The sequence below is a fragment of the Chitinivibrionales bacterium genome, from assembly GCA_035516255.1.
Lineage (GTDB): Bacteria > Fibrobacterota > Chitinivibrionia > Chitinivibrionales > FEN-1185 > FEN-1185.
This window is the reverse complement of sequence record DATJAL010000009.1, coordinates 1-82,491: the sequence shown is the minus strand read 5'-3', so window position 1 is coordinate 82,491 and position 82,491 is coordinate 1. Positions and strand designations below refer to the sequence as shown.

The following is an 82,491-nucleotide window of genomic DNA, read 5'->3' as shown; positions in this document are numbered from 1 at the left end:
TTCTTTATTTGGCCAAGAAATGGTAGAAAGTGGGCTTATCCAGAATATAAGGATATGTCAGAGGATGAATACAATTTGATGAAAACTCAATTTCAAGAATGGTTAATCAAAAAGAAATTGAAAGTTAAAGGCAATTTATGAGTGTAAGAACGAAACGAAAATCTAACAACGCGCTAAATCATGACCGTCCGCATTTGCAAACACCTTTGGTTCGCGGCTGGTCGGTTCTTCATACAAGATTGGTGGTTTGCGGCGGGAAAATGCGGTCGTAGTCCGGCATATTAGCGCGGCGTTAGAAATGGAATAAAGAAATGAAAAAGGCAATTTACATCTTGATACCGGTATTCTTGCTTTGCTCTCATCCGAGTGAACCATTAAGCTCCTTGCCTATCGTTGGTTCTTGGGACAATTCTGGAAATCCAAACAATGAATGTGATTCAATATCATATGAATTCAACGCAAATTATTCTTATTTCGGAACTATAGTTTCTGCTGCTTACACACCAACCCTTCTTCCTGGTTCACCACACATTGTATGTGTTAAAAGAGTGCCAAACCCAAATCCAGTTCAATCAAACTGGAAGTCAAATGCAGACACTCTCTATTTTCAGCCCACAATATTTGACACAGTTTCTGCGTTCAATTGGAAAGTATCTGGGTCAGAAGATACTTTGTATTTAAGAAATATAGGATTAAATGAAATTGGATATCATGTCTATAGAAGAAGAAACTGAATTAATGAATTCAATGAAAATAAATACTAATAATTGCATTTCTAACAACGCGCTAAATCATGACCGTCCGCATCTGTAAACGCCATTGGTTCGCGGTCGGCCGGTTCCTGATACAAGATTCGTGGTTTGCGGTGGGAAAATGCGGTCGTAGTCCGGCATATTAATGAATAATAGGGACCAGTAATTCAATTCATTTGGGAAAGGCAGCCAAAAATGAAAACATTACTATCAATCACGACGCTTCTCATGCTATGCTTTTTACAAGCATTTTCCGCAACGCAAAATGCCTGGACGCAAAGCGTATCTGGAACATTTGCAACGCTTCATTCTGTTCTTTGGTCTGGCCAAGAATTCATTGCCGTCGGGGATAGCGGCGTAGTTCTGACCTCTGGAGATGGCCTGGCATGGACAAAACAAGTCTCGGGTACTTCGAGAAACCTGTTGGCCGCGACCTGGGCGGGAACGCGGGCGTTGGCATGCGGAGACTCCGGAGCTCTCATTTACTCCGGCAATGGGTCGACTTGGCAGAAAATCGATGTCGGCTTGCCGAATGCGAGAATAGGTGCTGTTGCGTGGTCCGGGAGCCAATTTGTTGCCAGTTACGGAAGCAACAGTCTTGTCCTTTCAAAAGACGGCAGCTCATGGACTCTGGGAACAGCACCAGGCCCCATTGACAGCACAAATCTTCAATTTCCAACCACCATACAATCAATTTGCTGGTCAGGATCCTATTTCGTCCTTTTCCAGAACGAATACAATTGGTGCTCATGGGTGTGCTATTGCAGGGGCTCCCTCGTGCAAGGCGAGTCGTACCAGTACAGAATTTCATCATCCAAGGATTGCATCACTTGGACCAGCGTAGACTCTTCCCTTGGAGGGAGCTCCGGTTTCGTCGGCGGGACCGACACCTCATTCGCGGTTGTCGGCCCAAGGTCCTTTTCTGCCTTCTGCGAATGGTCGTCAATGCCGGAAGTCTTGACTTCCCTGGATGGCACAAATTGGGTACACCATACCGTTCCAACTCAAATAGGCATGCCCGACTCCGGCACGCTAAAAGACAACAACCTCAACGCCGTCACCTGGACGGGAAGTAGATTCGTGATAGTAGGCGATTCAGGAACGATTTTGTTCTTTGATGGAGGCACTACGTGGACCAATGAGGGAAATGCCGTCAAGGAAACACTGCTGTCAGTTGTTTCCAATACAAATTGTATCGTAATCGTAGGGACACACGGAACAATTTTATCCACGCCAGCCAGCTTGGGTATTGTCTTTAACCCAAGTTCAAGCGCCGAAGACAAACAGTTGATATCTATTCATCAGTCCGGGACCAAAATTTCCATTGGTTTTCCTCAATGGCTCAACGGCACGGCGCTTGAGATATCCATCCATTCACCCAACGGCCGGCTAGTTCGGTCGTTTTCGACACATGTATCAAACGGCAGTGTATCCTTTCCGAATTTCGAATTTCCCAACGGAATGTACCTAGTAACCTGCAGGAGTATTTACGGAAATTCCAAGTGTCTTTTTGCGTTCGTTCGGAAATGATACCAGGAAGTTTAAGAGAACTACTTAGGGCTTTCTGAACAACTACTTGTAATTTGTTTACGCTGCTATCAAATATACTTAACAACGCGCTAAATAATGACCGTCCGCATTTGCAAACACCCTTGGTTCGCTGGCGGTAGGTTCTTCATACAAGATTCGTGGTTTGCGGCGGTAAAATGCGGTCGTAATCCGGCATATTAGTGCGGCGTTGTGCCTCGAAAACAATTGGCAACTGAGCCTTGCCACGGCTGGGAATTGGCATAAGTAATGTGTAACAACAGTCATGTCGCTTGATGAGTCCCACCGGAGGTAGGATTTGGCATAACGAGTGACATCATAGTGGTCGTGAAAATTGAATATCTGCCAGGCTCAAATGAATATTGAAATGCGGAAGGGTTACATATGGCTGCAATTCCGGCCCTAATAGCGATTATTGTCGTTATTGCCTATTCGTTGAAATATGGTAGGGGAATCGAGAAACTACTGGCGATTATTCCAATCGTATCTATATTTGTCTTGCTTAAGTTAATGGCAATAATTCTTACCCAGTTCTACAGCATATCTACCATAAAAAACTATTTTCCCAACCACTCACTTATTGCTTTTTTGGTTGAGGTAATCCCAACCATAATAATTTGTGGCATTTGTTTTTGGATAACTCGATATTTAGTCAAGCAACGAAACAAGAGAGATTTGGAAAAGGTATCTCAAGACAACACGCCAATTTCAAGCAATGATAAATTTGATGATTTGGTATAGGTCATGTTATCTGTATATATTTCTGCGATTCCGATAGTAGCATTTGGCATAACGAGTGATATCATATTGGCCATGAAGGTATCTGAACCAAGAAATGAAATGGAAGAAAAGGCAGGCACAACAACGCAATAAAGACCGACGAGCTGCAGTGCTTGTTTTTAGGAATAGTTCCACTGCAGCTCGCGGCTTATCGCGGGCGTTAGACCTGGAGAAGAAGAAAATGCAGAAGATCAATATCAAAATGGTAATCGCTTTCGCTTGTGCTCTTTACTTCTTGGTTGCGTCAATCATTATTCATTTTCTTAGGCCAGAACTAAGTTTCCTGTCAGAGCCATTAAGCAGATTTGCAGTAGGTGAATTCTTAATGGTACTTACTATCGGACTAATTGCAATTGGAATATGTGAAATATTAATCGGGCTAAATGTAGGATTAGCCCGGATTGGGTCTTTGTTATTAATTTTGGCTGGAATAAGTGTTATAATTATTGGGTTAATGAAAATGGATATAGGCGAAACCGTTACTATTGGTGGTCAAATACATGTTTGGGCTGCCTTATCCGAATTTACATGTTTTCCAATTGCCGTATTTCTAATTGCCAGAAAGATAGAATCTGGTACTTTCAAAACGTATTCACTGATAACTTCGCTTTTAACGATTTCATTGTTGGGGCTGATTTTATTGCTTTTTAACAACAAAAGCGTACATGTATTTGGGTTGATTCAAAAGATAAATATATTAGCAATTACAGCTTGGCTTCTTGCAAATTCAGGGTCCAAATTAATAGTTGGGAATACGGTTAAGGAAAAGTAAGAATAAGAGCAGGCCTAACAAGGCGCTAAATCATGACCTTCGCATTTGCAAACACCCTTGGTTCGCGGTCGCTCGGTTCTTCATACAAGATTGGTGGTTTGCAGAATGAAAATGCGGTCGTATGCTTCGACGGGCTCAGCACAAGGCCCGGCATATTAGCACGATCGTAAATATTAAAAAACAATTTCCACGTTCTTAACGCAGTAAGATAAGAGGGTGATTCTATGATGAGTTTTTTCCGCCGTTTTCACGACCTTGGTATCAACGGTTTTATGGCAAAATGGTATGATAACAATTCTCGAACACACAGACTTGAGGAAATGAGGTCTTACGCAAAAGAAGTGGCAAAATGTGCTAAAAGCGGCGATTCAATTCTAGAAGTAGCACCAGGTCCTGGCTATTTATCCATTGAGCTTTCAAAACTAGGCACATACAATAATTACGGCTTGGACATTAGTAACGATTTCGTCAACATTGCCCTTAAGAATGCAAAAGAACACGGCGTTATCATAAATTTTCAGCAAGGTAATGTTTCTAAAATGCCTTATCCTGATTGCATGTTTAATTTTATTATCTGTACTGCTGCATTTAAGAATTTTAAGGAACCAGTCAAAGCATTAAGCGAAATGTACAGGGTTTTAAAAAGTGGCGGAGCAGCTTTAATAATTGATATGAATAAAGGCGCATCTTCAGAGCAACTTGACAAATCAATAAAGGAAATGAATTTAAAAGGATTTGACCAATTATTTATGCAATTTGCTTTTAAATCTTTTCTTAAAAATGCAGCTTATAATAAGGATAGTTTTAACAAATTAATTTTGCAAACATTATTTAAAGAATACGAAATCAAAGAAATGGGAATTAGTCTTTATGTATACTTAAAAAAGAATTGAAGACACCCCAAAAACCATGCATAACATGTCGTTCAAGCACCGACTGGCTATGCGCGTGCTTATGCTTTCTTCAATTCCTCAGAAGGCTCAAAGTACGAACGGGAACCTAAAACAAAGGATTTTACGGCGCATTACACCAGCGGCTCAACGTTATCGTTATTTCATTAACCTCTACCCCCGATAGAACCGCCAACCGAGCTTCCTCAGAACAGCCTTCCTACCACTGCCGGAACAAACCATTCTGTCCGTAAAATCCTTTTCCCAAAATTGACGTCCTCAAATCCCTGCTTCTTCAACAGCTCAATTTCATACGGAATGAAACCGCCTTCAGGGCCGACCGCCAGCGTTATCGGCTCCTTGACATGATAAGGACAATTCTGCTCCGCGACAGGGTGCGCCACAAGCGCGCGGGTGTTTTTGATTATTTCGGGCGCCTCATCCTCGACAAACGGCTTGAACCGCCGCCTGAATTCAATCTCGGGCATCACCGTATCGCAAGCTTGCTCAAGGCCCAGCACACAGTGGTCTTCGAGGCTTTCCTTTTTTATCAACGGGCTTTTCCAAAAGCTCTTTTCAACCCGCCATGTTTCTATTATGTAAAGGTGCTTGACGCCGAACGAGGCGACGGCCTCGACGATTCTTCTGAGCACCTTTGGCCGGGGAAGGGCGAGCAGAAGCGTGAGCGGCAATGGCGGCGGAGGATTCTGATCAAGCACGACTTCCATTCTACAGGATTTTAAATCAATTGATTCAACCGTTCCCGTCCCCACTTTCCCGTTAAGCAATCCCACGCGCAGCGTGTCTGCCGGTTTTGCCCGGTGCACCTCAAGCATGTGCTTTAATCTCCGGCCTTTTAATTCAACCAGCGATGTATCGGTAAAATCTGATTGATAAAGAAGGATCAGGTTCATGATGATATATCTTAGGAAAATGGGTCCCCGACCGGGGTCGGGGGATGACATGATAGGTATTGTTTGCTCCCTTATTTGATAAATTACAGCTCGACGGCGCCATTGTTCCGGGGTCACTAACGCGTGCCTGCCGCCGCGCCAGGCCGGACTGCAGGGTGAGCTAAAGCGAATTGCCGGCCGACCCTTCGCCGCAGGCGACTTCGGGCGGTCCGGCAACGAGGCCGAAGGCCGAGCCCGGAAGGAGGGCCGCCGCCGTCTTCGGCGGGGCGCCCAGATTTAATACTTGTTTTATTTGCCTTGACTAATGCAAGCCACCAGATGCCCTTCGCCGATATCCTTCAAACCACTGTCTCCCACAAGGCACTCCTCCCCCGCCTTTCCACAGCGCGGATAAAACGGACACCCCTTTCCGCCCCATGCGCCGGCCTTTTCCTCCTCGCGGCCTTCCTGTTTGTTAAGGCGTCCCTTTCCCGCGACCGGGATGCTGGCCAGGAGCATGCGGGTGTAGGGATGGCGCGGGTCTGAGAAGATCTGGTCTCCGGTGCCCATCTCCATAATGCGGCCGCCGTACATGACCGCGATCCGGTCTGCCATGTGTCGCACCACGGCCAGGTCGTGCGAAATGAACAGCAGGGTCTGACGGTACTTTTCCTGCAGGTCCTGCAGCAGATTGATGATCTGCGCGCGGATCGACACGTCCAGCGCGCTCACCGGCTCGTCGGCGATGATGATGTCAGGGCCGCACGCAAGTGCACGCGCCACGCCGATGCGCTGGCGCTGGCCGCCCGAGAACTCGTGCGGGTACCGGTTGAGAAAGTCCCGCGACAGTCCCACAATGTCAAGGAGCTCCAGAACGCGGCCGCGCCGCTCCTTCGCGCTTCCCATCTTGTGGATGATGAGCGGCTCCTCGAGGATGGCGCGGACGGTCATGCGCGGGTTGAGCGACGAATACGGGTCCTGGAAGATCACCTGCACGCTCCGCCGCAGGCCGCGGATGCTCTCTTTGTCAAGCTCATCCCAGTTTTTGGGCGCGTCTTTCCACGGTCCCACGCCGATGGTGATGGTGCCGCCCGTCTTCTTGACAAGCCCGAGTATGGCGTGCGCAATGGTGGTCTTGCCGCACCCGCTCTCGCCCACGAGCGCGAACACTTCGCCGCGGTAGATGGAAAAGCTCACGCCGTCAACCGCTTTGACCCAGCCCGCCACCCTGCCGAGAATGCCTTTCGTGACGGGGAAATACACCCTGAGTCCGTCAAGGCCCACGGCAACGGTGTTTTTTACTGCTGCGTCAGGCATAAAGAAAACACCTCACTTGGTGGCCGGGCTCGGGCCGATACAGTTCGGGGTGCTCCCGTGAACACCGGTCCATGCGGAACTCGCAACGCGGGTGGAACGGGCAGCCGCCGGGGATCGAAAGCGGGCTGGGCACCTCGCCCGGGATCACCCTGAGCCGGTTTTGCTTTTTGTCAAGAAGCGGCAGCGTGGCGAGCAGCCCCTTGGTGTAGGGATGGAGCGGCCGCTCAAACAGCGCGGCCGCGCCGGTGTATTCCATGGCCTCGCCCGCGTACATCACGAGCACGTCGTGCGCGATTTCCGCCACCACGCCCAGGTCGTGGGTGATCATGATCATGCTCATGGCGAGCGTCTGCTGCAGCGACAGCAGCAGGTCGAGGATGCGCGCCTGCACGGTCACATCGAGCGCCGTGGTGGGCTCGTCCGCGATGAGCAACTGCGGCCCGCACGAAAGCGCCATGGCGATCATCACGCGCTGGCGCATGCCGCCCGAGAGTTGGTGCGGATAGCTCGCCGCGGCCTCGGCCGGACGGGGTATTCCTACTTTGTCAAGCATTTCCTTCACCAGGCCGTCGGCCGCCTTGGCGCCCATGTTTTTATGGAACACTATCGCCTCGCGGATCTGGTACCCGCACGTAAACACCGGGTTGAGCGAGGTCATGGGGTCCTGGAAAATCATGGAAATTTTGTTGCCCCGCAGGCCGCGCATCTCGTTTTCGGAAAGACGCAGGATGTCCCTGCCGCCGAATTCCATCTCGCCCTTTTCGATCCGGCCCGGCGGCGCCGGCACCAGCCGCATCACCGAAAGGGCCGTGACGCTCTTGCCGCATCCCGATTCGCCCACGATGCCGAGCGTCTTTTTTTCCCCAACGTCAAACGACAGTCCGCACACGGCGCGGCCTATTCCGTCGTCGGTGTAGAAGGAAACGTGGAGGTTTTTGCAGGAGAGGCAGTTGGGCATGAGATTTTATTTTGTTTAAATTTTTGATTTGTTGAAATGACACTGCTGATGAATGTAAAAAATATATCCTAAATACGGGTGAGGCTGATTGTTTTTGTTGGATGTAAATAATACAAATAAATGCAATGCGAGAAGAGTGATCGTAAAATAAAATACAAATTCAAGATATGGAAGGGCCTGGCCGGCCCTCAGACCCGCTAAAGAAAATGCTCATTGTAACAACCCCCGCGGCCAAACTCAGGGTTATTTGCTGGAAGAAGGAATTGGCTATGCAATAGCAGAATGGGCGAATTCAAGGAATGACTCCGGAGAAAATTGGAAGAAACATTTATGCTTAAATGTTAGAGAGTATTTTAAACAATCAATGAAATTCATACAATCTCAAAACAAAACCATGAAATAATTTACATTTGGATACGACACCACTTACAGGAGGACAACCATGAGCAGATCCTACCATAACTCAGGTTCCGGCGCCGTGTACGGCCTTGGCTTCATCGGCGCGGTGATTTATTATCTTTCCCATGCCGCAACGTTCTGGGTCGGCGTGCTGGGTTTTCTCAAGGCGATCGTGTGGCCGGTGTTTATCGTTTTCGGGCTGTTGAAACATATGGGAATGTGATCAGGGCCCGACAAGACGATCATTGTATCGTTCCTAAAGAGTAAGGTGTCCTCACAGCGCTTTATCGTGTTGTTTGCCCTTGCCGTCAGGGATAAAAATCCCCATTTTTTTTAATCGCCGCGCAGCGGCATACCGCAGTGGATGCGTTGCGAAGGGAAGGTTTTCCAAATATTTGATCAGAAACTAATATTCAACGTCAAACCCGAGGCCCGCGCCTGCGGATCGTATTGGGGAACAAATTTGATTGACGAAAGCGCCTTTGTCTCCATGTTCTTTGCCGTTACCCGCGCGTCGATGAACGCTACGAGGCGGTCAAGCACCATGGCGCCGAGGAAAAACGACGATGCCACCTGCCAGCTCAGGGACTGCTGCAAGAAGCCGTTGTATGTTTTACGGTTGGCGGGATCGTCCCAATGCCACTGCAGGTTGGGCGTGAGGTAGTCCTTTTCCTGGTCGCGGTAGATGAGTTCCATCTGCTCGTTGTAGCCGCGCGCCATGTTCTCGTTATAGCCGTCGGACTCGTCGTACTGGCCCACGTTGTTCCAGAAGTTGTCGTCGGCGCCCTGTCCGCCCTGGGCCTGTGCGTGCTCCCACGCGTACGCCTTGGCGCTGTTGAAAATCGTTTTCGAATAATGGTCGCATGCGATGGCGCCGAAGATGAACAGCGCCTCCGCGGAATAATAGATGAGCGCCTTGGCGTCGTCGCCGAGGTACTGGTGGCCGAGGCCGGGAAGGATCACGGACGCGCACATGGCGAGCACGGCCGATTTTTTCGGCGCGGCGGCGTTTTTCGCGAACAGGTCGACGGTATCGGTGGTGACGTCCTGCTCGACAGTCACCTGGGCCCGCGCCGGCAACAGGCAGGCGGTCGCAAGAAGGATCACGGCGATGATGGCGCGGTGCGGCATGGCTAAAACCGAAAGTTCATGGTGATTCCGGGGGCGATCAGCATGTCGCGGCCCGCAACGCCGGTCTGCAGGTCGATATGGTGCCAGAACGTCTGCTTGCCGAGCAGGTCCGCGTTGTAAACATTCGCACTTATCAAGGCGTCCACCGCGCTCACCACGTGGTTGATGAGGAGGAGGAACAGCACGGTGGTGGCGGTCTTGTAATTGTCGTTGGACTGCGACATGAGCGTACGGTACGTGCGCTGGTCGGCGGAATAGCCGTATTGCATGTCGCCATCAGCTATGGTAGCGCCGTTGTCCTTGTTCTTGATGGTGATGTAATACGACAGGCCGAGCGAGTCGTTGTTTCTGTAATACTTATACAGGTAATTAGGTTGATCCTGAAGCTGCCCGCCCGGGGTCGCATAATTTTGTATTTCCGCGAGCGTAGGCTGGCAATCGTTCCATCCCTGCGTATAGGCCTTGTCCTGGATGTCGCGGTAGAAATCCTGCGTTTTTGTGCTGCAGGCGTGCATGAAACTTACAAGCCCGTCCCCGGAAATGTTATCGAGCGCTGTCTGGATACCTCCCGAATCAAGCACACCATCTGAAATGAGGAAATTTTTCAGATCATTGTAATAAGTCTTCATCTTGTCGCCCGAGAATCTCCCGTTCGCGAATGCCGTTGCCTGGTTGTATTTGTCCTTCCCCTTGCTCGAGTACAACACGCTGACGCCGATGACGGCCGCCTCGGCAACCACGTACACGCCAGCCCGCCAATAATCTTTAATGTATGCCTGCCCCAGGCCGGGAATGCACAGGGACAGGAGCATGGCAAGTTTTGGCGAGCGGTATTCCTTGAGGTTCTTGGCAAAATTGATGGGACGGGCCTCTTCTATTCTAATGGTCTTTGCCGGCGCTGCCGGCGGCTGTGCCGCAGCGGCAGGCGCTGGCGTTGCCCTGGCCGACGTGTCCGCCGCGGCCGGAGCCGCCGCTGTTCTTGCCGTATCGCGGCTCACCGCCTGCTTTGCCGCGGTAGCCGCGGCAGGTTTTGCGGTATCGGCAGCCGTTTGCACCGCCACCTTGGCCGTGTCGGTTTTTGCGGGTTGCGCATTTTTTACCGGCTGGGACACTCCCTTTTCCGGGATGAGCATCTCCTCGTCTTCGGACATGATGTCTTCCTGCACCGTTTTCTTTTTTTGTAAAGTTGCGGCTGGCTTTGCGGGGGTCGCGGCCTTTTGAGCGGTGTCCTTTGCCGCAGCGGCGGCCGTTTGCGGCGCCGCCGTTTTCGCCGCGGTGTCCTTGGGTGCGGTTTTATTTTCGGCAGGCGCGGACGCCGCACCCTGCCTGGCGCTTGCCGCAGGCGGTACCGCCGAATTTCCCGATGCGGCTTTTGCGGTGTCTTGAGAATAGCTCTGAGAGGCAAAAAGGGCCGCCGCCACGGCAACGAGGAGAAATCCCGTCTTTCGCTGTATCATGAAGGATCCTTGAACACTAGCCGGTGAAAAACGCGCATTTTTTTGGCAGGCACGCCGCAACACCATTATTTCGTGTCAGAAATAAAAAAATTGACGTTTCCCCGGCCCGAAACGCCATTATTTACAGGCCGAGCACGTCGCGCATGGTGTAAAGCCCCGGCTTGCGGCCGCCGAGCCATTTCGCGGCGGCCACGGCCCCGCGGGCGAGCGTGGCCCTGCTGTGCGCGACATGGCGCAGTTCGAGCCGTTCACCCTGCCCGGCAAACAGCACGGTATGGTCTCCCACGATGTCGCCGCCGCGCACCGCGTGCATGCCGATCTCCTTTTTCGTGCGCTCGCCCACCATGCCGGACCTGCCGTTCTTCACCGCTTCGCCGTAGGTGGTGCCGGTGGCCGCGGCCGCGATCTCGCCGAGCCTGTGCGCCGTGCCGCTGGGCGCGTCCTTTTTCATCCGGTGGTGCGCCTCGATGATCTCGATGTCGAACGTGCCGCCCAGTTTTTTTGCAACAAGCTCCGTGAGCATGAACAGCAGGTTGATGCCGAGGCTCATGTTGGGGCCGAAAACAATGGGGATTTTCTTCGCGGCCGCTTCAATGCGGGCCGTTTGCGCCTCGTCGAAACCGGTGGTGCCGATCACGAGCCGCGCCTGTTTTCCCTCCACCGCGTCAAGGAGCGACAGGCTCGCTTTCGGCGAGGTGAAATCGAGGATGACGCTTTTGTCAATGGCGAGGCCGGCGACGGCGGCGGCCACGGTAACGCCTTTTGCCTCGAGGCCCGTGACAGAGCCGTAGTCCTTGCCCACGGCGGGGTGCGAGGCCTGTTCCACGCAGCCCGCAAGGCCGCATTCGGCGTCTTCCAGCGCGACCGCGGCGATTTCCCTGCCCATTTTCCCGCACGCGCCGTTGATGATGATGTTCGTTGTCATGGGAGCCTGCTCACTTTATAACATTTTCGAAGATTGACATAGAGGCACAGAGAAGTATATAGTTGAAAGTTGAAAGTTGGAAGTTAAATGCTTTTTGTTCTTTTCGTCACTTTCAACCTTTAACTTCCAACTCTTTTTCTCCGCATTGCTGCGATGATTGTTTTATCCTACGACAGCTGCTTGATGCCGCTCTGCTTGAGAACCGCGATGAGTTTTTCCCTGTTGTCGCTTTCCATGTCGACCAGCGGAAGCCGCAACGGCCCTGCGGCGAGCCCCAGATAATTCATCGCGGTTTTCACCGGGCCGGGGCTCGTCTCAAAGAACATGGCGTTGGAGACCGGCAGCAGCTCCTCGTGGAGCCTGAGCGCCGCGGCCATGTCGTTTTTTGCAAACGCGGCCAGCATCGCCACCATCTTCTGCGGCCAGATGTTCGCCACCACCGAAATCACGCCTTTTCCGCCGCACACGAGAATGGGAAGCGTGAGCGCGTCGTCGCCGGAAAGGATGGTGAGCCGGTCGCCGCAGCGGCGGTGGATCTCCGATATCTGCAGCAGGTTGCCGCTCGCCTCCTTGACTGCCACGATGTTTTTGAACTCGCACAGGCGCTCAACCGTTTTCGGCAGCATGTTGACGCCGGTGCGGCCCGGCACGTTGTACAACACGATGGGAATGTCCACGGTCGTGGCGAGCGTTTTATAATGCTGGTACAGCCCTTCCTGGGTGGGCTTGTTGTAATACGGCGTGATGCACAAAATGGCCTGCGCGCCTTTCTCCTTGGCATGCACCGCGGCCTCGATGGACTCGTGGGTGTTGTTGGAGCCCGCGCCCGCGATCACCTGGATGCGGCCTTTCACCTGCTCGAGGGCGATGTCCACCACCCGGTTGTGCTCGTCCCATGACAGGGTGGCCGATTCGCCGGTGGTGCCGCAGGGCACGATGCCGGACACGCCGTTCTGTATGAGAAACTCTATGTTGCTGCGCAGCCCCGCCTCGTCGACGAGCCCGTCGGCGCCGAACGGGGTCACGATCGCAACGAAACATCCTTGCAATGTCATAAACGCCTCTTTTGTTGATCAAAAGGCTTTACGGTAAACCGTATTCCTTACTTGGACTCTTCCTTGACCACCCACACCTTGAGGTTGGCTATAACGTCCTTGTACAGGGTAATCTTCACCGAATACACTCCGAGCTGCTTGATCGGCTCCTCCAGCTCAAGGTCTTTCTTGTCAACCGCGAACCCTTCCTTGGCCAGGAAATCCGCGATCTCCTGCGTGGTCACCGACCCAAACAGCCTGTCGTCCTCGCCCACCTTCGCCTTGATGGTGCACGGGATCTTTTCGATCTGTTTGGCCTGCTCACGCGCCTCTTTCTGCTTTTTCTCCTCGCGTTTCTCGGCGATCCTCTTTGATTCGGCCACCGCCTTGCGGTTTCCCTCGGTGGCGACCACCGCGATGCCCTGGGGGATGAGGAAATTCCTCGCGTACCCGTCCTTGACATTAACGACATCCATGGCCTTGCCGAGCTTGTCGTGGTCTTTTTTCAATACGACTTCCATGTGGTAATACCTCTTGTTATCGGTGATTGCTGTGCCTGCGGCACCATTCGGCCCGCGGCGCGGGCGCGGCGCCGTTTACTTCAGGTTCTCCGCGACAAACGGAATGAGCGCAAGATACCGCGCGCGCTTGATGGCGACCGCGAGCGCCTTCTGGTGCTTGGCGCACGTCCCCGACAGCCTGCGCGGAACGATCTTTCCCCGCTCGGTGATGAAGCTTTCCATCATCCGCTGGTCCTTGTAGTCCGGCTCGATGGAATTCTGGTCGAACCAGCACACTTTTCTCGATCGGCTTCTTTTATACATTATGCCTGCGCCCCTTCCGTTGGTGTTGATGCCTCGACGAGCCTGGAGGTCCCCGGCACCCGTCCCACGCTCAGATGACGGAGCACGGTCTCGTTGAGCTTGAGGTGTTTTTCCAGCTTGCCGGCAACGTCCCCTTCGCCGCTGTAAAGATACAGGTGGAAAATGCCGGTCTTCTTCTTCCGGATGGGATATGCAAGCATCTTCTTGCCCATCACCACGGTCTTTTCAAATGCGGCGTTCTTGCGGAAGAACTCTTCCAGCTTGGCGTTTTCGCCATGGATCGTGATTTCGGGAAGAGTTGCGTCAAAAATGACGACAGATTCGTAGGGTCGTTTCAACGTGAGCCTCCTTTGGTCTAGCGGCTTCACTCATGCGCGCATTCCCTTTGTTACGCGCCCGTGAAGCAGGATGATTGGATGTGTTGCTGTTATTACTGAATGCCGGTCATGGCCGGCTGTTTTTTTCCATACTCCTGTTATACCGGTTCATCGCCTTGTCTATGCCGTCGCTGCAGAACGCCGCCGCGGCATCCGCCGCGCATTTCACCGCCGCATCGAGACGGGCGGTTTCGGATTCGGTAAATTTTCCCAGCACGAAATCGACCGAGCCTTCGCCCTGCGGAAGCGGGCCGATGCCCACGCGCAGCCGCGGAAAATCGGGCCCGGTGCGTTCGATGATCGACGCCAGCCCGTTGTGTCCGCCGTCCGACCCGCCGCGCCTGAGCCTGATCGCGCCGAGCGGCAGGTTGAAATCGTCCGCGACAACGAGGCACGCCGCTTTCGGCACCGCGAACAGCCCGCCGCTTGCCGAAAAGGCCTCGCCGCAGCGGTTCACGAACGTTGTGGGCTTGACAAGAGCAACTTTCTTTCCGCGAAGCGTTCCGGTGCGGGCGTCAAACAACGCCTCGCTGCGGACGGCCGCGCCCGATAACGATTGCGCCAGGCAATCGAGCACCATGAAACCCACGTTGTGCCTGGTGCCCTCGTATTTCTGCCCGGGATTGCCGATGCCGAAAATGATGACATCGGTGCCCGCGGGCGGCTTTTTCCTGGAAAAGAACCGTAAAAAATTGACAAATGCCGCCACAGGTTCCAAATACTTCTGTTGCCGGTGTTTTTACTTGCCGCCCTTTGCGCCTTTTGCGTCCTTGCCGGGTGCCGCAGCAGGGGCCGCGCCTGGTTTTGCAGGAGCGGCGCCCGGTTTTGCAGGAGCAACTCCGGGTTTTGCGGGCGCACCTGGCTTCGCCGCAGCCGGGGCGCCTGGTTTTGCGGGAGCGCCGGGCTTTCCGCCGGCGGCCGGCGCACCGGGCTTCGCAGCTGCGCCTTCCGCGCCTTCTGCTGCAGGAGCGGCGGCGGCCTCTGCGCCTTCCGCGCCTTCCGCCGCGGGAACCGCGCCTTCGGCGCCTTCCACCGCTGCGGTGGGCTCCGGAGCCGTGACCACTTCTTCGGTGGGCACGATCACCACCGCGACGACTTCGTCCGGGGAATCTTTTATCACGGCGTTCTGCACCGTGATGTCGCGGACGTGCACCGAGTCCCCGATTTTGAGCATCGAAACGTCGACGCTGATTTTTTCGGGGATATTTGCCGGCAGGCATTCCACTCTGATGATCTTGGCCGGATGCTGCAGAACGCCGCCCATTTCCTTGACGCCGATGGGAGGCAGGCCAGTGAGCTCGACCGGAACGCCCACGGTCACCTTTTCGTCCATGGCCACGCGCTGAAAATCTATGTGCAGGAAGCGTTTCCTGTCGATGGTGTCGCGCTGGATCTCCTTGATGATCGCAACGGCCTCCTTGCCCTCTTCCTCGGTGAGGCTGAGGTTGAAAAGGCTTCTGGTTTTTTTCGCCCGCACGAGACGGGTAAACTCGTTCGCGTCTATCTCAATGGTTGTGGGCTGCCTGCTGCGGCCGTAATAAATGGCGGGAATCCACCCGCTGACACGCGCCTTGCGCGTATAGGATTTTCCCGACCCTGCCCGCGGCCGCGCCTTGAGTTTGATGATGTCCAACGTGAACCTCCTTGAATTTTATTATCATTGATAAAAAAATCTGGCGGGGAGAGGTATCTCCCCTGGCCTCAGCCTCCTCGTCCCGCCGGCAGCGGGACTGCGGAGTCTTCGGCACACCCCTCACAGCGGGGCCCGCCCCGCAACGCCCCTCGAACAAGACAATCATTGATGCCAGAAATCCGACTTTACACTAGGGAGTATACACAGGGTTTGCACATTATGCAGAAACCAGCTTTTCCGAACCCTTCCTCACCCAGCTTTCTACGCATGAAAAATCACGTAGAAGCTGGGGCGGAAGGATTCGAACCTCCGAATGCGAGGACCAAAACCTCGTGACTTGCCACTTGTCGACGCCCCAGCAAAGTTCCTAAAATAATATCTGGTGCATTCGGGAGTAAACTTTAAGGATTTAAAAGGATGAAAGGATATTCGGGTACAAAAAAGGACATTTCCCTTACGGTGAAATGCCCGTTACCTAAGGATGAATGCCCCTGTCAATGCTCCGCCTTTGCCGCCTCGTCATCCATGTCAAAATCCTCTTCCTCGGCCGGACTCGGCGCCTTGGTAACCGTCTGCGCGGCCCCGGATTTGTTAAGTTCGTTTTCAAAGGCATCAAGGACCTTGTCTTCGATTTTCTTTCTCATCTCGTTGTTGATGGGGTGGGCGACGTCCTGGTAGCTGCCGTCTTTCCTTTTCCGGGAAGGCATGGACACGAAATACCCCTGCGAGCCGTTGATAACCTTCAACCCGCGCACCACAAAACAATCGTCGAACGTGATGCTGGCAAACGCCTTGAGCTTTTCTTCGTTCCGAAGCGTTATTCTGACCTCTGTGATATCCACCGGAAGCCTCCTGATGAATGTGTGAAAAACGGCCAAGGCGAAACCGCCTTGCGCCCTGGCGCAGAATCGGAAAAGCTTAAATAGCCTCTCTCGACGAGAGGCATTGGAGTGATACTGGGTCTGTCTTCTGTTATTTAATATGTGAGATTGATGTTAAGGGAAGCAAGAATATTAATCTATTTTGTTTGACAAAATATTCCAATATCCTTGCTCGACGGAAGTGAGAAACAATTATTTTAATTAATCTTCAATTAATAACAAAATGATTTTTAAAGGTTACTTGCGGATCCATCCACTTTGGAGGAATGGATTTCACAGCCCGGAACAGTTATTATTTAACAATGTTAAATACCTTAACAACGGCATAAGTTCTAATGAGCTCGGCCAAGAGAAAACAGGCGTTTCCCACGCACGGTGACCACGTGGGGCAAAGGACTAAAAAGAACCTTTTGACCCTTTTTGACTATTCGCCCGAGGAAATCGAGCACCTCATTCTTCTCGCTAAAAATCTTAAAAACAAACGTCTTAATGCCGACCCAAAAGTGTTTGAGAGCAAGACCGGCGTTCTGATCTTTGAAAAACCGTCGCTGCGCACCCGCATCACCTTCGAGGCCGCAATGTACGAGCTCGGCGGCCATCCCATTTACCTTGCGTCCGACCAGATCCAGATGGGCAAGCGTGAAAGCGTTGAAGACGTTGCGAAAAACCTGGAGCGGTGGGTGCACCTCATCGTGGCGCGCACTTTTCTGCACGAGACCGTGGCGGGGCTTGCCATTCACAGCTCGATACCGGTCATCAACGCCCTGTCGGACAAATTCCACCCGTGCCAGGCGCTTGCCTTCGGGCTCACGGTGTACGAGCGCCTGAGCGCGCAGAAAGGCCTGAAGATCGTTTTCGTGGGCGACGGCAACAACGTGTGCCACTCGCTCATGGTGGTCGCGGCAAAACTGGGATGGCATTTTATCGCCGCGGGCCCGAGAGGATACGAACCCGACCCGGCGGTGCTGGCGCTGTGCCGCGGCGTTGCCGCGGACACGGGCGCGAAAATTGACATATCGGACAACCCGGCCGAGGCGGTCCGCGGCGCCACGGTGATCTACACCGACGTGTGGACGAGCATGGGACAGGAAAAGGAGACCGCGGTGCGGAAAAAGCGCTTCGCGCCCTTCCAGGTGAACGAACGGCTCCTTTCCCGCGCCCCCAAAGACGTCCTCGTCTCGCACTGCCTGCCGGCGCACCGCGGCGAGGAGATCACCAGCGGCGTGCTTGACTCGGACCATTCGATTGCGCTTGACGAAGCGGAAAACCGCCTCCACGTGCAGAAAGCCATCATCGTCCATCTTTTCTCCTGATCCAAGGAGCGTGCATATGAAGGAAAAGAGAATACCGTTCGGCATCAAGGGCCTCGACGAGATGATCCAGGGCGGGCTCCTTCCCGGCTCGGCCAGCCTCATCGAGGGCGCGCCCGGCACGGGCAAGACCACCATGGGGGTGCAGTTCATCTACAACGGCATCACGGAGTACGACGAGCCGGGCCTCATCATCACCTTCGAGGAATTCCCCCAGCAGTATTACCACGACGCCCTGCAGTTCGGCTGGGACCTCAAGAAACTGGAGGCGTCGGGCAAGCTCAAGATTGCGTTCTCGGACCCTGAAACCACGCTCAAGGAATTCGAGAATGTCGACGGCACCTTTATCAGCATCATCGAGAAGATGAGCATCAAGCGGGTGCTGGTGGACAGCGTCACGCATTTCGAATCGCTGTCGGTGGACGAGTTCCACCTGCGCGAGATCGAGCGGAAGTTCATCAACGCGCTCAAGCGGGAAAACGTGACGAGCGTGCTGCTGCGCGAGAACGACAGCCTCATGGGCCAGATGAGTAGGGTCACGAGCAAGATCCCGTTCATCGTGGATTCTTATTTCCTCATGCGCTACGTGGAGATCGACAGCACGGTGCAGAAAGCCTTTCTCATCCTCAAGATGCGCGGCAGCGACCACCAGAAGGACATCCGGTGCTTCAAGATCGGGCCGCACGGCATCGAGGTGGAATCGAAGTTCTCGGGCCGCGAGGGCATCATGAGCGGCATTTCGCACAACACGCCGCAAGACGCATTTGTCAAAGTTTTCGGTAAAAAGTAATGAACGTCACCATGCTGCTTGATTTCGGGCGCTTTTGCCTTGCCGCATACCTGTGCGCCGTGGCGTGCCTGAACGTCACCATGTACCTCATCGCCGCATTTTACCAGAAGAAATTCGGGGAGCCCACGCCGAGGATTGGATTCATCGTCTCCATCATTCTTTCGCTGCTGTGCGCGCTCACCGTGTTTGTTTCCGCGGGCGACGGCAAAATGCTCGGCGCGCTGCAGGCGGGACTGGTCATCCTGGCCGCGATCTCGTCGATGATAAGTTCCACCAACCTGTTCCTTAAAATGGGAAAGCCGAGGAAATAGGCGCATGGGCTTCACCCACTACATCGTTCTCTTTGATGCGTCGGCGGTGCTCCTCATGGTCATTCTCATTTATCTGAGCAGGCCCCTCGGCGTTGCGCTCAAGATCCCGCCGTGGTACCGCCTGCTGTACGTGACTTCGATTGTCATCGCGGTCACGGCAATCTCTGAAATAATCGGCAGCGACCTCGGTCTTCACATCCCGCAGAGTATTCCCATGCTGTTAAGGGTTGTATCGGCGGTCGTCGCATTTTTAGTGTGCCTTAAATACTGGAATTGGGCTTTTTCGGAATTTTTCAGAAAATAGGGGCAAAAGTTCAATGAAAAAGAAAATCATTGTCGTCGAGGATGAAATGGACATAGCGGAACTGGTGAAACTGGTTCTGGAGACCGACGAATTCGAGGTGCAAACCGTACTCGACGCGCCCGCGGCCTACGACAAGGTGAAGGAATACAAGCCCGACGCGGTGCTCCTCGACCTCTCCATGCCCAAGATGAACGGCTGGGAAGTGTTCAAGCAGATCCGAAGCGACCCGGAGTTCGCCAAGCTCCCCATCGCGATCCTCACCGCCAAGACCCACGCCTTTGACGAGATGGTGGGGCTGCATGTCATGAAGGCCGACGCGTATATCACCAAGCCGTTCGGCAAACAGGAGCTTCTCAACAAGACCCATGGCCTCTTTACCGAACGAAGCTGACCGCCGCATCCTCATCGTGGACGATGAGGCCGACGTTCTGGACTTTCTTAAAATCTATCTCGAGAGTCTGGGATGGAAGACGACCCTTGCCTCCTCGACGGCCGAGGCCTTCTCGCAGCTCGAACAGGGCTCCTTTTTTCTCATCCTCACCGACATCGCCATGCCCGATATGGACGGATACGAATTCATCGGCAAGCTCAGGGAAAAGGGCGTTGCTTCGCAGGTGGTGCTCATGACCGGCTTCGGCTACAACCCCAAGCACACGCTCATCAAGATTTACAAATCGTCAAAAATCCCGTGCCTGTTCAAACCGTTCAACCGGACAAAGCTTTCGGAGACCATTCAGCAGATGTACGAGGAATACAATAAGGGCCTTTCCCAAGAGCCCCCGCCAGCCGTTCCCCCGCAGCAGAATACTTAAAATAAAAATTACCACGGAGCCACGGAGAAAGAATGCAGTTGGAAGTTGAAGGTTGAAAGTTGAAGGCGGTAAAACGGACAAGGCGCATTTAACTTTCAACTTCCAACTTTAAACTATTTGTTCTCTCTGTGCCTCTGTGGCAATCTTTCTTATTTGCACAGCACAACGCTTCCACCCGAATCGCACAACGGAAAATATCCCCGTCCGATCTCCTTGCAGAACTCCTCCACCGCGGCGCGAACGCCCTTGTAGCCGGGGCCGGAAAAGTCATGGACAAAAAGGAACCCGCCCTCCTGCATGCGCGGATAAAAGTACCTCAGCCCGGCGATGATGGGGAGGTACAGGTCTGCGTCGAGGCTGACAAATACGAATTTGCCTTCGATACCGGCCGCGGTATCGGGGAACCTTCCTTTTTTCACCACACAACGGCCTGGGTTTTTCATTTTTGCCAGCACCGTTTCCACGCTGGTGCCGGAGAAATCCTCGTCGTGTTCGTGGTACCCTTGTTTTCTGTCGAACGCGACGTCCTCTTTTGAAAAGCCCTCAAAAGTATCGAACAGGTACAGGGCCCGGTCGGGGAACGCCTCGTTGATCTTGCCCGCGAACTCGCCCTTGTAAACGCCGACCTCGGCGACGCTGCCGGGGATTTTCTTCTGGTATATCTCATATGCAATAAGCTCCAGCGACGAGGACCGGACATAGTCCATACGGTCGGTGACATCGAGAATTCTCTCCCGGTACAGATGCGGCATGGTGGAGGTGAGAAAGAATCCGCGGGACATTAATAGTCTTTGGCCGAGGCTGATGAATTTACGTTTTATCGTCATAGTAAAATTGTCCTTGATGAATGTAGTTGTCTTAAAAAAATAAATCCGGGCGTTCCCCCTTGGAGAGGCTTCGCCCTCCAAGTGGTCGGCCGTCCACCCCTTCGGGTGCTTCTCCCTCGTCAGGGATTTCCAAGGGTCACAAGGGTCGTCGTCCTTCGGCTCGGGCTGCCACGCTCCAGCGGGTCTATTTCCTCCCGTTGGTCGGGACCAAGCTCCAGTCCTGGGCGGCGGCAGACTTCCGGTTAGTAAAGTAACAGAATTCGCGCCAATCAGGCTAATGTAATTAATTAGTCAGGTTAATCTCCCTAAACAACAGCCTTCCGCGGGTGCGCCCGGCGGATGTGTGAAGCTTGCAGCGGTCGGTACCCGGCCGCACCCAGAAGGGGGTGTGGGTGCAGATCACCGCCGCCGCGCTGTCTTGATGCTTCGAAAAGCTCAAGCATGCGCCACTAAAGTATTTGCTACTCGACAACCGCGCGGCGGCGGAAGCTGCACCCCAGGGGGAGCCCTCCCCCTTCAAAATATTAATAACAAGACGAGGTATTTTAAATCAGACAAATTGTCCCGCCCTTTTCAAACCCCACGTTGTAATTTTAATCAGGATTTCCAGAATTACCAGGATACTCGGAACAAAAATCATGCAAGTAAAAGACATTATTATCAAAGGCGCCCGCGAGCACAACCTCAAGAACATCGACGTCACCATTCCGCGCAACAGCCTCACGGTGATCACCGGGCTTTCGGGCTCGGGAAAAAGCTCGCTGGCGTTCGACACGCTGTATTCCGAGGGCCAGCGCCGCTATGTTGAATCGCTGTCGGCGTACGCGCGGCAGTTTTTAGGCCTCATGGAAAAGCCCGACGTGGATTCCATCGAGGGCCTGTCGCCCGCAATTTCCATACAGCAGAAAAGCACGGGCCACAATCCGCGCTCCACGGTGGGCACCATCACCGAGATTCACGATTACCTGCGCCTGCTGTTCGCGCGCATCGGCGACCCCACGTGCTACAAGTGCGGCAGGCCCATCACGCGTCAGACCGTGCAGGAGATCACGGACAAAATCCTGGACCTGCCGTCGGGCGCAAAATTCCAGATCCTGTCACCGGTGGTGTCGGGCCGCAAGGGGGAATACAAGGACCTGTTCGAGAAGCTCCAGCGCGACGGGTTCGTGCGCGTGCGCGTGGACCGCATCGTTTACACCCTCGACGAGCAGATCGCGCTTGACAAAAACAAGAAGCACACCGTCGAGGTGGTGGTCGACCGGCTGGTGAACGGCGCCGGCATCAAGAGCAGGCTCGTGGATTCGCTCGAGACCGCGCTCAAGCTGAGCACCAACGGCACGGTCGCGGTCGACCTCGTGGGAAAAGACCCCATTGTCTTTTCGGAGCTTCTCGCCTGCCCGGTGTGCGGCATCTCCTACGACGAGCTCACGCCGCGCATGTTCTCGTTCAACAGCCCGTTCGGCGCATGCGAGACCTGCAGCGGCCTGGGATACCTTCTCGAGGTCGACCCGGACCTCGTGGTTCCCGACCCGTCGCGCTCGCTTTTTTCCGGCGCCATCGTGCCGTGGAACGCGGCGGCAACGCTGGGCAGCTGGAACCACCAGATGATGCTGTCGGTGTGCAGGCATTTCGGCATTCCTGTTGACAAACCGTATTCGTCGCTCACGGAAAAACAGAAGGACATCCTGCTTCGCGGCGCGGGCGAGCAGAAGATCCTCATGAAATGGGAGAACCGCAGCCGCGAGGGACACGGCCAGTTCAAGAAGGAGTTCGAGGGCGTTATCCCCAACCTCCTGCGCCGGTACCGCGATTCGACATCGGAGGAGATCCGCCGCTGGATCGAGGGCTACATGGCCCAGCGGCCCTGCCCGGCCTGCAAGGGCAGGCGGCTCAAGCCGCAGAGCCTGGCCATCCTGATCAACGGCCGCAACATCGCCGACCTTTCGCACCTGTCCATCGACGGCCTCAAGGAGTTCTTTGCCGCGCTGCCGCTGCAGCCGCGGCAGGCCCAGATCGCGAAGCAAATTCTGAAGGAGATCGGGGAACGCCTTTCCTTTCTTGTCAATGTCGGGCTCTCGTACCTTTCGCTCGAGCGCGCGTCGTCGAGCCTTTCCGGCGGCGAGGCGCAGCGCATTCGGCTCGCCACGCAGATCGGCTCGCGGCTCACCGGCGTCATCTACATCCTCGACGAGCCGAGCATCGGGCTGCACCCCCGCGACAACGGCAAGCTGCTCACCACGCTCGTGTCCCTGCGCGACCTGGGCAACACCGTGGTGGTGATCGAGCACGACCGCGAGACCATGCTTTCGGCCGACCGCATCCTCGACATCGGGCCGGGCGCGGGCGTACACGGCGGCAGGCTCGTGGCGAGCGGGACGCCAAAGGAGATCATGGCAAACCCGGCGTCGGTCACCGGGCTCTACCTCGCGGGAAAAAAGAAAATCCCGGTCCCGGGCCGGCGACGCAGCGGCAACGGCCGCTTCCTCGAGATCACCGGAGCCAGTGGCAACAACCTTAAGAACATCGGCGTTTCGATTCCGCTCGGCATGCTCGTGTGCGTCACGGGCGTGTCGGGCTCGGGCAAAAGCACGCTGGTCAACCAAACGTTGTTTCCGGCGCTGGCGAAAAAAATCTACAACGCCAAGCTGCCCTGCCTGCCGTTCAGGCAGATCAGGGGGCTCGCGCTGCTTGACAAAGTGATAGACATCGACCAGTCGCCCATCGGCCGCACGCCGCGCTCCAATCCCGCCACCTACACCAAGACGTTCGACCACATCCGCACGCTGTTCACCATGCTGCCGGAAAGCAAGATACGCGGGTACAAGGCGGGACGCTTCAGCTTCAACGTGAAGGGCGGGCGCTGCGAGTCGTGCGAGGGCGACGGCGTGATAAAAATAGAAATGCACTTTTTGCCCGACGTGTACGTACAGTGCGAGACCTGCCACGGCAAACGGTACAACCGCGAGACGCTCGAGATCACCTACAAGGGCAAGACCATCGCCGACGTGCTCGACATGACCGTGGACGAGGCGCTCGGGTTCTTCGACAGGATTCCGTCAATCAAGGCGAAGCTCGCGGTGCTGTCGCGCGTGGGACTGGGCTATATCCACCTCGGGCAGCAGGCCACCACCCTGTCGGGCGGCGAGGCGCAGCGCATTAAGCTCGCGGCCGAGCTCGCCAAGCGCGCCAGCGGCCAGACCATTTACATCCTCGACGAGCCCACCACCGGCCTGCACTTCGAGGACATCCTGCTGCTCATGGACGTGATCGGGGAGCTTGTTGACAAAGGCAACACCGTGATCGTGATCGAGCACAACCTCGACGTGGTCAAGTGCGCCGACTGGATCATCGACCTCGGGCCCGAGGGCGGCGACAGGGGCGGCACCGTGGTGGCGACCGGAACGCCGGAGCAGATCGCGAAAAGCCCGGCTTCGGTGACGGGGAAGTATTTGAGACCGCATCTGGGCTGATAATATTCGCGCGTGATTTTGAGAATTATTTCAAATCATGGAAGGGCCTAGCCGGCCCTTAGACCCGCCAAGGAAAATGCGTCTTGTAACGCCCCACTATATCTCCCCCCGGGGAGATTTATAGAAATGAAACTATTTAATTTTACTATTTTCCTTTTAATTCGGTGGATGAAATATCATCGCTTCGTTAATATTGAAGATAAGCCATGGGTCAATCCTCAAACATAAGAACAATAATTGCGCTTGTCCTCATTACCCTCGCCGGTTTCGGCATGCGGTTGTGCAGTATATCCCAGAACAGCCTGTCGCTTGACGAAGGGTACACGCTGTTTCTGGCGAAAAAAAGCACGCCGGAAATGCTGCACAGCATCATGGCGGACGACAACCACCCGCCGCTGCATTACCTTCTCATGAAATTATGGGTACCAATCGCCGGGCAGTCGGAATTTGCCCTGCGCCTGCCGTCTGCGGTTGCCGGCACGCTTGCCGTTCCCGCGGCGTACGCGCTTGCCGCGGCCGCGTTCGGCAGCGGCACGGGCATTGCCGTGGCCTGCATCCTTGCGGTGTCGCGGTATAACCTCGCGCTGAGCCAGGAGGGACGCGGCTATTCGCTCATGGTGCTGCTGGGTATCTTGTCTTATTATTTCTTTTTTCTGATTCAAAGCAGGCCTGCGAGAAAAAATATCGTATTATATGTCGTTTCAACCATTTTGCTTTTTTACACACACTACTACGGCGCGTTCGTTATTCTGGGACAGGTGCTTTACTTTGCGTATAAACTTGCCGCCTTACCCCGCGAAAATAAAACCGGCTATTTAAAATCCAACATGATCATCTTCGGCGTTGTTTTTCTTTTCTGTGCGCCGTGGTTGCCGGTTATGTTCTTCAGGGCAAGGGCAGAGGCACCCTTGACGCGATTCGGATCATTGCTGACCAAGGAAATATTCGTGGCGTTCGGAACCTACGCCGGCTCCATCTTGGCACTTCTGGTTTTTATGTTCATTCTGATTGCGTGGATGATCCAGCAGCGCCGGAATCTCTTTTCCAAGGCAACCTGGGAGACTGAAAACGGCGCATGGGCGCTCTTCATTTGCTGGGTGACCGCAGTCATCATTATTCCCTACATCTTTTCATTTTTTACCGTGCCTTTTTTCACCAGGCGTTGCGCGGTGACCGCGTCAATCCCTTTTTATATCCTCATTGCATTTACCGTTTACAGAATCAACCTCCGTTTTCTGCGGATCATCCTGCTGGCAGCCCTGTTTTTCACCTGCATATTTGAAGACCTGCGCTATTTCAGCGCTCCGATAAATCCGAGGTGGAAAGAATGCAGCCGTATGATAGACGAAGTCAAAAAAGACGGGGACGCTTTGGTGTTTTCACCCGCGGGATGCAGGGACTATGTTTTTTCATACTATTCGAAAAAAAGGCCTTCTCATTGTTTCCTGTATCCCATTCACGACGCGCCGGTTTCAGGCGAAACCAAGTCGATGATTGACACGCTCAAAAAATATCCGACAATCTATTTCGCGCGGGGATCGGAGATTCTGGACAACGGAGCGTTTGAATCGGCGCTGGCGAGGGGATTTGCGATGAAGGATTCGGTGGAGTTCGGGAAGCTGGTGATGTATAAGGTGGAAAACAGGGTTGCTAAATAGAACTTTAACGTTTCTGTTTAAAAAATATGGATTACTATATAATTTCCCAATATCTTGACGATAGCGAGGCTGTTTCGTTAAGGGACCGGCTATTAGCGGCGGGGATTCCGTCCATCATTACACCGCACGGGCCCGGCGGCCAGTTTCGCGGGGGATTTTATAATTTGGTAAAAATCAATAAAAGTGATTTTGAAAAAGCACTGCCCATTGTATCGAAATTTAATGAGGAAATTGAAACCGACCGTATCAGCAAAAAACACGAGCTGACGTTAAAATGTCCGAAATGCGATTCAAGGTCTATTTTCCTGCATGAAAAGAAATCGATTTTCGACAAGGTGTTTTATTTTGGAGTAACGGTGTGGAGATGTAATAAATGCGGGAATGAATGGTATACGTGAGAGAGCAATGTACATCTTTTAACTTATCTACGCAAACCATCAACTATTCTTAATCAGACTTTCCGCCTTTATTATCTGCCTCCTCACGCTCCCCGTTCCCGTCCCGCCGTACACTCCCCTGTGTTCAATCGCGTTTTCCCATTTGAAAACCCTGAGCGCGTCGTTGCCGAACAGCGGGGAGAATTCCCTGAGCTGGTCCACGGTGAGGCCCGTGAGTTTTGCGCCCGACGCAACGCAGCAGCCAACGAGCTTTCCCACCACCTTGTGCGCCTGGCGGAACGGCACGCCTTTTGACACAAGGTAATCGGCGAGATCGGTAGCGAACAAAAGCGGGTCGAGGTCTTTTTTAATGGCGTCCGCGTTTACCGATAGCGTTGCGATGACGTTGGTGAACACTTCCAGGACAAGCTCCATCTGGCAAAGTGAATCAAATAGTGACGCTTTATCTTCCTGTAGATCCTTGTAATATGCAAGCCCTACACCCTTGAGCGTTGCCGCGAACCCGGTGTGGTTACCGATGAAACGGCCGGCTTTGCCGCGGATGAGTTCAAGTGAATCGGGATTTTTCTTTTGCGGCATCATGCTCGAGCCGGTGGCCCAGGCGTCGTCGAGCTCGACAAAAGAGAATTCCCTTGACGACCAGACGACAAGGTCTTCGGCGTAGCGTGAAAGCAGGGTCCCGCACGACGCGCAGGCGGCAAGCGCTTGCAGCACAAAGTCGCGCGACGCAACGGCGTCCATGCTGTTGTCGGAGATTTTGGAAAAACCGAGCTTCCTTGCGAGAAAATTCCGGTCGACATTGAAGCCGCTGCCGGCGACCGCGCCGGAGCCGAGCGGCATGAGGTCGGTGCATTCCTTTACTTGTGCAAACCTGGTTTTTTCCCGTTCAAGCGCGAACAGGAACGAGAGCCAGTAGTGGGACAGGAGAACGGGCTGCGCCTGCTGAAGGTGCGTGTAGGCTGGCGCAATGACCGTCATGTCGCTTTTCGCGCGCGACAAGAGCGCCTTTTGCAGGCCGGAAATCAGCTGTCGGATGTCTGTTGCCCTGCGCATGACATACAAACGCGTGTCGGTGGCGACCTGGTCGTTGCGCGAGCGTCCGGTGTGGAGCTTTTCGCCCGCGGCGCCGATTTTCGCGGCGAGCATGCGCTCGATTGCCATGTGGATGTCCTCGTCCGAGGCGACGAAGCGCGCCCTGTTCTGTTTGAAGTCCTCGAGCAGCCGCGCCAGCCCGCGCTCGACGGCCGCGCATTCGCGCAAAGAAAGCACTTTCGCCTTTTTGAGCGCCCGCGCCCAGGCGATGCTTCCCTCGATGTCTTCCGCAAAAAGTTCCTGGTCAACCGGAAGGGAATTGTTGAACCGCTCCATCAGCCTGTCGGTCTTTTTTTTAAACCGGCCGTCCCACATGGTCATAGCTCCACTCCCTTCACCCTGAGCTGCAGTGATTTCCTGCCGTTCCATTCGTTTTCGTCAAGGCAGAACGCGAGCGTATACGCCCCGGCCCTGCCGAGCTCGTTTTTGCGGTCGCCGAAATTGAAGGCGATGGCGTCCATGGATATGCCGCCGTCCTGCACCATGAGCTTGAGATGTTTTTCGCCCACGACGCGTGGGTCGAAGCGGTTCTTCAGGTCGCGGCACACGAGCACGGGCCGCATGTTGCCGGGGCCGAACGGTTCCATTGCGGTGATGCCCGAATAAAATTCCTGCGTGAGTTCGGCCAGCCGCACCACGGCGTCGGCCGTCACCTTGGGAACAAGGTCTTCGGGCGCGATCTTTTTGTGCGCGATCTCGTTGAAGCGGCTCCTGAAGGCCGCGAGGTTCTCCTCTTTTATGGTCATGCCCGCGGCCGCTGCATGGCCGCCGAATCCCTCGAGCAGGCCCGAGCATTCGGTGAGCGCGTCGTGCAGATGGAATCCCGCGATGCTCCGGCCCGAGCCGCGCGCCAGGCCGTTTTCTCCTATCGCAAACAGAATGGACGGCCGATGGTACCGCTCCACGAGCTTGGACGCCACGATGCCCACCACGCCGCAATGCCACTGCCGCGAGCCGGCCACGATGCCGTAGTCGCGGTCCGCGTCGCAGTTCTCCTCCACCCATGAAAACGCCTCGTCCTGTATGTGGTTGTCAAGCGCCCGGCGCTCGATGTTGGCCTCCTTGAGCTCCGCCGCGTAAAGGCGGGCCAGGGCCGGGTCGTCGGTGAGCAGGAGCTCCACCCCCCGGCGCGGATCGCCGAGGCGTCCCACGGCGTTGATGCACGGCGCGATGCGGAACACCACGTCGCCGGTGGAGATGCTCGCGCCGTCGCAGCCCTGCGCCGAAAGCAGGGCGCGCAGCCCCTGGTTCTTGGTGTAGGGCAGCTGGCCGAAGCCGATGCTCGCGATGATGCGGTTCTCACCCACCAGCGGCACGATGTCGGCGGCGGTTCCCACTGCCGCAAGGTCAAGGTACCTGCTCCACAGCTCGTCGCCGCCGCCGATCCTTTTTGCCAGCCCCTGCGCGAGCTTGAGCGCCACGCCCACGCCGGCGAGGCCGTCGTCCGGGTAGCCGCACGAGGGAAGCTTGGGGTCGAGCAGGGCAAACGCGGCGGGCAGTTCGTTTTTGGGCTCGTGGTGGTCGGTGACGATCACGTCCATGCAAAGCGACTTTGCAAGCGCGACTTCCTCGCAGGCGGTGATGCCGCAGTCGACGGTGATCATGAGCGTGGCGCCCTGTCCGGCGAGCAAGCGCACGCCGTCAAGGGACAGGCCGTACCCTTCTGTCAATCTGTTGGGAAGATAGTAATCGCAGGACGCGCCGAACTGGCGCAGGAGCCTCAGCAGCATTGCGGTGGAGGTCACGCCGTCGACGTCGTAGTCGCCGTAAATGACGATCTTTTCCCTGTCGCGCAGGGCGGCGCAGATACGGTCGCACGCCTTTTCCATGTGCTTGAACAGGAACGGGTCGTGGAAATGCTCCTGCTGCGGCGCGGAGAATTTCCTGCACTCGTCCGCGGTCTTGAACCCGCGTACCGCGAAAATCGTCGCCAATGCGGTTGAAACGCCGAGCTCCGCGGCAAGGCGCTTCACCACGGCGGTGTCGACGGCTTTCACCACGATGGACTCTTTTGCGGCGCGCATGGTTGTCTGCATACGGGAACCCCTACGACACCTTTGAGCCGGGCGCGACGGGCCTGTCCGGCTGGACCACCGACAATTTGCCGTTGTCAAGCGCGGCAAGCAGCATGCCGTCGGACGTGACGCCCCGGACCACCGCGCTTTTCAGGTTTGCCACGACCACCACCTGCTTGCCCACGAGCGATTCCGGATTGTACGATTGCGCCACGCCCGCGACGATCTGGCGGGTTGCGCCGCCCATTTCCAATTGCAGCTTGAGAAGCTTGTCGGATTTCTCTATTTTCTCTGCCGCGAGCACCGTGGCCACGCGCAGGTCAAGCGCCTTGACCGCGGCGATGTCGATTTCCGCCGGGGCCGATGCCGCCGCGGAAGCGGACGACGGCGCCTGTTGGACGGCGCCCTGTCCGCGCAGCAGCTCCAGCTGTTCCATTTCAAGCGGCTGGACAAGTATTTCCGTTTTGCCAAGCTTCCCCGATCTCAGGGAAAAGACATGGTCATTCCATGAAAGTTCCGCGCCGAAAAGATCCTCAATCTTTTTGACAAGGTCAGGAGTGATGGGCTTTAAGAAGACCGCGATGGAGCGTATCATGTTGAGGCAGGTCACCATCACCTTCGCGGCCGCGTTCTTGTCGGTTTTTAAAAGTTCCCACGGCTTGCTGTCCTGATAATATTTGTTTCCCTTATCGCCGAGCTCCTGCACTTGCTCGATGACCGATTTGTAATCGGTCTTTGCATACGCGTCGGCGATGCTTTTCCCCTTTTTGACAACCTCCTCCGCAAAGGAGGCTTCCCACGCCGCATCAGGCACCTTTGCGTCGAAATACCGCTCGCAGAACACCACGGTGCGGTGGTGGAAATTGCCGATGTTGTTGGCAAGCACCGTGTTGACGCGGCTCTGGAATTCCTCGGCGTTGAGGTCGAAATCATTCACCGAGCCCGAAAGTTTTGAAGCGAAAAAGAACCGCAGGAACTCCGCGGCCTGCGGGTGTTTCGCCTTGTCAAGAAAGTCGCGCGCCAGGATGAACGTTCCCCTGCTCTTGGACATCTTCTCGCCCGCGATGTTGAGGAACCCGTGCACGAAAATCTTCGACGGCAGCCTGAAGCCCGCGCTGTCGAGCATGACCGGCCAGAACAGGGTGTGGAAATAGGTGATGTCCTTGCCGATGAAATGCACGATGCTGCAATCCGCTTCCTTTGACCAGAACGACTCCATTTTTTCATGATGTTCATCGCACCATTTTTTTGTCGAGGCCATGTAGCCGATCGGCGCGTCGAGCCAGACGTAGAAATATTTGCCGGGCATGCCCGGGATCTCGAACCCGAAATACGGCGCGTCGCGGGAAATGCACCATTCGCGGAGCTTGACCGACAGCCAGCTTTGGGCGAAATTGCGCACCTCGTCGGCCAGAACGCCGGAGCCGACGTATTTGTCAAGGAAGTCGTGGCGTCTTTCCAGTTGCACGAAAACGTGCCGTGACGATTTCAGCACCGGCGTTTTTCCACAGGTGATGCACACCGGCGACTTCAGGTCGGTCGGGTCGTACGTCGATCCGCACACCTCGCACACGTCGCCGTACTGGTCGGCAGCCCCGCAGTTGGGGCACGTTCCCTTGATGAAACGGTCGGGCAGAAACCTGCCGTCTGTTTCGCAAAAGTACTGCGAAATCTCCTTTTCCTCAATGAGCCCTTTTTCTTTGAGGCTTTTGTAAATCAGCTCCGCGTAATGCCGGTTCTCCTCGGAGTTGGTGGTGTAGAAAACGTCAAACCCGATGTTGAAGCCGGCATAGTCTTTCTTGTGCCGCTCCCACATGCCGGCCACGAGCTTTTCGGGCGTGACGCCCTGCTTCATGGCGTTGATCTGTATGGCCGTGCCGTGCGTGTCGTCGGCGCACACGTAAACGGCGCGGTTTCCCAGCAGCTTCTGGAATCGCACGAACACGTCGGTCTGCACCGCCTCCACGAGGTGCCCCAGGTGCAGGTCGCTGTTGGCGTACGGCAGCGCGCCGGTCACCAGAAACGTCCGCGCGGCAGCGCCGCTATTCTTTTTTGTCATTATTCATCCGCCCTTTCGAAAGCTCCTCGGGCGTGAGCCATTCGTCGGTGCCGTCGGAAAAGCGCACCTGGCCCACGTTCTTGAACACGTTGATGAAGGTGAGAACGCCCTCCTTGTCCTTGCCGTCCTTTCCCTTGATCACCAGCTTGCTGTCGATGGCGGGAAATTCCTTGAACACGGTGTGGTACTCCTCCTCCTCGTAACGCAGGCAGCACAGCAGCCGGCCGCAGTTGCCCGATATCTTTGCCGGGTTGAGCGATATCTGCTGGTCCTTGGCCATCTGCGTGGTGATCTGCTCGAACTCGCTGAGGAACGCGCTGCAGCACTGCTTGCGGCCGCACACGCCGTAGCCGCTCACCCGCTTGGCCTCATCGCGCACGCCGATCTGCCGAAGCTCGATGCGCGTGCGGTACACCGACGCGAGGTCCTTCACCAGTTCCCTGAAGTCAACGCGCTGGGCCGCGGTGAAGTAGAACGTGATCTTGCTGCCGTCGAACTGCATCTCCACGTCCACGAGCTTCATGTCGAGGTTGTAGTGCTTGATCTTTTCCCGGCACACCTTGTAGGCGTCGTTTTCCTTCTGCAGGTTCGCGTTGTGCTGGTTCATGTCCTTCTCCACGGCCAGGCGCACGATCCCCTTTGCGTCGCCCTTGCCGCGCTTGAGCTTGACAAGCGCGCCAACGAGCGACACGCGGCCCAGGTCCTCGCCGCGCTCCGCCTCAACCACCACGCTGTCGCCCTCGTTGATGTCGAGCTCGCTGCGGTTGCGGTAGATGGCCCGGCGCTCTCCCTTGAACACCACTTCAACCAGCTTGCTGTTTTTCGACATTCAGAATCTCCATGAGCGTCGTGACGAAATTGACCAAGATGATGCCGATGTTCCCGTAGTTCCTCACGCCCGACAGCGCGGCGTTGCACGCGTCGAGCAGGCGTCCGGTCGCGGCCGGGCCATTGAAAATACCGGCGGGGTCGGCCAGTATGTTGCTTTCATCAATATAATTTTCAGAGCACCCCTTTTTCCGCAAAAAGCTGTTTCTCAGGAGGTACAGCAGATAGGTGAAAAAACGTTCGTGCACGGCAAAATTCTTTTCCCTGGCGCGCTCGTCGATCGCGGGACCAATGGCGAGCCAGTCACCGGTGGCGCAGAGGTTCCAGAAGTCTTTCACTTCCTGGGCTGTTTCCTGCAATGTTGAACCGTTTCCGAGTTCATCGCCGTGCGCGAGCGAAAGCGCCCTTCCCAGCGAGCCCATCGAAAAGTACACCGCGTCGTTGATTTTCGCTTCATCGGCGGATTTTCCGAGCGTTGAAGCGAGCTCCTGCCGGATCCGGGGCGCCGGCACATGGCCGAACCGCACGATCTGGCAGCGCGACGCGATGGTGGGCAGCACCGCCTCGGGCCTGCACGTGGTGAGAAACAGGAAGGTGTTCTGCGGCGGCTCCTCGAGGGTCTTGAGCATGGCGTTGGCCGAGAACGCGTTCATGGTGTCAACGTCGCAGAAGATGGTGGCGGTCCGCTCGCCATCCACCGCCCCGCGCAGGATGCCCTCGTTCACCTCCTTGATCCACTCCACCGGAATGGAGGGCACCTTGTGCAAAGCCGATTTGTCAATGTCCTCGTCCTCGTAGGAAAGCGGCGCGTAGGGCGACCCGATTTTCTTGGGCACGAGCGACGCGATGAATTCCCAGCCCTTCTGGTTCAGGTCGCCGCCCGACTTGTGGCTTTCGTCAAGCAGCACCGGAAATATCACGTGCAGGTCGGGATGGCTGCCCGAAAGCGCCTTGCGGCACGCCGCGCAGGAAAGGCAGGGCGCGGTATTTTCGTCGGCGCACAGAAGCGCGAGCGAAAGGTCGAGCGCGGCCGCGAACTTCCCCACGCCCTCCTCGCCGCAGAACAGGTACGCATGGCCGAGACTGCCTGATGTAAAGGCCGGGCCGAGCATCTCCTTCACCCGTTCCTGGGCAACGAGGTTTTTCCAGACCATTGATTTCTGATTTTTCGGCATGATAGTGTTAAACACGTTTCTGGATGAAAACTGAAACAGGATTAATAAAAATAATTGATATCAGAAGGGATTTTTAGGACGTTTTTGGAGGATTGTGAGATTCGGAATAGCCCTGGTTCTTTGCCCATTCTGTTAAATAAAGCAAATGACGGTTATATCTTCTGAGAAGGAATATCACCGCAATAAAAAGGACAAGGCTAATCCCGGAAGCAATGAAATGATGAAAAACAAATCCAAAAGAAATCCCTGCGCCAAGCAGTCCGAACAATAATCCGGAAAAAGCCCCAACCTTTCCAAACCGCCTTTTTTCTTCTACGGTCAGATGCTTGATAATTTCAGTGTCTTGCTCTGGCCAGAATACTGTCAAAAAATGAAGTTTCATAAGTAAATATTACCATGATGACATGATGAAATTCCACAATTCCAACCTAATTATGTTTCGATTAGCAAATTCATTCCGATGGCGCCATATTACTATCTTTATTAACTTGATATTCGCCGCCGCGTTAGGCAGGACTGGAGGCCGCGCCAAAGCGCGGTGCTGCCCGGACCCCCGGCGGTCTTCCGCCATCGGGCCGTGGCAGCCCGAGGCAAAGCCGAGACCGGAAGGACGGCCGACCCCTTGCCCGCAAAAACGGGCAAGGGGGAACGCCCGCATTATTATGCTTAATTTACTTTCGCTTTTTTTCCAGCCACTCCGCCGGATCCATCGCCTCGGTCGACTTCCGTATCTCAAAATGCAGTTTCGTCTCCTCATACGTCTGCGACTCGCCGACCAGACCAACCACCGTTCCGGTTTCCACTTTCGCGTCCTTTGCCACGAGCGTCTCCTCGAGCCGCGCGTAGGTGGTGTAGTAGCCGCCGTGGTCGACGATCACGAGCTTGCCCAGGCCGCGCATCCAGCCGATGTACGCCACCCTGCCCGGCGCCACGCAGCGCACCTTTTCGCCCTTTGATGCGCTTATGTCAATGCCCGTGTTCATGGTCACGGTCTTATATACGGCGTGCACCATCCTGCCGAACGGGTTTACCACAGTGCCGTCCACCGGCCAGGGCAGGGAGCCCCTGCGCTTCTCGAACGCGGCGTTGAGGCTTTTTTCGTACGGAGTGCGCGTTGTCTTGCGCTTGCTCTCGAGCGCGGCCACGATGTTCTGGACTTGCTTCTCCGCGGTTTCGAGCTCCGTGATCATTTTGACATACGATTCCTTCTGCGAGCGCACCTCGGCCAGGAGCTTTTCCCGCGATTCCTGCTCGTCAACGAACGTTGCGTACTCCGATTCCTTCGCCTTCTTGAGGCCGGCAAGCTTCTTTTTCTCCTTTTCGAGCGACTCCTTGTCGCCCGCGATGCGCGCGCGTGCAGCCGCGATGGACGCCATGAGCTGCCGGTCGTAACGGGACAGTTCGCTGTAATACCGCGCGCGGTGGAGCATGGCCGAAATGCTGGCCGACGAGAGCATGAGCCGCGGAAGCGGCTCGGGCCCGGTTTTGTACATGGCGCGCAGGCGTTTCTTCATGGCTGCCTGCCGCAACGCGAGCTCCCTACCCGCGGAATCGAGCTGGTTTCCGAGGTGCGTGATCGATTCAGACACCGAATCGATCTTGGTGGAAACGTGGTGCAGGTAGCTCTGGGAGGTGGCGATGTTCGCCTCCACCTGCTCGAGCTGCGCGACCACCGAGCCTTCCTGGTTCTGGAGCTGGCGCAGCTTTTCCCTTCCTTTTTCGAGCTCGGTCTTTATCGAATCGAGGATGACGTTCTGCTCCTCTATCTTTTTTTCGTAATCAACGGAAGGGGCCGGCTTTTCGGCAATAGGCTTCTTGTGGTTTTTTGCAAACGAGACAGAGCACCCGATGACGAGGATTGCCATCAGGAGACAAGGAATCTGCGCACCGCGCTCATGCTTCCTATGCACCCGAACAACGCCCCTATCGTGATGAAGACGAGAACCGTGAGGTACCACGGCCCCCACAGCAGATGAAAATGACCGAGCACCGCCTTTACAAGCAGCAACGACAGGGCGCCGATGGCGCCGCCGACAACGCCCTGCAGCATTCCCTCAAGGATGAACGGCGCCTTGATGTAGGCCGTGGTGGCGCCGACAAAATGCATGTTCCTGATGAGCTCCCGCCGCGCGTAAATCGTGAGCTTGATGGTGTTGCTGATCATCACATGGAGCGCGAGGACCAGCACGAGGCAAAAGAAGCCCGTCACGTAGAGCAGCACGTTCCGGTAATAATGGAGCTTGTTGATGTCTTCGCTCGACATGGCGATGTCCTCGATGCCGTCGATCTGTTTCAGCTCGCGCGACAGTGCCTCGGCGGCAGAAGCGGACTGGGACTTTTCGGTCAGGGAGAGCTCGAGCGACACCGGGAAGGGGTTTTCGTCCACCGCCTGGAGCATGGCGCTGTCGTTCTGCTCCTTGAACCGCTTCCATGCCTCTTTTTTGTCAATGACCGTCACGGAGGCCACCTGGGGGCACGCCTTCACCCGCGCCACGAGCGCGGCGAATTTGATCGAATCCGATGCGGCGGCGTCCTTGACATACACGACCGCCGCGACGCGCGCCGAGACCACCCGGAGCGTCTGGTCAATGTTCACAATGGCGACCACCATGCATCCGAAGAAAAACAGCGTGAGCCCGATCAACAGCACCGAGAGCGAGGTCATGAGCTTGGCCTGGTAGAACCCCCGGAACGCTTCCTTGATAAAATAGAAAATATTCATGGATTGATTGATGACGGTTATTCTTGATTTGTTCTTATTCTGATCTGTTAGCGAGCATTTTTAGTGTGGAATAAATGATTCGTTGTCGAGCAATTTTGCATGTATCACAATTTAGCCCGTTTTCGTATCCACGACCGCCCGCGGGTGCGCCCAACGGATGGATGAATCTTGCAACCGCCGGTACCCGGCCGCACCCAAGAGGGGGTAGCGGAAGACGGTCGCGCGTCTGTTCATTAAATCATTCTGCACTTTGTAGGACGTTGCAGCAGCGCGACCGGCTGCAGCGACGGGGAAACCTCCCCCCACAAATATTTTTTATTGTACCCTGATAAACTGCTTGTCCTTTATCTTGATGATCGACGCCTCGGTGTTGATCCGCTGGCTCGCGTCGAACGAAATCGGGCCCGACGCGCCCTTGTAGTTTTTAATGGCCGCCAGCGCCTGCGCGATCTGCGGCGCCGAGGCGGAATTGCCGGCCTGCCGCAGCGCAGCGACGATGAGCGAGGCGGCGTCGTAGCCGAGGGCGGCCACGCGGTCGGGGTCGGCGCCGTACTTGCCCTTGTACGGCCCCTTGAAATCCGTCCATTCCTTTTCCGGACCCGTGCCGGCCGGAAGGTTCGACGAGAAAAGCGCGTTGTTCACGTATTCTTTTCCGTCAACGATCACCTTGGAGTTGTGCCAGCCCGTCGAGCCCAGCAGCTGCGTCTTGATCCGGTGGAACGTGACCTGGGGCGCGAGCTCCGCCACGTCCTCGGCCTCGGCCGGCAAAAAGATGCCGCCGATTTCGTAGGACGAGTCCGCGGCCAGGAGTTTGGCGTCGGTCTTCGGCGACGGCATGGCGTCGCCGGCGAGGCTCTTCTCCACGGGCGTGCGCTGCTGCTTGCGCATGAGGAGCCTCATTTTCAGATTGTCGAACTGCATCTTGAAGTCCTGCGTGCCGGGCTCGTACGTCTCCTCGGTCACGATCTCGCGGCCGCTCTTCTCCACCTCCTGCCGGAACCCGCGCGACAGCGCCGCAGCGTAATCGTTGGCCGGCCCGATGATGGCGAAATCCCGTATGTTAAGGTTGTCCATGGCATACCGCGCGATCCTGGCGCCCAGGGTGCCGAGCGTCACGTTCATCTGGAAGATATACGGGCCCATGCCCGCGATGCCGTCCTCGTTGGCCGTGGGCGACAGCATCACCACTTCCTTTTCCATGAGGATTGAGGCGGCCACCACCGCGTCCTGGCTGAGCACCGGGCCCAGCACCACGGGCACGTGATGCTCGAACACGAGTTCCTTGGTTTTTTTCGCGGTCTCAACCATGTTGGCGCGCGTGTCGCAGATGATCAGCTTGATTTTCGCGCCCGACGCCGCGGTGTACTGGTCGAACGCGAGCTGCGCGCCCTGCAGCACCTGCCGGCCGATGTCCGCCTCGCCGCCCGACAGCGGCACGAGAAGCCCGATCTGGACAATGCCGCGCTGCGCCTCGGCGGCTTTATTAGCGTAGTCCCGCACCAGCGCGGCATGCGGGCCGCGCTCGTAGGTCTTGAGGTACTGTTCGGCCTTCTGCTTTGCGCCCACCAGCTGGCCGCTTTCGAACAGCTTGACGATCTCGAAATACACCAGCGCCTCCGTGATCCGCGGATGCATGTCGCTGCGGCCGGCAAGCGCCTCGAGTTCGTCGGCGGTGAGCACCTTTTCGCAGATCATCTGCACGTTGGAGAGGGTCAGCGTGTCGAGCGCGGCGTTCACGCCGCCGGCGAGCGCGTTCGAGAACGCGGCGAGCGCCGCGCTGTAGCTTTCGCTTTTGACAAGGAATATGCCGTCGAGGTACCACAGTCTCGGCATGAACGCGGACGAGGGATACCGCTTGAGGTAGATCTGGAACAGCCGCTGGCCCAGCGCGAAGTCCTTTTCGCGCACGCTCGACTCGATGAGCAGCGGCACCAGGTATTCGGCGGCGTTGTCGTTGCCGTGGTTTTTCAAGAATGCCCGGATCGCGGCAGAGCATGAATCGAAATGGGAGGCCTTGTAATATTCGACGGCCTTGGAAAAAAGCGCCTGCGGATCGTCGGCCGGCGAGGTCGGGACGGCGAAACAAAGGCGCATTGCGGCGCATACGATAAAAAAGGTCACACCACGTTTCATGGAATTCTCCGATTACTGGATTGCGATGGTAACAGCATCAACCTTCATTAAGGGTTTCCCTGACGGGATTGCCATGAAAAAATACACTCAAGACGAAATAAACGCCAGAATAACTAGTCTTGTACATTTTGTTATTACTTGAAAAATATCTTGTGGGGGAAGTCTCCCCCTGGCCCCCGGCTTCCGGCGCATCCCGACTGTTATGCGAAAATGAATCAGGGATTCGCCGGCGGTCCGGGGGCACACCCCCTCTTTGGCGCCGATACTCCCGTGGCCGGCAGACATCCGAGTGGCTCTCGTTCTGGCAGTGGTAATAGAGAGTTTACATGGTGGAAGAAGACAATATTGTATCGGAAGAAGTTACCTGCGATAACAGGCAGAGGCATTTTTCCAAAAGCTAATGCGGAAGCCGATTGGCGTAAAAAAGCTACTATAGGAATTCATCTGCAGCGGGTTAGGCAGGATTGGAGGCCGCGCTGGAGCGCGGTGCTGCCCGGCCCTCGCCGAAGGCATATACGGGGCCGTGGCAGCCGGAGCCGAAGGACGACGACCCTTGTGACCCTTGGAAATCCCTGACGAGGGAGAAGCACCCGAAGGGATGGGCCGGAAGGACGGCCGACCCAACTTTAAAAATACTTTTATCTGAATGCCGCCTTTACCTTCTCCAACTCATCCGGTATCATTATCTTTTGCGGGCATTTGGGAATACAGGCGTTGCAGCGCGTGCACAGAGCGGCGCCGCCCCTGTTGTTCTTTTTTGGCAGGTCTTTTTTGCTTTTCGCAAGCTTGCGGTAATTGCGGGTGAGCAGCCACTGGCGCACCTTTCCCTGGAAATCGGCCGTGGCAGCGCCGGTCTTGTTGTTGAGCAGGGCGAAATTTTGCGGAATGTCAACGCCAGACGGGCACGGCATGCAATAACCGCACGCGGTGCACGGTACCGCGATGTTCTTGCGGTAAATCGCGGCGAGCTGTTCCACCACGCGAATCTCCGCGGCCGACAAGGTGCCTGCGCCGGAGGCGTCGGCGCTCGCGCAATTTTCCTCCACCATTTTTCTGGTGCCCATGCCGGAGAGGAGGCACGCCACTTCGGGCCGGTTCCACACATACTGCAGCGCCCAGTCAACGGGCGTACGCTGCACCGGCGCGGCCTTCATGACGTCGAGCGCCTCCTGCGGCGGACGCGAGAGCTGCCCGCCCTTGAGCGGCTCCATGACCACGACCGCGATCCCCTTCGCGTGGGCATACTTCAGGCCCTCATCGCTGGCCTGCACCGTCGCGTCCATGTAGTTGTACTGGACCTGCGTCATGTCCCACGGATAATAATCGATGATCTCCCTGAACACCGGCAGGGTGTCATGAAAGGAAAATCCGATGTGTTTTATTTTCCCCTCTTCGCGGGCCTTTTCCATTTTGTCCATCAGGTTCATCCGTTTCACCTTGGCGAAATTGCCCTGGTTGAGCCCGTGCAGCAGATACACATCGATGCACCCGATCTGGAGCCGTTCCAGCTGCTGGTTCAGGTAACGCTCAAAAGCATCGGCCTCCCGCATGAGTATCATGGGAAGCTTCGTGGCGATCCGCACCTTTTCGCGGTACCCGTCCTTGAGCGCAAGGCCGATCACCTTTTCGCTCTGCCCCAAATGGTACACCCACGCCGTGTCGAGGTAGTTTATCCCCTTGTCAATGCCGAGCCGGATGATTTCGACCGCCTTCTTTTCGTCAACCCCGCGCAAAAATCCCCTGGAGGGCAAGCGCATGCAGCCGAACCCGAGCGCCGAGACCTGCCAGGGAAGGGAGCCCATTTTTCGGTATTTCATTGTATGTCCTTACTGTTATTCTGGTAATGATAATCCGATGAGAAAATTACTTGATAGCAGGGAGAAAAGGTAAGAAGTATGTAATAAGTGCGACGAAATTTCTAATAGGTTGCTATTTTTCTAAATGGCAATCCATGCGAATTTGAAATAAGTCCCAACAAATTTATTCAAGGATTTCTTTCGCCGTTGAACAATAGTTCTTCTGAAAGCAATCCTCGCATGCCCCGTCGCAACCGTCGATGACAAAGGTAAATCCCGCGTTCCCATACGTGCCGACCGATTCATTGGGGATGAAATCCTCGACAAGATATTTATAAAGGACTTTGTCTGGCAGTTTATTGGCGAACCCGAATTGGATGTCGTGCATCGTGAGGACCCGGACGATTTCCTTGATTTTATCGGAGAGCTGCTTGCGCGACATCGACGATGCGGGCGGGAATTTAAAATCTTCGGGAAACAATGTTCGTACCGGCACATGCGGCTCCTTGTCCGCTTCCTCGAAGGCCATGACGTTTTTAAGGAAGGCATTATGCAATTTCGGATCAACATCCCCGTTTTTATAGGTGACGCCGGCCTGCAGGCCGAGATCAGCCTCGAGGCCCTGGTTCTCGAGCCCCAGGTCCACTTCTTTCTGTTCGTCAGTGCGCCAGTCGTCTTGATTCACAGTAACTCCTTATGGTAATTTCTCGTTTGATTTAAATATCAATCCGCATTCTACAATCTACAATTTTATTCCCCGCCATACCCCATTTTCCTCAAAAACCTCTCATCATCCCTCCACCCCTTCTGCACCCTGACATGGCACTGAATCGAGGCGGGCACGCCGGTGAGTTTCTGCAGGTCCTGCGCGGCGCGCTCCTGAATTTTTTTTATGAGTTTCCCGCCCTTGCCGATGATGATGCCTTTCTGGCCGTCGGTCTCCACATAAATCGTGGCGTCCACGTGGTGGCAGTTGGGCGATTCGCGGTAGCCGGTGACCTCCACGAACGCCGCGTGCGGCACCTCCTCCTTGGTGTTGTAGATGATCTGCTTGCGGATGTATTCGGCGGCAAAGAACCTGGTGTTTGCGTCTGTCAAGTCGTCCGCCGGGAAATACGCCGGGCCTTCGGGAATAAACGGGTCGAGAAGCTTCAGAAAAATGTCCTTTGTCGCCGGTTCCTTGGCGTTCACGGCCGCATGCGGCGCATTGGCCAGGGCCGGGTGGCGTCCGAAAAACGTTTTCACCATGGCGTCCGGGCCGTCGCAGATGTCTTTCTTGTTGAACAGCACCACCGCCGGCAGCTTGCTTTTCGCAACGATTCCGGCCACGGCGTCCTCCTCCCCGCCAAATTCCCTCGCGAGGTCAACGATGTAGCAGACGACGTCCGCGTTGTCCGAAAGCGCGGCCGCGCTTTCGGCGAGCATGCGTTCGTTGAACGCGTGCTTGCCCCGGTGTATTCCCGGCGTGTCGATGAACACCAGTTGAAGGCCGTCCGCATTGTAAATGCCGCGCAGGTTCTTGCGCGTGGTCTGCGGCATAGTTGAAACAATGGAAAGCTCCTCGCCGAGCACGGTATTCATCAAAGTGGATTTGCCGCAGTTGGGGCGGCCGACCAAGGCGATAAAGGCGGAACGGGACGGTTTTTGCATGTTTTCTTGAGTTGACATGTTGGATGCTTTCGCTGCGATAACCTCACCCCGGCCTACAAATATCCCGCCCCTACGGGGCTCAGAAATTTAATAACTTCCTATCGGTCAACCTTATTATTAAACCAATCAGGATTCTTAAACAGCCACGCTCCACGGGTGCGCCCAGCCGAGGTGTGAATCTTGCCACGGCCGGTACCCGGCCGCACCCAGGAGGGGGTAGCGAAGGACTCCGCAGTCCCGCCCTTGGCGGGACGGGGAGGCCGGAGCGAGGGGGAAGCTTCCTCCCATGAATAAATCTTACTTTACCCAGGCGCCTTTTTCAAATCCCCCGTTATGATGTCCACCTTGCTCGCGGCCTGTTCCTCTTTCTGCAGCTGGCGGATGTATTTCCTGAAGACCTCGGCGCCGATATAGGCCGAATGCACGGTCCAGAACTGGTCGTGCACCGTGACGATGCCCACGGCGATGCGCTGCCGCGGGTCGGTGGGGTGCGCGGCAAAGCCCACGAACCAGTCAACCTTGCCGAGCTTGTCGTCGTCGACCGAGCCGGTTTTCCCGCCGTAATCGATGTCGTCGAAATACGCCGTGTGCTTGACATATCTGAACGAGGTCCTCGCCGTGCCGTACCGCGCCACGCGCTCCATCATGTCATGCAGCTTGAGCGCGGTGCTTTCGCGCACCGGGGCGCGCCACAGCCGCGGCGACGCCCGGTACACGAGACACGAATCACCGGTGGTCACGCTGTCGACGAAATACGGCACCGGCATCCGTCCCTTTTGCGAAACGGCCGCGGCGATCAGGGCGCCGAACAGCGGCGACATCTTGGTTTTCTGGTTGAAGCCCGAGGCGATTTCCGCGACCGCGATCGCGGAGTCCTTGTCCGAAATCGCGGCCACCGGCGTTTCGTTGTCGAGCTCGAACGGGATGCGGCTGTTGAAGCCGAACTTTTCAAAATATTCACGGATGACCGCCGGCCCCAGCACGTACACGCCGATGCGGCCGAACACCGGGTTGATCGAATACGAATACGCGTCTGTCAATGACACCGGCGCGTAGGCCGCGAGGTCCTCCTTGAGCTGGAACCGGTACAGGGTGTAGCGCCTGCCCGCGAGCGGCAGCTTGCTCTCGGGCTCCATGTTCCCTTTTTCGATGGCCGCCGCCGCCGTCACGGTCTTGAACACCGAGGCGGCCGGGTACAGGCTGCGCGCGAAAAGGTTGTCGCCCAGCGATGGCTCGGCCTCGCGGGTGTACGATACGAGCGCGAGCACCCGTCCGGTCGCGGGCTCCAGCGCGACGACGGCGCCGTATTTGGGATGGTACTGCTTGAGCAGGGCCTGGCTGCAGCGCATCACCGTGGTGTCGAAGCTGTAGTGAAGCACGTAGGATTTCTTGCCCGCCGTTACGGTGTCGCACACCGCGTTGAAACGCGGCGGATGCCTTTTGAAAAATTCGGCAAGGTCTGACGCCGAAAAATTCCTGCCGGAAAATCCGGGATTGAACAATGCGAACTGACCGAAAAAAGACTGTCCCTGTTTTCGCTCCGCCCTTGGCGCCGGTTTCGCCGCGGCGGGCGCGGCGGTTTCGCTGCGCGGCGGTTCCCGATGTGTAAAGCGGCTTGGGGAAGATTTCTCCGATGGCTCCCTGGCGATGAAGATTTTGATTGCAACAGCGAAAAGAATAATGGCGAGAAAAAAACGGATGCGGCCTTTTTTCGGGATGCGCGGCGGCGTCTTGAAAAACGGGAGTCCACCCGCACGGCCGGCACGCCCGATCCGCTTCATCATGGGGGATTCGGGAAGATTGCCGCGCCGGTCGCTCATGAATAAAAAATAACTCTAAGCATGTACTTTGGGGGAATGGTATTTGTTCATGATTTGTGGAATTTAAAAAGGTTGATGGGTTCGAACGGTTTGCCCACAATGAGCTTGCCGCATCCGCTTGTCGACCCATCAGCCATTTCTTTACTAAAACGTGATCGCCGTCGAAATCCCCATGTTGTTGTTCGGCACAAGTTTGTGGTTTATGTCCCACTGGTACCCGAAGCGCGCGTCCCAGATGAGCGACGCGCCCTGCGTGATCGCGACGCCGAGGCGGTACCCCCAGTAGAACGACGGCGTTAGGTCGAAGAACTGGTCATAGGTCGGCCTTCCCAAGCTGTCCGTCTTCATGACCGTGGAGCCGATATCCGATTTGTAAAGATATGCCTCGACCTTGGTAAGCTTGGGGATCCGCTTCACGAGCGCGTCCCCGATGCCGGCGGACGCCTCCAGGCGCTGGTCCTTGGCGTCGCTTTTGCCCATGAGGTACTGATAGGAACCGTTGATGAGCAGGACATTGGCGATATTGGCCCCGAGAATGCCGAACACGCCGTTGAGCGATTGGTTGGGCACGGTGCGGGATTTGGTCAGCACCACGGGATACCGCTGCACCCGTTCGTCAAGGTAATACGGCCCGAAGTAGCCGGGAATGAACCTGCCCTCGATGTGGCGGTATTCAACGCGAAGGTTCGCGGGTCCCGCGTGCACGGCCACGCCGGGCGCGCCCAGGCCCCAGCCGGTGCTTTGCGACTTGACCATGGCCGTGTCGGCGACGATGGCGGCCTGGCCGTAGAGGTCGAGGCCGAAAACGTCCGAGGTTATGAGGGGCAGCCCGATGTCGGCGCCCGCCACCGCATACCGGGACACCGAATCGCGGTAGGTGGTGTCGATGGTGAAGGTGCTGGTGTCGGCGTCACCCTTGGCGATAAGGGAGTCCACGACCGCGGGCGAATACTTGCTGCGCCAGTAGGCAACGTCGAACACGCCGTTGTGGTTCAGGTCGCGGGGATCTCCCGTCGTGGACCAATTATGCGCCGGCGCGAATTCGTTGAGGTCGACGCCGTAAGTGGCGCCGATTGACAGGCCGGAAAGCACGGGCACGCCCGTGGGCTTGAGCGGGCAAACGGCCAGCCGCGCCGCGCCGAGGCCGCCCTTGTACTGAAATTCGAGAAAATCGGAGACCATGGTCTGCACGGTGATGCCGATGGGGCTTATGTTGTTGAGGTAGAACTGGAACCCCAGGAGCTTCTGGTCGGGATAATGCAGCATGTTGGTGAAGCGATCCACCACGAACCCGTAGCCGAATGTCACATTTGTCAAGCCGCCGACCTTGACGAACACGGGGTCGTTTTCGTATCCGAAGCGCAAGTACCGGATCTTGCGCGCCAACGATTCGACCCAGTTGTCCTTGTCAAATTGCCAGCCCTTGTTCGAGAAATCACCCTTCGCGTCGATGAACAGCTCCACGTCGAGCCCGATGCCGAATTTCCAGATAGGAATGTCGGGCGAGAACGCGAGCCGCGTCCACTGCTCGTCGCCCACCGTGACGCTGCCGGCCGAAAGCTCCCACGTGATGCCGGGTGCGGCGCCTGCCGGCGCCTGAGTTTCCTTTTTTTCACCTTGCGCGGACGCGGGCTGCGCGGGTTTTTGTTCGGGCTGGCCGGGCGCGGCAGCCTGTGCAACCGGGGCAGGCTGCGGCTTTTCTTCCTGTTTCGGTTTTTCTTTTTTGGGCTCTTCCTGTTTTGCCGCGGGCGCGGGTTGCGGCGTTGCGGCAGGCACAGCAGGCTGCGCCGCTGGCTGGGAAATCTTCTGGGCAGTGTCTTTTGCCGACTGTTGAGCGGTTTGAGAAGTTACCCCCGGCCCCGTTTCCTGGTCAAGCCTTGTTCCAGACCAGCTTTCCAGCGAAGCGATCGCATCGGGCGGAAGCTTGCCCTCCTTGAACGACCCGCCGACGGGATCGTAGATGCCGAAATTTCCCGGCGTTACGATGAGCGGTTCGCCCTTGGGCGGCTCAATGCGGATTTTTCCCGAAAGCACGGCCGCGGTGGGCTCGCCCTGTTTTGTAAACTTGATCGCCGCAGCCGTGCCCACCGGAACGAACGCGCACTTGCGCAGCACCAGCTTGACATTCGCGGCCTCGGCGCCGCTCTCGCGTTTTAAAAACACCTGGCCCTGGTCAAGATATACGGTCACCGCAGAGTCGTTTCCCCCGATGGCCGCGCGCAGTTCACCGCGCAGATACAGCGCGCACCCCCTTCCCAGGAAAAGTTTCGAATTGTAATTGTCATCAAGGTACATGGAGTCGCCGATCCCGACCGTAGCGCTGTCCTTTACCGCGGTCCAGCTCCCTTTCTGCTGCTGCCACACCAGGATGACGCCTGAATCGGGCCTCACCGTGAAAGCGGCGGCGCTCATGACGGCGACCAGGCATGCTGCAACGCACATGACGGCTCTAGGCAACATACAGAAACCTCCTTGGAAGATAACTTTCACTGGTGATTTTTATATTGTGATTTTACAATGGTTTTTGGAATGTTCGCAAGAAAAAAGTCCCTTTCAGGTTTTTGCCCCGCCTTAAATCTTCTCCAGCCACGGCCTCATCTGCTCCCAGGCCTCTTCCGCCGAGAGCGCATTGAGGCTTGCCATGGGATTCATCCCCGGCGGAAGCCAACGGTCACCCACGTTTTTTGCGGTCCATACCGGAAATCCAGGCATGGGTTTTCGTATCAAAAGGTTTTTCTCGCCCCACGGGCCGTTGCGTTTTTCATCGGTGGGGCCGAAAATGCCCGCCGTGGGCACGCCCAGACACGCGGCCATGTGCATGATGCCGGAATCGTTCGCGATGCAGCATGCGCATTTGGAAAGAAGCGCCGCGGTTTTTTTCAGAGGCACCGGTTCTATTTCCAATGAAGGCTCCCTCATCGAAGCTTTGACCGCGTGTTTGACTGCAGATTCATCACCGGACCCAATGATGACGGCGTGCGCTCCGAGCATGCGGCAGGCGCGGTCCGCAAGCGCGGCGAATCGTTCCGGCGGCCAGCGCTTTGCGTCCATGCCGTGTTCCGCGCTCGAGCCTGGATGGATTGCTATCACCCTAGAGCCGCCGGCAACCGGCCGAAGAAAATCCTCCGCCCACCGCTCCTCCTCACTGCCGAACTGCCGGGGAAACACGATGGGCTCGGATGAAAGATCTTCGTTCAGGAAAAATCCCGCGAGACGCAGGTTCTGGCGCACATCGTGGAGTGCGGGATCAACCGCGACAAGATCGGTGCCGAGAAATGACAAGCTTGACAAACGCTTTCTTTCATACCTGAAGCCATACCGCCGCCTGATCCCGCCGAGCAGCGGGAGCGCATGGTACTGCCAGGTGTTCGACGGAAAGAAATTCAGGCACGCGTCAAACCGCGCACTCCTCAGGCGGAAAACGGCCGCGGCCTGGCCCGCGATATCGCCCTTCATCTTGTCCGGGTCAAGGGTTTCGACGCCGTTCCACAGGGGATCGCCCTGGGCGAGCGCGGCAATGCCCTGGCGCAGGGCAAGCATGTGCATCGGCATATCGGGCCTGCGCCGCTTGAGCGCATAAAACGCCGGGTAGCACATGAGGTAGTTGCCAATGCCGATGGGACAAACGCAAAGAAGTTTCATTACTTGATGTCCTATAATAAAAAACGGGCGTTCCACCAGCTAAAGCTGGCGTCGGCCCTCACTCCGGTCCCGGCCATCGCCTCGGGCTGCCACGTGCTGGGCCGCCACGCGGCGGCGTCTCCCGTGCGGCGCGGGACGCCCAGCGCGGCCTCCGTTCCTGCCTAACGCCCGAATACACTGAACCTCCGTCCCTCATTTTCCGGCAGATGCAATCGTAACGATCAATTATTTACAAACGGCATATTCTCCTGTCAAGCACCTTCGGAGAAAATATTATTATAAAACTTCTTTGATCTGATAGGTGTTCTTCGGCGCCGAATGCGTGATCATCTCGCCGATCAGGCCGATGGATATAAACTGTATCCCCATGATGATAGCGCCGAGCGACAGCAGCACCAGGGGCCGGATGTGCATCTGCCGGGTGACGATCCATTCAACGCCGAAATACGCGAGCACGGCCGAGCCGAGCAGCGCGAAAATCAGCCCCACAAGGCCGAAAAAGTGCAGCGGGTTTTTCATATACTTGCGGAGGAACAAAAGCGTGAGAAGGTCGAAAATACCCTTGAGCCCCCTGCCGAACCCGTATTTCGACTTGCCGAATTTGCGCGGATGGTGCGGCACCACCATCTCGGTCACGCGATAGCCGTCCCACGCCGCGAGCACCGGCAGGTAGCGGTGGCGCTCGCCGTAAATTTCGAGAGATTTTGCCGCGACGGCCCGGTACGCCTTGAACCCGCAGTTGAAATCGTGAAGCTTGACGCCCGCGAAAAGCGAGGTGGTGAAGTTCCACACCTTTGACGGCAGGGTCTTGGTGATGGGATCGTAGCGCTTCTTTTTCCAGCCGCTTACCACGTCCCAGCCGCTTCCAAGCAGCTTAACCATGTCGGGAATGGCGGCGGGATCGTCCTGCAAATCGGCATCCATGGTGACAATCACGTCGCCCTTTGCATGGTCGATGCCCACCGAAAGCGCGGCCGCCTTGCCGTAGTTCCTGCTGAACCGCACGGCGCGGACCTTGCCGGCGTACTCGCGTGAAAGCGCGGCCAGCGTGTCGAACGAACCGTCGGTGCTGCCGTCGTCGACGAACACCGCCTCGTAGGCGATGCCGGCGCCGCCCATCGCCGCGTCGACGCCCTGCATGAGGGGCCGAAGGCTTTCGTTCTCATTAAGCAATGGGATCACGATTGATAGCTTCATTGGTTTTCCTCGTTGGGGAAAATTTATTTATAACAAACATAATGCCGCCCACCAGGCTTGCCGCGCTTCCCACGATGGTCGCCAGAAACCCCATCACGATCGCGGCATGCGCCGGGAACCCGGCTAAGGCGAACAGCGTGCCGCCCACGCTCTCCCGGATGCCGAAGGGCAGCGGGACCACCATCATCATGGCGAGGATGGGCACGAAAATGAAAAAATAGTGTATGTTCGCGGCGCTGAGAAGCCCGAGCGCCCCGGCGCACATGATGTGCACGCCGATGCGCATAAACTGGACCACGGTCGAAAGCACGCCCACGGGCAGCAGGATGTGCACGTCGTGCGTCTCGATGATCGTTTCGTCAAGGATCCTTTTCAGCGCGTCCCTCTTTTTGAACGGTATTTTATCTATGAGCGCAAACGCGGCCGTCTGCAGTTTTTTCGACATGAGAAACAGCAGCGCTCCGCCGAAGCAGAAAAACGTGACGAACAGCGCGACAATGGCGAGCGTCATGCTCCGGCTTTCGAGGGCCTTCTGCTTGATGAGCAGGACGCTCCCGAAAATGGCGTAGCCGAGCATGGCCCACAGGCCGGCAAACCGGTCGAGGAACGTGGCCGCGAACCCGGCCTTGCCCTGCCCCTCGCCGAGCTTGATATATGCGACTTTCACCGCGTCGCCCGTGATGATGCCGAGCGCGAAATTGTTGAAGAACATGCCGATAAAATACAAGGAGAACACGCGCCAAAACGGCAGCGCCACCCCCCTGTTCTTGAGGATGATCTGCCACTGCACCACGCCCAGCCAGCCGCTCACGAAAAAAAGGACCAGCGCGGCCGCGAGCCAGGCAAGGTCGGCCTGCCTGCAGGTGCCGAGGATCTCACGCCACCCGAGCTTCCAGATGATGAAGGCGAGCACCGCGGCGGTGACCAGGATTTTAACCATCGCCGACGCTATCGCGCGCATACGGCCTCGGTGAGCCATTGCTCCATTTTTTTCGCGCTTTCGTCCCAGGAGAACCCCCGTGCCCAGCTCCTGCCGCCGGCCTCGAACTTGGCACGCAGCAGCGCATCGCCGAGCACCGCGCCGATGCAGGCCACCAGGTCGCTGCAGTCGTTCTCCTTATACAGCAGCCCTGTCTCGCCGTGCCGCACCGAATCACGCAGCCCGGGCACATCGTTGGCCACCACCGCGGTGCCGCACGCGCCCGCCTCGATGTTGGTGATACCCCACCCCTCCTTGCGCGAGGGGTTGACAAATACGCTTGCGTTGCGGTACAGGTTTATTTTTGCTTCCTCGGATACAAACCCAAGGAATTGCACCCTGTTTTCGATGCAAAGCATGCGGGCGCGGGCACGCAGGTTGTTTTCATCGTCGCCGGCGCCGGCGATCGCAAGGCGGACGTTTGATCCATTATCGGAGAGCTTTCTTACCGCGTCAAGCACGATGGCAACGTTCTTGTATTTCTTGAGCCTTCCGGCGTATAAAAGAAGACCCGGCTCCTTTTTCACCGCAGGATCCGGCGCGTATTTTTCGGTGTCAACGCTGTTCTCGATGATCCGGATCGAATCCTTTGCAAATCCCATTTCAACGAGTTCGGCGGCCGTGCTCCGGGAAACCGTGCAGACCGCCGTGCCTTTGTACCCCCAGGCGTTCAGCCGCTCCATGAACAACACATACCGTGCGGATGGGTACGACGTCAGCCCGAAAATCGTATCGCCGAACAGATGATGGAATATCACGCCGCATTGCTTTTTGGGAAACCACTTGGGCGAGAAAAACGGCAGCTTGTTGACATCGTCCACGATGCAGTCTATGCGGTGTTTCCAGAACACGCGCCTGATTAGAAACGGCGCCTCCCAATTGAACAAATACGTATGTCCCCAGCGGTATATTATGATGCCGTCCTGGTCATCTTGCGCTTTACAACCGTGAAATTTTGTGGTAAGGAGGATCACGGAATGTCCTCTCTTGACAAACCGCCTGAAGATCTCCTGGAAATGAACTTCGGCGCCGCCGGCCTGCGGGTGCTTTAGGTCGCGCCAGTTGAGAACCAGAATATTCATGGATAAAAAATACATTTCGTTGCCCGGCGTTATGCCGGTAAAGCAATAAAAAACTCCCCGGCGCTTGTCTGCGCCGGAGAGTTGTGCTGTCGTGGAGCTATGAGGCCCTTATCAGTCGTTCTCGGTAACGCCCGCAGGAAGTTTGGGAACTGATCCTCTGAACCCGTAGAAAAAGATGTACAGGTAGCAGATGAGCGGAATAATGAACGAGTGGTGCAACCCGATCATGTCTGCGACCTTTCCCATGAGCGGCGGAACGAGCGCGCCGCCCACGATGGCCATGCATAGAAGACCGGAACCCGAGCTGGTATGGCGTCCGAGTTTCGCAATGGCGAGCGTGAAAATGGTCGGGAACATGATGGAATTGAAAAGGCCGATGGCCAGCACCGACCACATCGCGACATGGCCCGCGCTTGCCATGGTGACAATAAGCAGCAAGCAGACCACGGTCGCGTTGAAGGCAAGAACCGCGCTTGGCTTGATAAATCTCAGTACCGCGGAGCCTATGAAACGGCCTACCATGGCGCCGCCCCAGTAGAACATAAGGAACTTTCCGGCCTGTTCGGCGGTGAAACCCACCAAGTCTTTCATGTAGTTTACGAGGAAACTTCCAATGGCCACTTCGCCGCCAACGTAGAAGAAAATGGCGAGTACGCCGAGCGCGAGATGGGGGTATCTGAGGGTTTTCTTGTATAGTTCGACGGTTCCTTCGTGCTTTGCACCGGGATCACGGGCCTCTTCCACGATTTTCGGGAGTTTCATGATCATAAAGAAAATCGCGAGCAGCGCGAACACCCCCGCCAGCATTAGATACGGCACCTGTACCGCGTGAGCGTTGGTCTGGAGTGCGGCGGCTGCATCAGTAGCGTTCATCTGGGCGATTTGATCCGCAGTTTTTATTGCGACGGAAAGGATGAGTACCGAACCGAACCAGGGCGCGACCGTGGTGCCGAGTGAGTTGAATGCCTGGGTAAGAACCAGACGCGAAGATGATGTTTTAGCTGGTCCTAGGATCGCGACATAGGGATTTGCCGCAACCTGCAGAAGGGTGATCCCCGAGGCGAGTACAAAGAACGCACCGAGAAACACTGGATACGACTGGCTGCTTGCTGCGGGAAAAAACAGCACGCATCCGAGTCCGGAAACGAGAAGTCCAATAACAATACCGACTTTGTACCCGATCTTCCGCACAATGACGCCCGACGGCAAGGATATGATGAAATATGCGGCAAAAAACACAAACTGAACAAGCGCCGCTTCCGCGTAATTCAGTTTGAAAATCGCCTTGAGATGGGGAATGAGAATATCGTTGAGACATGTCATGAATCCCCAGATAAAAAACAGCGACGTGAGCGTCACAAGCGCGGGCATGTAATTCTTGCCCTCTTCGATTGGCGCTGTAGCGGCTGTCGCGGAGGTAGGACTGATGCTTGCCATGAGCTTCTCCTAATGTTAAGTGTGGGATAAACAAAAGGGCGAAAACAATGACCAAAAAAAATAAGCATAAGGCCGGTGCCAAGTCAAGAAGAACCTATGAGCCGGGCGGATGTCCGTTCACGCCCGTGAACGCCTTAAAAAGCAAAAGGCCGGCGGATAACCAGCCAGCCTCTAAGCCGTATTTTTTTTTAAAACACTATTAAAAATTCGCTGAAAGCCTCATCATCCACCACCAGTGGTTTTTAGACTGCAGGAAGTCGTCGTTTTGGGCATAGTCCGGACTCACAAACGAAATAGGCCTGAAATGATCGCGGCCGACAAGGCCTGAAATTGCAAATTTGTTTAAAAAGTTTTTCTGGAAATACAATGAATACTTTGACGGCTCTGGTTTTCCAAAGCCGGCGGCGTATCGATAGGAGTTGGGGTACGGAACAGGCGATTTGTAATTTACCCCCGGGTTGACCGCGTAAAAATCGCTATTGGGATATCTCTGGCTGAACCATTCGAACTCAAGTGACATAACATCAAGCCCGAGGTCCCATCCCAGGAAATGGTCCATGACACCGCTCGCAAGGGCAGGCAGCAGCGTGATATAAGAAAGCAGCCTGATGTCCGAGCCTGTTTCGTCTTTAAGCCATTTGGTAAGGAGAAGGGGAAGAACGCCGTAGCTGATCAGCGGATTGGTTGGCAGATCGATGCCAGCCATGACCGGCACCCTGTCTTTCCAGTTATTATAATAATTTATTGAATCAGCCACCGGTTTCCCGGTTCCGGGTTTGTTGGTGAAACCAACGGGAATGCCGTTGACATACTGGGTGTCCTGGGCAAAGGAGTCGTATGCAAAAATGTCCTGCGTGCCCAGCACCGCGACTTCACCGTAGATTTTCAAGTCTTCCTTGCCGAAAAACGGTTTGTCGCCGAAAAATTCCGGAGCCGGCAATTTGAACTGAGGTACAAACCGTAAAGGGTTTACGGATGCGCGGGCCATGACTTTTGTGGAAGAGTATGTGTATGCCTGTTGAACGCCGTTGACATCAGTGTATTGGGCCAGGGGTTTGTCTTTGGGCGTTGTTTTTGAATCATCAACCGGGAACAGCCTTTGAAACGAAACGCCTGCTCCGATATCGAACATGTCGAACAGAGTGTTTGACACAATGGCGCTGAGCGTGCCGTCGAACAGCGGATAGTCCTGCGATTCGCTCGTAAGCATGAGATCCCACTTGAGCTGATCGATGGCCGGATTTCCCAGAAAACCGCTGAGGCGCAGGCCGAGCTGGCGAATCATGGCAAACTCAAAATTCGTCACAATGACGGTGGGATAGGCGCTGCATCTCAAAAGATATTCGCCAAGGTTTTTGGCGTCGGGATTGTACTTGACGGGAAAATACCCCACCGCGATCCTGAGCCACGGCATGTCAAGGTTGCCGAAGCTGTAGTTCACCTCGACGTCATTAGCATAAAAGAAAAAGCCCGGCCTTGTGGTGTTGGGGAAAATCTGCGGCTGGACCGTGGAAAAATGAAGGTCACATTCGGTGCTCAGGATGAATTGGAGTCTTTCGCGGTAATTTATAGCTGCCGTGAGATACATTACCATTTCCTGCTGCCATAATCTCTGAACGGTTGCATAGGGCGGCGACAGCTGGGGCGCGGGCTGGGCCTGGTCAAGCACGCCCTGCATGGCCTGGCCTTCGTCGAGCCCGATAAAAATATTGGTTTTCAATTTCATATCAGGAGATTCAATTATCGTATTGGCGTCGTGCGCGGGGCCCGATTGTCCAAGGCACACCAGAGATCCTAAAAGTATGGTGAATAATATTCTTCCTGTCATTTTTTCCCTCCGAGAAAATAACCAATGTTGTTTCTGGTTCTCATCGTGGCACTCTTGCTTCCGAATGGTTAGAAATTCGCAGACAGCCTGAACGTCCACCACCATTGGTTTTTCGTCTGAGTAAAATCATCGGTAACGGCGTCAACATATTCGCCGTTATAGGGAGGCCGCATGTGGTCGCGCGCAACGAGGCCGGACAATGCGAGCCGCTGATTAAAAAATGATTTTTTAAAATACAGGGCGTATTTTACCGTTTGCGGAGAGCCTTCACCTTTTTGTGCGAGATAGTTGAGCCTGTTTGCGTTGCTCGCGGGCAGGGGCACGTTACCTCCGGTAAAATTAAGCGGTCCGTAATCGTCAAAGGGGAATCGCTGGCTCACCCATTCAAATTCCAAGGAAAACACATCAAGCCCAAGGTCCCATCCCAGGAAGTAATTGCAAACGCCGCTTGCGAGCGCTGGTACCAAGGTCACGTATGAAAGCTGTCTGATGTCATCACCTGTCTCGTCCTTGAGCCATTTTGTCAGGAGAAAGGGAAGGATTCCGTAGCTGATGAGCGGCTGGGTAGGAAGGTTGATGCCGACCATATACGGCATCCTGTCGCCAAGAGAATCGTAATAATTGACCGGGCCGTTGGCAACCGGGTTTACCCGCGGCGCCACGACGAGCTTTTGCTGTCCGCCAGCGCCAACACCCGTGGTGTCCCACATGTATGCGGTCTGGTTTTGAAGGCCGAGTACGGCGAGCTCGCCGTAGACCTTAAGGTCTTCGGGGCCAAAAAACGGTTTATTGCCGAAAAACTGGGGCAGCGGGAGCTTGAATTTCGGGACGAACCTCAGCAGGTTGAGCGACGCCCTTCCCATGAGCTTGATGGATTTGAAGGTATAATAGCTGGTGTCGCCGTTTTCGTTGAGATAGGAATTTTGGGGGATATGAGGCGTTGTCTTTGCTTCATCGACAGAAAGGTATCTTTGAAATGAAACGCCGGCGCCGAGATCAAAGAACTGCAGCAGGTTGTTGGACACCAACGCCGAAAAGGTCCAGTCCTGCAGCGGCCAGCCCTGCGTCTCGCTGGTAAGCATCAGGTCCCATTTGAACTGGTCTATCTGGGGGTTGTTGATGAGCCAGTCCAATGTTCCATTCAAATGGAACCCGAGCTCGCGCACCATGGGAAATTCCCACCACGTGTAAATGACGGTGGGATATGCCGTGGACCTGAGCAGGTATTCACCGAGGTCTTTGGCGTCAGGATTGTACTTGAACGGGAAATATCCAGCGGATAATTTAAGCCATGGCATGTCGGGGTTGCCGAACGCATAATTCATCTCAACGTCGTTGGGATAAAAATTGAACACGCCGGTAAGGGTCGCCGGATACCTGTTGTCCTGCTTGTAAGAAAAGTCCAAGCCACTTTCAAAGCTCAAAATCAAATGCATCCGATCCCTGTACGAAAGGTCGTTGGTCAGATGAAAGATCATGCTCTGCTGCCAAACCCTTTTGAACAGATCGTAATTGCTCCGGTTGGCCGTGCCCCGCATAACCTGTCCTTCGTCAACCGCGCCGAACAGCGACACCTTGTTTTGCACGTCGTTTCCAAGGTTAAGCGCCCGTGGAGCCTGCGCGGCGGGCAATACGGCGCCGGAACTTTCCTGAACCGCGGGCTGCGAAACTGCCCGTGGAGGCTGGGAAGGTTGCTGATTGCCAGTTGCAGAATCGTCTGCCTGCGCAAAACACGCTGATGCCGCCGCAAGAAAACCCAGAACGGTGGTCCGGATCATTTGTCCAACTGCCATAGCTGTGCCTTTCTGAAAATCGGGTAAAATTTCTGATGTTATAATTTATATTGGGTTACAAAGGTAACCATGGGCTTGGTAATGTAATAAAATAAACAATCGGCCGGAAAAATAAAAAGTTTTATTTTCCCGGCCGATTAGAAAAACCCTACTGGACTACCGCTTATTGGCACCCGCCTGCTGCAGGATCCAAAGTAATTGATGAAACCAAGGCATTAGGATCATTCGCGTACTTTTCAATGGAAATATTGTAGGTGCTGTTAGGATCAACCGTCCAGCCGGATCCATGTACCCAGTGGGCAAAATCCCATTCTCTCAAATTAAAGTTGACCGTTTGGGTATGGCCCGGGGTCACGCTCACCCTCGCAAATCCCCTGAGCTGCTTTATTGGCCTTGCCGCAATGGGCGTTTTCTGACTCAGATAAAGCTGGACGATTTCGTCGCCAGCTATGGGCCCGTTGTTCGTGACATCGACCGAAACGCTGACCTTTGAGCCGATCGCCGCGCATCTGGGACATACCATATTGCTATAGGTATAAGTGCAATAGTGCAGGCCCCATCCGAACCAGAACAGGGGGATTTTCCCGGTTTTTAAATAATAAGAATATCCCTTTCCGTCGGATGGCCCCTCATACTGGTACTGCTTGCTCGCCGCGCCTTCCGCGGTAAACGGCGGCAGATCCGCAGCAGTCTTGGGGAAAGAAACGCTGAGCTTTCCGCTCGGATTGTAGTCGCCGAACAGAACATCTGCGATCGCGTCACCCTGCCCCTGGCCGGGGAAAAAAGCAACGAGTATCGAAGATGCATTGCTCCATGCGCCCTGGCTCACCGCTGCTCCGCCGGTGAGCACCACGATCGTTTTCTTGCCTGCCGCGAGTATGGATTGGACCAGCGCATTCTGGTCCGTGCCGTCTTCACTGACCGGAAGCACGACATCAGGCCTGTCATGGCCCTCGCACGCGGCATTGTCTTGGGTGGAAGGAATACCGACAAACACGATCACGACGTCGGCATTGGCCCACGTGGTGGTAACCTTTGCGGCCCCGATTTTATTCTGAATAGCCGTGAGGGGTGTCACGATCACATTTTGACATGGGTCGACGCGCGCGCTCGTGCCCTCGCATTCCGCGCCGATTCTCATCAGATTGGCATAGGGCCCGACAACCGCAACGGAATTAAGGGCCGTTTTATTGAGCGGGAGCAGCGGCGCCTGTTTTACGCCGCCCACAAGAATTGAATCGTTTTTAACCAGCACGAGCGATTCGTGCGCTCCCTTGACTGCAAGGGTATCATGGTCAGGACTGTTAATGGTGCTTGTTCCGTTCAAAGCACTGAAATCCGCTACACAGCCAGTCCAGATTTTTCCGCGCAACTGGTCAAGGACCTTCTGGTCAATGGTATCCTGAGGCACGGTGCCGTCGCACATTTTTCCGAAAATATTGACCCAGTCCATTTCGATATCGAGGCCGGAACCGATGGCGGCGGGTCCCATCCACGTGTACCAGTCGGAAACGATGAATCCCCTGAACCCCCATTCCCGTTTTGCAATGCCGGCGAGCAATGAGGTGTCTTCGGTGCAGAGCGTGCCGTTTAATTTATTGTAGGCGGCCATGAGGCCCCACGGCTTCGCCTCTCTCACGACCATTTCAAAGGGATAGGCATAGCTCTGATGCAGCGTTGTGTCGTCCACATTGCTCGATGAAGTTTCCCTGTTCAATTCCTGATCGTTGCAAACAAAATGTTTTGGCACGGCAATAATGCCGTTAGCCTGCCTGCCGCGCGTGTCCACGGTCGCCAACCATGCCGTGAGAAAAGGATCTTCGCCATAGGTTTCAAAGTCCCTGCCGCCGCGCGGGTCCCTCACCATGTTGAGCATGGGAGCGAGGTTAACGTTTTGATTTTGAATGGTATTTTGTCCGCAAGGAGGGTTAGCGGTCTTTGCCTCGCTGCCGATGGCAAGTCCGATATGGTAGGAAAGGCTCGTGTCAAAAGCATTTGCGCGTGCTGAGGGCGCGGGATACAGCGTGGCACATTTGACGTGGTTGGGGTCTCTCATGTTGATTCCCAGCGGTCCATCACACATATGGAACCCCACAACCGTGGTAAAGGGAGAGGGGGCGGTGACGCCGGTCACATCGAAGGTACAGAAACATCCTGTGCCTGCGAGCATGCCGCATTTCTGGCTATTGGGGATTCCTGCAAGTACATTGCGCGCGGTTTTTTCAAGGTTGCTCTGGTCTGCAAGAATCGTAACCGTGGCGGTATATTTGTCGGTGGCCATAGGTGCTGTGGGAAAAGTGCAGTCAAAGAAAATCTCGCGCTTTCCGTTGATACCGTTTGCCCATTGGATCGTGCCCACATCGCCTGAGGTGTTGGAGATGTTGCAGGCAGGCGCGCCGCCCACCGGATTGATTTGCAGGCTGATGCTGAGCGAATCATTGTCGCCGACCCGCAGCCAATAATTGACTTTGCCCGACCAGGTCGTTCCCGAACCGGAAATCACCTTGACCGGTACCACGACGCTGTCCAAATAAGTAGGATAGGAAGGCAGAGCAAATATGCTTGCCGAAAAGATAATGAGTAGTGCAGAGATTTTTTTCAACATGGATTTCCTCCTGGATGGTGCCTTGTATTGGGTTTTATTCAATAGGTCCTTTATTTGATTTGACCATTAATAAAGTATTTTTGCGTTTTTCTTGAATGCTCCATAGGTGAGCGTTGCAAAATAAACGCCGCTCGCCATTCTGGAAGGCATGTTCCAGGAGATCCTTCCCTCCTGAGATTTAATGTCAAACGACCTAATCAATTTTCCCGCAACCGTGAATACGGAGATTTTTCCATTGTCGGCCTTCATGCCGGGAAGAGACCAGGAAAAAGAAATGGCCCCTTTTCCGTTCACCAGCTTCTTACAGGTGAAATACATCGCATCCAAATTGAACAGCCTGGGCTGGTACACGCCCACTCCCTGCACAAAAGAGAATTGCCCACTGGTTGCCGTTTTTGTTTCCGGCGCCGCGAAAACGCAGACTGCCAGGAACAGCACCAGTAACTTGCTTTTAGAAAACATAACCGTACCCCCTTCTGGGATTTTAAATAATAATGGATGAGGATTTGTTATAATAATCAATAAAAATGCATGAATTGTAAAATATAATAATTTTATTTCCCAACAAGACAGTTAATAAAAAACATTAGAGTTTTTTCCGACTCTCACTCCAAGAGAAATTACCGGTTATAAAACGAATCTTTATGACCGGTTCCGCAGGACATTCAGTAATTGCAATCTATCAATTACCCGGATTTATCATCTAATACCCACAGAATATCTTTTAATATAATCGGAATCGGCTACAAGCATGTTCCCGTCTTTATCAAACGAAATTTTCTCCGGAAAAGCGGCTTGAGGGGAACTGTACGGGCTCGTAAAAATGTTTCCTGTTTCCATTCTTGCGATCAGGTCGCCCGCTAGCTTGAAAACCAATATTTTCGGGTCAGAAACCACGTAAATATTCGCCTTTGGGCCTATTGCCACGAAACTACCTACACCCGAAGGACTCCATTTTGATAATATAATGCGAGAAGTATCCACAGTCATATTTTTTTTGGCGTTTCCATTATTAATACTCTGCCTTGAAAGCGAATCAACGGCAAAATAAATAAAATATCCATTGGGAATGGAAAGCCACGATTTTGTAAGCGCATCTAAGTCAATATCAACTACTTGAATTGCGTTTCCAACATCAACCGCATATAATTGGTCATATACACATTCAAGACGCTTCATATAAACATTCATAGTGCATCCGGTTGCCAGGATGCCCATACTATCCGCCTTTATAATCTTTTCATCAACGTCTGTGGTATTTCCTAAAAAAATATTCCCGGAATCGTCAACTGCGATACAGGTTGGAAAAAATCCGAGGTTGCTGAATTTTCTAAGCAGGTTGCCGTCATTGCTAAAAATCTTGACAAAACCGGTATCGTCGACCACAACCACTCTGCCATTTTTCAGAACCCGAAAGTCTAAAATGCCTTGGAATTTTCCCCGGTCAGATCCATTGCCGGTAAAAATATTGATGAAATGGAATACGGAAGTCGCGGTCACCGTGCTCCCGTCGCTCATCAGCCCCGCATCGTCTCGCTTATCAACTGCAACCACTTTATATTCATAGGCCCTATCCTGGTGGACGGTACTGTCTTGGAACAAGGTGTCCTTTACCAGAATCGCCCCGTTTATCGGAGTCTGCACAAAGGCCGAGTCCGTATCCCTCCTGAAAACATTATATCCCTTGACGATGCTCGTATCGGCCCTGTTCCATGTCAATAAAACGGTTTGCAAAAGGGAATCGTATGAAATGGAAAGGTTTTACGGCACGGGAATAACGCTGGATGTAAGGGTGATCACGCCAAGATCGACCGTGTCAGCGGACAGGACCCTCACGCCGGAAGAATCGAAAACTCCATATCCGTAAAGAGCAGGTAAAAAAACCGCACCGTATAATTTACCTCGGCCAGGTTTGTGATTAAAAAGCGGCCCAGCGAATCAATTATGCCGAATTGAAGTGGCTGATAGGTTGTCACAAATGCCTTCCGAGGATCTTCGCCACCGGAGAGAACGATCTGTCCTAAGGGTCGGCAGGTGCCATTGCTTTACACAAAAGAAGATTCCAAAAAAACGGGCCGGGCCCTTAATTTCGCCGAATACAACAGGATAAGCTCTTGTACAAAGTAATGACAACAATTGTGGAATGAAAAAGCGGATATCGAATCATGTCATCTGCGGCTTTATTCTTTGGCTCACATCACTCGGCAACTTTCTTTACCGTTATCCCCGTGTAATACGCTTTTAATATTTCTTCATAGGTTTGCCCCGCCCGTGCCCTGCCAATCGCCCCCATCTGGCACATTCCGACGCCGTGGCCGTATCCCCTGCCCCGCATGGTCACGGTGCCCGTCTGCACCGACACACTCGTGATGCAGCTGCTTTTGAGAATGGGAAATCCCGCCGTGTTCCTGCGGAACACGAACCGGATTTTATCGCCGCCGTACACAAAGGTCCCGTTTGTCGTGCGCACGGTGCATTGCCGCACCCTGCCGCAGGAAAAACGCGCATCAACGGACACGGCGCGCACCTCGCCCGAGGCCGGGTTCTGCGGGAACGCCTCCCGCGAATAGCGGTTGACAATATAAGAAAACTGCGGAAGGGGCCACACCTCCTCCCAGGCAAACGACGGCGACGCCGAGCAGAACGGGCCCGACATCCCGTTGTTGTCGTCAACCGAGCGCAAGTAACCCTGCGCCGGCTTGTTCCACGCGTCCTCGATGCTTGCGGTCCTTCCGCCGCAGGTGGAATGGTAATAGGCGCAGATGAGGCTGTCGCCGTACAGCATGACCTCGCCTCGCGTGGCGCGGATCGCCTTGCTGCAGAGTTCCGATTCCGCGGCAACGCCGCCGTACACCTGGTCGGCGACCGTGGCGGAAAGGTCAAAGGACGAACCCGCGTTGTCCTGCATTTTTCGGTAGGTATAGGTGCGAGCGGCCACCGCCTGCGCCTTGACCGCCTCAACGATGTCGTCGCTTCCCTTGCCCACCTCGAGCGGCACCACCCCGCGCAGATAATCTTCCACGTTGACAAAATTAACGAGCGTGAAAAGGCCGCCCTGTTCAGGCGCGACAATCACCGATCCGCGGCATGACAGGTTTTCGATCTTTACAATGTTGAATTCGCTTTTCGCAAACAAGGTGCAGGGGAGCGCCGCCACGATCCTGCCCAGGCCCGGCGCCTGGAAAAACGCCCTGCCGTACGCGTCGCCGCGCTCGATGACCGCCCCGCCCCGCAGCGACACGGCGCCGGGAGTGCCGCCTTTCAAAAGGTCGAGGGACGACGACGAGAGCACCGCCGCCTGCGACAGACCCTGGAACAGCACGATGCGCACCGTGGTGAAGGGAACGTGAAAAGGCATTTCCGCCGCATTTTCCTTCTGGACAGGGGCTGGTTGCACTTTGTCAAGGCCCCGCCTGTCGCGCATCGTATCCGGTGCGGGTGCGGCATTCTGGGCAACTTGCGCCCCGGTTTCGGCAGGCTGCGGCGGGGGCGCTTTCTTTTTCGGCGATGACAAAAAATACCATCGGGACCCATTCGCCTGGGGCGGCACGCACTCCAATACAACGGCGAATGCGGTAAAAAGAAACGGGATCGCGAGACGGGCGGTCATTTTTGAAAACAAATATAGAAAACGCGGGCGGATCAAAACGGTCTTGCGGAAAAACAACCTGTTCAAACGGCTTTTGCCCTGCGCGAAGGGGCCGGCCGGCCCGGACCCGCGGCGGATATCTTTTTAAGCTTGCTGGAGAGGAGCTTGCGCTGCAGGAGCGACACCTGGTCGATGATGAGCAGCCCGTCGCAATGGTCAATCTCGTGCTGGAGCGCGCGGCACAGAAGGCCGTCCGCCTTTTCGATGAGGATTTCCTTGCCGTTCTCGTCGAATGCCTTTACCGACACGACAGCGGGCCGCTTGATGTCGAGGTGGATGTCGGGAAAGCTCAGGCACCCCTCCTCGCGCTCCTCAAGCTCCTTTGACTTGAAGGTGAATTCCGGGTTGACAAGCACCATGGCCGGCGCCTCCCCCTTGGTGGCGTCGATCACCACGATCCTCCTCGAATCGCCCACCTGCGGAGCGGCCAGGCCCACGCCGTCGCGCTCCTTCATGGTCTCTATCATCTCATCGAGAAATGCCCTGAGCTTCGCGTCAAAGACCGCGACCGGCTTCGCCTTTTTGCGGAGGATGGGATCGCCGTATAAAAGGATTTCGAGCATCCCGGTTATCCTTTTGTTTCCTTCTTGTCGGTACCGTCTGATTTTTCCGGTTTGTCATCGCTGACAACGGAGGAGATGGCGGTCTTTTTGAATTCCACGACCGTGTTGTCGGCGATTTTCACCATCACGGTGCTGTCCTTCACGTTGCCCACGGTGCCGAGCACGCCGCCGATGGTCACGACCTTGTCCCCTTTCTTAAGTTTGTCGAGCATGGTCTGCGTTTCCTTCTGCTTTTTCCGCTGCGGAAGGAATATCAGGACGTAAAAAATCAGGAAAATGATGATGATCAGCAGGAACGGCGCCATGGGATTCGACCCGACCGGTTTCTGGACTGCCTTGTCCTGCGCAAACAGGAGGCACGCGTTGAACAGAACGATGGCGGCAATCAGATGGCTCTTCATGGATCTTCCTTTCGGACAAGTTTAATAGACCATGTAAAAATACAGGTTTGAAATATATATGTCGCCATTCATTTAGGGTTTTCGGTTTAATAAGGGATGATATTTGAAAAAATATGGAGGGGTTCGCATCCCCTCTCCTATTCGGAGAGGGGTGGCCAGGAGGGCCGGGGTGAGGTCAGAAGAAAAAAATTCCAATAACCTTTCTTTCTGACCGCTGACTGCCGATTGCTGACCGCTTTACGCTGATTTAACTTTGCCCCTTTGTTACTTTGTCACTCTGTTACTATTTTATCTCCATGGCCATCACCCCCCTCGCCCTCATCACCGGTGCCACCAGCGGCATAGGAAAGTCGTTTGCCGAAAGCCTTGCGTCGCAGGGATACGACCTTGTCATTACCGGAAGGCGCAGGCAGATCCTCGAGAAGTTCGCGGCGGAGCTTGAATCGCATTACGGCACCTCGGTGAAGGTGGTGATCGCGGACTTCGGCGAGAAAAAAGACCTCGACGGCCTTATCTCTCTTGTCAAGTCCCTTGCCCGCATCGACATCCTCATCAATAACGCCGGTTTCGGCCTTAAAAACGCTTTTGCAATCGAAAGCCCGGAAAACATCGGCAGGATGATACAGGTGCACGCTGCGGCGACGGTGCTGATGACGCATGCCGCGCTTCCCAGGATGATCGCCGCGAAAAAAGGCGTCATCATCAATGTTTCCTCGCTTGCGGCGGTTTTACCGCTGCCGGGATCGGAAATTTATTCCGCGACAAAGTCCTTTCTCAACGGGTTTTCCAAATCCCTTTCACTGTCGTTGCGCAGGCAGGGGATTAAGGTCCAAGCGCTCTGCCCCGGATTCACGCGCACCGATTTCCATGCCAAACTCGACCTTGCCCCTGCTCAACTCAAAAACGCGGGCCCGGTGCGGTGGATGTCGAGCGACGATGTGGTTGCCGAATCTCTTGCTGCGCTGAAGAAGGGAAAAAAGATCGTTGTCGTGCCTGGTTTCTGGAACAAGGCCCTGTACCTTTTTATACGGTTCGTACCTTGGGGATTTTACGCGTGGGTCGTCACGACATTTTTTTTAAGGTCCGATAAGAACCAGGTTTTCAAAAAAAGGGCTGTTAACAAATCAAATGATTCCCCGCCCTCCTAAAATCCTCTTTACCGCCTTCAAACCTTTTGCGGGCCGTCCGGTAAACGGCAGCGAAACCATTATCAAATTCCTGAAAACCTGGAAGTCGCCGTATAAAATTAAAACCGTTGTCATGGATGTGCTGTGGGGCGAGGTAGAACGTGCCGGCCTTGCCGCGGTCAAATCATTCGGCCCGGACATGGTTTTTGCTGTGGGAGAAGGCAATGGGGACTTTGTCAAACTCGAAACCGTCGGCGCCAATCTCCGCGGCGGCGCGGACAATGCCGGCGAAACCGCAACCGGCGAGATAGAGCAGGGCGGGCCCTCCAAACGGCTTTCAAGGTTCTGCTGTTCAATGACGGACCCCCGCGAATTCGCCTTCCCGGTTTCGATCAGCGCGGATGCTGGGATTTACTTATGCAATAATGCCTTGTATACTTTTTTGGGGACGAAGGTGCGGCGTGTGCTGTTCGTCCACATTCCCCCGCAGGGTTCGGTCAAAAACGAGAAATATACCGGCGCCATATTGCCTATTGTTAAGGATTTGTTAAAATCGAATTTTCCGTGGATTGAATAGCTTATATCTCAAATCAGATTCGGAAAAATGGGCGTTCCGATTGGTCAAAAAGTATCTGTGGCTCCAATCGCATCATCAGCCTTTTTTGATTTCCCTCTTCACTTGCAAGATTTTATCATGAAAAAGGACACTTTTTCAGCGGCACTCCGCGGGTGCGCCCAGCTGAAGGATGAATCTTGCCACTCCGGTACCCGGCCACACCCAGGAGGGGGTGTGCCCCCGGATCGCCGCCGCCAGCCTTTCATTCTTATTTTTTGTCAATGAGGCGGCGGAAGCCGGGGGCCAGGGGGAACCTTCCCCCTTCAAAGTATTATTTTTTTATTTATCTTGAACAAAAACCTATCACTATACTTTCTCCTCATTTTTTGTGATACACTATTCCTATGACCACCCTCTACCTCGCGAAATGGATCCTTCTCCCCTCGTTTGAAATCCTGCACAACGGCGCGGTGTCGGTCGACAGCGGGCGCATCGTGAGCGCGGGGCCGAAAAGCTGGGCAAGGCGCGCGGAAAACGAGCGCATGGTCGACCTGGGCGACATGCTCCTTCTTCCCGGCCTCATCAACATCCACACCCATCTCGAGGAAAACGCGTTGCGCGACCTTCCCAAGGCCGAGGAGGAGACCTTTGCGTCGTGGATCGCCAAGCGCGCGACGCGGCTGCGGCAGGTGCCGGACGCGGGCATCGAAAACGCGGTGCGGCTCGGCGGCCGGGAACTGCTTTCGCACGGCATCACCACGGCGGCCGACAGTTCGCGGCGCGGCATTTCCCCCCGCGTGCTCGCGGCCGAGCCGCTGCATTCGTTCGTGTTCCACGAAGCGCATCCGGAAAGCGTTGACGAAGAGGAAAAGCTTGTGCCGTCGCTTTCGGCGCGCATCGGCAAGCCGGCGAAAAGCGGCCGGACCGGAGCCGGGCCCTATGCCCTGTATTCCCTGTCCCCGAAGGCGCACGCTTCGCTTGCCGAATTCGGCAGGCGGCACGGGTATTTGTGGTCATGCCATGTCGCGGAAAGCGCAGAAGAGCTCCAGGCGTTTTCGGACCAGACGGGCGACCTGTATTTCCACATCACCAGAAAAAAGGCCTGGCCTTTCGGCAAGGTGACGCAGGGCTCGATGGATTTTGCGCTCGCCAACAACCTGATCCCGCCCAACGCGATCTGCTTCCATTGCAATTATGTCAACGGCAGGGAGCTCGAGCGGCTCGCCGAGCTTCAGGCGGCCGCGGTGCTCTGCTTCCAGTATTCACAGGAGGCGGGCCACAAGGCGTTCCCGCTTGACGTGGCCATGAAGCGCGGGGTTCTCATCTGCGCCGCGACCGAAAGCCTGTCGTGCGAGCGCTCCGGCAACCTGTTCGACGAGCTGTTCTGCGCGCGCCAAAAATATCCCCATGTCCCGGCGGCGGAAATGCTGCGGTGGATCACGGTCAACCCGGCCCGGGCGCTGGGCGTGGAAGAAGAGCTCGGCGCCATTGCGCCGGGCATGACGGCCGACATCGTGGGCGTGCGGTTTCCGCAAAAGCCGGGAAATGCACTGCTGGACGAACTGATACTCGGGGAACCAGAGGTGAGGTTGGTGATTGTCAATGGGGAGGAGATTATTGCGGATTATTAAAAAAGTGACAGAATAACAAAGTGACAAAGTCAATAATGAGGATTAATCCGCGGATTTTATTCTAAGCCAAGCCGAAAGGCTGGCACAAATTTACATTGTTTATTTCGACGTCAACTGCAAACTGTCAACATCGGAGAGTTTGTCGACATTATTTTATGCTGCTCAGCATCTCATTCACCTTGTCGTCCTTCCCGCCCGCCTTTATATATTTGTTTAAAAACTCCTTTGCCTTTCCATTATCCTTGAGGTCGCTGTAGTAAATGTTGCCGATGATCTTATAGGCGTCGATATACCGTTTCTCGTCGGCTTTGTTGCTCACACACTTCTTGAACGACTCAATAGATTCCTTGAACTTCCCCACCGCGCGGTATTCGTGGCCCAGACCGAAATACAGCGCCGTGTATTTGGGGCTGACCTCAATGCCGTGCAGGAGCGTGGCGAGTGCCTTGTCGTGCAGCTTCTGCCTGCTCAGGGCGCGGCCCATCACGTAAAACACCTCGGGGTTCTTCGGCGATTTCTTCTCCACCTCGGTGTAAAGGTCGAAGGCGGCCTGGCTCTGGCCCATTCCCTCGTACGCCTTGCCCATGCAGAGCGTGAAGTCGACGTTGTGCGCGTCGCGGGCGAGCGCGCTGCCGAAATTTTCCGCCGCCTTTTCAAACTGCTTCTTGACAAGGTTGATGCGGCCCGCGCCCGCGTGCGCGAGAGCGTTTTCGGGCATGATCGCGACGGCGGCATTGTATGCGGCGAGCGCGTCATCGAACCTGTTTTCTTCCTCCGCCAGTTCGCCCTGGATGAGGCGCAGCCACGCGCTTTTGCGGCCGGCCTCGTAGCGGGTGTAAAGCGTCTTGGCGATGTCGAGGCTGTCCATGCGGATGTAAACGGAACACAGGCGGTACAGCGCCTCCTCGCCCTTGGGATTTTCCGAAAAAATCTTTTCGAACATCATGAGCGCGCGGTCGAGATCGCCCGACAGCATCAGCGACACGCCAAGGCCTATGGATGCGGCCTCGCTGAAACTTCCCACGGAAAGCGACTGCTTGTAGAATTTCACCGCAAGGTCGTAATCGGCGTTGGTGCGGTAGATGTCGGCGAGGTATTTATAGCAGGACGCGCAGTTCTTGTCGATCGTGATCGCCTTGAGAAGGATCTGCTTTGCCGTGTCGTCGTACCCGCATTCCCGGTACAATACCCCGGTCCACTGGAGTATCTCGGGATTGGCCGTGTCGCGGGCAAGCGCCTTGGTGATGTAGTCAAGCGCCATTTCTTTTCTTCCCACGTCGTGAGCGGCCTGTACGAATTGCACGATATACGCGTTGTTGTTGGGCTCGATCTGCAGGCAGGTGTTGAAATGCTGAAGGGCGCTGTCTTTTTCTCCCAGCGCAAAAAGCACGCGGCCGAACTCGTAATGCGCCGCCGCCCTGTTCGGGTCAAGAGCGGCGGCCTTTGCCAGGAACTGCCGCGCATAGGTGAATTGGTTGCGGGCCGTGAAGAACCGTCCGTATTCATACTGGGCATCCGCGCTGCCTGATCCGTAGGTGACCGCCTTTTTAAGGTGCAGGAGCCTGGCGGATTCGTTGCCGGTCTTTTCGTAGGCCTTTGCCAGCATGAGGTGTATCTGCAGGTTTGTACTGTCGAGTTCACTCGCGCCTTCAAGCACCGGGATCGCGTCCCGGTATTTCTGGTCCCACATATACATATTCCCCAACTCGAACTTGGGCTGGGAATTCTTCGGGTCTGCAATGGTCCAGTCCTTGAGCACACTTGCGATGTTCTTGCTGTCGTGCTTCATGCGGTAGTATCCGGCGAGCTGCGAGAGCGCCCTGATGTCGTATTTGTTAATGGTGCGCGCGGTCTCGAGCGGCGCGACCGCCGAAGCCGAGTCGTTGAGCCTGCAGTAGCAGGTGCCGAGCATGATCAGGCATTCGGCGTTCAGCGGCTGCAGCGCAACGGACTTTTTAAGCGCCTCGACCGCCTCCTGAAAATGCTCCTGCTGAAAAAAGACCGATCCGAGCTCGCACCACGCCGTTGAATCGTCGGGCACCGCATCAAGGTACTGCCGGTACCAGTTGACGGCGGACGGTCTGTCGCCCTGTTCCGCCAGGCTCTGGCCCAGCATTTTTTTAAACACCGGCTTTGCATTGGGCAGCGAGATTGCTTTTTCGAGCAGCTGCTGCGCCTGCTGGAAAAGCCGGTCCTGCAGCAGCATTGCCGCGAGCCGCTCATAGGTGGGCCAATGCGGCTGATAGTCGGCCAGATTTTTCTGGTAGCATTGCATGGCCTTGTCTTTCTCGCCCATGTCTTCGTACACCTGCCCCATGCGGAAAACATACTCGGTTTTTTTTTCGGCAGGGGCAAAGGCGAGCAGCCGCTCGTAGCACGACAGCGACGCGGCATAGTCGTGCAGGCGCGCGCTTGAAAATGCCAGAAGCTCGAGCGCCTGCCTGTTCTTCTGGTATTTAGGCTGGGAAAGCAGGGCAACGGTCTTGTCGAACTGACCCATCTCGTTGTGCGATTCGGCGAGGATCATGCACAGCTGGTCCTGCGCCGCCACCTGCAGCGGGATTCTCGTGAGCAGGTCAACCACGCGGCCGTAATAGCGGTCGCCGAATTCGAGGATTGCAAGATGAGATACCGCGCGCGGGTCGGCCCCGTATTTTTCAAGGTACTCGGTGTATGCTTTTTTGGCCAAGGCTTTCATCCCCGCCCGCTCAAACCCCTCGCCGGCATTGATGAGGTATTGCCGGTAGGGAACGTTGTCCAGCTGGTATATTTTAATGCAGGTTTCAGCGCCGGCGCTGTCGTGCCTTTCCCTGAACTGCGCATCGGCCGTCTGAATGAGCGCGTTCGCGGTTTTGTCCGAAGGGCCTCCCGCCAGTGCCGGAAACACGCAGCACCATAGGACGCACCCGGCGACGACCGCCATGACTCGGCGGCTCAATTTTGTCGGGTGTATCCTGAAGAACATTTTATCCCTTATGCCTGAAACGCATGACACTTGTTTTGAAATTCTCTATTAGAAAGAGTCGGATTTTTCAACTTGATTATACCATGCAAGAGTTTCATTGACAATACCTTCCCCACATCTTGAAGCGAAAACCGTTGAGCCTGTGGCGTATTGAAAAAATAAAGAATAATCCGGACGATAAAAAATGTTTTTAACGATTTCGGTCAAAAAGCCGGAATGCGATGCCCCCTGCGACATTTTCAATTTTCAAAGCAACAATCTTCCCTATCAATTTATTATTAGGTCTTTTCAATAATTATTTTACCTTACAAGAAACACATAAGGTTCTTTATCACGCACTATCATCCATAATAGAGAAGTTTTCATTTGAAAATCAACAAACAACATATCTACTTCCTCCTCGCCTGCATTTCTTTTTGCGGATGCGCGGATCATTCCAGCGTAAGCCTTTCGCTTGACTTTTCAAAACAAAAAACCTGGCGCTACAGCCTTACCGCGGCGGCAAGCGGCACGGTGGCTTCCGCTGACACGCAGCGGGCGTTTTCCAGCGTGGCGCGCTGCACGCTTTTCGGCACCGTTGATTCATCCGACAAGAGTCGCCTTCACGCGGCGGTCGGCTCTGTTGCGGTGTCCTCCGACATCCTCAGCAAGGCCGACCTGCAGAACCTGGTGGAGCAGGCAAAGGGTGTCAGGCTTGTCTGCGCGCTTAACGACGGCGTGATCGTTCCTGAAGATTCCTCCTCGTTGCCGCTGGTCCGGATCGGGGAATGGGACCTTTTCAAGGACCTTGCGAAAACGGTTCCCGCGCTTCCCAAGATAAAAGTCCGCACAGGCTCCGCCTGGGAACGGGAAAAGACAATCCCGCTCGAAACAAAGCACGGCACTGCCGCGGGCCACCTGTTCCAGTCGTTCTCGCTCGACAGCTTGTTTACAAACAGCAACCATGCCACGCTGGCGCTGGTGCGCTGGAAGTTCACCTACCAAGTGGAATTAAAGAACCCCGACACCGCGGGCATGCTTGACAAAATGCCCACAAAGGGCAGCGGAACGGGCAATGCCATCATCAATGTGACCGGCAAAACGCTCCAAAGCGCGTCGATACATTTTGTGGTGCCCGAGGCGGGGCAGGGCGGCTTTAAAATTTCATTGAAGGAAGATGTCGATTTACAATTGATGAAATAAAGAATTTCCGGGGGAGAAGTATCGGCACTCCCCTCTCCTGGGTGCGGCCGGGTACCGGCAGTGCCAAGATTCACACTACTGCCAGGCGCACCCGCGGAGAGCCGTTAATTGGGAAAAAATTATTTTTTTTATTTTGTAAACTATTATTATTATGAAAACTTTTATATCAACAATCGTTATCATTTTATCTGCCTTAACCTCTGCATCGGCTAAAAACGAATCGTTCACCATTTCCCGCGACACCGTCCTCACCGGCACCTTTGAAGTCCCAGAATCTCTCACCTGCGTCATCAAACCCGGCACCACCATCAAATTCTCCGGCTATTACAAGTTCGTGGTGCGCGGACTGCTCATCGCGCGGGGCACGGCAGCCGAGCCCATCACCTTCACCTGCGTTAACCGGCCGCACGGCGCGGTCGCGCCGCCCTGCTGGTGCGGCTTTTTGATTTACGGGAAAAGAGCCGGCGCCTACTGCCGCAACTGCCGGTTCGAGGGAATGTACCGCGGCCTGGTGTGGGAGGCGGGCCCGGTGTTTGACTCGTGCGAATTCGCGGGCAACCACGTGGGCCTGTACTGCACCAAGCAGGCCGCGCCCCACGTGAAGGACTGCAAATTCTTCCGCAACGTGTACGGCGTTGTCGCGGACTTTGCCACGCCGGTGCTCGTGGACAACGTCATCACCAGCAACACGATCGGCGTGTGCCTGCAGATCGGGTCGCGGCCCCTTGCCGGCCGCAACACCATTTTCGGCAACGGCACCGACGTCCGGAACGAAACGGCGCTCAAGGGCGACACCACCGCCATGGCGATTCAGGGGCTTTGGGAATTGATGAGCGAGTTGTATTAAGTAAATTAATGAGTTGGGCGTTCCCCTCGCCATCGTCAAGACTCAGGCTCGGGTCGGCCGTCCGGTGACAATCAATGATTGTCCAATGGAAAATCCAAAGAGGTTGATTTCTCATTTAGTAATTTGAAATTTCTCAAAGGGGGGATTCCCCCGCCAGAGTATCGTCTAAGGAAATGCCAGCCAAACGCAACAACCTTGTATTTCCGCCGGATTTATTTTGGGGCCCATGATTGATTTCAGGAACATCATCCATATCCAGGACCTCATCGACCTCTATCATGAGGCGCTGCGGTTTCCGCTGCGCGACTTGCTGTCCCGGTTCCGATTACGCAAGAGCTCCCGCACCAGGGCGGCCTGGAGCAGCATCGACCTCCCCGGCAAGGAATGGGGAAACATCAACCGGATCCAGACGCACATCAGTTTGATCACCACCGGTAACTCAAACAGGGAATACTACGACTACATCGCGGAAAAATATCTTAAAGCGCGGCAGCCGCTGATTGCCCTTTCCCTGGGCTCCGGCCGCGGCTACAACGAACTGCGCTGGGCCGGGTATTGCCGGTTCAGGGAATTCCGCGGGATAGAGCTTTCGCCGAAGCTGGTTGCCTTCGCCAACAATCTCGCGGCCGAAAACCGCCATTCTGAAATTACCTTTGCGGCCGGGAACGTTTCGAATATTACTCTGCCGGCCGGCTATTTCGACGCGGTTTTTGTCCAGCACTCCCTGCACCATTTCTCGCGCATGGAAAAGGTTATCGCTATTGTCAATAATTGCCTGAAGCCGGGCGGCCTCTTCATCGTTGACGAATACGCCGGTAAAAACCGGCTGCAGTGGCCGGATGCGCAGCTGCGCCAGGCCAATGAGCTGCTGCGGCAGATGCCCGAGCGCTACCGGAAATTATGGAAACTTGACAAAGTAAAAAAGCACGTGCAGCGGCCGGGCCTGCTCCGCATGTACCTCGCCGATCCCTCCGAGGCCGTGGAATCGGAAAAAATCAGGCCGCTTCTAAACAAACATTTTGAAACGCTCGAGTTGAAGGAGATCGGCGGCCCGGTGTTGTGCCCGCTGTTCCACGACATCGGCGCAAATTTTACTGATGATGATCCCGAGGCGATGCGCATTGTTGACCGTTGCATTCAAACCGAAATGGAACTTTTGAGGCGTGGGGGGATCGCCAGCGATTTTTTCATGGGCGTGTTTGCCAAAAGGGGAAAATAATGATGCAAAGCGGCAATTAAGTTGACATTTAGGAAAAACAACAGCTGGGCGAGAGAGCTTCTCCGATATTTCTTCTTTCCGACCAAAATTGATAACAACCCTTTAGGAAAACCCTACCGGCCTTTATTTTTTCAAGTATTTGTATTAGCGAAACATCTCACCTTATTTTTATCCCTTGCGAAGATTTCTTCATTTTAACACGACCCTTCCCAAATCTCCCCCCTCCCAAACCCATACAAAAACAATCCCGCGAACATCGGCACATGCAACGCGATGGTCACGGCCGCGAGCGCGAAAACCGCGACCGGAGAGGCTTTTCCGATGTCCGCCTGCACGGAAGCGGGCGGGAACACGAAAAAATACACCGGTATCCAGCAGAGAAAAGCCGCGAAGAAAATCCGCCAGAAAAGCCTGGCTACAAGCTGCTTTTTCCAGCAAAAACCGAACAGGCCGGCGAGCGCGACGAGAAAAAATCCCATGTCGACCATTTCCCACACGCGGCGCTCATACGGCATGATGAACGAGACCAGGTCGAGCGCCAGCACGGCCCAGAAGTAATATTTCCACAAAAGCGTTTTCATCCATTCTGTAATGTAGAACGAAGCGCCCTGGCGGGGCAAGGAAATAATATTAGGATTGAGCAAAGAATCATGCGGATGCTATATTAGGAACACAATCAAGAGAACCTCTAAAAATATTATGGACACCTGTCACTCCCGCGAAAGCGGGAGCCCATCTTCTCCTCTGGAATACGAGGATGGATTCCCGCTTTCGCGGGGATGACATTATCATAAAACAATTTTTAAAGGCGCTTTAAGGCCACATCAACTCTGGGAATTTTCATGGGACTTTCCGCGGGCATCGCGGGCCTGCCCAACGTGGGCAAATCCACCTTGTTCAACGCGCTGTGCAGCGGCAGGGCGCAAGTGGAGAATTACCCGTTCACCACCATCGAGCCGAACACGGGCATCGTGGCCGTGCCCGACGACAGGCTCAGCCGCGTCACGCTGCTGTGTCCCACGCAAAAAGTGGTTCCCGCGTTTCTGGAGCTCGTTGACATTGCGGGACTCGTGAGGGGCGCGTCAAAGGGCGAGGGCCTCGGTAACCAGTTTCTCGGCCACATAAAAAACGTGAATGCCGTGGTGCACGTGGTGCGCTGCTTTGAAGACAGCAACATCGTGCACGTGGAAGGCGGCATTGATCCGGTGCGCGACGCGGGCCTTGTCGAGACCGAGCTCATGCTCGCCGACCTGGGAACGGTGGAGCGCGCCATTTCCCGCGTGGAAAAAGCCGCAAAATCCGGCGACAAGGAGCTCAAGGAGCAGCTGGCGGTTTTTCAAAAGGCATTCGATTCGCTCGGCGCCGGCGTTCCCGCGAGAAAAATGCCCACGAACGCGGAAGAATCCATTGCACTTGCCGAGCTCAACCTTCTCACGGCAAAACCGGTTCTCTACGTTGCCAACGTCGATGAAAATGCCGCGCTTAAGGACAATGCTCACGCGGCTGCGCTGCGAAAGTATGCCGCGGCAAACGGCGCGGACATGGTGCGCATCTGCGGCAAAATAGAGGCCGAAATCGCCGACCTTCCCGAGCAGGAGCGGCCGGAGTTCCTGGCCGGGCTTGGCCTTGACAAATCCGGACTTGCCTTGCTCGCGCAGGCGATTTACCGGCTGCTCGGCCTTGAGACGTTTTTCACGGCAACGCCAAAGGAAAACCGCGCATGGACCATAGCAAAAGGCACCCACGCCGTAAAGGCAGCCGGGATCATTCATTCCGATTTTGAAAAGGGGTTCATCCGCGCCGAAGTGTTCACGCTGGAGGAGCTGGAGCATTACAAATCGGAAGCCGCCCTGCGGGCGGCGGGCAAGGTAAGGGCTGAGGGAAAAGACTATGTGATTAAAGACGGGGATATTGTTTTCTTTAGGTTTAATGTTTAAAAATTTCACCATAGAGGCATAGGGAGCGCAGGGGAAAATTGTCTCGCCAAGCACGCAAAGTAACCGATACTTATTTTTTAGGCATCTTTGCCTTCCTGAGGAGAGGTTTTTTTTCTTCTTGGTGTCCTTTGTTTCTCCGTGGTGATTTTTTTTGGATCCTTGAATGAAACACAGGCTTATTTACCTATACCGTTGGATCATGTGGAACATCTTCTCCCGCGTTTTCGTGCGCGGGTACCTCATGCCGCTGTTCCATTTTAGCAAGACAAAGGATTCCGACCCCTTTCCCAAGCCGCCGTTCGTCGTTGTGTCGAACCACGGAACCTTCTTCGACCCGTGGATCATCGGGTACTACAGCAGGTACCCATTCGCCATCATGTGCAACGACGAGGCGTTCACCCGGGGCGCAGTCTCGCGGTGGTACCTGAAGAGCATCGGCGCGTTTCCCAAAAAGAAAGGCGCGTCCGATTTCAAGGCCATAAAGAAGACCGTTTCCCTTTTGTCAGACGGGTGTCCGGTGTGCATCTTCCCCGAAGGACAGACCACCTGGGACGGCGAGACCCAGCTTATTTACAGGGGCATAGAGAAAATCGTGCGAAGGACCGGGGCAAGCCTCGTGCTCTGCCGCGTTGCGGGAAACTTTCTCACCAAACCGTGGTGGGCCGATTCCATTCGCAAGGGTCGCATCACCGTAACCTATAAAAGTCTTGACCCCGGCCAGATAAAGGCCCTTTCCGATGACGAATTGTTTGACAAAATGCGGACGTTCATCGAGCATAACGACATCAAAGATCCGTCAAACACCGATGCGATTTTTTCCGGCAGGAGACTGGCCGAGGGCCTGGAGCGTTTCGTGTGGACGTGCATGCATTGCGGAGCGGAAGACACGCTTTCGGCGTCGGGCGACACGATCGCCTGCGGCGCCTGCGGCTCGTCGTGGACGATCAGCGCGACCTGCAGATTGACGCCCGGGAAAAATGCGACACAATCTTGCGCCGACCTGTTCGACTGGGCGCTTTTACACCGGCAGAAGGTGATCGAAAAAATAAGGACCGCCGGCGCCGGCGCGGTGCTTGCAAAAAGCGACGGCGTCGCGATGCTGACCGGCGACACCAATGCCTCGTTCTCCCCTGCCGGCAACGGCTCGCTTTCCCTTATCGCAAGCACGCTCTCCTTTTATCCCGATGATCCAGCCGGCGATCCGCTGATGTTCGACGTGCAGAAACTTTCGAACGTGGTGATCCAGAAAAAGGACATCGTGGAATTTATCTATGCGGGCAGGTATTACAGATTTGTATTTGACCATCTGAGCATAATGAAGTGGATTTATTATTTGAGGTATTTGCGGGGGTATGAAAAGTGTGAGCTGCAGGGATATATAGAATAATTTAAATCATTTCCGGGGGAGATACCTCTCCCCCGGCCTCGGCCTCCTCGTCCCTTGCGGGACTGCGGGGTCCTCGGCAGCGCTTTCCGCCCTTCCCAGTTGGGCAGGCGCTTTCCTCTCCTGGGTGCGGCCGGGTACCGTCAGTTGCAAGATTCATCCATCCGCTGGGCGCACCCGCGACCCGCAGTTGTAAAGTACAAATATTTCAGGCATCCTAAAAACTATAATATTCTTCTTCCACCGTGTAAGGCCTGCACTGCCGCAATCGGGTCGCCAGCCACTGCAGAAGCTCGCACACCGTGGGAGTTTCGGCGCCAAAGAGGGGATGTGGGTCCAGACAACCGGCGGCGAAATAAAAAGGGGCGCATGATGATGCGCCCCTACATGACGCCGGTTGGCTGGACCCAGGGGGAGACTTCCCCCACCAAAATTGTAATTACTTTACATCTACTTTGTACATCCAGTGATGCCTGTCCTTGATCTCGCCGTACTGGATTCCCGTTATCTCGTTGTACAGTTTTGTCAAGGTCGGACCAGCCTCGTGCTCCTTGCCGAAAGTAAAGAGCTTTTTCCCGTAGCGGATGGAATACACGGGCGTGATCACCACCGCGGTGCCGCAGGCGCCCACCTCGGCGAACCGTGAAAGCTCGGTGACCGGAATTTTCCGGCGCTCGACCGTGAGGCCGAAGTCCTTCGCGATCACCTGCAGGCTCATGTTGGTGACGCTCGGGAGCACCGACGTTGATTCGGGCGTGACATACGCGCCCTTCGTGGTGATGGCCAGAAAATTCGACGTGCCGAACTCGTCGATGTACTTATGCGTGGCGGAATCAAGGTACAGGCAGATGGGGTAGCCTTTTTCTTTTCCGTCAAGATCGCCCATCATGCCTGCAGCGTAGTTGCCGCCGGCCTTGATGTTGCCCACGCCCTTGGGCGCGGCCCGGTCGTACTGCTCCTGGATGTAGGCCTTGACCGGGTAGAACCCGTTCTTGTAATACGGCCCCATGGGCGTTGCGAGCATGATGAGCACGTATTCCTCCGACGGGTGCACGCCGATGTGCGGGCTGCTGCCGACAAGCACCGGTCGCAGATACAGGCTCGCGCCCGTGCCGTAGGGCGGTACGTACGCTTTGTTGAGCATGATGAGCTTCTCCGCCGCGGAAAGAAAAAGCTCCTGGGGCGGCGGCTCCATCACGAGGCGGCGCGCCGAGCTTATCAGGCGCTTTGCGTTCTCGTCGGGCCGGAACATGGCAACCGTGCCGTCCTTGCGGCAAAACGCCTTGAGCCCCTCGAAGCATGCCTGGCCGTAGTGAAGGCACGTCGCCGCGATGTGGAGCGTGATGCGGGGATCGGTGCAAGTATGGATCTTGCCCCATTTCCCGTTCTTGAATTCGCATTTGACATAATGCTCGGTCTGCAGGTACTGAAAGCCGAGGTTTTTCCAGTCGATGTTCCTTGCCATAGCGTTTCTCCGGTTTATCTATTTTTGCCGCTTTCGAGGCCTATCGTCCTTGCGTATCTTTCCGTCCGCTTCCGCGAGCCCGTCCTTCATGAGCTTGTATTTGAGGCTGTCGATGAGCGCGAGCCACGACGCCTCGATGACGTTGGTGGACACGCCCACGGTACCCCACCGGTCGCGGCCGTCCGACGACTCGATGAGCACGCGCACCTTTGCCGCGGTGCCTTCTTTTCCGTCAAGCACGCGCACCTTGAAGTCCTCGAGCTTCACCTCGCGCAGGTTCGGGTAGAACTTTACCAGCGCCTTGCGCAGCGCGTTGTCGAGCGCGTTGACCGGCCCGTCGCCCTCGGCCGCGGTGTGCTCGTACACGCCGTCCTTCTTGAGTTTTATCGTCGCCTCAGAAAACACGTCGCCGCTCTCGCGCTTTTCCTCGATCACCCTGAACCCTTTGAACTCAAAGGTCTCGGCAATCCGCCCCAGCATTTCCTGGGCGATGAGCTCGAACGACGCGTCGGCCGCCTCGAACTGGTAGCCGTCGCCCTCGAGCGCTTTTATTTTCGCCAGCAGTTTTTTCACCACGGGATGGTGCTTGCCGAGTCCCGGCCTCGCCTGCGAGAGCTTCTGGAGGATGGTGCTCTGCCCGGCTTGCGACGACACCACGAACTGCCGCGTGTTGCCCACGCTCTGGGGCTTCACGTGCTCGAACGATTCTTCGGCCTTGCGCACACCGTCGGCGTGCGCGCCCGCCTTGTGCGTGAACGCGCATTCGCCCACGTAGGGCTGGCGCATGTTGTGCGCCTCGTTGGCCACCTCGGAAACGAACACCGACGCCTCGGTGAGCTTCTGCAGCGCCTGCGGCGCGAGCACGGCGCAGCCGCGCTTGAGCTGCAGGTCCGGTATGACGGTGCACAAATTCGCGTTGCCGCAGCGCTCGCCGAGGCCGTTCATGGTGCCCTGCACCTGCACCGCTCCCTCGCTCACCGCGAGCAGCGAGTTGGCGTCGGCGCAGCCCGCGTCGTTGTGCGTGTGCACGCCCAGGCCGCAGCGCACGGCGCGCTTCGCGGCGCGCCATGTGTCAACGAACTCGTCCGGCAGGGTTCCGCCGTTGGTGTCGCACAGCACGATCACGCCGGCGCCCGCGTCCTGCGCCGCCGCGAGCGTCTCGAGCGCGTAGTCCTTGTTGTGCCGGTACCCGTCGAAAAAATGCTCGGCGTCGTAGATCACCTCGTCGACGCGCCTTGACAGGTACGAGACCGTGTCGTGGATGAGCTCCAGGTTCTGCTCGAGCGTCACCTTGAGCACCTTGGTCGCGTGCAGGTCCCACGATTTCCCGAACACCGTCACCACGGGCGCGCCGGACTTAAGCAGCATCTGTACATACGGATCGCTTGTGCAGGTGTGGCGCGGCCTCCTCGTTGACCCGAACGCCGCGATCTTCGAGGCGAGCCCGAGCTTTTTCACCCGTTTGAAAAAGTCGACGTCGGCATTGTTGGTCGCGTTGGGCCACCCGCCCTCGATGTAATGGATGCCGAGGTCGCTCAGCCGCGCCGCGATGCGCAGCTTGTCGGAAACGGAAAGGCTTATGCCGAGCGCCTGGTTGCCGTCGCGCAGGGTGGTGTCGTAGATTTGGATTTGTTTTGGTTGATTCATTTTTTATTTCTTCTTCTTATTATTATTACCTATAAATTTGGGCGTTTCCCTCGCCTTCGTCAAGACTCAGGCTCGGGCCGGTCTCCCTCCGGGCTCGGCTATTCGCCTCGTTGCCGGACCGCCCGATGCCGCTGCCGCGGCGGGGCCGGCCGGCAATTCGCTCTCGCTCACCCTCCGGTCCACCTAACGCTTCGGCGGATATCTTATTTGTCAAACCACTCCCGTTACTCCGATCGAATTCCTTATTGTCACATCAAACCAATTATTACTCCTCTGATCAGCCACCGCTTCGGCGGGGCGCCCAGATCTTTTTTATCATCTCACGAACGACGCGACAAAATCACCCATTTCATTCGTGCTCATCCCCATTTTTCCCGCCGCGAGGCTCTTGATCTTGCCGGATGACAATGCATCAAATATCGCCCGTTCAATTGCGCTTCCCGCGGCCGTTTCTCCCAAAGTGTCAAGCATCATTCCGCCGGCTGCGATCGCCGCGAGCGGGTTGATCACGTTCTTGCCCGTGTACTTGGGCGCGCTGCCGCCCATGGGCTCGAACATCGATACGCCCTGCGGGTTGATGTTGCCGCCCGCCGCAATGCCCAGGCCACCCTGGATCATGGCCGCCAGGTCGGTGATGATGTCGCCGAACAGGTTCTCGGTGACCACGACGTCGAACCATTCGGGGTTCTTGACAAACCACATATTCGCCGCGTCGACATGGTTGTAGTCCCGTTTGAGCCCAGGATATTCCTTTGCGCCCATCTCCTCGAATGCGCGGAACCACAGGTCGCCGCAATGGGTCAGCACGTTGCGCTTGTGCACCAGCGTGATCGGCTTCGCCGCGTAGTGTGCATTGCCCGCGTTGCGTTTTTTCTTGAGCTCGAACGCATAGCGCAGGCAGCGGTCAACGGTCTGGCGGTCGTACACCATGACCTGCGTGGCGACCTCCTGGGGCGTGCCCTTGCGCGACACGCCGCCGATGCCGGTGTAAATGCCGCCCGTGTTCTCCCGCACCACCACGAAATCGATGTGCTCGGGCTTTTTATCCTTGAGCGGCGTTTCGACGTTCGGGTACAGCTTGACAGGCCGTAAATTTATGTACTGGTCGAGCGCGAAGCGCGCCTTGAGCAGGATGCCGACCTCCAGAATACCGGGCTGCACGTCGGGATGGCCGATGGCGCCGAGATAAATGGAGTCGTGCTTGCGCAATTCGTCAAGCGCACTGTCCGGGAGCGTCTCGCCCGTTTTCAGATAGCGCTCGCCGCCGAAATCATAATTGACGTAGTTCAGCTTCACCTTGTGCTTCGCGCACGCGGCGTCAAGTACCTTGATGCCTTCCCGGACCACTTCCGGGCCTGTTCCGTCGCCGGGAATGACGGCTATGTTGTATGACTTCATCAAAAAACCCCGCTCCTTTTTAAAAAAGTGACAAAGTTACAAATCCAAAAGTTTGGCCATGAATCATCGGGAGATTGCCTCGTCGTTTCGCTCCTCGCAATGACACACTCTTTCTTTTCAACCTTTCAACTCTTTAGCCCCTCAACTCCTTATTTGTTAATCGGCAATTTCTTCCTGAACTTTCTCATCCTTGCTATCTTATTGACAATATCCATATAGGCCAGCGCCGACGCTTCAACAATGTCGGTGCTCGTGCCGACGCCCACGAACAAACCCTCGGCCGCCCTGCCGTTGATGGTCACGCGTCCCTGCGCCTCGCGGCCGCCCGTGACCGCCTCGAGGTGGTAGTTCTCGATGGTAACACTGCAGCCCGTGATCCGGTCGATGGCCTTGGTCGCGGCGTCCACCGCGCCGTCGCCGGTCGCGGCCTCCTGGACTTCCTTTCCGTCAAACGCGATGCGCGCCGTTGCCGTGGGCACGGTGCCGCGGCCGCTCGACACGTTGAGGTACGAAAGCGCGTACCGGTCGGCCATGCCCTGGCCGTCCTTCGATTCCATGAGCGCGATCAGGTCGTCGTCGTACACCGAGCCCTTCTTGTCGGCCAGCGCGATGAACCGCCGGTAAAATTCCCCGATGTCAAACTCCGCCTCCCGGTACCCGAGCGCCGTGAGGCGCGCCTTCACCATGTGGCCGCCCGAACGGCTCGTCAGGTTCATGCGGCTCTCCTTGAGCCCCACCGATTCCGGCGTCATGATCTCGAAGGTCTGCGTCGCCTTGAGCACGCCGTCCTGGTGTATGCCTGACGAATGCGCGAACGCGTTGCCGCCCACGATCGCCTTGTTCGGCTGCACCGGCATGTTGCAGGTCTCCCGCACGAGGCGGCTGGTGCGCATTATTTCCTTTGTGTCAACTCCTACCTCGCAGGCGAACAGGTCGCGCCGCACCGCGAGCGTCATCACCACTTCCTCGAGCGCGGTGTTGCCCGCGCGCTCGCCGATGCCGTTCACCGCGCATTCCACCTGGCGCGCGCCGTGCGCCACAGCGGTCACCGAGTTGGCGGTCGCCATGCCCAAATCGTTGTGGCAGTGCACCGAGATGATCGCCTTGTCGACATTCGGCACCCGGTTGAACAGCATGTCGATCTGCCCCGCGAACTGCTCCGGCGTGGTGTAGCCGACGGTGTCGGGAATGTTGATCGTGCGCGCGCCGCACCGTATGGCGAGCTCCACCACCGCACACAGGAAATCGTCCTCGGTACGGCCCGCGTCCATGGGCGAGAACTCCACGTCGCCGCACAGGCGGTGCGAGAGCTTCACGCTGCGCCTGATCATCTCGAGCACCTCTTCCTTCGATTTCCTGATCTGCCGCTGCCGGTGGATCGGCGACGTGCCGATGAACGTATGGATGCGCGGACGCGCCGCCGCCTTTATGGCTTTTGCGCACGTGTAAATGTCCTTGTCGATCGCGCGCGCCAGGCCGCAGATCACGGGCCCCCTGATCTCCCTCGCAATGGTCGACACGCTCGTGAAATCGCCGGGCGAGCTTATGGGAAACCCGGCTTCTATTATGTCAACCTTGAGCCGGGCCAGCTGCCGCGCGATGCGCAGTTTCTGGTCAACCGACAGGCTCGAGGGCAGGGCCTGCTCACCGTCGCGTAAGGTTGTGTCGAAGATGAATACTTTGTCTTTCATGAGTTCTTCTTTCTCAGTATGAATCTGGGCGTTCCCCTTCGCTGCGCTCAGGGTCGGTTCTCCCTCCGGTCTCGGGCTCGCCCTCGGGCCGCCTCGGCCCTATGCCGCGAGTACGCGGCCGGGTCCGGGCGGCACCGCGCTCCAGCGCGGCCTCCGGTCGCCCCTAACGCTCGGGAATAAGAAAACCATTCTGTCAAGTACTCTGTCCGCGCCATCCGCATTCGCAATAATCATCAACCAAAGACTCTTTCACAATTTTTCAACTCTTCAACGCTTTTTCTTCTCAACTGCTCCACGTGGGTGCCGCCACAACAATGCATGGTCTAGCATCTGTTTTGTCAAGGCGGCCACCCAAGAGGGGGTAGCGGAGGACGCCGAAGGCGGTGATCTTGCCCCGAAACTGTGGACACTAATTTAAGGTGTCAAAGATACGTTTTCGAACTCAACCGGACTTTTATATCCCAGAGTCGAATGCAATCGCTGACGGTTATAAAAAGATTCAATATACTCGAAAATATGCTGTCT

Annotated in this window: 72 protein-coding genes and 1 tRNA gene; 24 read left to right on the top strand and 49 right to left on the bottom strand. The window is 55.7% G+C overall.

The window, feature by feature from the left end; translation table 11 throughout:
- Positions 1-311 precede the first annotated feature (311 nt).
- From VLX68_03620 to VLX68_03600, 5 genes are all read left to right on the top strand, one after another.
- The gene (locus tag VLX68_03620) at positions 312-734 is read left to right on the top strand and encodes a hypothetical protein (GenBank protein ID HUI91316.1); all 423 of its coding nucleotides are present in this window, start codon (positions 312-314) and stop codon (positions 732-734) included.
- A 213-nt stretch (positions 735-947) separates the two neighbouring features.
- Entirely contained in the window at positions 948-2,282 is a 1,335-nt protein-coding gene (locus VLX68_03615) for a hypothetical protein (protein ID HUI91315.1), read from the top strand.
- A 402-nt stretch (positions 2,283-2,684) separates the two neighbouring features.
- Positions 2,685-3,041, top strand: coding sequence for a hypothetical protein (locus VLX68_03610; protein HUI91314.1), 357 nt, complete (start codon positions 2,685-2,687; stop codon positions 3,039-3,041).
- Between the two features lie 94 nt (positions 3,042-3,135).
- Positions 3,136-3,852 carry a DUF998 domain-containing protein gene (locus VLX68_03605; protein HUI91313.1) on the top strand — a complete coding sequence of 239 codons (717 nt, stop codon included), beginning with the start codon at positions 3,136-3,138 and terminating at the stop codon, positions 3,850-3,852.
- Between the two features lie 224 nt (positions 3,853-4,076).
- Positions 4,077-4,745 carry a class I SAM-dependent methyltransferase gene (locus VLX68_03600; protein ID HUI91312.1) on the top strand — a complete coding sequence of 223 codons (669 nt, stop codon included), beginning with the start codon at positions 4,077-4,079 and terminating at the stop codon, positions 4,743-4,745.
- Positions 4,746-4,948: 203 nt separating this feature from the next.
- Here the strand turns inward: VLX68_03600 and VLX68_03595 are convergent, their stop codons facing one another.
- From VLX68_03595 to VLX68_03585, 3 genes are all read right to left on the bottom strand, one after another.
- On the bottom strand, positions 4,949-5,656 hold the full coding sequence (locus VLX68_03595) for a 16S rRNA (uracil(1498)-N(3))-methyltransferase (GenBank protein ID HUI91311.1): 708 nt from the start codon (positions 5,654-5,656) through the stop codon (positions 4,949-4,951).
- A 288-nt stretch (positions 5,657-5,944) separates the two neighbouring features.
- On the bottom strand, positions 5,945-6,952 hold the full coding sequence (locus tag VLX68_03590; protein HUI91310.1) for an oligopeptide/dipeptide ABC transporter ATP-binding protein: 1,008 nt from the start codon (positions 6,950-6,952) through the stop codon (positions 5,945-5,947).
- Positions 6,945-7,910: an ABC transporter ATP-binding protein gene (locus tag VLX68_03585; GenBank protein HUI91309.1), complete on the bottom strand. Its 966-nt coding sequence runs from the start codon at positions 7,908-7,910 to the stop codon at positions 6,945-6,947. The genes VLX68_03590 and VLX68_03585 overlap by 8 nt, the downstream gene beginning before the upstream one ends.
- A 442-nt stretch (positions 7,911-8,352) precedes the next feature.
- On the opposite strand from VLX68_03585, the gene VLX68_03580 reads away from it, so the two are divergent.
- A complete protein-coding gene (locus VLX68_03580) occupies positions 8,353-8,532 on the top strand; it encodes a hypothetical protein (GenBank protein ID HUI91308.1) in 180 nt (59 codons plus the stop codon).
- A 176-nt stretch (positions 8,533-8,708) separates the two neighbouring features.
- Here VLX68_03580 and VLX68_03575 read toward each other — a convergent pair whose 3' ends face one another.
- The 11 genes from VLX68_03575 to spoVG all read right to left on the bottom strand — a co-directional run bounded on the left by VLX68_03575 (position 8,709) and on the right by spoVG (position 16,532).
- Positions 8,709-9,440, bottom strand: a complete 732-nt coding sequence (locus tag VLX68_03575) for a hypothetical protein (GenBank protein ID HUI91307.1) — start codon at positions 9,438-9,440, stop codon at positions 8,709-8,711.
- A 2-nt stretch (positions 9,441-9,442) separates the two neighbouring features.
- The gene (locus VLX68_03570; protein ID HUI91306.1) at positions 9,443-10,897 is read right to left on the bottom strand and encodes a DUF5683 domain-containing protein; all 1,455 of its coding nucleotides are present in this window, start codon (positions 10,895-10,897) and stop codon (positions 9,443-9,445) included.
- A 121-nt stretch (positions 10,898-11,018) separates the two neighbouring features.
- Positions 11,019-11,822, bottom strand: coding sequence for a 4-hydroxy-tetrahydrodipicolinate reductase (gene dapB / locus VLX68_03565; protein HUI91305.1), 804 nt, complete (start codon positions 11,820-11,822; stop codon positions 11,019-11,021).
- Between the two features lie 167 nt (positions 11,823-11,989).
- Positions 11,990-12,877 carry a 4-hydroxy-tetrahydrodipicolinate synthase gene (gene dapA / locus VLX68_03560; GenBank protein ID HUI91304.1) on the bottom strand — a complete coding sequence of 296 codons (888 nt, stop codon included), beginning with the start codon at positions 12,875-12,877 and terminating at the stop codon, positions 11,990-11,992.
- Positions 12,878-12,924: 47 nt separating this feature from the next.
- Positions 12,925-13,377, bottom strand: coding sequence for a 50S ribosomal protein L9 (gene rplI / locus VLX68_03555; protein ID HUI91303.1), 453 nt, complete (start codon positions 13,375-13,377; stop codon positions 12,925-12,927).
- 75 nt (positions 13,378-13,452) lie between these two features.
- A complete protein-coding gene (gene rpsR, locus VLX68_03550; GenBank protein ID HUI91302.1) occupies positions 13,453-13,680 on the bottom strand; it encodes a 30S ribosomal protein S18 in 228 nt (75 codons plus the stop codon).
- On the bottom strand, positions 13,680-14,018 hold the full coding sequence (rpsF, locus tag VLX68_03545; GenBank protein HUI91301.1) for a 30S ribosomal protein S6: 339 nt from the start codon (positions 14,016-14,018) through the stop codon (positions 13,680-13,682). The genes rpsR and rpsF overlap by 1 nt, the downstream gene beginning before the upstream one ends.
- 106 nt (positions 14,019-14,124) lie before the next feature.
- Entirely contained in the window at positions 14,125-14,766 is a 642-nt protein-coding gene (gene pth, locus VLX68_03540) for an aminoacyl-tRNA hydrolase (GenBank protein HUI91300.1), read from the bottom strand.
- 30 nt (positions 14,767-14,796) lie between these two features.
- A complete protein-coding gene (locus VLX68_03535; protein ID HUI91299.1) occupies positions 14,797-15,690 on the bottom strand; it encodes a 50S ribosomal protein L25 in 894 nt (297 codons plus the stop codon).
- A gap of 286 nt (positions 15,691-15,976) precedes the next feature.
- Positions 15,977-16,048 (bottom strand) — tRNA-Gln (locus VLX68_03530).
- A 136-nt stretch (positions 16,049-16,184) separates the two neighbouring features.
- Positions 16,185-16,532, bottom strand: coding sequence for a septation regulator SpoVG (gene spoVG / locus VLX68_03525; GenBank protein HUI91298.1), 348 nt, complete (start codon positions 16,530-16,532; stop codon positions 16,185-16,187).
- A 374-nt stretch (positions 16,533-16,906) separates the two neighbouring features.
- Between spoVG and argF the strand changes: the two genes are divergently transcribed.
- Genes argF through VLX68_03495 form a run of 6 tightly spaced genes read left to right on the top strand, consistent with a single transcriptional unit; the run spans position 16,907 to position 20,098 of the window.
- A complete protein-coding gene (gene argF, locus VLX68_03520; GenBank protein HUI91297.1) occupies positions 16,907-17,884 on the top strand; it encodes an ornithine carbamoyltransferase in 978 nt (325 codons plus the stop codon).
- 16 nt (positions 17,885-17,900) lie between these two features.
- Positions 17,901-18,671 carry an ATPase domain-containing protein gene (locus tag VLX68_03515; GenBank protein HUI91296.1) on the top strand — a complete coding sequence of 257 codons (771 nt, stop codon included), beginning with the start codon at positions 17,901-17,903 and terminating at the stop codon, positions 18,669-18,671.
- A complete protein-coding gene (locus VLX68_03510; protein HUI91295.1) occupies positions 18,671-18,982 on the top strand; it encodes a hypothetical protein in 312 nt (103 codons plus the stop codon). Before VLX68_03515 ends, VLX68_03510 begins: the two co-directional genes overlap by 1 nt.
- Positions 18,983-18,986: 4 nt before the next feature.
- Positions 18,987-19,286 carry a hypothetical protein gene (locus VLX68_03505; GenBank protein HUI91294.1) on the top strand — a complete coding sequence of 100 codons (300 nt, stop codon included), beginning with the start codon at positions 18,987-18,989 and terminating at the stop codon, positions 19,284-19,286.
- A gap of 13 nt (positions 19,287-19,299) precedes the next feature.
- On the top strand, positions 19,300-19,677 hold the full coding sequence (locus VLX68_03500; protein HUI91293.1) for a response regulator: 378 nt from the start codon (positions 19,300-19,302) through the stop codon (positions 19,675-19,677).
- Complete coding sequence (locus VLX68_03495; GenBank protein ID HUI91292.1) at positions 19,652-20,098, top strand: response regulator; 447 nt, start codon at positions 19,652-19,654, stop codon at positions 20,096-20,098. The genes VLX68_03500 and VLX68_03495 overlap by 26 nt, the downstream gene beginning before the upstream one ends.
- Positions 20,099-20,247: 149 nt before the next feature.
- Here the strand turns inward: VLX68_03495 and VLX68_03490 are convergent, their stop codons facing one another.
- Positions 20,248-20,925 (bottom strand): TylF/MycF/NovP-related O-methyltransferase, encoded by a 678-nt coding sequence (locus tag VLX68_03490; GenBank protein HUI91291.1) that lies wholly within the window; start codon positions 20,923-20,925, stop codon positions 20,248-20,250.
- A gap of 638 nt (positions 20,926-21,563) precedes the next feature.
- Between VLX68_03490 and uvrA the strand changes: the two genes are divergently transcribed.
- The 3 genes from uvrA (at position 21,564) to VLX68_03475 (ending at position 26,451) form a co-directional block, all read left to right on the top strand.
- On the top strand, positions 21,564-24,395 hold the full coding sequence (gene uvrA, locus VLX68_03485) for an excinuclease ABC subunit UvrA (protein HUI91290.1): 2,832 nt from the start codon (positions 21,564-21,566) through the stop codon (positions 24,393-24,395).
- Positions 24,396-24,601: 206 nt separating this feature from the next.
- Entirely contained in the window at positions 24,602-26,053 is a 1,452-nt protein-coding gene (locus VLX68_03480) for a glycosyltransferase family 39 protein (protein HUI91289.1), read from the top strand.
- Positions 26,054-26,079: 26 nt separating this feature from the next.
- On the top strand, positions 26,080-26,451 hold the full coding sequence (locus tag VLX68_03475; GenBank protein ID HUI91288.1) for a hypothetical protein: 372 nt from the start codon (positions 26,080-26,082) through the stop codon (positions 26,449-26,451).
- Between the two features lie 39 nt (positions 26,452-26,490).
- On the opposite strand, the gene argH is transcribed toward VLX68_03475, so the two are convergent.
- From argH to VLX68_03400, 15 genes are all read right to left on the bottom strand, one after another.
- Complete coding sequence (gene argH / locus VLX68_03470; GenBank protein HUI91287.1) at positions 26,491-27,864, bottom strand: argininosuccinate lyase; 1,374 nt, start codon at positions 27,862-27,864, stop codon at positions 26,491-26,493.
- A complete protein-coding gene (gene recJ, locus VLX68_03465) occupies positions 27,861-29,579 on the bottom strand; it encodes a single-stranded-DNA-specific exonuclease RecJ (GenBank protein HUI91286.1) in 1,719 nt (572 codons plus the stop codon). The genes argH and recJ overlap by 4 nt, the downstream gene beginning before the upstream one ends.
- Positions 29,580-29,589: 10 nt before the next feature.
- Positions 29,590-31,617, bottom strand: a complete 2,028-nt coding sequence (gene metG, locus VLX68_03460) for a methionine--tRNA ligase (protein HUI91285.1) — start codon at positions 31,615-31,617, stop codon at positions 29,590-29,592.
- Entirely contained in the window at positions 31,601-32,446 is an 846-nt protein-coding gene (ricT, locus tag VLX68_03455; GenBank protein HUI91284.1) for a regulatory iron-sulfur-containing complex subunit RicT, read from the bottom strand. Before ricT ends, metG begins: the two co-directional genes overlap by 17 nt.
- Positions 32,421-33,620, bottom strand: a complete 1,200-nt coding sequence (locus VLX68_03450) for a hypothetical protein (protein HUI91283.1) — start codon at positions 33,618-33,620, stop codon at positions 32,421-32,423. Before VLX68_03450 ends, ricT begins: the two co-directional genes overlap by 26 nt.
- 73 nt (positions 33,621-33,693) lie before the next feature.
- Entirely contained in the window at positions 33,694-34,002 is a 309-nt protein-coding gene (locus VLX68_03445) for a hypothetical protein (protein ID HUI91282.1), read from the bottom strand.
- A gap of 289 nt (positions 34,003-34,291) precedes the next feature.
- On the bottom strand, positions 34,292-35,485 hold the full coding sequence (locus VLX68_03440) for a peptidoglycan DD-metalloendopeptidase family protein (GenBank protein ID HUI91281.1): 1,194 nt from the start codon (positions 35,483-35,485) through the stop codon (positions 34,292-34,294).
- The gene (locus VLX68_03435; GenBank protein ID HUI91280.1) at positions 35,485-36,342 is read right to left on the bottom strand and encodes a permease-like cell division protein FtsX; all 858 of its coding nucleotides are present in this window, start codon (positions 36,340-36,342) and stop codon (positions 35,485-35,487) included. Before VLX68_03435 ends, VLX68_03440 begins: the two co-directional genes overlap by 1 nt.
- A gap of 315 nt (positions 36,343-36,657) precedes the next feature.
- Positions 36,658-38,475: a penicillin-binding protein activator gene (locus VLX68_03430; GenBank protein ID HUI91279.1), complete on the bottom strand. Its 1,818-nt coding sequence runs from the start codon at positions 38,473-38,475 to the stop codon at positions 36,658-36,660.
- A 638-nt stretch (positions 38,476-39,113) separates the two neighbouring features.
- On the bottom strand, positions 39,114-40,292 hold the full coding sequence (locus tag VLX68_03425; protein ID HUI91278.1) for an aldo/keto reductase: 1,179 nt from the start codon (positions 40,290-40,292) through the stop codon (positions 39,114-39,116).
- A gap of 163 nt (positions 40,293-40,455) precedes the next feature.
- Positions 40,456-40,956: a hypothetical protein gene (locus VLX68_03420; protein ID HUI91277.1), complete on the bottom strand. Its 501-nt coding sequence runs from the start codon at positions 40,954-40,956 to the stop codon at positions 40,456-40,458.
- Between the two features lie 65 nt (positions 40,957-41,021).
- On the bottom strand, positions 41,022-41,921 hold the full coding sequence (gene era, locus VLX68_03415; protein ID HUI91276.1) for a GTPase Era: 900 nt from the start codon (positions 41,919-41,921) through the stop codon (positions 41,022-41,024).
- A 302-nt stretch (positions 41,922-42,223) separates the two neighbouring features.
- The gene (locus tag VLX68_03410) at positions 42,224-43,705 is read right to left on the bottom strand and encodes a penicillin-binding transpeptidase domain-containing protein (protein HUI91275.1); all 1,482 of its coding nucleotides are present in this window, start codon (positions 43,703-43,705) and stop codon (positions 42,224-42,226) included.
- A gap of 180 nt (positions 43,706-43,885) precedes the next feature.
- Positions 43,886-46,201, bottom strand: a complete 2,316-nt coding sequence (locus VLX68_03405) for a hypothetical protein (protein ID HUI91274.1) — start codon at positions 46,199-46,201, stop codon at positions 43,886-43,888.
- 111 nt (positions 46,202-46,312) lie between these two features.
- The gene (locus tag VLX68_03400) at positions 46,313-47,383 is read right to left on the bottom strand and encodes a glycosyltransferase family 9 protein (GenBank protein HUI91273.1); all 1,071 of its coding nucleotides are present in this window, start codon (positions 47,381-47,383) and stop codon (positions 46,313-46,315) included.
- Positions 47,384-47,389: 6 nt separating this feature from the next.
- Here VLX68_03400 and VLX68_03395 point away from each other — a divergent pair, with 6 nt between their 5' ends.
- Entirely contained in the window at positions 47,390-47,548 is a 159-nt protein-coding gene (locus VLX68_03395; protein ID HUI91272.1) for a hypothetical protein, read from the top strand.
- Between the two features lie 111 nt (positions 47,549-47,659).
- Here the strand turns inward: VLX68_03395 and VLX68_03390 are convergent, their stop codons facing one another.
- The 12 genes from VLX68_03390 to yajC all read right to left on the bottom strand — a co-directional run bounded on the left by VLX68_03390 (position 47,660) and on the right by yajC (position 62,917).
- Complete coding sequence (locus VLX68_03390) at positions 47,660-48,580, bottom strand: glycosyltransferase family 2 protein (GenBank protein ID HUI91271.1); 921 nt, start codon at positions 48,578-48,580, stop codon at positions 47,660-47,662.
- A complete protein-coding gene (locus VLX68_03385) occupies positions 48,549-49,541 on the bottom strand; it encodes a lysylphosphatidylglycerol synthase transmembrane domain-containing protein (protein ID HUI91270.1) in 993 nt (330 codons plus the stop codon). Before VLX68_03385 ends, VLX68_03390 begins: the two co-directional genes overlap by 32 nt.
- Positions 49,529-50,641 (bottom strand): glycosyltransferase family 4 protein, encoded by a 1,113-nt coding sequence (locus VLX68_03380; GenBank protein HUI91269.1) that lies wholly within the window; start codon positions 50,639-50,641, stop codon positions 49,529-49,531. Before VLX68_03380 ends, VLX68_03385 begins: the two co-directional genes overlap by 13 nt.
- Before the next feature lie 111 nt (positions 50,642-50,752).
- The gene (gene fucP / locus VLX68_03375) at positions 50,753-52,078 is read right to left on the bottom strand and encodes an L-fucose:H+ symporter permease (GenBank protein ID HUI91268.1); all 1,326 of its coding nucleotides are present in this window, start codon (positions 52,076-52,078) and stop codon (positions 50,753-50,755) included.
- Positions 52,079-52,277: 199 nt separating this feature from the next.
- Complete coding sequence (locus VLX68_03370; GenBank protein HUI91267.1) at positions 52,278-53,804, bottom strand: hypothetical protein; 1,527 nt, start codon at positions 53,802-53,804, stop codon at positions 52,278-52,280.
- 170 nt (positions 53,805-53,974) lie between these two features.
- Complete coding sequence (locus tag VLX68_03365) at positions 53,975-55,699, bottom strand: hypothetical protein (GenBank protein HUI91266.1); 1,725 nt, start codon at positions 55,697-55,699, stop codon at positions 53,975-53,977.
- A 163-nt stretch (positions 55,700-55,862) separates the two neighbouring features.
- Positions 55,863-58,304: a glycoside hydrolase family 3 C-terminal domain-containing protein gene (locus VLX68_03360; GenBank protein ID HUI91265.1), complete on the bottom strand. Its 2,442-nt coding sequence runs from the start codon at positions 58,302-58,304 to the stop codon at positions 55,863-55,865.
- A 66-nt stretch (positions 58,305-58,370) separates the two neighbouring features.
- A complete protein-coding gene (locus VLX68_03355; protein HUI91264.1) occupies positions 58,371-58,766 on the bottom strand; it encodes a T9SS type A sorting domain-containing protein in 396 nt (131 codons plus the stop codon).
- Between the two features lie 237 nt (positions 58,767-59,003).
- Positions 59,004-60,023 (bottom strand): hypothetical protein, encoded by a 1,020-nt coding sequence (locus tag VLX68_03350; protein ID HUI91263.1) that lies wholly within the window; start codon positions 60,021-60,023, stop codon positions 59,004-59,006.
- Between the two features lie 478 nt (positions 60,024-60,501).
- The gene (locus tag VLX68_03345; GenBank protein HUI91262.1) at positions 60,502-61,980 is read right to left on the bottom strand and encodes a SpoIID/LytB domain-containing protein; all 1,479 of its coding nucleotides are present in this window, start codon (positions 61,978-61,980) and stop codon (positions 60,502-60,504) included.
- On the bottom strand, positions 61,977-62,516 hold the full coding sequence (def, locus tag VLX68_03340) for a peptide deformylase (GenBank protein ID HUI91261.1): 540 nt from the start codon (positions 62,514-62,516) through the stop codon (positions 61,977-61,979). The genes VLX68_03345 and def overlap by 4 nt, the downstream gene beginning before the upstream one ends.
- A gap of 5 nt (positions 62,517-62,521) precedes the next feature.
- Positions 62,522-62,917 carry a preprotein translocase subunit YajC gene (gene yajC / locus VLX68_03335; protein ID HUI91260.1) on the bottom strand — a complete coding sequence of 132 codons (396 nt, stop codon included), beginning with the start codon at positions 62,915-62,917 and terminating at the stop codon, positions 62,522-62,524.
- A gap of 296 nt (positions 62,918-63,213) precedes the next feature.
- Between yajC and VLX68_03330 the strand changes: the two genes are divergently transcribed.
- From VLX68_03330 to VLX68_03320, 3 genes are all read left to right on the top strand, one after another.
- On the top strand, positions 63,214-64,065 hold the full coding sequence (locus VLX68_03330) for an SDR family oxidoreductase (protein ID HUI91259.1): 852 nt from the start codon (positions 63,214-63,216) through the stop codon (positions 64,063-64,065).
- The gene (locus VLX68_03325) at positions 64,046-64,621 is read left to right on the top strand and encodes a hypothetical protein (protein ID HUI91258.1); all 576 of its coding nucleotides are present in this window, start codon (positions 64,046-64,048) and stop codon (positions 64,619-64,621) included. The genes VLX68_03330 and VLX68_03325 overlap by 20 nt, the downstream gene beginning before the upstream one ends.
- Positions 64,622-65,004: 383 nt before the next feature.
- Entirely contained in the window at positions 65,005-66,231 is a 1,227-nt protein-coding gene (locus VLX68_03320) for an amidohydrolase family protein (GenBank protein ID HUI91257.1), read from the top strand.
- A 148-nt stretch (positions 66,232-66,379) separates the two neighbouring features.
- Here the strand turns inward: VLX68_03320 and VLX68_03315 are convergent, their stop codons facing one another.
- A complete protein-coding gene (locus tag VLX68_03315) occupies positions 66,380-69,154 on the bottom strand; it encodes a tetratricopeptide repeat protein (protein HUI91256.1) in 2,775 nt (924 codons plus the stop codon).
- Positions 69,155-69,562: 408 nt separating this feature from the next.
- On the opposite strand from VLX68_03315, the gene VLX68_03310 reads away from it, so the two are divergent.
- The 3 genes from VLX68_03310 to VLX68_03300 all read left to right on the top strand — a co-directional run bounded on the left by VLX68_03310 (position 69,563) and on the right by VLX68_03300 (position 72,444).
- Positions 69,563-70,378, top strand: a complete 816-nt coding sequence (locus tag VLX68_03310; GenBank protein ID HUI91255.1) for a hypothetical protein — start codon at positions 69,563-69,565, stop codon at positions 70,376-70,378.
- 151 nt (positions 70,379-70,529) lie between these two features.
- Positions 70,530-71,225: a right-handed parallel beta-helix repeat-containing protein gene (locus VLX68_03305; GenBank protein ID HUI91254.1), complete on the top strand. Its 696-nt coding sequence runs from the start codon at positions 70,530-70,532 to the stop codon at positions 71,223-71,225.
- 226 nt (positions 71,226-71,451) lie between these two features.
- A complete protein-coding gene (locus VLX68_03300) occupies positions 71,452-72,444 on the top strand; it encodes a class I SAM-dependent methyltransferase (protein ID HUI91253.1) in 993 nt (330 codons plus the stop codon).
- A 194-nt stretch (positions 72,445-72,638) separates the two neighbouring features.
- Here the strand turns inward: VLX68_03300 and VLX68_03295 are convergent, their stop codons facing one another.
- Positions 72,639-73,025: a hypothetical protein gene (locus VLX68_03295; protein HUI91252.1), complete on the bottom strand. Its 387-nt coding sequence runs from the start codon at positions 73,023-73,025 to the stop codon at positions 72,639-72,641.
- A 261-nt stretch (positions 73,026-73,286) separates the two neighbouring features.
- On the opposite strand from VLX68_03295, the gene ychF reads away from it, so the two are divergent.
- Together ychF and VLX68_03285 are read left to right on the top strand one after the other, a co-directional pair.
- Positions 73,287-74,381 (top strand): redox-regulated ATPase YchF, encoded by a 1,095-nt coding sequence (gene ychF / locus VLX68_03290; GenBank protein ID HUI91251.1) that lies wholly within the window; start codon positions 73,287-73,289, stop codon positions 74,379-74,381.
- Positions 74,382-74,544: 163 nt separating this feature from the next.
- A complete protein-coding gene (locus VLX68_03285) occupies positions 74,545-75,768 on the top strand; it encodes a lysophospholipid acyltransferase family protein (protein HUI91250.1) in 1,224 nt (407 codons plus the stop codon).
- Between the two features lie 436 nt (positions 75,769-76,204).
- Here VLX68_03285 and VLX68_03280 read toward each other — a convergent pair whose 3' ends face one another.
- The 5 genes from VLX68_03280 to VLX68_03260 all read right to left on the bottom strand — a co-directional run.
- Positions 76,205-77,230: a branched-chain amino acid aminotransferase gene (locus VLX68_03280; GenBank protein HUI91249.1), complete on the bottom strand. Its 1,026-nt coding sequence runs from the start codon at positions 77,228-77,230 to the stop codon at positions 76,205-76,207.
- A gap of 18 nt (positions 77,231-77,248) precedes the next feature.
- Positions 77,249-78,877 carry a citramalate synthase gene (cimA, locus tag VLX68_03275; protein HUI91248.1) on the bottom strand — a complete coding sequence of 543 codons (1,629 nt, stop codon included), beginning with the start codon at positions 78,875-78,877 and terminating at the stop codon, positions 77,249-77,251.
- Positions 78,878-79,192: 315 nt separating this feature from the next.
- Positions 79,193-80,275 carry a 3-isopropylmalate dehydrogenase gene (locus VLX68_03270; GenBank protein HUI91247.1) on the bottom strand — a complete coding sequence of 361 codons (1,083 nt, stop codon included), beginning with the start codon at positions 80,273-80,275 and terminating at the stop codon, positions 79,193-79,195.
- Positions 80,276-80,424: 149 nt separating this feature from the next.
- Positions 80,425-81,966: a 2-isopropylmalate synthase gene (locus tag VLX68_03265; GenBank protein HUI91246.1), complete on the bottom strand. Its 1,542-nt coding sequence runs from the start codon at positions 81,964-81,966 to the stop codon at positions 80,425-80,427.
- A 414-nt stretch (positions 81,967-82,380) separates the two neighbouring features.
- Positions 82,381-82,491 (bottom strand): IS3 family transposase (locus VLX68_03260; GenBank protein HUI91245.1); only part of this gene is annotated, 111 nt, incomplete at its 5' end.

Coding starts and splice junctions, on each gene's coding strand:
- VLX68_03620 (HUI91316.1), top strand. CDS start 312: ATGAAAAAGGCAATTTACATCTTGATACCGGTATTCTTGCTTTGCTCT.
- VLX68_03615 (HUI91315.1), top strand. CDS start 948: ATGAAAACATTACTATCAATCACGACGCTTCTCATGCTATGCTTTTTA.
- VLX68_03610 (HUI91314.1), top strand. CDS start 2,685: ATGGCTGCAATTCCGGCCCTAATAGCGATTATTGTCGTTATTGCCTAT.
- VLX68_03605 (HUI91313.1), top strand. CDS start 3,136: ATGAAATGGAAGAAAAGGCAGGCACAACAACGCAATAAAGACCGACGA.
- VLX68_03600 (HUI91312.1), top strand. CDS start 4,077: ATGATGAGTTTTTTCCGCCGTTTTCACGACCTTGGTATCAACGGTTTT.
- VLX68_03595 (HUI91311.1), bottom strand. CDS start 5,656: ATGAACCTGATCCTTCTTTATCAATCAGATTTTACCGATACATCGCTG.
- VLX68_03590 (HUI91310.1), bottom strand. CDS start 6,952: ATGCCTGACGCAGCAGTAAAAAACACCGTTGCCGTGGGCCTTGACGGA.
- VLX68_03585 (HUI91309.1), bottom strand. CDS start 7,910: ATGCCCAACTGCCTCTCCTGCAAAAACCTCCACGTTTCCTTCTACACC.
- VLX68_03580 (HUI91308.1), top strand. CDS start 8,353: ATGAGCAGATCCTACCATAACTCAGGTTCCGGCGCCGTGTACGGCCTT.
- VLX68_03575 (HUI91307.1), bottom strand. CDS start 9,440: ATGCCGCACCGCGCCATCATCGCCGTGATCCTTCTTGCGACCGCCTGC.
- VLX68_03570 (HUI91306.1), bottom strand. CDS start 10,897: ATGATACAGCGAAAGACGGGATTTCTCCTCGTTGCCGTGGCGGCGGCC.
- dapB (HUI91305.1), bottom strand. CDS start 11,822: ATGACAACGAACATCATCATCAACGGCGCGTGCGGGAAAATGGGCAGG.
- dapA (HUI91304.1), bottom strand. CDS start 12,877: ATGACATTGCAAGGATGTTTCGTTGCGATCGTGACCCCGTTCGGCGCC.
- rplI (HUI91303.1), bottom strand. CDS start 13,377: ATGGAAGTCGTATTGAAAAAAGACCACGACAAGCTCGGCAAGGCCATG.
- rpsR (HUI91302.1), bottom strand. CDS start 13,680: ATGTATAAAAGAAGCCGATCGAGAAAAGTGTGCTGGTTCGACCAGAAT.
- argF (HUI91297.1), top strand. CDS start 16,907: ATGAGCTCGGCCAAGAGAAAACAGGCGTTTCCCACGCACGGTGACCAC.
- VLX68_03515 (HUI91296.1), top strand. CDS start 17,901: ATGAAGGAAAAGAGAATACCGTTCGGCATCAAGGGCCTCGACGAGATG.
- VLX68_03510 (HUI91295.1), top strand. CDS start 18,671: ATGAACGTCACCATGCTGCTTGATTTCGGGCGCTTTTGCCTTGCCGCA.
- VLX68_03505 (HUI91294.1), top strand. CDS start 18,987: ATGGGCTTCACCCACTACATCGTTCTCTTTGATGCGTCGGCGGTGCTC.
- VLX68_03500 (HUI91293.1), top strand. CDS start 19,300: ATGAAAAAGAAAATCATTGTCGTCGAGGATGAAATGGACATAGCGGAA.
- VLX68_03495 (HUI91292.1), top strand. CDS start 19,652: ATGGCCTCTTTACCGAACGAAGCTGACCGCCGCATCCTCATCGTGGAC.
- VLX68_03490 (HUI91291.1), bottom strand. CDS start 20,925: ATGACGATAAAACGTAAATTCATCAGCCTCGGCCAAAGACTATTAATG.
- uvrA (HUI91290.1), top strand. CDS start 21,564: ATGCAAGTAAAAGACATTATTATCAAAGGCGCCCGCGAGCACAACCTC.
- VLX68_03480 (HUI91289.1), top strand. CDS start 24,602: ATGGGTCAATCCTCAAACATAAGAACAATAATTGCGCTTGTCCTCATT.
- VLX68_03475 (HUI91288.1), top strand. CDS start 26,080: ATGGATTACTATATAATTTCCCAATATCTTGACGATAGCGAGGCTGTT.
- argH (HUI91287.1), bottom strand. CDS start 27,864: ATGACCATGTGGGACGGCCGGTTTAAAAAAAAGACCGACAGGCTGATG.
- recJ (HUI91286.1), bottom strand. CDS start 29,579: ATGCAGACAACCATGCGCGCCGCAAAAGAGTCCATCGTGGTGAAAGCC.
- metG (HUI91285.1), bottom strand. CDS start 31,617: ATGACAAAAAAGAATAGCGGCGCTGCCGCGCGGACGTTTCTGGTGACC.
- ricT (HUI91284.1), bottom strand. CDS start 32,446: ATGTCGAAAAACAGCAAGCTGGTTGAAGTGGTGTTCAAGGGAGAGCGC.
- VLX68_03450 (HUI91283.1), bottom strand. CDS start 33,620: ATGCCGAAAAATCAGAAATCAATGGTCTGGAAAAACCTCGTTGCCCAG.
- VLX68_03445 (HUI91282.1), bottom strand. CDS start 34,002: ATGAAACTTCATTTTTTGACAGTATTCTGGCCAGAGCAAGACACTGAA.
- VLX68_03440 (HUI91281.1), bottom strand. CDS start 35,485: ATGGCAATCCTCGTCATCGGGTGCTCTGTCTCGTTTGCAAAAAACCAC.
- VLX68_03435 (HUI91280.1), bottom strand. CDS start 36,342: ATGAATATTTTCTATTTTATCAAGGAAGCGTTCCGGGGGTTCTACCAG.
- VLX68_03430 (HUI91279.1), bottom strand. CDS start 38,475: ATGAAACGTGGTGTGACCTTTTTTATCGTATGCGCCGCAATGCGCCTT.
- VLX68_03425 (HUI91278.1), bottom strand. CDS start 40,292: ATGAAATACCGAAAAATGGGCTCCCTTCCCTGGCAGGTCTCGGCGCTC.
- era (HUI91276.1), bottom strand. CDS start 41,921: ATGCAAAAACCGTCCCGTTCCGCCTTTATCGCCTTGGTCGGCCGCCCC.
- VLX68_03410 (HUI91275.1), bottom strand. CDS start 43,705: ATGATGAAGCGGATCGGGCGTGCCGGCCGTGCGGGTGGACTCCCGTTT.
- VLX68_03405 (HUI91274.1), bottom strand. CDS start 46,201: ATGTTGCCTAGAGCCGTCATGTGCGTTGCAGCATGCCTGGTCGCCGTC.
- VLX68_03400 (HUI91273.1), bottom strand. CDS start 47,383: ATGAAACTTCTTTGCGTTTGTCCCATCGGCATTGGCAACTACCTCATG.
- VLX68_03395 (HUI91272.1), top strand. CDS start 47,390: ATGTCCTATAATAAAAAACGGGCGTTCCACCAGCTAAAGCTGGCGTCG.
- VLX68_03390 (HUI91271.1), bottom strand. CDS start 48,580: ATGAAGCTATCAATCGTGATCCCATTGCTTAATGAGAACGAAAGCCTT.
- VLX68_03385 (HUI91270.1), bottom strand. CDS start 49,541: ATGCGCGCGATAGCGTCGGCGATGGTTAAAATCCTGGTCACCGCCGCG.
- VLX68_03380 (HUI91269.1), bottom strand. CDS start 50,641: ATGAATATTCTGGTTCTCAACTGGCGCGACCTAAAGCACCCGCAGGCC.
- fucP (HUI91268.1), bottom strand. CDS start 52,078: ATGGCAAGCATCAGTCCTACCTCCGCGACAGCCGCTACAGCGCCAATC.
- VLX68_03370 (HUI91267.1), bottom strand. CDS start 53,804: ATGAAATTGAAAACCAATATTTTTATCGGGCTCGACGAAGGCCAGGCC.
- VLX68_03365 (HUI91266.1), bottom strand. CDS start 55,699: ATGGCAGTTGGACAAATGATCCGGACCACCGTTCTGGGTTTTCTTGCG.
- VLX68_03360 (HUI91265.1), bottom strand. CDS start 58,304: ATGTTGAAAAAAATCTCTGCACTACTCATTATCTTTTCGGCAAGCATA.
- VLX68_03355 (HUI91264.1), bottom strand. CDS start 58,766: ATGTTTTCTAAAAGCAAGTTACTGGTGCTGTTCCTGGCAGTCTGCGTT.
- def (HUI91261.1), bottom strand. CDS start 62,516: ATGCTCGAAATCCTTTTATACGGCGATCCCATCCTCCGCAAAAAGGCG.
- yajC (HUI91260.1), bottom strand. CDS start 62,917: ATGAAGAGCCATCTGATTGCCGCCATCGTTCTGTTCAACGCGTGCCTC.
- VLX68_03330 (HUI91259.1), top strand. CDS start 63,214: ATGGCCATCACCCCCCTCGCCCTCATCACCGGTGCCACCAGCGGCATA.
- VLX68_03325 (HUI91258.1), top strand. CDS start 64,046: ATGATTCCCCGCCCTCCTAAAATCCTCTTTACCGCCTTCAAACCTTTT.
- VLX68_03320 (HUI91257.1), top strand. CDS start 65,005: ATGACCACCCTCTACCTCGCGAAATGGATCCTTCTCCCCTCGTTTGAA.
- VLX68_03315 (HUI91256.1), bottom strand. CDS start 69,154: ATGGCGGTCGTCGCCGGGTGCGTCCTATGGTGCTGCGTGTTTCCGGCA.
- VLX68_03305 (HUI91254.1), top strand. CDS start 70,530: ATGAAAACTTTTATATCAACAATCGTTATCATTTTATCTGCCTTAACC.
- VLX68_03300 (HUI91253.1), top strand. CDS start 71,452: ATGATTGATTTCAGGAACATCATCCATATCCAGGACCTCATCGACCTC.
- VLX68_03295 (HUI91252.1), bottom strand. CDS start 73,025: ATGAAAACGCTTTTGTGGAAATATTACTTCTGGGCCGTGCTGGCGCTC.
- ychF (HUI91251.1), top strand. CDS start 73,287: ATGGGACTTTCCGCGGGCATCGCGGGCCTGCCCAACGTGGGCAAATCC.
- VLX68_03285 (HUI91250.1), top strand. CDS start 74,545: ATGAAACACAGGCTTATTTACCTATACCGTTGGATCATGTGGAACATC.
- VLX68_03280 (HUI91249.1), bottom strand. CDS start 77,230: ATGGCAAGGAACATCGACTGGAAAAACCTCGGCTTTCAGTACCTGCAG.
- cimA (HUI91248.1), bottom strand. CDS start 78,877: ATGAATCAACCAAAACAAATCCAAATCTACGACACCACCCTGCGCGAC.
- VLX68_03270 (HUI91247.1), bottom strand. CDS start 80,275: ATGAAGTCATACAACATAGCCGTCATTCCCGGCGACGGAACAGGCCCG.
- VLX68_03265 (HUI91246.1), bottom strand. CDS start 81,966: ATGAAAGACAAAGTATTCATCTTCGACACAACCTTACGCGACGGTGAG.